Annotated in this window: 88 protein-coding genes and 1 other RNA gene (1 of these 89 only partly in view); 53 read left to right on the top strand and 36 right to left on the bottom strand. The window is 67.4% G+C overall.

Translation table 11 applies throughout. The annotated features are described in order from the left end of the window. From HUA74_RS46125 to rsmA, 4 genes are all read left to right on the top strand, one after another. On the top strand, window positions 1–3306 hold a 3306-nt coding region (locus tag HUA74_RS46125), incomplete at its 5' end, for a DnaJ domain-containing protein (RefSeq protein ID WP_254625396.1). Between the two features lie 215 nt (window positions 3307–3521). Beyond that, window positions 3522–6239, top strand: coding sequence for a response regulator (locus HUA74_RS35625; RefSeq protein ID WP_174458125.1), 2718 nt, complete (start codon window positions 3522–3524; stop codon window positions 6237–6239). A 57-nt stretch (window positions 6240–6296) separates the two neighbouring features. Then, on the top strand, window positions 6297–7292 hold the full coding sequence (gene tsaD, locus HUA74_RS35620; protein ID WP_174458124.1) for a tRNA (adenosine(37)-N6)-threonylcarbamoyltransferase complex transferase subunit TsaD: 996 nt from the start codon (window positions 6297–6299) through the stop codon (window positions 7290–7292). A gap of 14 nt (window positions 7293–7306) precedes the next feature. Further along, window positions 7307–8188 (top strand): 16S rRNA (adenine(1518)-N(6)/adenine(1519)-N(6))-dimethyltransferase RsmA, encoded by an 882-nt coding sequence (gene rsmA / locus HUA74_RS35615; RefSeq protein ID WP_174458123.1) that lies wholly within the window; start codon window positions 7307–7309, stop codon window positions 8186–8188. A 31-nt stretch (window positions 8189–8219) separates the two neighbouring features. On the opposite strand, the gene HUA74_RS35610 is transcribed toward rsmA, so the two are convergent. Beyond that, window positions 8220–8501: a hypothetical protein gene (locus HUA74_RS35610; RefSeq protein ID WP_141647303.1), complete on the bottom strand. Its 282-nt coding sequence runs from the start codon at window positions 8499–8501 to the stop codon at window positions 8220–8222. 227 nt (window positions 8502–8728) lie between these two features. On the opposite strand from HUA74_RS35610, the gene HUA74_RS35605 reads away from it, so the two are divergent. From HUA74_RS35605 to HUA74_RS35585, 5 genes are all read left to right on the top strand, one after another. After that, the gene (locus HUA74_RS35605) at window positions 8729–9373 is read left to right on the top strand and encodes a deoxynucleoside kinase (RefSeq protein ID WP_174458122.1); all 645 of its coding nucleotides are present in this window, start codon (window positions 8729–8731) and stop codon (window positions 9371–9373) included. A 165-nt stretch (window positions 9374–9538) separates the two neighbouring features. Further along, window positions 9539–10465: a 3-methyl-2-oxobutanoate hydroxymethyltransferase gene (gene panB, locus HUA74_RS35600; RefSeq protein ID WP_174458121.1), complete on the top strand. Its 927-nt coding sequence runs from the start codon at window positions 9539–9541 to the stop codon at window positions 10463–10465. A gap of 2 nt (window positions 10466–10467) precedes the next feature. Next, the gene (gene panC, locus HUA74_RS35595) at window positions 10468–11322 is read left to right on the top strand and encodes a pantoate--beta-alanine ligase (RefSeq protein ID WP_174458120.1); all 855 of its coding nucleotides are present in this window, start codon (window positions 10468–10470) and stop codon (window positions 11320–11322) included. A 16-nt stretch (window positions 11323–11338) separates the two neighbouring features. Continuing rightward, a complete protein-coding gene (gene smpB, locus HUA74_RS35590) occupies window positions 11339–11830 on the top strand; it encodes an SsrA-binding protein SmpB (RefSeq protein ID WP_141647299.1) in 492 nt (163 codons plus the stop codon). A gap of 32 nt (window positions 11831–11862) precedes the next feature. Further along, on the top strand, window positions 11863–12396 hold the full coding sequence (locus HUA74_RS35585) for a ClpXP protease specificity-enhancing factor SspB (RefSeq protein ID WP_141647298.1): 534 nt from the start codon (window positions 11863–11865) through the stop codon (window positions 12394–12396). 52 nt (window positions 12397–12448) lie between these two features. Here HUA74_RS35585 and HUA74_RS35580 read toward each other — a convergent pair whose 3' ends face one another. The 6 genes from HUA74_RS35580 to HUA74_RS35555 all read right to left on the bottom strand — a co-directional run bounded on the left by HUA74_RS35580 (window position 12449) and on the right by HUA74_RS35555 (window position 18756). Beyond that, window positions 12449–14383, bottom strand: coding sequence for a protein kinase (locus tag HUA74_RS35580; protein ID WP_174458119.1), 1935 nt, complete (start codon window positions 14381–14383; stop codon window positions 12449–12451). Between the two features lie 25 nt (window positions 14384–14408). Next, the gene (locus HUA74_RS35575; RefSeq protein ID WP_141647296.1) at window positions 14409–14750 is read right to left on the bottom strand and encodes a DUF971 domain-containing protein; all 342 of its coding nucleotides are present in this window, start codon (window positions 14748–14750) and stop codon (window positions 14409–14411) included. Between the two features lie 70 nt (window positions 14751–14820). After that, window positions 14821–16527 carry an HD domain-containing phosphohydrolase gene (locus HUA74_RS35570; protein ID WP_174458118.1) on the bottom strand — a complete coding sequence of 569 codons (1707 nt, stop codon included), beginning with the start codon at window positions 16525–16527 and terminating at the stop codon, window positions 14821–14823. A 19-nt stretch (window positions 16528–16546) separates the two neighbouring features. Continuing rightward, entirely contained in the window at window positions 16547–17446 is a 900-nt protein-coding gene (locus tag HUA74_RS35565; protein WP_174458117.1) for a peptidoglycan-binding protein LysM, read from the bottom strand. Beyond that, window positions 17443–17892, bottom strand: coding sequence for a FecR family protein (locus tag HUA74_RS35560; RefSeq protein WP_141647293.1), 450 nt, complete (start codon window positions 17890–17892; stop codon window positions 17443–17445). Before HUA74_RS35560 ends, HUA74_RS35565 begins: the two co-directional genes overlap by 4 nt. 60 nt (window positions 17893–17952) lie before the next feature. Then, window positions 17953–18756: a carbon-nitrogen hydrolase family protein gene (locus HUA74_RS35555; RefSeq protein WP_174458116.1), complete on the bottom strand. Its 804-nt coding sequence runs from the start codon at window positions 18754–18756 to the stop codon at window positions 17953–17955. A 209-nt stretch (window positions 18757–18965) separates the two neighbouring features. Between HUA74_RS35555 and rimP the strand changes: the two genes are divergently transcribed. From rimP to purB, 15 genes are all read left to right on the top strand, one after another. After that, window positions 18966–19451: a ribosome maturation factor RimP gene (rimP, locus tag HUA74_RS35550; RefSeq protein WP_141647291.1), complete on the top strand. Its 486-nt coding sequence runs from the start codon at window positions 18966–18968 to the stop codon at window positions 19449–19451. Window positions 19452–19512: 61 nt separating this feature from the next. Beyond that, a complete protein-coding gene (gene nusA, locus HUA74_RS35545; protein ID WP_141647290.1) occupies window positions 19513–21213 on the top strand; it encodes a transcription termination factor NusA in 1701 nt (566 codons plus the stop codon). Between the two features lie 91 nt (window positions 21214–21304). Beyond that, complete coding sequence (locus HUA74_RS35540) at window positions 21305–21523, top strand: YlxR family RNase P modulator (protein WP_246137650.1); 219 nt, start codon at window positions 21305–21307, stop codon at window positions 21521–21523. Between the two features lie 137 nt (window positions 21524–21660). Beyond that, a complete protein-coding gene (gene infB, locus HUA74_RS35535) occupies window positions 21661–24843 on the top strand; it encodes a translation initiation factor IF-2 (protein ID WP_174458115.1) in 3183 nt (1060 codons plus the stop codon). 108 nt (window positions 24844–24951) lie between these two features. Next, the gene (locus HUA74_RS35530; protein WP_174458114.1) at window positions 24952–25560 is read left to right on the top strand and encodes a DUF503 domain-containing protein; all 609 of its coding nucleotides are present in this window, start codon (window positions 24952–24954) and stop codon (window positions 25558–25560) included. After that, window positions 25557–25916 (top strand): 30S ribosome-binding factor RbfA, encoded by a 360-nt coding sequence (rbfA, locus tag HUA74_RS35525; protein WP_141644243.1) that lies wholly within the window; start codon window positions 25557–25559, stop codon window positions 25914–25916. The genes HUA74_RS35530 and rbfA overlap by 4 nt, the downstream gene beginning before the upstream one ends. Window positions 25917–25948: 32 nt before the next feature. Further along, window positions 25949–26824 carry a tRNA pseudouridine(55) synthase TruB gene (truB, locus tag HUA74_RS35520; RefSeq protein ID WP_174458113.1) on the top strand — a complete coding sequence of 292 codons (876 nt, stop codon included), beginning with the start codon at window positions 25949–25951 and terminating at the stop codon, window positions 26822–26824. Between the two features lie 209 nt (window positions 26825–27033). Next, complete coding sequence (gene rpsO, locus HUA74_RS35515) at window positions 27034–27303, top strand: 30S ribosomal protein S15 (protein WP_141644273.1); 270 nt, start codon at window positions 27034–27036, stop codon at window positions 27301–27303. A 376-nt stretch (window positions 27304–27679) separates the two neighbouring features. Further along, complete coding sequence (pnp, locus tag HUA74_RS35510) at window positions 27680–29851, top strand: polyribonucleotide nucleotidyltransferase (protein WP_174458112.1); 2172 nt, start codon at window positions 27680–27682, stop codon at window positions 29849–29851. A 163-nt stretch (window positions 29852–30014) separates the two neighbouring features. Next, on the top strand, window positions 30015–30821 hold the full coding sequence (locus HUA74_RS35505) for a hypothetical protein (RefSeq protein WP_141644246.1): 807 nt from the start codon (window positions 30015–30017) through the stop codon (window positions 30819–30821). Window positions 30822–30829: 8 nt separating this feature from the next. After that, on the top strand, window positions 30830–31840 hold the full coding sequence (locus HUA74_RS35500) for a M23 family metallopeptidase (protein ID WP_174458111.1): 1011 nt from the start codon (window positions 30830–30832) through the stop codon (window positions 31838–31840). Between the two features lie 134 nt (window positions 31841–31974). Further along, the gene (gene dut / locus HUA74_RS35495) at window positions 31975–32430 is read left to right on the top strand and encodes a dUTP diphosphatase (protein WP_174458137.1); all 456 of its coding nucleotides are present in this window, start codon (window positions 31975–31977) and stop codon (window positions 32428–32430) included. 112 nt (window positions 32431–32542) lie between these two features. Continuing rightward, on the top strand, window positions 32543–35104 hold the full coding sequence (locus tag HUA74_RS35490; RefSeq protein WP_174458110.1) for an SUMF1/EgtB/PvdO family nonheme iron enzyme: 2562 nt from the start codon (window positions 32543–32545) through the stop codon (window positions 35102–35104). Further along, window positions 35101–36045 carry an ABC transporter substrate-binding protein gene (locus tag HUA74_RS35485; protein WP_174458109.1) on the top strand — a complete coding sequence of 315 codons (945 nt, stop codon included), beginning with the start codon at window positions 35101–35103 and terminating at the stop codon, window positions 36043–36045. Before HUA74_RS35490 ends, HUA74_RS35485 begins: the two co-directional genes overlap by 4 nt. After that, on the top strand, window positions 36042–37355 hold the full coding sequence (purB, locus tag HUA74_RS35480) for an adenylosuccinate lyase (RefSeq protein ID WP_141644250.1): 1314 nt from the start codon (window positions 36042–36044) through the stop codon (window positions 37353–37355). The genes HUA74_RS35485 and purB overlap by 4 nt, the downstream gene beginning before the upstream one ends. A 32-nt stretch (window positions 37356–37387) precedes the next feature. Here purB and HUA74_RS35475 read toward each other — a convergent pair whose 3' ends face one another. The 5 genes from HUA74_RS35475 to HUA74_RS35455 form a co-directional block, all read right to left on the bottom strand. Then, the gene (locus HUA74_RS35475; RefSeq protein ID WP_174458108.1) at window positions 37388–38347 is read right to left on the bottom strand and encodes a phosphoribosylaminoimidazolesuccinocarboxamide synthase; all 960 of its coding nucleotides are present in this window, start codon (window positions 38345–38347) and stop codon (window positions 37388–37390) included. Window positions 38348–38424: 77 nt separating this feature from the next. Then, complete coding sequence (locus tag HUA74_RS35470; RefSeq protein ID WP_174458107.1) at window positions 38425–39015, bottom strand: hypothetical protein; 591 nt, start codon at window positions 39013–39015, stop codon at window positions 38425–38427. Between the two features lie 459 nt (window positions 39016–39474). Next, the gene (locus HUA74_RS35465) at window positions 39475–39747 is read right to left on the bottom strand and encodes a vegetative protein (protein ID WP_141644253.1); all 273 of its coding nucleotides are present in this window, start codon (window positions 39745–39747) and stop codon (window positions 39475–39477) included. A 145-nt stretch (window positions 39748–39892) separates the two neighbouring features. Continuing rightward, window positions 39893–41146: a S1C family serine protease gene (locus HUA74_RS35460; protein WP_174458106.1), complete on the bottom strand. Its 1254-nt coding sequence runs from the start codon at window positions 41144–41146 to the stop codon at window positions 39893–39895. Between the two features lie 86 nt (window positions 41147–41232). Next, window positions 41233–41520 carry a hypothetical protein gene (locus HUA74_RS35455; RefSeq protein ID WP_174458105.1) on the bottom strand — a complete coding sequence of 96 codons (288 nt, stop codon included), beginning with the start codon at window positions 41518–41520 and terminating at the stop codon, window positions 41233–41235. Window positions 41521–41615: 95 nt separating this feature from the next. Here HUA74_RS35455 and HUA74_RS35450 point away from each other — a divergent pair, with 95 nt between their 5' ends. Both HUA74_RS35450 and HUA74_RS35445 read left to right on the top strand, forming a co-directional pair. Continuing rightward, a complete protein-coding gene (locus HUA74_RS35450) occupies window positions 41616–42692 on the top strand; it encodes a CFI-box-CTERM domain-containing protein (protein ID WP_174458104.1) in 1077 nt (358 codons plus the stop codon). Between the two features lie 62 nt (window positions 42693–42754). Continuing rightward, on the top strand, window positions 42755–43267 hold the full coding sequence (locus HUA74_RS35445; protein ID WP_141644275.1) for a TlpA disulfide reductase family protein: 513 nt from the start codon (window positions 42755–42757) through the stop codon (window positions 43265–43267). A 450-nt stretch (window positions 43268–43717) separates the two neighbouring features. Here the strand turns inward: HUA74_RS35445 and HUA74_RS35440 are convergent, their stop codons facing one another. The 3 genes from HUA74_RS35440 to HUA74_RS35430 all read right to left on the bottom strand — a co-directional run bounded on the left by HUA74_RS35440 (window position 43718) and on the right by HUA74_RS35430 (window position 48766). After that, window positions 43718–45718: an OmpA family protein gene (locus HUA74_RS35440; protein WP_254625395.1), complete on the bottom strand. Its 2001-nt coding sequence runs from the start codon at window positions 45716–45718 to the stop codon at window positions 43718–43720. Window positions 45719–45794: 76 nt separating this feature from the next. Next, window positions 45795–47405 carry a pitrilysin family protein gene (locus HUA74_RS35435; RefSeq protein ID WP_174458103.1) on the bottom strand — a complete coding sequence of 537 codons (1611 nt, stop codon included), beginning with the start codon at window positions 47403–47405 and terminating at the stop codon, window positions 45795–45797. Continuing rightward, complete coding sequence (locus HUA74_RS35430; RefSeq protein ID WP_141644258.1) at window positions 47405–48766, bottom strand: pitrilysin family protein; 1362 nt, start codon at window positions 48764–48766, stop codon at window positions 47405–47407. Before HUA74_RS35430 ends, HUA74_RS35435 begins: the two co-directional genes overlap by 1 nt. A 230-nt stretch (window positions 48767–48996) precedes the next feature. Between HUA74_RS35430 and ssrA the strand changes: the two genes are divergently transcribed. After that, window positions 48997–49362, top strand: a transfer-messenger RNA (tmRNA) gene (ssrA, locus tag HUA74_RS35425). 43 nt (window positions 49363–49405) lie between these two features. Here ssrA and HUA74_RS35420 read toward each other — a convergent pair. From HUA74_RS35420 to HUA74_RS35365, 12 genes are all read right to left on the bottom strand, one after another. Further along, window positions 49406–50623 carry a site-specific integrase gene (locus tag HUA74_RS35420; protein WP_174458102.1) on the bottom strand — a complete coding sequence of 406 codons (1218 nt, stop codon included), beginning with the start codon at window positions 50621–50623 and terminating at the stop codon, window positions 49406–49408. Then, entirely contained in the window at window positions 50620–50847 is a 228-nt protein-coding gene (locus tag HUA74_RS35415; RefSeq protein ID WP_174458101.1) for a helix-turn-helix domain-containing protein, read from the bottom strand. Before HUA74_RS35415 ends, HUA74_RS35420 begins: the two co-directional genes overlap by 4 nt. A gap of 2 nt (window positions 50848–50849) precedes the next feature. Then, window positions 50850–51386, bottom strand: a complete 537-nt coding sequence (locus HUA74_RS35410) for a hypothetical protein (protein ID WP_174458100.1) — start codon at window positions 51384–51386, stop codon at window positions 50850–50852. Next, window positions 51383–52765 carry a DNA methyltransferase gene (locus HUA74_RS45245; protein ID WP_371817358.1) on the bottom strand — a complete coding sequence of 461 codons (1383 nt, stop codon included), beginning with the start codon at window positions 52763–52765 and terminating at the stop codon, window positions 51383–51385. The genes HUA74_RS35410 and HUA74_RS45245 overlap by 4 nt, the downstream gene beginning before the upstream one ends. A 34-nt stretch (window positions 52766–52799) precedes the next feature. Further along, complete coding sequence (locus tag HUA74_RS35400) at window positions 52800–54812, bottom strand: DNA polymerase (protein ID WP_174458099.1); 2013 nt, start codon at window positions 54810–54812, stop codon at window positions 52800–52802. Between the two features lie 78 nt (window positions 54813–54890). Then, window positions 54891–55421, bottom strand: a complete 531-nt coding sequence (locus tag HUA74_RS35395; protein WP_174458098.1) for a hypothetical protein — start codon at window positions 55419–55421, stop codon at window positions 54891–54893. A gap of 194 nt (window positions 55422–55615) precedes the next feature. Further along, a complete protein-coding gene (locus HUA74_RS46940; RefSeq protein WP_174458097.1) occupies window positions 55616–56206 on the bottom strand; it encodes a DUF4276 family protein in 591 nt (196 codons plus the stop codon). Beyond that, entirely contained in the window at window positions 56203–57384 is a 1182-nt protein-coding gene (locus tag HUA74_RS35385; RefSeq protein ID WP_174458096.1) for an AAA family ATPase, read from the bottom strand. Before HUA74_RS35385 ends, HUA74_RS46940 begins: the two co-directional genes overlap by 4 nt. Window positions 57385–57572: 188 nt before the next feature. Next, on the bottom strand, window positions 57573–59285 hold the full coding sequence (locus HUA74_RS35380) for a DEAD/DEAH box helicase family protein (RefSeq protein WP_371817357.1): 1713 nt from the start codon (window positions 59283–59285) through the stop codon (window positions 57573–57575). Window positions 59286–59386: 101 nt separating this feature from the next. Continuing rightward, complete coding sequence (locus tag HUA74_RS35375) at window positions 59387–60850, bottom strand: PD-(D/E)XK nuclease family protein (protein ID WP_174458094.1); 1464 nt, start codon at window positions 60848–60850, stop codon at window positions 59387–59389. Next, on the bottom strand, window positions 60840–61697 hold the full coding sequence (locus HUA74_RS35370; RefSeq protein WP_174458093.1) for a site-specific DNA-methyltransferase: 858 nt from the start codon (window positions 61695–61697) through the stop codon (window positions 60840–60842). Before HUA74_RS35370 ends, HUA74_RS35375 begins: the two co-directional genes overlap by 11 nt. A 228-nt stretch (window positions 61698–61925) precedes the next feature. Beyond that, window positions 61926–64004, bottom strand: a complete 2079-nt coding sequence (locus HUA74_RS35365) for a VapE domain-containing protein (protein WP_371817356.1) — start codon at window positions 64002–64004, stop codon at window positions 61926–61928. 939 nt (window positions 64005–64943) lie between these two features. Between HUA74_RS35365 and HUA74_RS35360 the strand changes: the two genes are divergently transcribed. From HUA74_RS35360 to HUA74_RS35340, 5 genes are all read left to right on the top strand, one after another. After that, window positions 64944–65615 (top strand): sigma-70 family RNA polymerase sigma factor, encoded by a 672-nt coding sequence (locus HUA74_RS35360; RefSeq protein WP_174458091.1) that lies wholly within the window; start codon window positions 64944–64946, stop codon window positions 65613–65615. A 5-nt stretch (window positions 65616–65620) separates the two neighbouring features. Further along, window positions 65621–65929, top strand: a complete 309-nt coding sequence (locus tag HUA74_RS35355) for a hypothetical protein (RefSeq protein WP_217443645.1) — start codon at window positions 65621–65623, stop codon at window positions 65927–65929. 619 nt (window positions 65930–66548) lie between these two features. Further along, complete coding sequence (locus tag HUA74_RS35350) at window positions 66549–67019, top strand: hypothetical protein (RefSeq protein WP_254625393.1); 471 nt, start codon at window positions 66549–66551, stop codon at window positions 67017–67019. Then, entirely contained in the window at window positions 67009–68424 is a 1416-nt protein-coding gene (locus tag HUA74_RS35345; protein WP_174458089.1) for a terminase large subunit domain-containing protein, read from the top strand. The genes HUA74_RS35350 and HUA74_RS35345 overlap by 11 nt, the downstream gene beginning before the upstream one ends. A gap of 8 nt (window positions 68425–68432) precedes the next feature. Continuing rightward, window positions 68433–69776, top strand: coding sequence for a phage portal protein (locus tag HUA74_RS35340; protein WP_254625392.1), 1344 nt, complete (start codon window positions 68433–68435; stop codon window positions 69774–69776). Between the two features lie 169 nt (window positions 69777–69945). Here HUA74_RS35340 and HUA74_RS35335 read toward each other — a convergent pair whose 3' ends face one another. Then, window positions 69946–70794: a hypothetical protein gene (locus tag HUA74_RS35335; RefSeq protein WP_174458088.1), complete on the bottom strand. Its 849-nt coding sequence runs from the start codon at window positions 70792–70794 to the stop codon at window positions 69946–69948. Window positions 70795–70858: 64 nt separating this feature from the next. On the opposite strand from HUA74_RS35335, the gene HUA74_RS35330 reads away from it, so the two are divergent. Genes HUA74_RS35330 through HUA74_RS35305 form a run of 6 tightly spaced genes read left to right on the top strand, consistent with a single transcriptional unit; the run spans window position 70859 to window position 74500 of the window. Beyond that, window positions 70859–71521, top strand: coding sequence for an HK97 family phage prohead protease (locus HUA74_RS35330; RefSeq protein WP_174458087.1), 663 nt, complete (start codon window positions 70859–70861; stop codon window positions 71519–71521). Next, on the top strand, window positions 71518–72621 hold the full coding sequence (locus tag HUA74_RS35325; protein ID WP_174458086.1) for a phage major capsid protein: 1104 nt from the start codon (window positions 71518–71520) through the stop codon (window positions 72619–72621). The genes HUA74_RS35330 and HUA74_RS35325 overlap by 4 nt, the downstream gene beginning before the upstream one ends. Before the next feature lie 27 nt (window positions 72622–72648). Beyond that, window positions 72649–73092 (top strand): hypothetical protein, encoded by a 444-nt coding sequence (locus HUA74_RS35320; RefSeq protein WP_174458085.1) that lies wholly within the window; start codon window positions 72649–72651, stop codon window positions 73090–73092. A 51-nt stretch (window positions 73093–73143) separates the two neighbouring features. Then, window positions 73144–73755 carry a hypothetical protein gene (locus HUA74_RS35315; protein ID WP_254625391.1) on the top strand — a complete coding sequence of 204 codons (612 nt, stop codon included), beginning with the start codon at window positions 73144–73146 and terminating at the stop codon, window positions 73753–73755. Then, on the top strand, window positions 73755–74078 hold the full coding sequence (locus HUA74_RS35310) for a hypothetical protein (RefSeq protein ID WP_174458083.1): 324 nt from the start codon (window positions 73755–73757) through the stop codon (window positions 74076–74078). Before HUA74_RS35315 ends, HUA74_RS35310 begins: the two co-directional genes overlap by 1 nt. Beyond that, window positions 74075–74500, top strand: a complete 426-nt coding sequence (locus HUA74_RS35305) for a hypothetical protein (protein WP_174458082.1) — start codon at window positions 74075–74077, stop codon at window positions 74498–74500. Before HUA74_RS35310 ends, HUA74_RS35305 begins: the two co-directional genes overlap by 4 nt. Here the strand turns inward: HUA74_RS35305 and HUA74_RS35300 are convergent, their stop codons facing one another. Beyond that, window positions 74501–75388, bottom strand: a complete 888-nt coding sequence (locus HUA74_RS35300; protein WP_174458081.1) for a DUF4145 domain-containing protein — start codon at window positions 75386–75388, stop codon at window positions 74501–74503. A gap of 306 nt (window positions 75389–75694) precedes the next feature. On the opposite strand from HUA74_RS35300, the gene HUA74_RS35295 reads away from it, so the two are divergent. From HUA74_RS35295 to HUA74_RS35265, 7 genes are read left to right on the top strand one after another with little or no spacing between them, the layout of a single operon-like run. Next, window positions 75695–76108, top strand: coding sequence for a hypothetical protein (locus HUA74_RS35295; protein WP_174458080.1), 414 nt, complete (start codon window positions 75695–75697; stop codon window positions 76106–76108). A 13-nt stretch (window positions 76109–76121) separates the two neighbouring features. After that, window positions 76122–76547, top strand: coding sequence for a phage tail tube protein (locus HUA74_RS35290; protein ID WP_141642214.1), 426 nt, complete (start codon window positions 76122–76124; stop codon window positions 76545–76547). Between the two features lie 34 nt (window positions 76548–76581). Continuing rightward, window positions 76582–76965 (top strand): phage tail protein, encoded by a 384-nt coding sequence (locus HUA74_RS35285; protein WP_141642215.1) that lies wholly within the window; start codon window positions 76582–76584, stop codon window positions 76963–76965. 14 nt (window positions 76966–76979) lie between these two features. Next, complete coding sequence (locus HUA74_RS35280) at window positions 76980–77162, top strand: hypothetical protein (RefSeq protein WP_174458079.1); 183 nt, start codon at window positions 76980–76982, stop codon at window positions 77160–77162. Window positions 77163–77165: 3 nt separating this feature from the next. Beyond that, window positions 77166–79772 carry a hypothetical protein gene (locus HUA74_RS35275; RefSeq protein ID WP_174458078.1) on the top strand — a complete coding sequence of 869 codons (2607 nt, stop codon included), beginning with the start codon at window positions 77166–77168 and terminating at the stop codon, window positions 79770–79772. Between the two features lie 11 nt (window positions 79773–79783). Further along, window positions 79784–80620, top strand: a complete 837-nt coding sequence (locus tag HUA74_RS35270) for a hypothetical protein (protein WP_174458077.1) — start codon at window positions 79784–79786, stop codon at window positions 80618–80620. Between the two features lie 3 nt (window positions 80621–80623). Further along, on the top strand, window positions 80624–83020 hold the full coding sequence (locus HUA74_RS35265; RefSeq protein ID WP_174458076.1) for a fibronectin type III domain-containing protein: 2397 nt from the start codon (window positions 80624–80626) through the stop codon (window positions 83018–83020). 74 nt (window positions 83021–83094) lie between these two features. Here the strand turns inward: HUA74_RS35265 and HUA74_RS35260 are convergent, their stop codons facing one another. Then, window positions 83095–84237, bottom strand: a complete 1143-nt coding sequence (locus tag HUA74_RS35260) for a Shedu anti-phage system protein SduA domain-containing protein (protein ID WP_174458075.1) — start codon at window positions 84235–84237, stop codon at window positions 83095–83097. Window positions 84238–84421: 184 nt separating this feature from the next. Here HUA74_RS35260 and HUA74_RS35255 point away from each other — a divergent pair, with 184 nt between their 5' ends. From HUA74_RS35255 to HUA74_RS35245, 3 genes are all read left to right on the top strand, one after another. Further along, window positions 84422–84928 (top strand): hypothetical protein, encoded by a 507-nt coding sequence (locus HUA74_RS35255; RefSeq protein WP_254625390.1) that lies wholly within the window; start codon window positions 84422–84424, stop codon window positions 84926–84928. After that, window positions 84925–85224, top strand: coding sequence for a hypothetical protein (locus HUA74_RS35250; RefSeq protein WP_174458074.1), 300 nt, complete (start codon window positions 84925–84927; stop codon window positions 85222–85224). Before HUA74_RS35255 ends, HUA74_RS35250 begins: the two co-directional genes overlap by 4 nt. Before the next feature lie 103 nt (window positions 85225–85327). Next, on the top strand, window positions 85328–86491 hold the full coding sequence (locus HUA74_RS35245) for a serine/threonine-protein kinase (protein ID WP_174458073.1): 1164 nt from the start codon (window positions 85328–85330) through the stop codon (window positions 86489–86491). Here the strand turns inward: HUA74_RS35245 and HUA74_RS35240 are convergent. Together HUA74_RS35240 and HUA74_RS35235 are read right to left on the bottom strand one after the other, a co-directional pair. After that, the gene (locus tag HUA74_RS35240; protein WP_174458072.1) at window positions 86488–86847 is read right to left on the bottom strand and encodes a helix-turn-helix domain-containing protein; all 360 of its coding nucleotides are present in this window, start codon (window positions 86845–86847) and stop codon (window positions 86488–86490) included. The genes HUA74_RS35245 and HUA74_RS35240 overlap by 4 nt on opposite strands. Continuing rightward, window positions 86840–87208 carry a helix-turn-helix domain-containing protein gene (locus HUA74_RS35235; protein ID WP_174458071.1) on the bottom strand — a complete coding sequence of 123 codons (369 nt, stop codon included), beginning with the start codon at window positions 87206–87208 and terminating at the stop codon, window positions 86840–86842. The genes HUA74_RS35240 and HUA74_RS35235 overlap by 8 nt, the downstream gene beginning before the upstream one ends. 199 nt (window positions 87209–87407) lie before the next feature. On the opposite strand from HUA74_RS35235, the gene HUA74_RS35230 reads away from it, so the two are divergent. The 3 genes from HUA74_RS35230 to HUA74_RS35220 all read left to right on the top strand — a co-directional run bounded on the left by HUA74_RS35230 (window position 87408) and on the right by HUA74_RS35220 (window position 91401). Continuing rightward, on the top strand, window positions 87408–89231 hold the full coding sequence (locus tag HUA74_RS35230; RefSeq protein WP_174458070.1) for a serine/threonine-protein kinase: 1824 nt from the start codon (window positions 87408–87410) through the stop codon (window positions 89229–89231). Between the two features lie 39 nt (window positions 89232–89270). Then, the gene (locus HUA74_RS35225) at window positions 89271–90182 is read left to right on the top strand and encodes a DUF2381 family protein (RefSeq protein WP_174458069.1); all 912 of its coding nucleotides are present in this window, start codon (window positions 89271–89273) and stop codon (window positions 90180–90182) included. 709 nt (window positions 90183–90891) lie between these two features. Further along, complete coding sequence (locus HUA74_RS35220) at window positions 90892–91401, top strand: hypothetical protein (protein WP_174458068.1); 510 nt, start codon at window positions 90892–90894, stop codon at window positions 91399–91401. A 64-nt stretch (window positions 91402–91465) separates the two neighbouring features. Here the strand turns inward: HUA74_RS35220 and HUA74_RS35215 are convergent, their stop codons facing one another. Together HUA74_RS35215 and HUA74_RS35210 are read right to left on the bottom strand one after the other, a co-directional pair. Next, a complete protein-coding gene (locus HUA74_RS35215) occupies window positions 91466–92710 on the bottom strand; it encodes a polysaccharide deacetylase family protein (protein WP_174458067.1) in 1245 nt (414 codons plus the stop codon). A gap of 447 nt (window positions 92711–93157) precedes the next feature. Continuing rightward, on the bottom strand, window positions 93158–93346 hold the full coding sequence (locus HUA74_RS35210) for a hypothetical protein (protein ID WP_174458066.1): 189 nt from the start codon (window positions 93344–93346) through the stop codon (window positions 93158–93160). 589 nt (window positions 93347–93935) lie between these two features. Here HUA74_RS35210 and HUA74_RS35205 point away from each other — a divergent pair. Continuing rightward, window positions 93936–94655, top strand: a complete 720-nt coding sequence (locus tag HUA74_RS35205) for a response regulator transcription factor (RefSeq protein WP_371817355.1) — start codon at window positions 93936–93938, stop codon at window positions 94653–94655. Window positions 94656–94730: 75 nt separating this feature from the next. Here HUA74_RS35205 and HUA74_RS35200 read toward each other — a convergent pair whose 3' ends face one another. Further along, window positions 94731–95351: a hypothetical protein gene (locus tag HUA74_RS35200; protein WP_174458064.1), complete on the bottom strand. Its 621-nt coding sequence runs from the start codon at window positions 95349–95351 to the stop codon at window positions 94731–94733. A 182-nt stretch (window positions 95352–95533) separates the two neighbouring features. Then, entirely contained in the window at window positions 95534–97582 is a 2049-nt protein-coding gene (locus HUA74_RS46935) for a right-handed parallel beta-helix repeat-containing protein (protein WP_174458063.1), read from the bottom strand. A gap of 340 nt (window positions 97583–97922) precedes the next feature. Here HUA74_RS46935 and HUA74_RS35190 point away from each other — a divergent pair, with 340 nt between their 5' ends. Next, window positions 97923–99047: the 5' portion of an NBR1-Ig-like domain-containing protein gene (locus HUA74_RS35190; protein ID WP_174458062.1), read on the top strand. It continues 1065 nt past the right edge of the window; 1125 of the gene's 2190 nt are visible here — the first part of the coding sequence; it begins with the start codon at window positions 97923–97925; the stop codon falls past the right edge of the window.

Here is a 99047-nt window from a genome sequence, read left to right as displayed (position 1 = left end):
GAGGAAGAGCGCCGCGCTGAAGATGCCCGCCTCGCCGAAGAGGCGCGGCTGGCGGAAGAGGAGCGCCTCGCTGAAGAGGCTCGACTCGCCGAAGAGGCTCGACTCGCCGAAGAGGTGCGGGTCCGCGCGGAGGAAGAGCGACTCGCTGAAGAAGCCCGACTCGCGGAGGCGGCTCGGGTTCGTGCGGAAGAGACCCGACTCGCCGAAGAGGCGCGACTCCGTGCCGAGGAAGAACGACTCGCGGAAGAGGCTCGGCTGGCTGAAGAGTCCCGGCTCGCTGAAGAGGCTCGGGTTCGTGCGGAGGAAGAGCGACTCGCAGAAGAGGCCCGGCTCGCGGAAGAGGCCCGGCTCGCGGAAGAGGCGCGACTTGCCGAAGAGGCACGGGTCCGTGCGGAGGAAGAGCGACTCGCTGAAGAGGCCCGGCTGGCTGAAGAGGCCCGGGTTCGTGCGGAGGAAGAGCGACTCGCTGAAGAGGCCCGGCTCGCCGAAGAGGCCCGGGTTCGTGCCGAGGAAGAGCGACTCGCGGAAGAGGCGCGACTTGCCGAAGAGGCACGGGTCCGCGCGGAGGAAGAGCGACGCGCTGAGGAGACTCGGCTCGCGGAGGAAGCTCGCGTTCGTGCGGAGGAAGAGCGACTCGCTGAAGCGGCCCGGCTCGCCGAGGAGCGCCGCGAGGAAGAGGCACGACTCGCTGAAGCGGCACGACTCGCTGAGGAGCGCCGCGAGGAAGAGGCCCGGCTCGCGGAAGAGGCCCGACTTGCTGAAGAGCGCCGCGAGGAAGAGGCCCGGCTCGCGGAGGAGCGCCGCGAGGAAGAGGCTCGGCTCACGGAGGAAGCCCGGCTGGCGGAAGAGGGTCGACTCCGAGCCGAGGAAGAGCTCCGCGCGGAAGAAGCCCGACTCGCGGAAGATGCCCGGCTGACGGAAGAGGCTCGGCTCCGCGCCGAGGAAGAACAGCGCGCCGAGGAAGAACAGCGCGCCGAGGAAGCCCGTCTGGCCGAAGAGGCTCGGCTCCGCGCCGAGGAAGAACAGCGTACCGAAATCATCCGCCTGGCCGAAGAAGCCCAGCTTCTCGCAGAGGAAGAGCGACTCGCCGAGGAGGCCCGGCTCGCGGAAGAGGCCCGGCTCGCGGAAGAGGCCCGGCTCGCGGAAGAGGCGCGTCACGCCGAGGAAGTCCGTCTCGAAGTCGAGCGTCGCCGCGCGGATGCGGTGCGGCGCGCGAAGGAAGTACGTCACGCCGAACAAGCCCGCCTCGCGGAGGAGCAGCGCCTCGCCGACGAGGCACGGCAAGTCGAGGAAGCGCGCCTCGCCGCCGATGCCCTCCAGTCCGACGAACAGCACATCGCCGAAGAGGCCCAGCTCGCGCCGGAGCAGGCCCTCCAGCTCCCCGCGCCCTCGGCCCCCACAGCTGACGCCTCGGACGACATCGACGCGCTCACTCTCGACGTCGGGGACATCATCCCCGCGGACCCCGATGAGCCGCCGCCCGCGAACCCCTTCCCCCGCGCCTCCAACGTCCCGCCGCTCGCTGCGTCTTCGTCCCAGGCGAGCCTCCCCCTCCATGCCGAAAGCCGCGAGGCCCTGCGAACGGCCAGGGAGCGCGCCCAGGCGGAGCTCCTCCACGACATGGAAGAGGCGCTGCGGCGCTCGAAGTCCCAGCCGCTCGAGCCCTGGCTCGCGGACGAGCCTCCGGGCACCGTGCCTCCCACCCGGACCCGGGACCGAGTCCCCGTCCAGGACGAGTCCTGGCGCGCGAAGGAGACCCTCCTCACGCCGCCGGCCGAGTCCGAGTCCGACCTGCCGCTGCTCGAGCTCGAACCCGAGCCCGAACCCGAGCTCTGGGCCGCCGCGGATCCGCTGCCCACACCGCCCTCCCTGCCTCCACGCACCGTCGCGGGGCCGCCCGTCCTCACCCCTGTCGCCCTGGACGGCCCTCCCGTCCTCATGCCCGTGGAGCCCGAGGAAAGCCCCGACGAGGAGTCTGTCGAGCAGGAGACCGACGACAGCCTGTGGGCCACCCGTCCCGCCCCCGTCGCCGCGCCGCCGCCGCTGCGCCTGGGGCCCACGCCCCCCAAGAGCGGCAGGGCCACCGAGGACGACCTCTGGCGCATCGTCTCATTCGACAAGGACGAGGCCGCCGAAACGCTGACCGCCTCCTTCGAGGCCGCGCTCCAGCACGTGGATGCCCACCTGGAGACGCTCGTCCGCTCGGATGTCAATCAGGCGAACGTCGACGAGCCTCCCGTTGAAGGCATCGTCGAGGCGACCATTGAATCGGACTTCGAGACCTTCCCCGGTGACAACACCGGCCCAACTGGCGAGACTGCGTGGTCCGAGCCGTCCGGTGATCTAGACGACTGGGATTTCGACGAGGACGACGTGGCGGCAGATCCCTCCAATCCCGACGAGGCAGCGAAGCTGCGGCGCCAGCGCCTGCTGCGGCGTGCCATGGAGAACATGGGCGTCCTCGGGAATCGGGGAGCCCCGGCCACCACCGCCGCGACGCCCGTGGCCGAGCCCGGCCCCACCGCCCCGGTCGCCGCCCCCTCCGAGCCCCCCAAGCCGGACGAGGCGCGCCACGCCCAGCAGATCGAGCAGCGCTTCGCCGACATCCAGGCCCGCCGCGACCACTTCTACGTGCTGGGCGTTTCCCAGGACTCAACGAGGGATCAGGTCAAGGCCGCCTTCCTCAGCCTGGCCAAGGTCTTCCACCCGGACCGCCTGCCGCCGACGCTGCCGCACCTCGCGCAGAAGATCACCTCCGTCTTCGAGGGCATCCGCGAGGCGTACGAGGTCCTCTACGACGATGCCCGCCGCAAGGCCTACATCCAGACGCTCCAGGCCCAGCAGTCGATGCCCAAGGCGCCCCAGTCCGGAGGCTCGTCGTCCCGCCCCGCGCCGGGCCGGCCGGAGAGCAGCCCCGACGACCTCTACAAGATGGGCGAGGTCTACTTCCGCAAGCGCGACTTCACCACCGCGTCGGACCACTACGAGCGCGCCTACGCGCTGGACCCCAAGGCGACCTACCTGGCCGCGCGCGCCTGGGCCATCTACATGGACCCCGCGCGCAAGGCGGACATGGCCAAGGCCAAGCAGATGATGGCGGATGCGGTCCGCACCGACCCGAACTGTGACCGTGCCCACTACCAGCTGGGCGTCATCGCCCGCGTGGAGGGCGACATGGACCGGGCCGAGCGCCACTTCCGGGACGCGGTCCGCTCCAACTCCAAGCACCTGGAGGCGAACCAGGAGCTGCGGCTGATCGACATGCGGAAGAAGAACCCACCCAAGAAGGGGGGATTCTTCCGCTGAGGCCGCCTCTGGCGCCCCAAGTCCTACCCCGGCGGATGGGAGCCTCTGCCGGGGGCTCGCGCTACCCTCCAGGGACTGCTCGCACCCCCTGGTTGAACGGGGGGCAGCCAGCTTCCTCGCCGCTCCAACCCATTGACATGCCTGGAAAGCGGGCAGGATGCTCCCCCGCGCCGGGCACTTCCGCGAATCGTCCTCCGTGATGAAAGGCAAGTAACGTGGCCAAGCAGCACCTGCTCCTGGTGGATGGGGACGCGAAGAGTCTTCGCGTGATGGAGGTCAGCCTGAAGAAGGCCGGCTTCTCCGTGACGACGGCCATCCACGGCAAGGACGCCATCGAGAAGGTGCAGATCAGCCCACCGGATCTGGTGCTCGCGGACACCAAGATGCCGGAGATGGACGGCTTCGAGCTGTGCAAGGCGCTCAAGTCGGATGAGCGCTTCAAGTTCATCCCGTTCGTCTTCCTGACGAGTCAGAAGTCGGTCGAGTTCAAGGTGCGCGGCCTGGAGCTTGGCGGCGACGACTACCTGACCAAGCCGATCTACATCAAAGAGATCGTCACCCGCGTGAAGATGATCCTCCAGAAGGCGGAGAAGGAGAGGATCGAAAAGCGGGAGACGACGAAGGGTGGCTTCGCCGGCAGCCTCGCCGACATGGGCGTGGTGGACCTGGTCCAGACGTTCGAGATTGGCCGCAAGACGGGCGTCATCTCCATCCAGGGCGAGCGCACCGGCACCGTCTACTTCAAGGAAGGTCGCGTCATCGACGCGGAGCTGGGCCGGCTCAAGGGCGAGAACGCCTTCTACCGGCTGCTCAACACCTTCGAAGGCCAGTTCGACGTCCAGTTCACCTCGCTGGACCGGCCCGAGCGCATCGAGATCTCCACGCAGGGTCTGCTGATGGAGGGCATGCGGCGCCTCGACGAGTGGGGGCGCATGCTCGAGCAGCTGCCTCCGTTGGAGACGGTGTTCGAGATCGACTACCACCAGCTCGCCGACCGCCTCTCGGAGATTCCGGACGAGGTGAACGGGCTGTTGCGCCTGTTCGACGGCAAGCGCGCGCTGAGCCGCGTGGTGGAGGACTCGGACTTCGAGGACCTGGCCGCGCTGGGCATCATCAGCAAGCTGTACTTCGAGGGGCTCATCCGCGAGCTGGGCAACGCGCCGCTGGAGCCGGTGCAGAGCACCAAGCCCGGCATCGAGCAGTGGCTCAACGCGGCCCCGCCGCCGAGCGCCCCCGTGGAGCCCGCGCCGCAGGCCCCCGTCGCCGCGCCCGTGGAGCCGGAGCCGCCCGCCGTCGTCGCGCACGTAGAGCCGGAGCCGCCCGCCGTGCGCGCCATGCCGCACAGCGTGCTCGCGCCGCCCGCGGGAGTGGAGGAGGAGCCCGTCACGGCCCCGCCCGAGGAGCACTTCGCTCCCGCGCCGGCGGTGCCCGCCAACGTCGTCGTCTTCCACGCGCGCCCCAAGCGCCAGGGCCCGGCATACGAAGACCCGGCGGATGCGGATGGCGAAGCGCCCACGCTGCCGCCCGTGGTGGCGGAAGGCTCGTCCTTCCTCGTTGAGCCGCCGCCGGCCCACCGCGCCGTGGAGCATGCGCATCGCAGCCTGCTGCTCGACTGGAGCCGAGTGGACACGGAGGGCATCAGCGCGCCCACGACCTGGGGACCGGGCTCGGTGTGGTCGCCGGGCCCGCGAGGCTTCGGAACAAACGGGGGTTCCTCGGCGCACGCCCTGTCATCGAGCGCTCCCGCCGTGGAGCCCGCGCCCGCGCCGCGCGCCCCCATCTTCGGTGGGGCGGCGGTGGGGCCCAATCCCTTCCCGCCCGTTCCGCCTCCGACGCCCGCGCCTCCGTCTTCCGAGGTGACGCTGGTGAGCGGCGGTGAGTCCTCGACCGTCGACGTCGACACCATCGCGGAGGTCGAGGAAGTCCCCGCGTCCGCGCCGCCGCAGCTCGCGCTTCCTCCGTACCCGGGGCACGGTGTTCCCGAGCGCCCCGTCGTCGCGCCCGTCATCCCCGAGGAGCCGCCGACGCCGTCCGCGCCGCCTCCGGCCCTGGTCACCCCGGTGACGCCGACGCCCGTCATCACCGCCGCTGCGTCGCCCACGCCGTCCGTGACACCGTCGAGTCCTGCTTCCTCCGACTCCGACGTGGCTCCCGTTCGCCCCAAGCGCACGGGGCTCTACGTCGCGGGGGCGCTGGCCCTCATCGGCGCGGTGGCGGCGGTGGTCGTCATCGGAGGTCGAGGCGAGAAGCCGCAGGACACGCCGCCTCCCGAGCCGCCGAAGGTGGGGACCGTCCAGACGCCTCCTCCGTCCCAGGGCTCGGACGTCGTTCCGCCCGTGCCCACCGAGGCCGACTCGGGCACCCCCGTCGTCGAGGCGCCCGCCGCCGCGACGGATTCCGGCACCCCCGTCGTCGAGGCGCCCGCTACCGCGACGGATTCCGGCACGCTCGTTGTCGAGACGCCCGTGGCCACCGGGCCGGACGCGGGCACCGCCGTGGTGGAGGCGCCGCCCGCGGTGGCCGACTCCGGCACGCCCCCTCCTCCCGCCGTGGACCCCGAGGTGGAGTACGCGGGGCTCATCAAGCAGGCGCGGTCCGCCACCGTTGGAAGTCGCTACAAGTCCGCGGCGGCGTTCTACCGCAAGGCGCTGCTCTTCAAGCCCGGCTCCACCGAGGCGAAGGCCGGACTGGGCATCGCCCTGGTCAACGGCTTCGAGTCGGACGCGGCCTTCCGCGAGGCCACGAAGCTGCTGATAGAGGTCGTGCGCGATGACGAGCGGAACTCACGCGCCTGGCTGTCGCTGGGCATGGCCTACCAGTCCATCGGGAAGAATTCCCAGGCGGCCGACGCCTACAAGAAGTATTTGATGCTGGAACCCTCGGGGGCATCCGCCAACGAGGCCCGCGCGATGCTCAAGATGCTCGGCAACTGAGTGGGCGGCGGACCTCCCGGTACCTTCCCCGTCCTGCTGGAAGTGAAGTGAGTCGCCTTGCTCGTCCTCGGCCTGGAAACCTCCTGTGATGAGACCGCCGCCGCCGTCGTGGAGGACGGGCGGCGGGTGCTGTCGGACGTCGTCTCCACCCAGGTGGATATCCACCGGCGCTGGGGCGGCGTGGTGCCGGAGCTGGCCTCCCGCAACCACATCGTCCAGGTGATGCCGGTCATCCACGAGGCCCTGACGCGCGCCAGGAAGACGCTCGACGACGTGGACCTCATCGCCGTCACCTCCGGCCCGGGCCTCATCGGCGCGCTGCTGGTGGGACTCCAGGTGGCCAAGGGGCTGAGCCTCGCCACCGGCAAGCCCTTCGTCGGCGCCAATCACCTGGAGGGCCACCTGCTGGCCATCCGCTTGCTGGAGGATGCACCGGAGCCGCCGTTCCTCGGCCTCGTCGTCTCCGGTGGACACACCAGCCTCTACGACGTTCAGGCGTTCGGCCACTACAAGCTGGTGGGCAGCACGCGCGATGACGCCGCGGGCGAGGCGTACGACAAGACGGCGCGAATCCTCGGGTTGCCGTACCCGGGGGGACAGCCCATCGACGAGCTCGCGAAGAAGGGTGACCCGGCGGCCATCCGCTTCCCGCGCGCGCTGCCGGGGGACAACTTCGACGTGTCCTTCTCCGGGTTGAAGACGGCGGTGCTCCACCACGTGCAGAAGCACGGCGTGCCCCAGGGACAGGCGCTGAACGACTTGTGCGCTTCGTTCCAGGAGGCGGTGGCGGACGTGCTGTCGAAGAAGCTGGTGGCCGCCGCGCGTCGGCTGGGCCACCGGAACCTCGTGCTGTGCGGAGGCGTGGCGGCCAACTCGCGCCTGAGGGCGCTGTGTCAGCAGCGCGCCGAGGAGCGGGGGCTGCGCATGTTCCTGCCGCCGGTGCGGTTGTGCACGGACAATGGCGCGATGATCGCCGTCGCGGGGTATGAGGCCTGGCGCCGCGGTCTGCGCGGAGACTTCCGTCTGGCGGCTGACCCCGCCTGGCGCATGTGAGCAAGGACACCCGGTTGGAATCGCCCAGAGACATCCTCAAGCGCCATGGCCTGCGCGCGAAGTACAGCTGGGGCCAGAACTTCCTCGGAGACGAGGAGGCCCTCGAGGCCATCGCGGACGCGCTGAACCTGCGCCCAGGTGAGCCCGTCGTCGAGCTGGGGCCCGGCCTGGGCCACCTCACCCGCTTCCTCGCCGCCACCGGTGCGCTCGTCACCGCTGTGGAGCGGGACAGGGACATGGTGACGGTGCTGGAGAAGGAGGCCATCCCCGGGGTGCGCGTGGTGGCGGGCAACGCCGCCACCGTGGACTTCGCCGAGGTCGCCGGAGCCCCCGAGGTCGCCGTCGCCGGCAACCTTCCGTATCACCTCACCAGCTCCATCCTCTTTCGCGTGCTGGAGCAGCGAGCCCGTGTCTCGCGCGCCGTCTTCACGCTGCAGAAGGAAGTGGTGGAGCGGCTCGCCGCCGAGCCCGGCACGCGCGAGTACGGCCTGCTCACCGTGCTGCTCGGGCTGCACTTCGACGCGGAGAATGTCCTCACGTTGGAGGCGTGGCGTTTCCATCCGCCGCCGAAGGTGGACTCCGCGGTGCTGTCACTCACGCGCCGCAAGACGCCGCGCGCGCCCATCATCGACGAGGCGCGCTTCACCCGCGTGGTGAAGGCGTCGTTCGCCCAGCGCCGCAAGACGCTGCTCAACTCGCTCAAGTCCGACAAGTCGCTCGGCACACCCGCGGTGATGCTGGCCGCGCTGGAGACGGCGGGAATCGACCCGATGCGCCGCGCGGAGACGCTCGCGCCGGAGGAGTTCGCCGCGATAGAGCGCGCGCTCGGCCCCGTGGCTCCGGGCACGGTGACGCCCAAGGTGGACCTGTCCGACGAGGGTGGGGCGGAGGAGTAGGGGAGGGGCGGGCACTCGCCCGCCTGCCTGGCTACCTGCAGCGCGTTCCGAGGGCCTGGAGCAGTCCGCCCTGTTGCTCCAGGAACGCGCGGAACTCCGCCTCCGGGATTCGCATGCGGGCCAGCACGTCGCGGAGGATTTCCTCCACGGTGCCGTCCTTGCGCCGCTTCAGCTCCAGGGCCGTCTTCAACAACACCACGCCGTAGAGCGGGTCTGCTTCCACGGGAGGCTGCTCTGCCGGTGCCTTGGGCGCGGCGCTCTGGCGGGCCTCTTCGAGCCGCACCACCGTCTTCGCCCGCTGCCTTCCACTCATGACTGAAGGGCACCCCGCGCACACACCATGGAATCGGCGCGACCGTAAGGGGATGCCCCCCACAGCGTCAAGCGAGCGCTGGGGGTTCCCGTCATCGCCCCGGCCGTGGAAAATTGCCGATCCATCCGGCCATGTTGTGTTATCCGCGCCCCCACGCGAGGCCCCGCGTCCTCGTCAGAGGCGGGCATGGGCCGCACCGCGCATTCCGGGTCGGGAGGCCTCGGCGGATGGACTACCGGTACATCGTGGTCGAGGGGCCCATTGGCGTCGGAAAGACGAGCCTCTCCAACATCCTCTCGGAGCGGCTGAGCGCGCGGCGCGTCCTTGAAGTCGTGGAGGAGAACCCCTTCCTCTCCAACTTCTATACGGACCGGCAGAAGTTCGGGTTCCAGACGCAGATCTTCTTCCTCCTGTCGCGCTTCCGGCAGCAGCAGGAGCTGTTCCAGCAGGACCTCTTCCGCTCCGTCACGGTCAGCGACTACCTGTTCGCCAAGGACCGCATCTTCGCCCACCTCAACCTGGACGCCCACGAGCTGGCCCTCTACGAGCGCGTCTTCGAGGCGCTCGGGCCTCGCGTCACCAAGCCCGACGTCGTCGTCTACCTCCAGGCCCGCCTGGACGTGTTGCTCCAGCGCATCAAGAAGCGGGGCCGCGAGTTCGAACGCAAGTTCGACCCCACGTACCTGGAGGGCCTCGTCCACGCGTACAACAACTTCTTCTTCCACTACACGGAGACGCCGCTCCTCGTGGTGGATACGTCGGATATTGATTTCGTGAATAACGAGGCGGACCGGGAAGACCTGCTCGCCGCCATCCGGAAGGCGAAGCCGGGGACGCAGCACTACCTCCCCAAGGCATCCCGGCGGCCCTGATTTCGGGCTCCTGGTGGGTTGCCCGCTGATGAAGTCCCACGGGCGCCCTGGGGGCGTTAGACTGCTGGGGCCGACTTCGTGGCTTCCGGCGATCCCTTCCTGGGACGGCGAGGGGCAGCGAAGCGGCTTGAGCCGTATCCACCCTCACCCATCAGGAGGTGAACCGTGAAGGACAAGGTCACCATCCATTCGCTGAAGCGCTTCAAGCAGATCGGCCAGAAGATCTGCATGGTCACCGCTTACGACGCCACGTTCGCCCACATCCTGGACCAATCGGGTGCGGACGTATTGCTCGTCGGTGACTCGCTGGGCATGGTCGTCCAGGGACATGACTCCACGCTGCCCGTGACGATGGACCAGATGGTCTACCACTCGGCGGCCGTCACGCGGGGCGCCAGGAGGGCGCACGTGGTGGGAGATCTGCCCTTCTTGAGCTACCAGGTCTCCGCGCACGAGGCCGTCCGCAACGCGGGCCGGCTGGTGACGGAAGGCGGCGTGGGCAGCGTGAAGCTCGAGGGTGGCGCCGAGTTCGCGGACGTCGTCCGCGCCATCGTCCGCGCCAGCATCCCCGTCATGGGGCACCTGGGGCTGACGCCTCAGTCGGTCCACAAGATGGGCGGCTATGTCGTCCAGGGCCGTGACGAGGAGCAGGCGCGCAAGATTCTCGACGATGCGCTGGCCCTGGAGGCCGCAGGCGCCTACGCGCTGGTGCTGGAGGGCGTGCCGCTGGAGCTGGCGCGCACGATTACGCAGAGCCTGAGCATCCCCACCATCGGCATTGGCGCGGGACGTTATTGCGACGGACAGGTGCTCGTCTGTTACGACCTCTTGGGAATGAACCCGGACTTCAAGCCCAAGTTCGTCAAGCGCTACGCCAACCTGCACGGCTCCATCACCGAGGCCGCCGGCGCGTTCTTCACGGAGATCCGCCAGGGCGCGTTCCCGGACGAGGACCACTCGTTCAAGGCGAGCAAGAGTATCCGCCTGGTGGCCCCCGCGGCCCTGGGCACGGGCAAGGTCCTCGAGGGCGAGGTCGCAGCTCCCGCCGAGGGTGAGGAGAAGGTCGGCCCCGTCTACGGGATTCCGGTCTAGCCATGGCGCCCGCCGTCCTCCGCACCGTGGATGAAGTGAAGACGTGGGCGGCGGGGCTGCGCCGTGAGGGGCGCCGGCTCGCGCTGGTGCCCACCATGGGCTTCTTGCACGAAGGGCACCTCTCGCTCATCCGCGAGGGGCGCCGTCGCGCCGACGTGGTGGCCGTCTCCATCTTCGTCAATCCCACCCAGTTCGGTCCCCGCGAGGACCTCTCGCGTTATCCGCGCGACTTCGACGGCGACCTGGCCAAGTGTGGCGAAGCGGGCGCCGACGTCGTCTTCGCGCCCGTGCCCGAGGCCATGTACCCGCCCGGCTACGAGACCTACGTCGAGGTGACGGAGGTCAGCCAGGGCCTGTGTGGCGCCCGCCGTCCGGGGCATTTCCGGGGCGTGGCCACCATCGTCACCCAGTTGCTGGCGCTCTTCCGGCCCGACGCGGCCTTGTTCGGGGAGAAGGACTACCAGCAGCTCCAGGTCATCCGGGCGCTCAACCGGGACCTGCACCTGGGCGCGGACATCGTCGGGATGCCGACGGTTCGCGAGCCCGACGGGCTGGCGATGAGCAGCCGAAATGCCTACCTGTCCTCCGAGGAGCGGCAGCGAGCGCTGTCCCTGTCGCGAGGCCTCCGGGCCGCGCTGACGTTGCTTCAGGGCGGCAGGCGGGATGCGGAGGCGCTGACGGGCGCTGTCCGGCACGAGCTGTCGTCCGCCGGGCTGCGTGAGGACTACGTGGAGCTGGTGGACGCCCAGCGACTCACGCCGCTCACATCGGTGGCCCCCGGACAGGCCGCTCGGCTGCTGGTGGCGGCCTTCAGCGGCAATACACGCCTCATCGACAACATGGCGCTTGGCGGTTAGGAGACCCAGGACACGTATGGCATCGGGTGGAAAGTCGAAGGGGCCGGCTGGCGGCGAGCAGGGAATCAAGGTCGTCGCCGAGAACCGGCGTGCGCGCTTCGACTACACCGTGGACGAAAAGGTGGAAGCCGGTCTGGAGCTGACGGGAAGCGAGGTGAAGTCGCTGCGACAAGGGGAGGCCAACCTCTCGGACGCGTACGCCCTGCCCAAGGGCAGTGAGCTGTTCTTGCTCAATGCCCACATCGGTTCCTACAAGTCCGCCAGTGTGTTCGACCATCTGCCCACGCGCGGCCGGAAGCTGCTGATGCACCGGGCCGAGATTGACCGGTGGACCACCAAGGTGCGGGAGCGTGGTTATTCCATCATCCCGCTTGTGCTGTATTTCAAGCAGGGGCGCGCCAAGGTGGAGCTGGGGCTCTGTCGGGGCAAGACACACGAAGACAGACGCCACGATATCAAGGAACGGGAGACGAAGCGGGAGATGGACCGGGCCGTGCGCCGTCGTTGAGCGCGCCCGCATTTCTCTCCGCCGTACACCGGATGGACGACACGAAGGATTTGGACAAGAAGGAGCGGCTGCTCGCCTCGCTGGACCAGGGGATGGTGATGATCCACCTGGACGCGCGAAGGCCGGGCGTGCTCGTTCCCGCATCACTCCGGGGAGAGGCCCATCTACGCCTCAACCTTTCGTACCGCTTCGACCCACCGGACCTCACGGTGGGCGAGTGGGGTGTGCGTTGCACGTTGAGTTTCTCGGGCTCGCGCTTCACGGTGGCGGTGCCGTGGTCGGCGCTGTTCGCCATCGCCAGCCACGTGACGAAGGAGTCGTGGATGTACATGGAGGACATGCCACCGGAGCTGCTTCAGCAGCCCGCCGCCGCGCGTCCTCCGCCGCAGCCGCTCCCCGTCCCCGTGGCCGCCGAGCGTCCTCGCACCTTCCTGCGCGAAGTGCCCACCGAGCCCGTGGATGAGGTGGCGCCACCGCCACCGACTCCGTCGGAAGTCCCGCCGCCCGAAGGGCCGAAGGACGACTCGCCTCCGCCGCGTCGGAGTCACCTGCGTCTGGTGAAGTGAGCGAACCTTGTGGGCCACGCGACACGGCGTGGCCCGCGCGGGGTGATGCTCCTCAGCGCTGCAGCTTCACTTCGAGCTGCGCGGCCTTGGCTCCGGGGAAGGTGCCCTTCCAGGTGCGGTAGCCCTTGTGGCGCACCTGCACGGAGACAGGGCCCGCCGGATACAGGTTGTCGAGCGCGAGGGGCGTCGTCCCCACGGGCTTGTCGTCCACCAGCACCGTCGCACCCGAGGGCTCGCTCATGAGCATGAGCACGGGCGCGGCCATGGGCTGATTCACGCTGGCCATGAGTCGCCCCGTGAGTTGGGTGCGGTGGGGCCAGAGCCACACGCTGCCGCCCACCGCCGCCGCGACACCCAGGAGCGCGATGATGCGTCGGCCCCAGCGCCTCGGCGCACGCGAGGCGGGAATCTGGTCAAAGGTGCTCTCCGGACGCGGAGCGCGTTCTTCCAGCTCCAGGGCCTCGGGGCCCGCGCGAAGCACGCTCGGTGCCGAGGGCCTGCGCGGTGCGCCTTCGATGCTGTCGGCGAGGGACTGCGTGCCGGAGGCCACCTCTCGAAGAGCAGGTTGCGGCGGGGGACGCCGCGCGGAGGCGGCAGGTGCTCCGACCACGGCGCTGCCTTGAGGCCCCGGAGGTGTCGTCCCGTAGAGCTTCGTTTTGGCGACCGGTGCAGGCGGCGCGGCGACGTTCCCGGGAGAAGGGCCACGAGCAGGGGGCGGAGCGTGGCCCCCTCTCGAATGGCTGGGAGCGCCCTGAGACGCGTGCGCATGCGAGGCCACGTCCCCGAAGGAGGGAAATGCATCCGCCGCGAGAAACCCGGAGCCATGCTCGTCCGGAGTCGAGAACGCGCCCGGGGCCGGAGGTGCGAGCAGTGCGGCACAGACGGCGCAGGGCGCGCGAGGCGCGGACAACGGCGAGCCACAGCGAACACAGCGGTGGATGAGCCGTCCACTCGAGCTCAGCTCGATACCCGCCAGCTCCGAGGACTCGTCCGCCTCCGACGAGAAGGGAGGCGCTTCCGGAGCGAGCGACATCGACGGGGCAGCTTCCGAAGACGCGTCGCTGGCTGTCTCGCCCTGTTCCTTCAGCGTGGGGGGCAAGGGCAGCGTGGACAGGAATGCGGTGAGGGCATGCGCGGTCGCGGGTTCACCCGACCGGGCGAGCCACCGCGCGAGCACCTCGGCCACGGCCTCCGGCGAGGCAAAGCGAGCCTCGGGCGCGCGGGCCATCATGCGCTGCACCGCGGCGGCGAGCGGCGCGGGCACGTCCGGTGGTAGCGGCGGCACGTCCCGCGAGACGATGGCCACCGCGACGGAGCCCGGTTGCGACGTGGCCGCGAAGGGATGCGCGCCGGTGAGCAGCTCGTGGAAGACGATGCCCAGGGAGAACTGGTCGCTCAGCGCGGTGGCGGGCTCTCCCTGGAGGACCTCGGGGGCGCTGTAGGCCTCCTTGCCCTTGAAGAGCCCCGGTTCGGTGAAAGACGCACCGTTGAACCGCGCGATGCCGAAGTCCGTCACCTTCACCTCGCCCTCGCGGGACACGAGGATGTTGGACGGAGACACGTCCCGGTGCGCCACCAACAGTGGACGACCCTCGTGGAGCTTGCGGTAGGCGTGGTGCAGGCCCGCGAGCGCCTGGAGCGTGACGAAGGCCGCGAGGTGCGGAGGAAAGCGCTGTCGCTGCCGCGCGGCGAGGCGCAGCAACACGCCCAAATCCCACCCGTCCACCAGCTCCATCACCAGGAAGAGGCCCGAGGGGCTCTCGCCCACGTCGAACACGGTGGCGATGTTCTGGTGCTGCAGTTGAGTGGCGAGTCGGGCCTCGGCCAGGAACATCCGCGCGATGTCGGGCTCCTGGGCCAGGTGCGGGAGGATGCGCTTGATGGCGACGGTGCGCTCGAAGCCCTCCGCGCCCCGGGCCACGCCGAGGAACAGCTCCGCCATGCCTCCGGAGGCCAGGGGCCTGACGAGCCGATAGCGTTCGTTCACGGCGGGCTCTCCGGGGCAGCCGCTCTCAGGCGGTGGGGGGCTGGGTGAGGTCGCGCAGCAGCTTCCAGGGGTAGATGCCGGTGGTGTGGCCATCGCTGAAGGCGAAGGTCAGCGCGTAGTTGCCCACCGGGTGGACCTGCTTGACGCGCAGGTCCGCGGGCACCTTGGTCTGGTCCAGCGTGCGCTGGTTCGTCCACTCGTCCACGCAGCCAGCGCAGGGGCACTGCTGACGGAGCGTCTGTGCGGAGACGCCCGATTTCGTGCCGTCGTCCCACGTCAGCTCCAGGTGGGAGCCGTCGGGTGACAGGCGGGCGTCCGTCGCGGTGGCGGAGGGAGTCGAGGGTTTGATGCGGTCCCAGAAGCTCAACTTTGCACCTTTCGAAATCTCAACAGCGGTGCGCCCTCCCTAGCATCCTTCCGGGTCGGGGGCGCGCGGCTCACGAGGCGAGCTTGACGGGCAGCCGGTGGCCTTCCAGCCGCACGCCCTTCTTGGCCACCACCCGTTGCAGGGCCGCCACCACCTGCGGGTCCAACTGCGCGCCGGTGAGGCTGTCGAGAATCTCCATCGCCTTCTCCAGCGGCATGGCCTTCTGATACGGGCGCGTGGAGGTGCAGGCGTCGAAGGTGTCCGCGCAGGCGACGATGCGGGCCAGCAGGGGAATGTCGTCGCCTCGGAGCTTGTCGGGATAGCCCGTGCCGTCCCACCGCTCGTGGTGGTGGCGCACGCACGCGCGCACCGCGCCCAGGAAGCTCACCGGGCCGATGATGGCGTCGCCGATGGCCGGGTGCTCGCGCATGATGGCCATCTCCTGGTCCGTCAGCTTCGTCTGCTTGCAGAGGATGGATTCGACGATGCCAATCTTGCCGATGTCGTGGAGGATGCCGCCGTACTGGAGCTGTCGCAGCTCGCGCTCGGTGAGGTTCAGCTCCCGGCCAATCTCCACCGACAGGTCACCCACCCGCTGGCTGTGGCCGCGCGTGTACGCGTCCTTGGAGTCGATGGAGTTGGCCAGCGCGACGATGGTCTCGAGATAGCCCTTCTCCAGGCTCTCGTAGAGGCCGCGGTTCTCCATGTCGTACGCGAGCAGCTGCTTGCTCATGTAGTTGAACGTCTGGGCCAGCTCGCCCACCTCGTTCTTCTGCGGAATCTTCACCTCCACGCCGAACTTCCCGCGCGCCAGCTCCAGGGCGCCGTCGGTGAAGACCTTCAGGGGGCGGGTGAGGTTGCGCGAGAAGAGGGCCGCCATCACCAGGGCGACGAGGATGGCCGCGCCCAGCCCCAGGAGGATGCGGCGCTCCATCGTCTCCACCTGGCGATAGGCGTGCTCCACCGGCTGCTCGGAGACGATGGCCCAGCCCGTCTCGGGCAGCACGGTGTATGCCGCCACCACCGCGTCGCGGCCCTCGCCGAAGTTGCCCACGTGGAACAGCTCCGCGTCGGGCGTGCTGGCCAACTGCCGCAGCAGGTGCGCCACGGGGCTGCGCTGGGAGACATCTCCGCCCAGTGCCGCCACGCCGCCTCCGCCGACGACGAGGTGGCCGCGATGGTCCGACAGGTACGCGAAGCCCGTGCTGCCCACGCGCTCCTGCTCCAGCATCTGTCGCAGGCCCGCCAGGGACAGGTCCGCGGTGATGAAGCCCTTCACCGGTTCGCCCACGGGGAACGCCAGCGTCACCACCGGCCCACCGCCGCCGGTCGCCACCACGTCGGAGTAGCGAGGCCCCTCCATGCCGCCCTCGAGCAGCGCGCGACCGCGCTCCTCGTGCGAGGCGAGCGCGGTGGGCGGCACGTCGTGACGCGAGAAGGCCTGGAGTCCGGGGAGTCGCTTCCCATCCGGGCCGAAGACGGTGAGGGCCAGCACTTCGCGTCGCTGAGAGAGCACCGAGGCCAGGTGCGTCTGCTGTGCTTCCAGGGGCAAGCCGAAGAAGTCCGGAACGCGGGCCAGGCCCATGACGGCCTCGGTGGGCTCGCCCAGGAAGATTTCGGCCTTGAGGCGCAGCTGCTTCACGCGCTCCTGCGCCAGCTCCTGCGCGTCGCGCACCAGCAGCTCGCGGGTATGTGTGACGGACAGCCACCCCACCATCAGCGTGGGGACGATGCTCACCACGAGCATCAACAGGAGGATGGCTTTGAACAGGCGCACGGGGCGACTCCTCCAGGGACTACTGCCACTGGCCCTTCTGGACTTCGAGTTTGAGTCGCTCGGGGACGAGCTCGAACCGACGGACCACCGACGGCTCGGACCGGCCCGAGGCGCCCACCGCCCGCACCGTCCACCAGTAACGCCCCGCGGGCAGCACTGGCAGCTTCAGCTCCGGCGACGTGGCCGTCTGCGTGACGACGGCCGCGCCCTGCGTGTCTCGGGCGACTTCGACCTCATAACGCTCCACGCCCGTCACCGCCGCCCACGTCAGCTTCACCGGACCCAGGTGTCCCTTCGCGTCCGCGCGTCGCTTCAGCACCGCGCCCTGTTCGGGCTGCTCGGGCTGGGGGGGCGCGAGCGGCGTGGCAGGGACTACGGGAGGTCGTCCCTTCTCCACGAGCACGGTTTCACCTGGGGCGACGGGCCGCGTGACGCCCTCGGCCTCCACGCGGACGGGGGGGCCTCGGGTGACGCTGACGGTGGTGGTGCCCGCGTCCGGCTCCACGTGCACGCTGAAGGTGGAAGGGTGGGGCGCTCGCCCCCCTGACACCATCGTCCCGGCCGCGTTGGCCGCCTCGGACGCCTGCGCATAACGCGCGGTGCGGAAGTAGACCTCGGCTTCACTCAGCCGTGCCTCCGCTTCCGGCAGGACTCCGGTGCCCTTCGCCTGTGCGACGAGGGTGCGCGCCGTCTCCAGGGCCTTGAGGGCCAGCCCCCGCTCCTGACCGGGGAGCTTCAGCCGCGTGCCCGGCGCGACGGCATCCGAGGACAGGCTGTTGAGGGCGCGCAGCTCCGCGGTGGCGTTCGCGTCTCCGAGCACGCGCTCGGCCACTTCCCGCAGGGACTCCTGGGGGCCCACCACGGTGGTGTCCGGGGGCGCGGCGCTCAGCCACGCGAGCAGGAGCAGTGCCGTCTTCATTGGAAGACAATCTCCCTTCCTGCCTGGATGGTGGCCGCGGGCGTGTTGACGGAGAGCGACTGCGTGGAGGGGCGCTCCAGTTCCGCGTCGATGCGGCCGCGCAGCACCGTCAGGTCCGTGCGCGGACGACCCGGCCTCGGACGCGTCTCCGCGATTCCAATGAGCGAGTCACCGCCCAGGTGCACCATGCTCCCGTTGCCGCTGAAGACGAGGTCCGCGCCCGCGCCCGCCTCGGTGCGCACCTTGTCGTTCTCGAACAAGGGGACGCCGTCGCTGGCGGTGCTCCACTCGTCGGCGATGGAGCGTTTGATTTGGACGTTCCCTTTCAACCCTCGCAGGTGCGCGCGGGGCACGGGCGCCGGAGTCGTGGACGTCGTGGGCACGGCGGGCGCGTCCTCGGCGGTGCAGCCGAGCGGCGAAGCCGGGAGCGCGAGCGCGAGCAGCATGGGAAACCAACGTCGACCATTCACGAGAAGGGGACCGTCCGGAAATCAGGTTCCCCCAGGCTAGTCCAATCGGCGGTGTCGCAGGCAGGGGAGGTCGCGACGGATGCGCGCTTGGAGTTCCAGGTCCACCGGCGCGACGGCCAGGCCCTCGCCCTCCGACGCCCTCGCCGTCACCAACCCCCAGGGGTCCACCACCATGGCGTGGCCATACGTCTGCCGTTGCGCCGAATGCCTGCCGCCCTGGGCGGGCGCCAGCACGTACGCCTGGTTTTCGATGGCGCGCGCCCGCAGCAGCACCTCCCAGTGGTCCTTGCCCGTCATCATCGTGAAGGCCGCCGGCACCGCCAGCAGCGTCGCCCCGTCCTTGGACAGCCGGCGGTACAGCTCAGGGAATCTCAAATCGTAGCAAACCGAGAGCCCGAGCCGCCCCACCTCCGTGTCCGCCGCGACGACCTCCGTCCCCGGCGCCACCGCCGCGGACTCCTGATAGGTCGCACCATCCCCCACCTCGACGTCGAACAGGTGCATCTTCCGGTAGACGGCCCGTCGCTCGCCATCCGGGCCGAAGAGGACGCTGGTGTTGTAGAGCCGCCCGCCAGGGGCGCCGGTCTCCAGGACGCTGCCCGCCAGGAGCGTCACCTTCCGCTCGCGCGCCAGCTCCGCCATCCGGGCGAGGGTGGGGCCATCCAGGCCCTCCGCCGCGCCCTGCCTTTCTGGCTCGGGTCCCATCCAGGAGAAGTTCTCTGGCAGTCCCACCAGGCGGGCGCCCAGGTCGTAGGCGCGCCGGACGAGCCGGGTGGCGACTTCCACGTTGTGGGCCTTGTCCGCAGTGGACACCATCTGGGCGGCGGCGATGAGGTGCATGGGCGCGTTATAACGCCCGCCCGGCACGCGGAACCCCTGGGAATTCCTTGCCCTGTTGGCCAGGTTTCACGGGACCCGAGAGGGAGCGTCCTTCCTTTACACCCCGCTGGGGCGTGTGTTACGGACGCGCCCGACATTTTTCGATGTGCACCTCGAAAAGTGGGCCGCCGTGCCCGCTTTTCGCGTTTTTGGAGCCTGGTTTCCCAGTTATGTCGGAGAAGAACCTCAAGCAGACGGTGGAGGAACGGGCCCTTTCGGTGCTCGAGCCCCTCGTTGCGGGCGAGGGCCTGGAGCTCGTGGACCTGGAGTTCATCCGGGAACGCGAGGGCTGGGTGTTGCGGCTCTTCATCGACAAGCCAGGGGGCCGGGTGGGACTGGACGAGTGCAGTCAGGTGTCCCGCGCGGTGGACCCGGTGCTGGACGTGGAGGACTTCATTCCCCACGAGTACAGCCTGGAGGTCTCCAGCCCCGGGGTGGATCGGCCGTTGAGGAAGCCGACCCACTTCGCGCAAGTTCAGGGGCAGAAGGTGAAAGTGAAGACGTTCGGGCCGGTGGGCGAGCCGCCGCGAAAGAGCTTCACTGGCACGCTGACCGGGGTGGCGGGCGACAGTATCTCGGTGGAGGTGGAAGGTGCCGGAACCTTCCACATCCTCTTCAAGGACATCGCCAAGGCGAACCTGGAGTTCGAGTTCTAGACGTCGACATACAGGGCACCCTGCCGCGCGGGGGGCCCGTGGACCCATTCAGGAGAAGACAATGCCTACGCAACAAGCCAACCCGACCGTCAACCTCAACCTTGTCCTGGACCAGGTCGCCAAGGACAAGGGCATCGACCGGGCTGTGCTGATTGCCACCCTCGAGGATGCGATGAAGACCGCGGCCAAGAAGCACTTTGGCCAGGACCGCAACCTCGAGGCCAAGTACGACGCGGACAAGGGCGTGGTGGAGCTGTTCCAGGCCATCACCGTGGTCGAGGAGATCACCGACCCGGTTCAAGCGGTCAATCAGATCAACCTGACCGAGTCGCACAAGAAGGGCATGGAAGTGGAGCCCGGCGACGAGCTCGTCTTCCAGATCTTCTACCGGGACGAGGACGCCAACGAGGCCAAGGCCCAGGACGACCAGTACGGCGACATCCTCCGGCTGAAGACCTTCCGCCGCGGCTTCGGCCGTATCGCCGCGCAGACGGCCAAGCAGGTCATCCTGCAGCGCACGCGGGACGCGGAGCGCGAGAACGTCTTCAACGAGTACAAGGACCGCAAGAACGAGATCGTCACCGGCATCGCCCGCCGGTTCGAGCGCGGCAACATCATCGTGGACCTGGGCCGCGCCGAGGCCGTGCTGCCGGTGCGCGAGCAGGTCCCGCGAGAGACGTACCGCCCCGGCGACCGCGTCCAGGCCTACGTGCTGGACGTGCTGCGCGAGTCCAAGGGCCCGCAGATCGTCCTCAGCCGCGCCTCCGTGAACCTGCTCACCAAGCTGTTCGAGATGGAGGTGCCCGAAATCGCCGAGGGCATCGTCGTCATCGAGGCGGCCGCGCGTGAGCCGGGTGGCCGCGCGAAGATCGCCGTCTCCAGCCGCGACTCGGACGTGGACCCGGTGGGCGCGTGCGTGGGCATGAAGGGCAGTCGCGTGCAGGCGGTGGTGCAGGAGCTGCGCGGGGAGAAGATCGACATCGTCCCGTACGATGAAGACCCGGCGCGCTTCGTGTGCTCGGCGCTGGCGCCCGCGGAGGTCAGCCGCGTCATCATCGACGAGGCCAACCACGCCATGGAGCTCATCGTCCCGGACGACCAGCTCAGCCTGGCCATTGGCCGGCGCGGACAGAACGTGCGCCTGGCGGCCCAGCTGACGGGCTGGAAGCTGGACATCAACAGCGAGAGCCGCGTGCGCGAGATGCGCGAGTTCGCCAGTCGCTCGCTGGGTGCGCTGCCGGGCGTCAACGAGATGCTGGTGGAGACGCTCTACGCCCACGGCTTCCGGCAGGCCCGGGACGTGGCGGAGGCCAACGCGGAGATGCTGGCGCAGATCCCCGGTGTGGACCCCGCCCGTGTCCCCTCCATGCAGGAGGAGGCCCGCAGGCGCATGGTGGAAGACCAGGCGGAGCTGTCCCGCATGGATTATGAAAGGGAGCAGGCCCGGCTGGCCGAGGCGCGCCGCCACCCCGACGAGCTGTCCCAGACCGAGCGCATGGCTCGCGTGCGCGGCGTTGGCGAGAAGACCATCGAACAGCTCGTGGCGTCCGGCTACCGCACGGTGGAGGACATCGCCAACGAGAAGGACCTGGCGAAGCTGGGCGACGTTCCGGGTGTGGGCATCAAGAAGGCCCGCCAGCTCAAGAGCGCGGCGGAAAACTACCTCGTGGAGGAGGCCAAGCTGCGCACGGAGCTGAACGCCGAGCGCGGTATTACGACGGCGACCCTGGACGGTGGCGCGGAAGCCACCAAGTCGCCGTAAGCTAGGAAGAGTGAAGAGGAGAGGGGATGTGGGGCGCCCAGCAGGTCGCTTGGTACCAGCGGAGCAGAGCGCGCGGTCAGGCCCGGTCCGGATGTGCGTCGGATGCGGGTCCAAGCGACCGCAGGCGGAGCTCACCCGGTTCGTGATAGGGCCTGGGGGCGCTGTCGTGGTGGACAGGGAGCGGCGGCTGCCCGGACGGGGCGCCTACCTGTGCGGTGTCGGTTGTATGACGGCAGCGCTGAAGCGGAAGGCGTTTGGTCGGGCCTTTCGCGGGAAGGCGGGGTTGGTAGACCCGTCGCAGCTCGGGTAGGCATAGGAGCCTGCGCCATGAGGGCGGAGGGGTGTTGGGGGGGAGTGGGTGTTAAGGACCACTCGCACACATTTTCGGGTTTGAGCTAGGGTGCTGCGCCCCGGAGTCGCCGGGTGCGGCAGGCCAACAAGGGCAATATGTCGAAGAAGCGCGTCCACGAAATCGCCAAGGAGCTCAAGGGCCACGGCATTGAGCTCGACAACAAGGAGGTCGTAAACGAGCTGTCCGCGCTCGGTTACGACGTCAAGAGCCATTCGTCCTCCCTCGATGACGACCAGGCGACCGCCGCCGTCCAGAAGATCCTGGACAAGCGCAAGCCGAAGCAGGCAGCGCCTCCCGTGACGGCGAAGGGGTTCGTGGTGCGCCGCAAGGTGGGCCCGCCCGCGGGCTCCGCCGAAGCGGGCATGGAGTCGCACTCCGCGGACTCCCATGACCACTACGATTCCGGACCCGTTGAGTCCGCTCATCCCCCCGTCGAGGCCTACCAGCCTCCCGAGGAGGCGCCTCGCGCCGTGGAGCCCCCGCCCGTCGCTGTCGAGACGGCTCCGGCTCCCTCCGTGGAGGAGTCTCCCGCCGTCACCGCCGCGCCCGCGGCTCCGACGGCTCCCCCGGTGACCGAGCAGCAGCCCGCTCAGGCCGCCACGCCTCCAGCCGCAACGGAGGCCCCCAAGGCCCCGGTCGAGGCGCCTCGCGCCCCCGCCGTTCCCCCAGCTGCCGCCGCGCAGCCTCGTTCCCCTTCTCAGGAGAGTACCCACTTGCCCCAACCCCCTCCGCGCTCGCCGGTTCCGCCGACTGTCCGGACGTCTTCTCCCCCGTCTTCGTCCGCGACCGTCGTGTCTCGGGGCCCCGCGCCGGGCTACGGGCAGCGGAGCGGTCCCTCGGGCGGTGGTCGTCCGGGTGGCCCGGGTGGTCCTGGTGGACGTCCCGGTGGTCCGGGCGGTCCGGGTGGGCGTCCCGGTGGTCCGGGCGGTCCGGGTGGACGTCCCGGTGGTCCGGGCGGTCCGGGTGGGCGTCCCGGTGGTCCGGGCGGTCGTCCGAGCTATCCGTCGTACCAGAGCCAGAGCACGCGTCCCGGCCAGGGGCCGGTGCGTCCCAGCTCCGCTCCTGGAGCGCAGGCCTCCGCGGGTGGCACCGCCGCGCCGCAGGGTCCCACCATCATGGTGGGCGGTGTGCCGCACGCCCAGGTGTCTCCGACGGGCGGTCAGGCGCGTCCCACGGCCACTCAGGCCGTCGTCATCTCGCGCCCGCTCATCCAGGTGCGTCGGGTCACCCCCACGGCCGGCCAGGCGAAGCAGTACCCCATGGCTCCGGGCCGCGCGGGCATCCCCGAGCGCCGTGAGTACAAGGTGGTTCCGGACCATCTGGGCCGGGGCCGCGAACTGGTGGACGTCTCCAAGAACAAGGAGCGTGGCCAGCGCAAGCGCACCAGTGGCGATACGACCAGCGTGTCCAAGCAGGAACTGACGGACATGGTCTGGGGCCGCGTCACCATCCCCATCCGTGGCAAGAAGAAGAAGCCCACGAAGAAGGGCGCCAAGACGCAGATCACCCAGATGGCCGAGGAGAAGAAGGTCATCAAGCTGCAGGAGGGCATTTCGGTGTCCGACCTGGGCCAGCGCATGGGTATCCGCAGCGCGGAGCTCATCAAGAAGCTGATGGCGCAGGGGAAGATGGCCACGGCCAACCAGCTGGTGGACGCCGACACGGCGGAGACCATCGCCAGCGACTACGGCTGGAAGATCGAGCGCGTGGGCTTCGAGGTGGAAGACTACCTGCCCGAGGTGGAGGCCCGTCCCGAGGACGAGCGTCCGCGTCCGCCGGTCGTCACCATCATGGGCCACGTCGACCACGGCAAGACGAGCTTGCTGGACGCCATCCGCAGCGCCAACGTGGCGTCGGGCGAGGCGGGCGGCATCACCCAGCACATCGGCGCGTACAGCATCACCACCGCGCGGGGTGACGTCACCTTCCTGGATACGCCGGGTCACGAGGCCTTCACGTCCATGCGCGCCCGCGGCGCCAACGTGACGGACATCGTGGTGCTGGTGGTGGCCGCCGACGACGGCGTGATGCCGCAGACGGTGGAGGCCATCAAGCACGCGAAGGCGGCGGAAGTCCCCATCGTCGTCGCCATCAACAAGATGGACGTACCCGGCGCCAACCCGGACCGCGTGAAGAAGGACCTGGCCGCCCACGAGCTCGTCCCGGAAGAGTGGGGCGGCGACACCATCATGGTTCCCGTCTCGGCCAAGACGAAGCAGAACCTGGACCTGCTGCTGGAGAACCTGGCGCTGCAGGCCGAGGTCCTCGAACTCACGTCCAACCCGAACCGCCCGTCGGTCGGCGCCATCATCGAGGCCAAGCTGGACCGCGGCCGTGGCCCGGTCGCCACGGTGCTGGTGCAGGAAGGCACGCTCAAGCTGGGCGACGCCGTCGTCACCGGCTCGCACTACGGCCGAGTCCGCGCGATGAACAACAGCCGCGGCGAGATGGTGAAGGAAGTCAAGCCGGGCTACTGCGCGGAGGTCATCGGCCTGTCCGGTGTTCCCACCGCGGGCGACGCCATCAACGTGGTGGCGGACGAGAAGGCGGCCAAGCAGATCGCCGAGCACCGCAACATGAAGGAGCGGCAGACCGAGCTCGGCAAGGTCAGCCGTGAGTCCCTGGAGCAGTTGTTCGCCAAGACGAAGGCGGGCGGCGGTCCCAAGGAGCTGCGCGTCGTCATCAAGGCGGACGTGCAGGGCTCGGCCGAGGCCGTCAAGCAGGCCGTCCAGAAGCTCTCCACCCACAAGGTCAAGGTGGAGGTCGTCCACTCCGGAGTGGGCGCCATCACCGAGGGCGACGTGATGCGGGCGGCCGCCTCCAAGGGCGTGGTGCTCGGCTTCAACGTCCACCCGGAGTCGGGTGCGGAGGCCGCGGCCAAGGCTCAGGAAGTCAACCTGCAGAGCTACACCATCATCTACGAGCTCATCGACGGGGTGCGCTTGGAGATGGAGGGCCTGCTGGAGCCCATCCGCACGGAGAAGAAGCTGGGCCGCGCGGAGGTCCGCAACACCTTCAACGTTCCTCGCCTGGGCACCATCGCCGGCGCGGCGGTGTTGGATGGTGTGATGAAGCGAGGCGCCATCGTTCGCCTCATCCGCGAGAACAAGCAGCTGTTCGCCGGGAAGATGGCGTCGCTGCGGCGCTTCAAGGACGACGTCAAGGAGGTCGCTCAGGGCTTCGAGTGCGGTATCGGCATCGAGAACTTCAACGACCTCAAGGCCGGCGACATCATCGAGGCCTACGAGATCGAAGAGACCCGGCAGAGCCTCACCTAGTCTTCCGCCGCGTGTCCTCTCGCCCCCGGGAAGGCCCCACCTTCCCGGGGAGGTTTCGCCCTGGGGGCCTCGCGCAGTCGCCAGGTCCCCCGGGGTCGGGGGATTGGCATGTTCGTAGGTGTCGCACGTCTGACCCTCCAGATTCCGGACAGCGGCTCGCTGAAGTCCAAGCGACAGGTGTTGCGCCGGGTGACGGACCGGGTGAAGGCCCGCTTCAACGTGGCCGTGGCCGAGGTGGACGACCAGGACCTCTGGCAGAAGGCCTCGCTTGCCCTCTCGGTGGTGGGCAATGACCGCCGCCACGTGGACGAGCAGTTGGAGAAGGTCATCCACTTCATCGAGGAGATGTACGTGGCCCCGCTGATGGCGCGGGAGACGGAAATCCTCGCCTTTGGAGATCAGCTCTTCGCCGCGGGCAACACCGCGGATTCCAGGGCCCCGCGGTCCGCTCTGGACGACGAAGACGAAGCACCGCTGTCGCCGGAAGCGGCGGCGGCCCAGTCGGAGGCGGCGATCGCTCGCTTCCTGCGGGGCGAGCGGGCCTCCCTGGCGGAGGCCGAGGGGTTGGGTGAGTGGGAGCGCCGTCATGACGGCGACAACGACGGCGACCCCGGTACGGGTCGCCCGTCACCGTCGGGCGGTGGACGGATGACGCTGGACGAGGCGCGGGTTCGAGCCCGCTCCCTGCGCAACCCGCGAGACTGGGAGAAGAAATGACGACGCATTCCCGACCCGAGCGAGTGGGGCAGGAAATCCAGGTGGCCATCGGCGACCTGCTGACCCGGGGCGAGCTGAGAGATCCGCGCATCGGCTACATCACGATTACCGGGGTGAAGGTCTCCCCGGACCTGCGTGTGGCCCGTGTCTTCTATTCGATGATTGGCACGGCCGAGGAGCGCTCGGACACGCAGAAGGGGCTGGAGGCGGCCAAGGGCTTCGTGCGCCGCCACGTCACGTCGGCCGTCAACCTGCGCGTGTCGCCGGAGATCTTCTTCTCGTTCGACGAGTCCGTGGGCGAGGGGGACAAGATCGACCGTCTGCTTCGCGAGGTCCGGAGCAAGGAAGGCTGGTAGTTCCAGCCCCGGGCCCACAATATTGGCGCGACATGGACGGCGTCCTCGTCATCGATAAGCCCTCTGGCCCCACGTCCTTCGACGTGGTGCGACAGGTGCGCTCGCTGTTGAAGATCAAGAAGGTGGGCCACACGGGGACGTTGGACCCCATGGCCACCGGAGTGTTGCCCCTGTGTCTGGGAGAGGCCACCAAGGTGGCCGGCTTCATCACCGAGGGCGACAAGGCCTACGACGCCACGGTGCGCCTGGGGGCGGAGACGGACACCCAGGACGCGCAGGGGCAGGTGACGGCGCGCGCGCCGGTGCCCGTGTTGACGCCCGCACTCCTGGAGGCCGCGCTGTCGCGCTTCCGGGGGAGTTTCGACCAGGTCCCGCCCATGTATTCGGCGGTGAAGGTGGCCGGCAAGCGCCTGTACGAGCTGGCCCGCGCGGGTGAGGAAGTGGAGCGCGCCGCCCGCCACGTGACGGTGTACGAACTGGTGCTGCGGGACTTCTCCGCGGACCGGCTCCATCTGTCCGTGCGCTGCTCCAAGGGCTTCTTCGTGCGCACCCTGGCCTTCGACCTGGGACGGGTGCTGGGCTGCGGGGCACACCTGGAGGCGCTGCGGCGCACGGCCAGCGGGCCGTTCCCCCTGGCACGCTCGCTGCCGCTGGCGGACGTGCCTGCCCTGCTGAAGGACGGGACGCTGGCCTCACGGCTGGTGCCCATCGCCGAGGCCCTGGTCGACCTGCCCGAGGTGCGGGTAGGGGCCGACGACGCCAAGCGCGTGTCGCACGGCGTGCCGGTGGAGGTTTCTCCCTCCTCGCTGCGCCCAGGGAGGCTGCGCGTGACGGGCCCCGACGGCGCGCTGCTGGCGGTGGCGGAGGGCGTGGGCGGACGGCTGCGGTACCTGCGAGTGCTCGTCTAGGCCCGGCTGCCCCCTGGCTGTGCGTCTTCACACGCTCCACCCCCTGTGAGGCGCACGGGCAGGCGTCCAAGGTTGACCCTGGGTAGGGTGAAGCTTATAAGCCCCCCGCTCGTTAGAAGTGGAGCATGAGACCCGGTCTGTACCCCTCCGCGGACCTGGGCGACTCAAGTGGAATCACTCCGGAGCGGGGTACGAAAGACGAGAATCACATGTCGCTGCATCAGGAGCGCAAGTCGGAGCTGGTGACGAAGTTCAGGACCCACGAGACGGACACCGGGTCCCCTGAAGTGCAGGTGGCGCTGCTGTCCGAGCGCATCAACCAGCTCACCGAGCACTTCAAGACGCACAAGAAGGACCACCACTCCCGCCGCGGTCTGCTGAAGCTGGTCGGTCAGCGTCGCCGGCTTCTGGACTACCTGAAGTCGAAGGACGTCACCCGCTACAAGAAGCTCATCGAGAGCCTCGGCATCCGCAAGTAGGCATCTCGGCAGGACCCGGGGCGCTGGTTCAACCAGCGCCCCGCGCGTTTCAGACGTTGAAGTGGCAGCAGAGAAGCAGTTGAGAAGCGGTGGGTGGTGGCGGGCGAGGGAGTGGTGCCGACGGAGGTTTTGGTTTCCGTTCGGACCGGCTGACACGGTTGTCGGCCGGTGCGATCAGGGATCAAAAGTTCCGAGACATCCCTCCGGCGCTCCGCAAGCGCCCTTCCGCAGTACAGGCTGGCGGTTGCCTGTCATGTGCCTGTTTCGGGCCTTGGCGACCGCTCATACACCCCGAGGGCCCTCCCGGGGTGCCAGGTCCCTTGCGGGCCAGGTGCGTGCGGTGGGGTCCTCGCCCGAAGAATACCGAGGCAAGGACATGCTGAAGAAGAGCGTCAAGATTGGCGAGAGCGAGCTGAGCATCGAAGTGGGTCGTCTGGCCAAGCAGGCGGATGGCTCCGTGGTGGTTCGCTATGGCGACACCATGCTGCTCGTGACGGCGGTGAGCGCGCGGGAGAAGAAGGACATCGACTTCCTGCCGCTGACGGTGGAGTACCAGGAGAAGCTGTACTCGGCGGGCCGCATCCCCGGCAGCTACTTCAAGCGCGAGGGCCGGCTGACGGAGAAGGAGACGCTGGCCTCCCGCGTGGTGGACCGCTCCCTGCGTCCGCTGTTCCCGGAAGGCTACGCGTACGAGACGCAGGTCATCGCCAGCGTCATCTCCGCGGACCCGGAGAACGAGGGCGACGTGCACGGCATCACCGGCGCCTCCGCGGCGCTGTGGGTGTCGGACATCCCGTTCGACGGTCCCCTCGCCGGCATCCGCGTGGGCCGCGTGGGCGGTCAGCTGGTGGCCAACCCCACCGCGAAGCAGCGTGAGCAGAGCGACCTGGACCTGGTCATGGCGGTCAGCCGCAAGGCCATCGTCATGGTGGAAGGCGGCGCGGAAGAGGTGACCGAGGCGGACATGGTCGCCGCGCTGGACTTCGGCTTCCAGGCCGCCCAGCCCGCGCTGGACCTGCAGGACGAGCTGCGCCGCGAGCTGAACAAGACGGTTCGCTCGTTCGACAAGCCGGCCACCGTGGACGAGGGCCTGCGCTCCAAGGTGCGTGAGCTGGCGATGAACGGCATCAAGGCCGGCTACGCCATCAAGGAGAAGGGCGCCCGCTACGAGTCGCTCTCCAAGACGAAGAAGGAGACCATCGCGAAGCTCAAGGAGCAGCTCGCCGAGGCCTACTCCCCGCTGGTGGAGAAGCACGCCAAGCAGGTGGTGGAAGACCTCAAGTACGAGCACATGCGCGAGATGACGGTCAACGGTGGCCGCATCGGCGACCGCGGTCACGACGTGGTCCGCACGATTACGAACGAAGTGGGCGTGCTGCCGCGCACCCACGGCAGCGCGGTCTTCACCCGTGGCGAGACGCAGGCGCTCGTGGTGGCCACGCTGGGCACCAGCGATGACGAGCAGCGGCTGGAGATGCTGGGTGGCATGTCCTTCAAGCGCTTCATGCTGCACTACAACTTCCCCCCGTTCAGCGTGAATGAGACGAAGCCGCTGCGCGGCCCGGGCCGTCGTGAAATCGGCCACGGCGCGCTGGCGGAGCGCGCGCTGCGCAACATGGTGCCCAAGAGCGAGTCCTTCCCGTACACGGTTCGCCTCGTGTCGGACATCCTCGAGTCCAACGGCTCCTCGTCCATGGCCTCCGTGTGCGGTGGCACGCTGGCGCTGATGGACGCGGGTGTCCCCATCACCTCGCCGGTGGCCGGCATCGCCATGGGTCTGGTGAAGGAGGGCGACAAGATCGCCATCCTGTCGGACATCCTCGGTGACGAGGACCACCTGGGCGACATGGACTTCAAGGTGTGCGGCACCAGCAAGGGCATCACGTCCATCCAGATGGACATCAAGATCACCGGCCTCACGACGGAGATCATGAGCCGCGCGCTGGAGCAGGCGCGTCAGGGCCGCATCCACATCCTGGGCGAGATGCTCAAGACGCTGGCGCAGCCCCGCAAGGAAATCAGCCAGTACGCGCCCCGCATCACCACCATCCAGATTCGTCCCGAGTTCATCAAGAACGTCATCGGGCCGGGCGGCAAGGTCATCAAGGACATCATCGCTCGCACGGGCGCGGCGATTAACATCGAGGACTCCGGCCGGGTGGACATCGCCAGCGCGAACGGCGAGGCCGTGAAGGCCGCCATCGCGATGATTCAGGCGCTGACCCGCGAGGCGGAAATCGGGAAGATCTACACGGGCACCGTGCGGAAGATCGCCGAGTTCGGCGCCTTCGTGGAGCTGTTCCCGGGCACCGACGGCCTCATCCACATCTCCGAGCTGTCCGACAAGCGCGTCAAGAGCGTCTCCGACGTGCTGAGGGAGGGCGACGAGGTGCTGGTGAAGGTCGTCAGCATCGACAAGACGGGCAAGATTCGCCTGTCGCGCAAGGAGGCGATGGCGGAGCGCGCGGCGACCCAGCAGCAGGGTGCCGCTGACGCTGTCGCCGCGCAGCCGGCCCCCGAGGCCACCCAGCCCGACGCGAAGGCCTGATTGACGCCTCGCTCCCGGGTCTCCTCACGAGGTCCGGAGTAGCTCCAACGCCCCCTTCCGCCTCCGCGCGGCAGGGGGCGTTTTCGTTTTGGCGGGCGCTGGCTTAGACCTGGAGCTGGGGGCCGTGCGTTGGAGGTGCGAGCCCCGCCTTCTGGAGGCCCCGTTGCCGCCCCGCCCGCCGCCCGCCGGACCCTCGACTTCCACTGGCTTCGTCACCGACGTCTCGCGCCTGCTGGGCGCCTTCCGGTGGGCCTTCATGCCCCTGGGGTTGCTGGCCCTGGTGGCGGTGGGCGTGCACGCGGCGGCGGACACGCTGGATGACCGGCTGGTGGCGGTGGTGGACCGCGTGGACGCGGCCTTCGACGGACTGGTGGGCCGCTACGACGTGACGGCCCCCATGGTGGAGTGGGTGTCGCTGGAGCTGCGCACGCGCATCGCTCGCATCCTGGCCCTGACGTGGGAGCTGGCCGCGGACCTGGTGCTGGCGCTGCCTGCCCTGGGCTACCGCGAGGCGACGGCGGCCGCCGTGAAGCCCGCGGAGTCGTGGCGCGCGGCGCTGGAGGGGCAGGAAGCAAAGCCTTCGTGGCGCGCGCTGTGGCAGCGCTGTCTGCGCCAGCCCACGCCCATGCGCTGGCTGCGCCCCCTGGCCACCGCGGCGGTGGTGGTGGCGGGCGCGTGCACGGTGGCGAAGCTGATGCAGGGCACGGTGTACCTGTCCTGGCGCGAGCTGATGGGGGACCAGGTCGCTGACTGGGGCGCGAGGGGCCTGGCGGTGGGGGCGCTGGTGGGCGTGTTGGCCACGCTCGGGTGGCGCGCGGTGCTGCGCAACCTCCAACACGCGGACGCGGCCTGCGCACAGGAGCGCGGCCGACGGGCCTTCACTCGAGGCCTTCTGGGATGCGCCGTGGTGGTGCCGCTGGCACTGGCCGCCGTGCTCGACGCCACTCCACTCGTTTCCTTCCTGCGCTGAGGACCGCCATGTTCCCAAGCCGCGCCAGGGGGCTGCTGGACTTCTGCATGGCGGTGCTGTGCGTGTGGACGGCGTACCACCACACTCCCGCGGGCGCGCTGGTGCGCAAGGCCTCCGCCTGGGCCTTCTCCTCGAAGAGCACCGCGCGGCCCCTGCTGGCGTACTACGACGGCATGACGGGCACCTCGCTGGTCGCGCCCATGCTGGCGCCCGAGGTGTCCCTGGTGCGCCCGCTGACGGATGCGGAGTCGCTGGCCTGGGGCACGCACCTGGCCTTGAAGGGCCTGGACGCGCGAGCGCGGGAGCCCTTCGCCGTGCTGGCCCAGGAGCTGGGGATTCCCATGGACCGGCTGTTGGACCCGGTGGAGGGGCCCGTCGCCGCGCGCAGACTCCACGCGGCGCTCGAGGCGGACTTCCCCCGCGAGGAGGCGCGCCTCACGGCCCTCTTCGTCGGCCGCATCCCCGCGCGATACGCCCAGGAGCGCGTGGTGGCGGAAGGTGGCGCGCCGACGCTGGAGTCACTGAACCGGCAGCTTCCTCCGGGTTTCGAGACGGCCTCGGTGGGCGCGGCGCAGGCGCTGGCGTTGTCCACCGCCTTCGGGCTCGCGTGGCCCGTGTCGGAGAGCGCCCGGGTGACGAGCCCCTTCGGCGAGCGGCACCACCCCGTGCTGGGAATGCGGCGGATGCACACGGGCGTGGACCTCAGCGTGCCCACGGGGACGGCGGTGTCGGCCGTGGCGGAGGGCGTGGTGCGGCGCGCGAGCGAGGACGCGGTGAATGGCCGCGTCCTGGTGCTGGACCATGGCCGTGGCGTGACGACGGCGTACTGCCACAACTCGGAGCTGCTGGTCCGGGTGGGCGAGCGGGTGGAGCGCGGACAGCTCATCGCCCGCTCCGGCAACACCGGGCGCTCCACGGGGCCCCACCTCCACTACCAGCTGGAACTCGCCTCCCGGCCCATGGACCCCCTCAAGTTCCGCGCCTCCGTCCGCGCCGTGTCCGGCGATTCCTCGCGCTGAGGATTCCAGCCAGGGCTCGAAGTCCGGGAGCGTGCCGAGTCTGGGGGCTTGCCGGGCTGTCGTCGCTTTCGCGGACTACCCGTGACGTTGGAGCGGGAACTGGAGACGGTGCAGGGGTGTGGTACATCGGCGCCATGGCCTCGTCCCTCACCGTGCAGGTGCGCCGCGTGCGTGCCCATCCGGAGCCCTTGCCGCTTCCCCGCTACGAGACGGAACTCGCCGCCGGGCTGGATTTGAGAGCGGACATCGAGGGGGAGCGGGTGCTCGCGCCGCTGGCGCGGATGGCGGTTCCCACGGGCCTCGCGCTGGGGCTCCCCCCGGGCTACGAGGGGCAGGTACGACCTCGCTCCGGGCTGGCGCTGCGCCACGGAATCACGCTGCTCAACTCCCCCGGGACGGTGGATGCGGACTACCGGGGGGAGGTGCAGGTCATCCTGGTGAATCTCTCCAGCGAGCCCTTCACCCTGCGTCGGGGCGACCGGGTGGCCCAACTGGTGGTGGCGCCGGTGACGTCCGCCACGCTGGAAGAAGTGGAGGTCCTCGACGCGACGTCGCGGGGGGGGAACGGCTTCGGTTCCACCGGCCGGTAGCGCGAGAGCCGACGGCATCGTTCCTTGATGACAGGGGAGCGTGCAGAATATGAGGCCGGACCGCACCCCCGCTCGCGGTCCTCCTTCGACCGGCCCCTGGAGTCCGACTGCTTTGCTCTGCTACCGCTGCGGCAGCCACGTCCCCGAGACGACCGACACCTGTCCCACCTGCGGGATGAAGTACGACGCGGCCGCGCGACAATCGGCCGGTGTCGTCCGCAAGCGCGGCCTGGAGGGCGCCCCCTACAAGCCAGGGGACGTCGTCGCAGGCCGCTACGCCATCCAGGAGGTGGTGGGCTCCGGCCCCATGGGCTTCGTCTTCCGCGCACAAGACGAGGAGATCGACGTCGAGGTCGCGCTGAAGACGGTCCACCCGCGACTCGTCCAGCAGCCCGAGGAGCGCACCCAGTTCTCGTTCTCCATGCGGGTGGGCAAGAAGCTCAACCACCCGAACCTGCTGCGCGTCTACGAAGAAGGGCTCGACGGTGAGCGGCCCTTCTTCACCATGCAGCTGCTGGAGGGGATGACGCTGCGGCGGATGATGGAGCAGCGCGCCTCGCGCGGGCAGCTCTTCTCGCTGAAGGACGTGGAGCCGCTGCTGGCGCAGATGGCGGCGGCGCTGGACGCGGCCCATCGCTTCGGCCCCCACTCCGACCTCAAGCCGGAGAACGTCATCGTCCTTCCGGACCTGCTGAAGGTGACGGACTACGGGCTCGGCCTCGCCGTGCCGCAGCTTCCCTTCGTCCAGGCGCAGAAGGGGCATCGCGCGGATATCTACGTCGCTCCCGAGTACGTGGCGGGCGGTGAGCTGGACACGCGCATGGACGTGTACTCGCTGGGCGTGGTGATGGGGGAGATGGTCGCGGGCCTCGTGCCCGTCGAGGGCGTGGTGCCCGGGTTGACGTCGCTGCACCCGGACCTGCCCACGTCCTTCGAGGCGCTCTACCGGCGCGCGCTCAACATCAACCCGCTGGCCCGTCCGAAGACGGCGGGTGAGCTGCACGCGGAGTTCGCCAGCATCCTCGCGCGCGCCCCCGCGGCGGTCGCCACGCACGTGCGCGGCGTGCCGCCTCCCGCGGGCTCGGCGCAGGCCGCCGCGGTGCGGATGTCCGCGCGTCCGCCGCCTCCGGTGCCCACGGACATGATGCCGGTGCCCACGGGCATCGTGACCTCGGCGCCGAAGCCTTCCGCGCCCGTCGAGGAGGAGCCGCCTCCGCCCGATGCCACGCAGCCGCTCGACGCGGCGACGCTGGCCGCCATCATCGGCGCGAACCCCGGCGCATCCCAGCACCTCACGGAGCAGGCGCTGCCGTTCATCACCGCGTCCGCCGCGCGGGCCGCCATGGATTCCCCTCAAGGTGGGCGCTCGGCTTCCGAAGCGTCGGCGAAGGGACGGGCTGCCTCGGAATCGTCGCAGGGGGGGCGTTCCTCCAGGGGAGCCTCCGAGCCCGCTCACGGTGGGCGCCTGCCCCCCGAGCCCGCTCGTGCGGGTGGGCCCGCACCGCGTGCCTCCGGACCGATGCCGGCTGCTCAGCCGCGCGCGGCGCCTCGGGCCCAGGAGTCGGACGCGGGGCAGGAGTCGGCCCCTGCTGTTTCCGGTGCCCGCTCGGCGCGCGCGTTGGAGTCCTCGCCTTCGGCCTCCGGGCCTCGGCCCATGTCGCGGACATTGGATGCGGCGCCCGCGGTGCCGGTGCCGGCCATCCGCACGGCGCGCACACTGGAGTCGCCCGCGGTGTCGGGGGCACGCACGGGGCCTCGCTCGCTCGACTTCCATCCTTCCATGTCGGGCGCTCGCACGTTGGACTCGCCCATGACCTCGGCGGCGCGTTCGGCGCCTCGCATCGCGCCCACCCACCGGGCCACGCGTCCGTCGAAGTCCTCGGCCTCCCGCCGTCGCTCGGCGTTCATCTGGATGGTGGTGTTGACCGTGGGCGGGCTCGCGCTGGGGGCCGGTGGCGGTTACCTGTTGCTGCGCTACCTGCGCTCGGCCCAGCGGACAGCGCCGGTGGTGCCCATGGGAGGGCCGTCCGCCCGCCAGGCGGCACCGGAAGCCAACGCTCCTCCCCTCGTCGCGCTGGCGGGAGGGTGTCCCGATGGCATGCGGTTGGTGAGTGGTGGGTTCTTCCGCCGGGGAAAGGCGCGGGACGACGACCAGGGGCAGGTGGAGGAGCCTTTCGAGGAAAGCATCCAGGTGGGCTCCTTCTGCATGGACGAGTTCGAGTACTCGAACTCGAACAAGCGGGGAGGGAGTCCTCGGGTGGAGGTGACCTGGGAACAGGCGCGCGGGCTGTGTGAGGCCGCGGAGAAGCGGCTCTGCACGGAAGAGGAGTGGGAGAAGGCATGCAAGGGACCGGGCAACGCGCGCTACGCATACGGCGACGATTACGTTCAAGGCGCGTGCAATACGAAGGTCTCGCTCCAGGAAACGCCTCCCACGGTCGCCCCCTCCGGGACGTTCACGCAATGCGTGTCACGGGGTTATGGCGTGGCGGACCTCTCCGGGAACGTGGCGGAGTGGACGAGCACCCGCGTCCCCAACCGGGGTGTCGTGCAGAAGGGCGGCTCGTTCAACGACTCGCAACTCGCCTCGAGGTGCAGCGCGCGCGCCTTCATCGCTCCAGAGAAGACCGCCCTCTCGGTCGGCTTCCGGTGCTGCGCGAGCGTGAAGCCATGAGCTGGCGGACCCTCGCGCTCCTGCTCCTGCTGGTGCCGGTGGTAGCGGGGGCTCAAGGGGCCGCCCGTCCCCGCGTGGTGGCGGTGAAGTCCGCCAACCTGGCGCCCTATGCCTCCGTCATCGCTGGCTTCGCCGCGGAGGCGCGCGCGGAGGTGCAGGAGATGACGCTGGACGAGAGTCCCGGCGCCGCCGCGCGCATCTTCAAGAAGCTGGCGGCCCAGAAGCCCGCGTTGGTGCTGGCCCTGGGGCCGCTGGCCGCCAACGCCGCGCGCCGCTCCCTGGGCGAGGACATCCCCGTCCTCTTCGCCATGGTGCCGTACTTCGAGAAGTACGGACTGGAAGGCCCCAACGTCACCGGCATCTCGCTCACCAGTGACCTGGGGCCGGAGCTGGAAGCACTGCTCGCGGTGGCGCCCAAGGCCCGGCGCGTGGGCATGGTGCATGACCCCCGCTTCTCCGCCAGCACCGTGACGCAGGCGCAGACGTCCGCCGCGTCCCGGAGCCTGTCCATCCTCCCGCTGGAGGTGGACTCACCGGGGAAGGTGGAGAAGGTGCTGGAGGGCGCCGCGGGCCGCGTGGACGCGCTGCTGATGGTGGCGGACAAGACGGTGGGCAACGCCGCCGTCGTGCAGCAGCTCATCGCCTTCGCGCAGGCGAAGCGGCTGCCGCTCGTGGCGCTCACGCCCAGCCAGGTGAAGGAGGGCGCGTCCCTCGCGCTGTCCCCCAGCCCCATGGCCATTGGCCTGCAAGCGGGGCGGCTGGCCAATCGCATCATCCACGAGAAGATTGACCCGGGGGCGCTGGCGGTGGCGCAGCCAGAGGGGTTGGACCTGTCCATCAATCTCACCACCGCCCGGAAGTTGGGTCCGTCCTCCGAGTCCGTGCTGGAGTTGCTCCGGTTCGCGGCGCGGAAGGACTTTGCCGTGAAGGTCTACGAGTGATTCCGCGATACAGCCGACAGGAGATGTCCAACCTCTGGAACGACGTGGCCCGCTTGCGCCGGTGGCGCGATGTGGAGCTCGCCGCGCTGGAGGGCATGGTGGAGGCGGGGCTGGCCCCGCGTGAGGCGCTGGAGGACTGTCTCCAGAAAGCCGGAGACTTCACGCCCGCGGATGCCGCGCGCATCGACGAAATCGAGCGCACCACCAAGCACGACGTCATCGCGTTCCTCACCTTCATGGAGGAGCGGGTGGGCCCCAGCGCCCGCTGGCTGCACCTGGGAATGACGTCCTCGGACGTGCTGGACACGTCCCTGGCGATGACGCTGCGCGACGCCGTGGACCTCATCCTCCAGGACATGGAGCGGGTGATGGCGGCGGTGGAGAAGCGCGCCTTCGAGCACAAGCACACGCTCCAGATGGGCCGCAGCCATGGCATCCACGCGGAGCCGGTGACGTTCGGCCACAAGCTGGCCATCTGGTACGACGAGCTTCGACGCGCCCGCACGCGCCTGCTGCACGCGCGGGAGACCATCGCCACGGGCAAGATTTCCGGCGCGGTGGGCACGTTCGCGCACCTGCCTCCGGCCGTGGAGGAGCACGTCTGCAAGAAGCTGGGCCTCAAGGCCGCGCCTGCCTCCAGCCAGGTGGTGCAGCGTGACAGGCACGCCGAGTACTTCACGGCGCTGGCGCTGTTGGGCTCCAGCATCGAGAAGTTCGCCGTGGAGATTCGCCACCTGCAGCGCACCGAGGTGCGCGAGGCGGAGGAGCCCTTCACCGCTGGACAGAAGGGCTCCAGCGCGATGCCACACAAGCGCAACCCCATCCTGTCGGAGAACCTCACGGGACTGGCGCGCCTGTTGCGCGGCTACGCGGTGAGCGCCATGGAGGACGTGGCGCTCTGGCACGAGCGGGACATCTCCCACTCCTCCGTGGAGCGTGTCATCGGCCCGGACGCCACCATCCTCGCGGACTTCATGCTGGTGCGCTTCGCCCGGCTGATGGAGGACCTGCGCGTCTACCCGGAGCAGATGAAGAAGAACCTGGAGCTGCTCGGCGGCGTGGTGAACTCGCAGCGGCTCCTGCTGGAGCTGGCGCGCAAGGGCATGGACCGGCAGGCCGCCTACGTCATCGTCCAGCGCAACGCGATGAAGCTCTACGAGGAGGGCGTGGACTTCCGGCAGGCGCTGCTCGCGGACGAGGACCTGCGCAAGATGATGACGCCCGAGGAGATCAACGACTGCTTCTCCCCGGGTTACCACACGCGGCACATGGACGACGTCTTCCGCCGCGTCTTCGGCCGGAGCGAGTAGCTCACGGCCGTCCCACAGGCTCGCTGGGAGGGCTACTTCAGGTAGCCCTTCTGGCGCAGGTTCCGTTCGATTCGCGCGTGCACGTCGCCCGGCTCGAGCGCGAGCGTCGTCCCCGTAATCTGCTCGAAGGCCGCCACGTACTTGGTGGCCAGCTCCACTCGGACGTCATCGGGGATGGGCGGAGGCGTGCCCTGACCGGAGAAGTTCCGCTCGCGGATGAGCCACTGGCGGATGTTCTCCTTGTCCAGCATGCGCTGGTCCTCGCCCTTGGCGAAGCGGGCCTCGTACTCGTCCGCCACCCAGTAGCGGCTGGAGTCCGGGGTGTGCATCTCGTCGATGACGTAGAGGTCGTCGCCCACCTTGCCGAACTCATACTTGGTATCGACGAGGATGAGGCCGCGTGTGCGCGCCCACTTCTGCCCTTCCGCGAACAGGCCGCGCGCCGCCTCGGTGATGCGCGCCCAGTCGCGAGCGCTGGCCAGGCCTCGCGCGAGGATTTCCTTCTCCGAGATGGGCTCGTCGTGCAGCCCGTACTCCGCCTTGGTGGACGGGGTGATGATGGGCTCGGGGAAGGCCGCGTCCTTGCGCATGCCGGTGGGGAAGGGCAGGCCGTAGGCGGTGTGCGTGCCCTTCTCGTAGTCGCGCCACAGGCTGCCGGTGAGGTAGCCGCGGATGACGACTTCCACCGTGAAGGGCTGGCAGGCGCGCGCCACGGTGACGTTGGCGTCCGGCACGTCGAGCACGTGGTTGGGGCAGATGTGCTTCGTGCGCTCGAACCAGAAGGCCGCGAGCCGGTTGAGCACCTCGCCCTTGAAGGGGATGGTGGTCAGCACGTGGTCGAACGCGGAGAGCCGGTCCGTCGTCACCAGGACGAGCGTGTCGCCGCTCCGGTACGTGTCGCGGACCTTGCCGCGGTAGTGCTGGCCGAGCCCCGGCAGATTCGTCTGCTGGAGCGTGTGGGGGAGCTGAGCGTGAAGAGCGGAGGTATTCACTGGCGCCTCGCGGCCCGCCCCTCTGGAAAGTGGGGCACGGCGAGAGAAGGGTGGGCCTGTTGCTGAGGCGCGGGACTCTACTGGAGCGTGGCCGGCATGGAAGCAGGACCGTAGGCCGCCACCAGGTAGAGGAACGCCGGGTTGACGCGCAGGATGCCGTCCACGTAGGCGACCGCATAAGGCGCCCCGGACGCCCGGTCCACCTGGACCGCGCTCTCCGGATGGATGCCCCAGTGCGCGAGCAGCGTGCGGGCCACTAGCTCCGCGGCTTCTCGCTCGGACAGTCCCTGCAGGCTCTCCCGCCGGTCTTCCGGCCAACGCTCGGCCGCACGGGCTTCCAACACCAGCTCGATGCCCTTGCCCGCGTCCGGCGCCTGGAACAGGTCCATGCGCGAATCGAAGCCTGGCGCGGCGAGCAACTCACCGTGCTGGCTGATGGGGAAGAGCACCAGCGCTTGCGCCGCCTGCCCGGCCTCCAGGTCCGACTGACGGGCCACCTCGCGGAACATCTCGAGGCGCGTCGCGGGGGACTCGAACTCCAGGAACTCTGGCGGATGCGACAGCGCCTGACGGGCACTCATGGTCGCGCGCACGGGCGTGCCCGCACCGCCACAAGCGGTGAGCACGGAGACGAGCGAGAGGAGCAACCCAGGGAGCCAGCGACGCATACGGGCGGGAATATACCGATCTGCTTCAGGATCAACCAGTGAAACTCGGAGGCATGCGTCCTGAGGAGCATCTCGCCTCTGTCCCGCACCTGACGCACTCACAGACACCCTGGATGCGGAGGTCCGCGTCATGGCCCTCTGGTCCTTTTGGACCCGGCCACGTGCTCGGCTCGCGGCGCGGAGCGGCTCGACGTGAAGGGTGACGCGGTGTTGGCGGGCATGGCCGTGACGGAAGGCTCGGCCCGAGGGCTGCGTGTACGTGGCTGGCACCCCATCTCGCACCTGACTCCACGGGCTGGAGCGGACGGTGATGCGGGCGAGCGCGGACCCGAGGCGAGGCGGAGCGGTGGCTCACGGCCTTCAAGCGGTGGGTCGCGCGGTGGCGCGGGGCACCTCTCCCTGAGGATTCAGTCAGGGAAGAGAAGACCCCGGCGCCGCTGCGAGTACGACGGCGGGGACTTAAGCCGCGTCCTTCTTGTACGTCTCGCCGTGGTGCTTCTCGCACAGGCCGGCCTTGAACGTCTTGATGCGGCAACCGTCCTTGGAGCAGGTGCGGTAGCGCGAGTGGGGCAGGTCGCCCTGGCGCCACTGCTTGAAGTGGAAGAAGCAGTAGCTCTTGGCGCGGTAGGGGCGCTTGCAGCCCTCCACGGTGCAAGCCTTCTTGCCACTGCCCTTGGCGGTGCGGGGCCAGTGGGTGAGCTTCTTCTGGGTCGTCGGGGTGGCCTCGGCCATTGTGGAACCTCTCCTGCGAAACGATGCGGGTACCTCGGCGCCACGAGCACGTGGACCATCCGCCGGGTACGAAAAAGGCGCACTGTCTAGCGCCCATGCCACCCGAACGCAAGGAGACGCCGGAAGACCGGTGTCCGCGCGGGTGTCAAGGCGCCGGAGCGCCGTCCTCGGAACCCGGGGCGTTCGGCTCGACTTCCGGGGCCGTGGGAGGGAGCGTCTTTGCTCGGGGAACGGGCGACAGCAGGTCGTCCAGTACGGACTGCGCCCGGGTGGGCCGCCGCCCCTGCCGTCGGGAGGCCAGGGTGGGCGCGGGGGGCTGCTCGCTCGGCATCTCCTCCAGGCGGACCTTGAGCCGCATCGGCTTGCCCAGCCGGTGGATGCGCAGCCGCACGTCATGGCCCACGCCCCGGGCGGCCACCTGCCAGCGCAGGGTGTGAGCGCGCCGCACGCGCCGCGTGTCGAGCCCGATGATGACGTCGCCGTGGAGCAGGCCCGCGCGCTCGCCCGGACCGCCCTCCACCACCTCCGTCACCACCACGCCCTGGCCCTGGCCCAGGTTGAAGGCCTCGGCGACCTCGGGCGAGTAGTCCTGCACGCTGATGCCCAGCCAGCCCCGGCGCACGCGCCCGTGGGCCCGCAGCTGCGGAATCACCGTCTTGGCGATGTCGATGGGGATGGCGAAGCCGATGCCCTGGCCCGCCACGTTGACGGCGTTGGCCACCGCCACCACGTCGCCGTGCAAGTCGAGCACGGGGCCTCCGGAGTTGCCCGGGTTGATGGAGGCGTCCATCTGCATGTAGTCGAAGTCGCCGTCGCGCCCGTTGGGCGTCACGTCCGTGCGGCCCATGAAGCTGACCACGCCCACCGTCACGGAGTGGGAGAGGCCGAACGGGTTGCCGATGACGACAATCCAATCCGCCGAGCGCACGTGCGACGCGGACGCAAGCCGCAGCACGGGCAGCTTTCGCGGGGCCTCGATTTTCAGCAGCGCGCAGTCGGTGCGGGAGTCCTCGCCCACCACCTGCGCGACGTACTCCTCGACGTAGCCGCGCGGGTGCATCACCGAGATGACGACCTCTGACGCTCCCTCCACCACGTGAGCGCTGGTGAGGATGTAGCCGTCGGCGTGGATGATGAAGCCGGAGCCAATGCCCTTCTGGGGCTCCTCGCCCGACACCGACGCTTCGTCCGTCAGTTGTCGGGTGGTGATGGAGACCACCGACGGCATCGCCTTGCGAGCCACGTCACTCAGCGTGGCCCGCTGGTTGTCCAGCGAACGGTTCTGGGCTTCGAGCCACAGACGTCCGCGCCCGCGCCCGGCGGCCTGCGCTGGGGTCGCCAGCGCGCACACCAGCGCGGTGAGGATGACGACACTCTTGATGAAAGGCGCCCTGCCCATGCCCCGCCTCCGCCCCGACCGACCGTCCACCACCCACGCAACCTAGGGAGGGGAGACCTGTCGCGGAAGCGGACCTGTCGGCCAGGCTACTTCTTCTGCGCGATGATGCGGTTGACCGCTGCCCGGTCCTCCGCGCTGATGCGCTCGCGCGGGGCGGCGGGCGTCGTGCGGGAGACAGCGCCCTTCGCGTCCTCGTAGGCGTCCTCCAGCCCGTCCTTCATCCGGTCCACGGTGTCCGGCTTCACGGTGCGCTTCCAGGCCCGCTCCATGTGTTGCAAGGGCGTGCGGCCGTCCACCTCTCCCGTCGACAGGAAGATGCCGAGCCCCACCGCGCAGACCGTCCAGACGATGAACTTCAAAGCTCCCATGCTCACAGCCTCCTACGTCTTCTTACATGGGGTAGAGACGGGTGGCCAGTTTCCGACCGCGTGTATGTGATCCGCGCTGACAGGGCGACTCGCGGCACTTAATGTCCGCCGGCTTGCAGCCCGAAGAGCTCTTTCAGGCCGCCCGTGAAAGGGCGGCACAGCTGGACGTGGGGCGTGGAGACGCGGTGGTGGAACGCGTCCGAGCCGCCGCGTCCTCGTTGTTCAGCCGGATTCCCGAGCCGCCGGTGTACCGCCGCGCCGAGGACCCTTCACGCAAGGCGGCGCAGGCGTTGCTGCCGGAGATGGAGAAGGTGTTGGCGGAGGCGCTGGCGGCGGGCAGAGACCCGTCGATGGCGCCCGCGCTGGAGAAGCTGGTGGCCGCGTTGCTCGCGCATGGCGAGGCGCTCTGTCACACGGCGGGCGGGCGGTTGGAGGCGGCCGAGATTGCCTGGCGGCGCGCGCTGGAATTGGAGCGGGCCGCGCATCCCACGCGGCACCTGGTGACGGCGCCTCCGCGTCCGCCGCCGGTGTTCGACAAGACGGGGGGAGGCTCGCGGTATGACCCTCGGCCCGCGCCGCAGGCGAGCGTGAAGCTCGTGTGTCCCAACACCGGCTGCAAGCGGGTGGGGGACTACGCCTTCCTGACGAGCCACGCGTACAACCGCTTCGTGTGCCCGGTGTGTGGCACGCCGTTCCTGGCGTACTTCGGCGAGCTGCGAGGGCTGGAGGTGGAGGTCCGCCGCAGCTCGAAGCGCTACTTCTTCACGGTGGACGAGGTGGGCACCACCAACTCCTCGCGCATCGAGTTCGAGGAAGCAGGCGGGCAGGAGTTCCCGGCCGCGCGCAGGGATTTGCTCGCGTTCCTCTACACGGAGGCGCGGGAGCTGAAGGTCGTGGTGAACCTCACCAACCAGCGGCTCATGTGGGTGAGCCCCGCGTCCTCGTGCTTCGTGGCGACGGTGGCGTTTGGCGAGGGAGCGCCGGAGTTGGTGGCCTTCCGTGCGTACCGCGATGACGTTCTGCGGAAGAGCGCGCTCGGGCGCGGGTTCATCCGGGGCTACTATCGCTGGGGTCCGGACGTGGCGCGGTGGGTGTCGCGGAGACCGGTGGCCCGAAGCGGAGTGCGCTGGGTGTTGAGTCAGGTGCATGACCGCCTGACCAGGAGTGGATTCTCGTGACGCAGGAAGGAATCGGCGCGCCGCCGCCAGCGAGGCCGCCGAGCGGCGGGACGAAGCTGTTCATGGGCCTGATTGCCGGGCTCGGATTGGCGGGCGTAGTGTACCTGGGCGTGCTGGAGGCCCGGCGCTCGCAGTTGGTTCCGGATGGCGCGGCGACCCCCTCGTTCGAGCTGCAGCGTCACGAGGGCGGCGTGCTGAAGTTGGAGGACCTCCGCGGCCAGGTGGTGATGCTGGACTTCTGGGCGACGTGGTGCCCTCCGTGTCGAGAGGAGATGCCCGCGCTGGTGAAACTGGCGAAGGAGTACGAGTCCCAGGGACTCGTCTTCCTGGCGGCCAGTCGGGATGACGGAGACATGGCGCCCCAGCTGGTGGACAACTTCATGCGGCGCCACCTGCCCGACTTGAAGCCCTACGTCGTGTACGCCGGCGACGACATGGCGCGGGCCTTCCAGGTCAGCGCGCTGCCGACGCTCTACTTCCTGGACCGCGAGGGCAAGGTGACGGACGCGCAGCGAGGCGCCCTGTCCGAGGACGCCCTGCGCCGTCGCATCGAGCGGGCGCTCAAGCAACAGTAGCAGCGACTCGCGACGGGACACGCCGCCACGTCGTGGCCGGACCGCACCCATGAGAAAGGCGCCGATGCCCTCGTGGGACAAGGGCGCGTCGTCCCACTTCATTGCTCGACGACGCGCATGAGAAGGGCGCCGATGTCCTCGTTGGACATGGGCGCCTCATCCCACTTCATGGCCCGATGATGCGCGTCAGAAAGGCGCCGATGTCCTCGTGGGACAAGGGTACGTCGCCCCACTTCATGGCTCGACGACGCGCATGAGAAGGGCGCCGATGTCCTCGTGGGACAAGGGCGCGTCGTCCCACTTCATGGCCCGACGACGTGCATGAGAAGGGCGCCGATGTCCTCATGGGACAAGGGCGCCTCATCCCGCTTCATGGCCCGACGATGCGCATGAGAAAGGCGCCGATGTCCTCGTTGGACATGGGCGCCTCGGTTCTCGACGGTGACCCGACTACTTCCCGGGTGTCTGTGGCGGCGGCTTGGTGTCCGTAGCAGCAGGCTTCGCCGCGGGAGCAGGTGAGCCCGGAGTCGTCGCCGGCTTGCCGTCCGTCGCCGGAGGCTTCGCCGTGGGGGCCGCTCCCGGCGCGGGCGTCGTCGCGCCCGTGGGTTTACCGGCGGGAGCCGCGCCCGGAGTCGCCGGGGCCTGCTTGCCGGCGGGAGGCTGCTGTCCCGCCGGGACGACGGTCTCCCGACCCTCGGTCTCCACTTCGGAGCGCACGAGCTTGAAGTCGACGCGGCGGTTCTTCGCGCGACCCAGCGCGGTGTCGTTGGTGGCGATGGGCCTGTCGAAGCCGAAGCCCTCCGAGCTCAGGCGCTTGCGGTCGATGCTCTTGGACACGAGGTACTCGAGCACCGAGCGCGCACGCTTGTCGGACAGGCCCATGTTGAGCTGCCGCGAGCCCCGGTTGTCCGTGTGGCCTTCGATGAGCACCGGCCCCAGGGTGGGGTTCTTCCGGAGCACCGTCGCCACCTCGTCCAGCAGCGGATAGGAGCGCTTCTGGATGACGGCGGAGCCCGTTTCGAAGAGCACGTTGCCCTTGATGCGGATGCGGTCCGACTCGACGAAGACGTATGGAGGCGAGTCGAACGGGCAGCCGTTGTTCTCCGGCGGGCCGAACTGCTCGGGGCAGTCATCCTCGTTGTCGGGCACTTCGTCGCCGTCCGTGTCCGGGCAGCCGTCGTAGTCCTTGGGGCCGGGCTTGTCCGGGCACTTGTCGAACTCGTCGGTGATGCCGTCGCCGTCGGTGTCCACCTCGGGGCAACCCTTGCGCTCCTTGAGGCCCTTCACGTCGGGGCAGCTGTCCTCGCCGTCCACCACGCCGTCGCCGTCGTTGTCCGGGTCGGGGCAGCCGTCGCTGTCCTGGAAGCCGTCCTTGTCCTCGGCCTCGTTGGGGCAGCGGTCCCTCACGTCGGGCACGTTGTCGCCATCGGAGTCCTGGAAGCGCTCGTCGTAGCGCAGCCCGAACATGACGCGCAGCGCCTCGCGCCCGTAGCCGGTGGTGAGGTTGAGGCCCCGGCCCACGTTCAGCTCCAGTCCCCAGTTGCCCCAGATTTTCGCGCGGGCACCGACGAGCAGCTCCCACGGCGTCTTCAGCGAGTCGGACTGGTCGAAGTTGAAGGGGCGCACCAGCGGCGTGCCCAGGTGCATCTCCGCCGTGGCCTGCACGTCCGTGAAGCGCCCCATGTTGGGCAACTCTCCGATGATGCCGGCGCCGAGCGTCAGCTCGTCGTCCACCAACAGGTTCAGGTACTGCGCATGCTTGCGCAGCTTCACACCCGCGTTGCCCACCACGCGGATGGGGATGGGGAGCACGTCGAAGCGCTGCTCCGCCGCGAGGCGCGGCGCGAAGACGAAGCCCCGCTCACCCGTGAAGCTGTCCGCGTCACCCGTCGGCGCGCGGACCTCCGCGATGAGCGAAAGGCCCACGGGGAACTTCTCGCGGTCCAGCAGATGGATGCGCGGCACCAGTCGGATGTCGCCCAGCGTCGTGCGGCTCACCCCGGCGGCGCCCGGGAAGTCCGGCGCGTCCAGCGCATCTCTCAAGAGATTGAAGTTGTCGCCCTGGAGGAGCGTGAAGGGCAGGTCGATGCCCAGCTCCAATCGCTCATGGAGCTGGTAGGCGAAGAGCAGGTGGGCGTCGAGCCGGTATGGCAGCAGGTCGCCCAGCTTCTCGTCACCCAGCTTCAGGGCGAGGATGCGCCAGTTGAAGTCGAACAGCAGCGCGCCGCGGAAGCTGCCGACGGGCTCGCTGTTGCTCGTGCCCTCCAGCGCGATGCCGCTGTTCTGCGCGGGCGTGGGCTTGACGGGAACGGCGTCGAAGCCTCGGGAGAAGGGGTCGTGTTCCGCGTGGACCGCCGCCGAGGCCAGGAGCAGGCCCATCAGGACGAATCGGACGGCGGAGCCGCTCAGGGGCCGCCACCGTGGAGAGTGGCCGGAGCTGGTGCCTCGCATGATGGCAGCTCATACCATCCGGTCCCGAGGGGCGGAAACAAATGACCCACCCCTCGGGGCAAAATACAGCCCTGCGCTACTTCTCCATGAAGGACTGCGCGGGAATGACGGTGATGGCGTCCGGGCTCACGGGGAGCTTGTAGGGGACGATGACCTTGTCCAGCGCCAGCAGCTCCTGGGACTTGTCGGACGCGTAGGTGATGGGTGAGGGCTGTCCGGTGCGCAGGGCGTCGGCGAGCTTCTCCGCGTCCTGGGTGACGAAGGCGAAGTTGAGGCCCGTGGGGTGGAGCCGGCGGCGCAGCACCTCCTGCACGGACTGGGGCGTCATCTTCGTGAGCGCCTGGCGGTACTGCTCCAGGAAGTCAGGCGTGCCGTAGAACAGCGAGTCGATGGCGTAGCCCAGCCGGCGCGGGTCCGTCTGCTCCCAGAGGCGCGAGTAGCCCTGGAGGAAGCCACGCATCAAGTCGAAGCGCTCCTGCGGGATGGGCTCCTTGACGAGCTGGTCCATGAAGTACACCGCGCCGCGCGTGGCGAACATCGCGTTGCCGGGTTCCACCGGGCGAATCCACAGCGTGAGGTCCTGCTGGGTGCGCGCGATGTTGGTGCGGTTGTAGGTGGTGCCCGGGTCCTCGATGAAGTGCTCGGCGTAGGCATAGTCGCCGTAGTTGAGGCCGCGCTTCTCGCGCAGCTCGTTGAAGAGCAGGCCGATGGACTGACGGTGCTCGCCCAGGTGCGTGAGCGCGAAGGCCAGCGGGAAGAAGTCGGGGTCGCCTCGGCGCACCGGGTTGACGTAGCCCATGCTGACGGCGGTGGAGAGTGTCTGCTTCTGGATGATGACGGCGCGGCCCGCCGTGGTGGGCAGGGTGGGCAGCGTCACGCGAGGCGCGCCCGTGGCGGGCAGGGTGCCCAGGCGCGACAGCAGCGACTGCTTCAGCGCGTCGTCCACCGCGCCGGCGAGGCCGACGACGAGCCGGTCCTGCGTGAAGACGCGCTGGGCGTGGGCCTTCACGTCGTCCAGGGTGATGGACTTGAGGCCCTGCACGGTGCCGCCGGTGTAGTGCGCGTAGGGGTGGTCCTTGTAGATGAGCGCATCGAGCGCGACCTTGCCGAGCCCCTCGTCATTGGCGCTGCGCAGGCCGTTCTCCACGTCGCTGACGGCGTTGGCGCGCAGGCGCTCCAACTCGGAGGTGTCCAGGCGGGGCGCGAGCAGCACGTCGGTGAAGATGTCGAGGTAGCGCGGCAGGAAGTCCTTGTGGACGCGTCCGGAGAAGGTGGTGAACTCCTTGTCCGTGGAGGCCTCCAACTCGGCGGCCATGGGGAAGAGCGCCTCGAGCAACTGCGCGGAGGTGAGCTTCCGCGTGCCGCCCTCGGCCATCAGCGAGGCGGTGAGCGCGGTGAGGCCTTCCTTGCCCTTCGGGTCATCGATGGAGCCCGTGTGGAAGACGAGCCGGAAGGTGATGATGGGCGTGTCCGGGCGAGCGAGGACCACCAGCTCCAGCGGCTTGGGCTGCTTCAAGGGGACGACGGGCACTTCCTTCGGGGCCGCCGGGGTCTTCTCGGCGGTGGAAGGTGTGGCCGGAGTCTCCGTCGTGGCGGGAGGGGTCGTCTCGGGCGCGGGCTTCGGCGTGGAGGCGCAGCCGGCGAGGGACAAGAGGGCGGTGAGGGACAGCAGGGCCTTGGCGTTCATCACTTCGTCCCTCCGGCGGCATCGACCTTGGGCGTGAGGCTGAGCTGGGTGAGGTTGGTGGCCTTGAGGTAGCGCTTGGTGAAGTCGGACAGCTGCGCGGGCGTCACCTTGGCCAGATTGGCGAGCTGGCGCTGGAATCCATCCGGAGTGCCGAGGATGCCGGCGTACCAGCCGAGCTGGATGCCCACCTCGCGCGGCGTCTGGAGGGCCATCAGGGCGCCATAGCGCGCGTTGTCCTGGATGGCCTTGACGCGGGCGGCGTCGACCTTGCCGGCGGCGAGCCTGCTGACCTCCTGGAGCAGGGCCAGGCGCACGCGCTCACGGTCCTTCTCGTCCTTGAGGGTGGCAGTGAGGGTGAAGAGGTGCGGGTCGCGGTGCTCGGAGTAGTCGCTGCCAATGGCCTCGACGAGCTGCTTCTCGAGGACGAGCTGCTTGTAGGCGGGGCTGGTGGGGCCGACGAGGTATGCCACGAGCACCGTCTGCAGGGCGGAGTCAGCGGTGTTGGCGGACGCTGCGGGCGTGTGCCACGCGAGCACCTGGCGCGGCTGGGTGGGCTGCGGCCAGTCGACGTGGGCGGTGCGCGGCTGCGTCTGCGCGGGCTCGGTGGGGACGGTGATGGTGGACGTCTTGCGGTTCCACGGGCCGTAGTGCTCGCGCACGAGCTTCATCACCTGCGCGTCATCGAAGTCGCCGACGATGAAGAGCATGGCGTTGTCGGGGGTGTACCAGCGCTCGAAGAAGTCGCGGCTGTACTGGTAGGCCTCCGGCATGGCCTTGATGTCGTCGTAGAAGCCGAGCGTGGTGTGACGGTACGTGTGCTTCGTGAAGGCGGCGGCGTTGAGCGTCTCCTCCATCTTGAGGTACGGGGCCGCGGCGTTCTTGTGGTACTCGCCGAGCACCGCGAGCGCCTCGGTGCGGAAGGATGGCTCGGAGTACTCGAGGTTGCGGAAGCGGTCCGCCTCGATGTCGATGAGCTGGGGCAGGCCCGCCGTCGGTCCGTACGAGTAGTACAGGGTGATGTCGTCGGTGGTGAAGGCGTTGTCGTCGAAGCCGAACGTGCCGAGGATGCGCTCGCGCTCGCCTTCGGGGTGACGCTTCGTCCCCTTGAACATCATGTGCTCGAAGAAGTGGGCGAAGCCCGTCTTGCCGGCCTCGACCTCGTTGCGCGAGCCGACGCGCACGACGGTGACGTACGCGACGATTCCCTGGGACGGGTAGGGCACGCGCACGACGGTGAGGCCGTTGGGCAGCTTGTCCGTCTGGAGGGTGTAGGGGAAGGACTGGGTGGCGGCGCTCTTCTGCGCCAGCGCGGGGAGCGCGGTGCCCAGCACGAGCAGGAGGAGGGGAAGCAGTCGTCTCATTCGGGGTCCTCGTGGCCGCTGGGGAGCGCGAGGGCTGTCCGAGCGGGGAGGCGACCCTACGACGGTGAAGCTGGAGGGGAAGCGACTTCCAGGCTGAGTGTCCGCCTTCGTGCGAGAAGGTGAGGTGGTGGACGCTCAGGAGGATTGACGGGGCGCCGTCAGCGGTTAATGTGAGGAAGACGCGGTCGAAGCGGTGGCCGCAAGAGCAGCAGGCAGTCAGTCAACACCCCGGGGGCGACCCGGTTTCGACGGGGGCATAGAAGTTCGAGACGCGTGCCGAGCTTGTCAGGTAGCTCGTAAATCCAACCCGGCAAAGACACAAAAGCCAACGACAACGTTGAGCTCGCGCTGGCTGCCTAAAAACAGCTGTTAGTGCGCGGTCCCCCAGCTCTCGGCCCGTGGGGTTGGGATCGACCGTCATAATGCGGGCTGGCTGCCAAGGGTGCCTGGGCCCGAGGTGGCGAGACCTTTCCAGGACCGGCTTCAGGAATCCCGTCCGTGGGAGTCTTGAGGACGTAGCAAATCGCGGACTACGCACGTAGGGTCGAAGGACCGAAGGCTTTCGGACGAGGGTTCGATTCCCTCCGCCTCCACTGGAAATGGCTCGTAATCCTCAGGGGTTACGGGCCTTTTTCTTTTTCACCCCACGGCCATTGCCCCTGTATTGCCCCACGCCAGCAACGGCGTGTCGAGGAGTTGGACCGCGTCCCGCTTCACCTCCGGACTGAGGTGGGCATAGCGGTTCGTCATTTCGATGGTCGCGTGCCCCATCAGCTCCTGGATGACCTTCAGTGGCACGCCTCTCATGGCGAGGTGACTGCCGTAGGTGTGGCGCAGGTCGTGCCAACCGATGAGGCCCACCTCCCGGACAATGCTCGCCGCCTTCAACGCGCGGGTGAGCGGATGCTTCAGCATGCCGTCCGTGAAGGGCATGCCGTCCTCCTGGCAGAAGACGTAGGCGCCTCGCAGGTGCCGGTGTCCCTTGAGTGCTTCGACGGCTGAAGCGGGGAGGTCCACCATTCGCTCACGTCCACCCTTTGGAAGCCCCTCCACTCCACGCCAGATGGTCCTCTGGACATGAACCTTGCCCCGTTGCAGGTCCAGGTCATTCCACTGAAGCCCGAGGAGTTCGCCCTGCCGTAACCCCGTCTTGATGGCCACGAGCAGCATGGGACGCCACTCGGGTTCAGACGCGGTGATGAGGCGCTCGGCTTCTTCGAAGGAGAGGAAGTCGAACTTGGGCTTGGGCACCTTCCCAAAGAGCTTCACGCGCGGCGCCTGTTGGATGACCTGCTGCTCTTGTGCGAGAGCCAGGAGCTTGCCCAACACCGCGAGCACGTTGTTGATGGTCTTCAAACTCAGAGGCTTGGGCGCCGCACCCTTGCGCTTTCGGAGCGCTGCCGGGGTTGGGGCCGTCTTCCTCCCTCGCGCGGCGGATTTCTTCTTCCGCATCAGGGCCTTGAAGTCTTCGATGACTGACGGGCCGATAGAATCCAGAGGCATCTCCCCGAAGAACGGGAGGATGTGGTGTTTGAGGATCCGCTGTTTGGCGTCGACGCTGGAGGGCTTGTTGTTGTTGTCCGAGTACGTGAGGTATCGCGACGTGAAGCCCATCACGGTCGGCACCTGCTTTGTTTCCTCGGTTGCTACGGGCTCCTTCTCCTTCCCGAAAGTTCCCATCAGGAGGGCTGCGCGGACGTCGCGTTCGTACTGCTCGGCACCACGACGGGTGTTGAGCGGGCTGTCCTTCCGGACGCGCTCAACCTTCCCGCCAGCGTGCTTGAACTTGATGTCCACGAACCAAACCTGTTGAGGCTTTCCGTTCTTGTCGTTGTACTTCCTGAGTCTCACGCTCATGTCGGCTTCTCCTTGAGCGCAGGACCGCCTTGACCCATGGGCGAGCCTACCAGTGCGTCGCGGCGGATGCGGAGGGCTTTCCCGATGCGGGCAACTCCCGGCACTTGCCCGAGCCGGATGGCCTCGTAGAGCGTCTTCCGGTTCACGCGCAGCAAAGCGGCGGCCTCGTCCACGGTGAGAAACGCAGGTGTGCCTTCCGGGCTGTTGGAGATGGGTTCGGACATGGCTACCTCGGGAAGACGCGGCGGGGCGCGAGGCGACCGAGGGCGTGAAGCCCGATGCCGATGGCGTCCCAGACGTTGTGATGGAGGGTGGCCGCGCTGGGCAGCTCGACGCGCAGGTGCTCGGCGGCGCCGAGGCGCTGTTTGATGCGCTCGATGAACGCCTCCGGGTCGACGGTCCCCTTCCAGTCGCGCGGGTAGACGCTGCGGCGACTGGCGACGTTCGGCAGGAAGCCACCGAGCATGCCGACGACGCCCGCAAGCTGGATGAGGTCGTTCTGGTCGCCCTTCTGGTGAGCGGCGGCGTAGACGCGGGGCATCTCGATGATGAGCTGGAAGGGCTCGTCACCCACGCGCGGACGGAGCCACTCACGGACCACGAGGGCCATGGAAGCCCACGAGGCCAGCGACAGCTCGCCGTCCTGACGCTCGGGGTTCTTCGGCAGCCCAGCCGCCAGGAGTGTTGCGCGTTCGTGTACCGGCATGTCGAACACGGCGACACCGCAATGCCGAAGGCCAGGGTCGACGGAAACCAGCTTCATGGCGAAGCCTCCCCGCTACGCTGGCTCAACGCGTGCTCGAGACGCGCTTTCGCGAGGGCCAGGTACTCGGGCTCGCGCTCGATGCCGATGAACCCGAAGCCCTCGGCCAGCGCGGCGAGCCCCGTGGTGCCACTGCCCGCGAACAAGTCGAGGACGGCGCCGCCCGGAGGCGTCACGAGTCGACACAGCCATCGCATCAACGCAACCGACTTCACCGTGGGGTGGGAGTTGCGCCCTTCTCCAACATCTTCCTTGGCGCGCGGCGCGTTGAGACCCGCGCTTCCATCCATGCTTGCGTGTGACTCGGCGCCCGAGCGGAGCGGAAGCTGGGCACAACCAGCGTCCCGTTCGGCGCGCGAGGGCTTGGCGATGTAGAAGAAGCGGGATGTGCCACTGGGGAGCATGTCCGAGGCTTCCTCATCGAACGTCACGTGCGCGGGCCATGCCGCCCTGTCCTGGCGCGGGAGTCGGCATGCATCGATGTTGAGGGCCCCAGTCCCGTGTTGCAGGACGTTCGCGGCCACCGTGCTGGTGAGTGGCTTGCGCGCGAGAATCCAGTGCTCGGCGGCGGGCTTGAGCGCCGTGCCCCATCCTCGCCACTGACGAGCGGCTTCTGTCGCGGGTTCGTCGCGACGCTCGCGGGACGAAAGGTCCGCTTTGAGTCCTGTGCTCGCAAGCCAGAGCTGGCCGGCGGCGGCTCTCGGATGGTGTCCGGTGATGGAACGGCGGAACCAGTTGGGCCCGGGCTTGCCCTTCTCCGAGACAAGTCGTTCAACAAGCGCGCGAATAGGCTCGGGCACCTCGTCGACTCCGAGAAGCTCCAGGAGCGTCGGCCAGTGGGTTTTGCTGGGTACTTCGGGTTGAGAGCCCTGCGACGTCCAGTGCCCCGCCATCCCGTTGAGTCCGAAGGCCGCGTCGATGCGCGCATTGGTGAGCCCAGCACGGTCTCTCATTTCCGCAATCCAGCGGGTGACGAGCCGGACATCATCCAGACAGACCCTTTGCTTATCGATGGCCTGTGACACATCGAGCGACTTGGGGAACCCAGTGCCGAAGAGGTGCATGACAATGTCGCGCACCTCGAAGCCCGCATCCTCCAGGGCGGTGGCTGTCCAATGTGACGTGCGCGGCAAGGCCCACACGAGCGCGTGGCCGCCGGGCTTGAGCACGCCAAGGGCTTCACGGAGGATGCCGGCAAGCCAAGTCACCCACGCTTGGCGGCCTCCTCGGTCGCTATCCCACGCATGGTTCATCAGTCCGATTCCGGCGGGCGGGTCCGTGACAATGGCGTCGATGCTGTTGGGCGCGAGCACCCGGGCGACATGCGCGGAGTCGCCAAGGAGCAGGGCGGCGCGTTCGGTTAGAAGTTCTGTCTTCACATCACTTCTGATGGGGACACTTTCCGCGACTGGTTCACGCGGCCTTCTTCTCCTCGGGCTCCCACACCAGGAGACGCCCCGTGCTGTCTCGCACCGTGGCCGCGTCCTTCGAGAGCACGCGCGAGAGGGCGGGCTCGGCTTCGATGGCTCCTGCGAGGTCCGGTGTCACCTCTCGCATCGCTTGCCGCATGAGTTCCGCCATGCGCTCGGCGGCGTCGTGAAGGCGGTTGGGGAAGTCGGCGCGCAGCTCCGCTACCAACTCGTCGTGCACCATGAGAACGAGGCGCGAGCCCCAGAGAGGAGAGTGACGGTCCGAGTACATCTCCCGGGACACTCGCCAGGTCGCTAGCTTCGCGCCCACGGCACCGAGCCCCTGGAAGGGCGTGTTGAGCCACTGCGTGTAGCCGCACCCTCCCCGGAGGATGTTGGCGCCCGGAATCATGACGTCCACGAGTTGGTCGTTGCGCGTGTACGCGCTGGCGCGGGCGAAGAGGGCGCGCTGCTCGGGCCACGCGTCGAGCCACCTGTCGCCGTAGCGGCGCGACACCTCGACGCACGCGGCGCAGACCATCTTCACCTTGCCCTGGACGCGCACGGGGACGCGCTCAACGCCGCACGTATCCGCCACCTTCGCCAGCAGGCAGAACCGGACGCCGTCCTTGGCGCGTGCGTGGTACGCCATGCCGCCTGCCCCAAGGCCCCCGCCCTTGCCAAAGTTGAAAATCTTGGCGAGGGAGCGGAAGGACGTGGCCGTTGCCTCCTTGGCCTTCACGCGCGGCAGGAGGGCGTCGTAGCTCTCCCCAAGGAAGGTGGCCGCCGCCGAGGTGTGGACGTCCTCCTTGGCCAGCAGGGCCTCGGCCATCCGCGAGTAGCCTACGTCCCAGATGGCACGCTGGGCCATGGTGCGCAGCTCCAGGCCGCCATAGTCCACGGAGCAGAAGACGAAGCCAGGACGGGCCTCGTGGCACTCGCGCACGCCCCCGCGCTGGGGAAGCTGCTGGTAGTCGCTGGAGACGCGCGTCGTGGACACCAGCACGTTGAAGCGCGGGTTGAGGGGCGTGGTGGTGCCGGCCTCCAGCTTGCCCAGGTAGGTGGAGCGGTACTTGTCCACCTTGCCGGCCTTGCCCAGTTCCTCCAGCACCGTGTCGCCCGAGTCCAGGAGGGTGTCCCGGTCCGTGGCCACTTGCCCCTCGGGGAAGCGGGGGGAGGGCGGGGTGACGGGAGGCGCGCCGTTGTAGGCAGTGGTGACGAGATGGGCGAGGCGCTTGGTGTCCTTGGTGCCGTTGGCGCGGAAGATGCCGGCGGCCTGGAAGTGAGCGCGGTTGGCCTTCCACTCCTGTTCGACGCGGCGGCGCAGCTCCTCGACGCGTCCGGCATCCGTGCGAAGCCCCCACATGGAGGCGAGGTGGAGTGCGAGGGCGGCGCGGACCTGGTCCCCCTCGGCGTGAAGGTTGCCGCCGTTGGCGACGGTGGACGCGGCGCGTTCTTGCGAGAGGTGGACGTCCAGCGTGAAGCGCGCGTCGCGTAGCGGGTACTTCACGGCGCCTTCGGGCCACTTCTCCAGCGGCACCCCATCCAGCTCGCCGTAACGGAGGCGCCACGCGTCGGGGGCGTGCTTGTCGGCGCTGATGTCGAGGCCGAGGTGGCGCCGCACCAGGAGGGCCAGCGGGTATCGGGCGCCTTCATCGTCCCCCAGCGGGCGGCCCGTCTCCGGGTCCACACCATGTAGTCCCCGGGCAATGTCCAGGAGGGCCTCGCGGATGGCCACGTCATGGAAGCGGCCCGCCTCGGCTGCGGTGAAGACGGCGTCCACAAGTCGCGGGTCATCCGCGCACATGACGCCCAGGTCGTACGGGAGATTGGCGCCCGTCAGCTCGACGTCTGGCGCGCGGAGGGCCTCACGGAACCACGCGCGGGCCTGGGCGGCGGAAAGGAGCTGCTCGCTTCCAGCCGCGTCCAGGGCGATGGAGGCGCAGACGAGAGGCGGCGCTACGAGGCCGGGTTGAATCGGATACGTCTCGGTGTCGAAGCTGAAAAGGGTGGCCACAACACCGAAAGGCCCGTGACGTGGGCCAGCCGTGGCGCCCTGGGGAGAGCGCCAAGAAGTCCAGAGGTGGAGGGGACGTCAGCCCAGGGCGTCAGCGAGCGGGGGGAGCTTCGCGGCGGCGCGCTTGGCCTCGATGTCGGCCAGCTCCGCGTCCGTCGGGCTCACGTTGCTCCAGCGGTAGCCCTCGATGACCTTGCCGGGCCTGCCGTCCTTCTCCGGGAGCGTCTTGGGGAAGACGTCGCAGTCCACCAGGAGGAAGGCTCCGGCCTGCTTCGCCTCGGTGAACTTGGCGATGAAGTCCTGGGAGACTTCGTGCTCCTCGGCACCGGCCAGGGCCATGAGGAACGCCTTGAAGCGCCCGCCGCCGTTCTTCTTCGCGTCGGAGAGGTTCTCCACGTAGCTGGTGATGAGGCCGGGCCGCGTGGGCTCGGTGTTGTGCTGGGTCCGCTCCGACGTCACCACCTTCACTTCAGCGATGGCGGACAGGCCCTTGAAGCCGTCCTTGGTGCGGATGGACTGCACCTCCAGGCGGTAGCGGCCTGCCTTGAGGTACTGCGAGCCGAGAGCGGCCTGAGAGGTGGCGATTCGTGCGAGTGCTGCGTTGCTCATGTCCCGTGTTCCCAGTCAGGTGGCGGGACGTCGAGAGGACGTCCTCACTTTCCTTTATGGGGACGCTTTCCGGGAGTGGCTCAAACTGGATGGGTGCGCAGCCGACTTGCACACACGCGGGAATGAAGACGTGCTTCGCAGGGAAGTCGTACCTTGAAGACCCCCTGGGAGCAATGAGAGGCAACAAGACGGAACTACCCAGTCCCCCCACACAGCGCGCCGATTGTTCTAACAAGCTTGTCAAAACTGCGAGACCGATTGCGCACTGCGGAGATGTCAAGCTTGCGAGTCATCATGAGCTGGTGAGTTGTTGGGGCATACCCAGGAACGAGTTGCTCCAGCCTTCCTTTTGCATTTCGGATGCGCTCAGGGTCAACAACCCGAATGCGGCCTAGTTCATTGTCGTTGAATACTCGCAAGAGCCATCCTTCGAACTCACGGACAGCCATAACTGCAGCCACAGGCCGCCCTGAGGGGATTTTAATAGGTACAGACTTGGCCCAAATGCTTGGGCAGTCATCGTCCGAATCGCACATTACGAGAACGGCATCCGGATTCCTCGCCCACGCCATGCTAAGTGCTTTCGTCATCCCTTCTGGGCGACAGGGACGGCTTGGTCCCGCAATCCGAGCATCCACAAGATGGCCTCGGGGCTGGCGGATGGGGGCTTGGTCTACAAGCCAATCATGCAACGAGAGGGATGCAAGAATTCGAGAGCACAGATTTGGAATGGCTTCCACCTCTCCTTTTCCCTCAACAATGCAAACGAGTCGCTTCTTTTTCATTCCGCCTCTCCGGGAGTGATGACCGGCGGCGCCATTCCTTCAATTCGCAACGGCTCTGAACGCATCAACTCAGCGGCGGACATCAGTCCATCACGTACAAGCTTCCGCTGGGATTCCTCCAGTGGGCCTACATGAGTAACCCCTTTACGATAGTCGCATACGAGAATCTCTTCGTCTTTCGCCGCATCCAACAACTCCGGACTGTGCGTGGTTAGAAGGACAGCCCCCCGCTTTGATGACCTAGCCAGAACGTCGAACAATACTGCCGCAGCTCCGGGATGAACGGACACCTCAGGCTCTTCAATTACAAGCAGTTCGTCCCGAGCCATCTGTTGAGCGGCCACAAGAATGCCAAGGGCCCGAATTGCGCCTTCTGACATTTCCGTGGCTGCAAATTCGGCCCACTCCTCCTCCCTCTGCTGTTGAAAGAATCGGATACTTAGATAGCGACCAAGGGCCCCCTCTTGAATGTCACGCAACCCTGGGACGATCCGCTGCATAGCTAAGAGTACGGCCTCCCAATCCAAGCGCTGTCTCCTGAGACTCTTGATGGCCATTGCTATGTTGCTACCAGATTCATCGAGGCGGACACGCTCCGTTGAGAGTTGGGGCTCTCTCATCGATTGGGGATCAAGCCTAAACCTTCGAACGTTGCGTAGCGCAGGCATGAGCCGTGAGCGCATGTTCATCTGGCGGCCTAGGACCATGACGCTTGTTGTCTTTGCGATGGGCGGCAATTGCCGTTCAGTCGCTTTCCCTGAGACGCTGTCCCTTGAACTGGATTTGTCTCGCTCGCGAGATATTGAAAAAATGGGGTCTCCCCCACGGTACTCTTCGATTGTCTCGCGTTTGAACTCCCATTCGCCTTCGCGCTTGCTACCAAGCGTAAAGGCGTGACGGGCGTAGTCGAGCTCTAGTCCTATTTCAGTGGGGGATACCCTTACGTCAATGGACACATCTACAGGTTTTGATGGGCGCCAGCGTCTCACGCTGACGATTCCGCCGCGATTCTGAACGGCCGAAGAGGCATCCCAGGCAACGTCGCGAGCAAAGACGAATGCGTCTGCGATGTTTGACTTTCCACTGGCATTTGGTCCAACAACAGCTGTGAATGGGGCAAGAGTAATATCGGCGTACTCAATGCTACGGAAATTGCGGATCTCGATGCGTCGCCACATGTCATCCTCCGAATGGAAGGTGTCGTTAACATGGCACTTCTACAGCGAGCAAGCAGCTCGCGCTGCTTAGTCGGGTACGTCGAGAGGGGCAGAAGCCCGACGAGTCGCGTTCTTCGAGTCTCCTTCAAGCACCGTTCGACGTGACTGAGTAGCACCTGGCGAGCGTATTCTAGGTGGCGGACGTGTTGCTAGAGGAGCTTCTGTGGCTGCCCGTCTGTCTGTTGGATGAACCGCGCTCGCTCCAGCGCGGTCGAGAATGCCTCAGCGTATTCCTGCGTGTGCAGGCACACGTCCACCTCGACGCATGCGGATTGCTGCCCAGGCCTGTGAGTGCGCGCGAGCAGTTGCTCCCAGGCGGCGCCATCCGAGGGTGGTGTCACCACGAGGTTTCGGGAGAACTGCTGAAGGTTCTTCCCCGTGGAGTGGGCCTTGATGCTCGCCACCACGGAGCGCCTTCCCGTCTCCCGTAGGATGGCCTCGGACGCAGTCTTACCCCCGCCGTAGAACGGTACGCCCGCCGCCTTGGCGATGCGCTCGCCCAACTCCGGGTACTCGACCCAGACGATTCCCACCCGCGAACGAGCCCACTCTGCCGCGTCCTTCACGAGAAAATCGGACACCCAAACCGCTTGAGGCTCGGGCTGCACTGCGGCATGAATCTCCGCCCACGCATGCCACGTCGCCGCGTGCCAGACTGGCTTGTCCCCCTCATAGGGTGGTGACATGTGCGCGCGGATGGCTGCCTTGGTGAGCAGCCCTGGCGAGTCCAGGTGCTCGCGGCGCTCGCCCTTGAGTTCCTCCCAGACTTCCTTGTTCCACGCCTTGCGCCGTGCGAACCACTTCTCAATCAGCTCCGGCGGCTCGCCCCTCGGGTAGCGCCAGCGGTGGAAGAAGCCGGCGGACAGCTGCCGCGCGCAGGACACGGACTGGAGCTGCTCCTGGAACTGCTCTCCGTCCGGGCGCTCGCCCGCGTGTGCCAGCTCGATGAAGGCGAGGAGCTGCGCGGGCACGGGCCCAGGGTAGCGCGGGCGGATGATGAGGGGCTTGTCCAGCGCGCTCTCTTCCGTGGCCACCACGCCGCGCGTCGCGTTGCGGCGGCGCTGGAAGCCCTCGCGCACGTGCTCGTCGGGCTCGCACAGCCGCTCCAGTGCGCCGGGAGGGGCCACCACCTTGCCCGGGTCCAGGGCCGTTCCCCACTCCTCGACGACGTGGTGCGCGAGCGGCAAGGGCGAGCCCTCACCGAGCGCCAGGCGCGACAGGTGCGCGTAGTCCTTGATGCTCTTGGACGCGAATGTGCCGGAGAGTGCCACGAGGCGCGTCCGTGGGTGTTCCTCGAAGTAGCGGAGGAATCGGCCCGTGCGCGTGGACTTCGGGTCCTTGAGGTTGTGTGCCTCGTTGAGAATGACGAGGTCCGGGCGGATGCGCTCCAGGAGGTTCGTCGCTTCCTGGCTGGAGAGCTTGTTGTACGAAACGACGTGGAGCACCGGCAGGCCCACGCGGAACCACCTGCCGCCCGCGAGGTTGGGCAGTCTCCAGTGCGCGCCGTAGTAGCTCCACTCGACTTGGAACTGGGGCAGGAGGTTGGCGGGGATGAAGAGGACGGCCACGCGGCAGCCCGGCATCACCATGGGCATGAGGAAGGTTGTCAGCTCCTTGCCGTGGCCCGTGCCGATGGGCGCGAGGAGGCCACCAACGCGCGAGGCTTCCAGGAGCGCCTGGGCCTGCACCCGCCGCAACTGCGTAGGGCAGGGGCGCGGCGGAGACATGCTCGCGCAGCTACACGGACTGGGCGGCGCGCGTAGCTGGGCCTCCAGGGCCTCGATGTCCGCCGCTGTGTACGCGGCGGCGAGGTTGCGCCGAGGCAGGGCGAGGATGCGGCCGAGGTCCGCCGAGTAGCCCACGGGAGAGCGCCCGCAGACGGGGGCGCGCTCCTCGGGCGGCGGGGAGCTAGAAGGCGTGGGTGTAACGCCCAATCGTTCAAGAAGGCGCATCCCCACTCCCTTCAGCGAGCACCGCGCACGAAGTCACCAGGGCCGCACAGGGGCTCCAGGGCCTCGACGGCGAGTTGCAGCAGCTCCGAGTGGGCGAGGCCGAGGGCGGCGTAAGCACCGGGGGCCGGCGGCGCGTTGCGGATGGCCATGGAGAGCGCCCCCTTCCATCTGCCGAAGCCCAGCGTGCTCTCGGCTCCCGCGAAGCGCAGGTCCGCCACGCCGCCGGCCTCACTCACCTGGGCGGCCACCTTCGCCACGTACTCGGACAGCGAATCCGCGGGCATGTTGGGAACGCAGTCCACGAAGAGACGCAGGCGCTCTCCCTGGGGACTTGGCGCGGCAGGTGAGCTGGTGACGGGCTCCTGGTGCTCGACGCGCGGCGTGGCGACCGGGACGCCCAGGACCTTCGGCTTGCGTCCACGGCGCTTCGGCGCGGCGTCCGTGGCGATGGTGGGCGATGCGGGAGGCGCGTCCGGGGGCAGCACGGCGGCCACCTCGGCCCCAGGGCAGGACACATGCAGCACGTCACCCGAGCGAAGCTTGCTGGTGTTCTCCGGCGTCATGGCCTCGCCGCACCTGTCGCATGTCCCCAGCGGCTCGGGGATGACCTGGTGGGGCACGGTGAGCGGGAGCTGCGCGACGGTGTCGGGGGCCTGGGTCTTGGGAATGAATCGGTTCAACAGGGACATGGTGCGTTCTCCGGAGATGCACTGCGCTTTGAAGGGGCACCCGCCGTACTTCTCGCAGGCGCCGAAGTTGGGAGGCGCGTCGGCGGTGCGCGTGGCGCGGGCCACCTCGCGCATGCGACGCACCATGGGGACGACCTTCTCTGTCCACTCGCGCGTGACGTGCTCGACGCTCACCGAGGCCAACACGCTCTCCGCACGCTTCGCGCCGCGCGTCTGGAAGTAGAGGTGCTCCAGCTCCAGCACGCGGACGCCTGGGAAGCGCGCGTCCGAGAGGGCCGCCCAGACGCCGTAGCCCACCATCTGCAATCCGGCCTCGGTGCTCGCGTCGGCCAACTGCGTGGGTGTCGCCCCGTAGCGCGCCACGTTGGAAGAGAACTTGTGGTCCGTGATTCGCAGCACACCTTCCGCGAGTCGGCGTGGGTTGATGAGGTCGATGTGCCCGATGAACGGGACACCGTCCGCCGACAGAGGCGAGGGCGTGCCGAAGGACTCTTCAACCAGGAGGTCCGCGCCAGGAGCTGGAAGCAGATGGCGCCCTGCCCGCGCGACGTCGCCCAGGACGTCCTCGCCCGTGCGGAGGTAGTGCTCCAACTGCGCGTGTCCCTCGACGCCCAGGGCTTGCGCCTTCGTCTCGGGCTCGGGCAGTCGCAGCACCTTGGCGAAGTACCAGCGGCGCGGACACAGGCTGAATTGCTTCAGCTGCGAGACGGAGAGGAAGTTGAGAAAGCCCCCGTCCACGGCGCGACGACGGGGGCCCTCGAGTTGCGCGGGCGAGTCACTCCCCACGGCTCGCCTCTGCTGTCACGAGTGTTTGGCGTGCGATCTCCAAGTAGGGGGCGTGCTGCTCAATGCCAACGACGGCCCGACCTGCTTTCACCGCGGCGGCCCCCACCGTGCCCGAGCCGAAGAACGGGTCGAGAACGATGTCACCAGGACGGGTGATGTAACGCACCCACCAGTCGCAGAGGACTTCGGGCGTTGCTGCGCCGTGGCCCTTCGCACCGCCGCTGGTGACACTGTTCGAGTTGGCAATCGGAAGGAGGTTGTAGGGTGTGACGCCACCTCGCTCCGCGACAATGTCCGCAATCCTCCCTGGCCTGACGGACAGTCCCGAGGGGGAAACCCGCAGTGCGCGACTCTCGCGCTTGAGCGCCGCCATGGACTCGGAGGGAGTCCACAAAACCGCGTCCTGGTTGCGATAACACTTGGGGGAACCCAGCCAGACGCATGCTTTCACCGACGGGCGCATGAGCCCGTTCTTTCGCTGACAGCTTCCCGTCGGCGGCGCGCTGACGTTCCACCACCAGACGTCTTGAACAAGGTTCCACTCCCGCGACGTCCAGGCCAGGAACTCGAACAACCACGGCCGCATCCTTCCTACATGCTCGCTGTTGGGTTGCAGGATGAAGACGGCGGAACCCGAGGGCTTGAGCACCCGACGCACTTGTCCGACGACAGCGCGCATGAGTTCGTGCCATTCCGGCTCCGACAGCCGCCCATAGTCGCGGTCAATCTCCGGATAGGGAGGGTCGGTGATGATGGCGTCGACACACTCATTGGGAAACGACGCCATGACTTCGTGGCAGTTCCCGGAGAAGAGGGTCGCATGGTTGGAGTCATGAATGGGCGTCACACACTCTCTAATGGGGACGCTTTCCGCGACTGGTTCACGCCAACGCGGTTTTGTTGAGCCGCGTGCATGTCGGGCAGACGAAGCCTAGGACGTTGCGGAATCTGATTTCCCCACGCCCTGTGATGCCCCACCGACGCGCCTTGAACTCGTTGTAGGTGCCTCGGAATGTCTCCCCACACCCCAGGTAGCAGGTTTGGGTGAACTTGATGGAGAACACGTCTTTGTCTTTCATGGTTTGGCCGTCTTGATTGTTGCTACGGGGGGAACTGGATTGAGTCGTGTCGCGCCGTGGCCCAATTGCTGGGGCGCGGTGCGGATGGTTTCTGGCGGCAGGTAGACCCACGTCTGCACGCCGGCAATCCGCCGCTGGGTGCGCTGGAAGCCCAGGCGTCGCAATGCGCGGCCAATGTCGAGGCGGACACCGCGCGGAATCTGGCCAGGTGTCGTGAGGAGTAGCGCGTCGCGGGCCACCAACTCGGTGGTCACCTCGTTGCGCTTCTCGGGTGGCAAGCTCAACACCCACTGGAGAATCGTGTCGTCGGGGCCTCCATCCGATTCGCTTCGCTCCTGCGCGTGTTGCTCCGCGCGCTGGGCTTGCTTCTCTTCGAGCCACCACTCCTCACCCTTCCGGAAGCGCACCACGGCTTCCGCCCAGAGCTGGCCCCTGTCTCGCTTCAGGGCCGCGATGTCGATGTGGGTGCACTTGACGGGCCACCACCGCCGGTAGCCGCTCGAATCCGCGCGCAGGTACTCGGACGAGTTCGTGGTTCCGACGAAGACGCAACGGCGCGGCGTCTTCACCGTGACGCGACCATAGGGCGGACGGAAGGTGTCCTCGTTGCGCGAGATGAAGGCTTTGAGGTCTTCCGCCTCGGACGCGCGCAGCGTCGTCACCTCGGCAAGCTCGATGAGAGAGCAGCGGCCCGCGAGCGAGGCGCTGTCCTTGTCGCGGATGTTGATGGGGGCATCGCAGAACCACTCCCCCGCGAGGACGCGGAAGGCCGTGGACTTCCGGATGCCCTGGGGCCCTTCGAGGATGAGCACCGTGTCCACCTTGCAGCCCGGCTCCAACGCGCGGGCCACGGCGCTGATGAGCCACTTGCCGCTGATGGTGCGCAGGTGCTCGGTGTCGCCCTCGGCGCCGAAGTAGCGCTCCAACATGAAGTCCGCGCGAGGGACGCCGTCCCAGACGAGCCCCTCCAGGTAGTCGCGCAGAGGGTCATACGCGTTGGTAGTGGCCACCTGTCTCAGAACGTCGCGGACCTGGGCGGCGCGCGGGTCCATGCCGAGGCGGCCGTACTCGCTTTGCTGAATCCAGCAGGCGATGCGGCCATCCAGCTCATCGATGGGCGAGTCATCCGGCAGTGGGCCGCCCGCGTACTCCATGTGTTTCGTCACTTCGTTGAAGCGAATGGTGTCTCGCCACTCGGGAGAGAGCGTCAGGATGGTGAAGAGATTGGCCTCGTTGTTCTTGAGACGCCTGCCGTCCTTCGTCTCGTAAGAGAGCAGCGCGCGCGTCCAGTCCTCTTCCGTGGCGGCAGAGACGTCCTCCTCGGTGGATACGGGCGTCTCGGTTTTCGGTCTGCCTTGGAGTGAGGTCCACAACGCCTGGTTGTCCGCGACGCGCTTGGCATCTCCCTGGACGCGGCGTTCGCTGTGTCGACGCAGCTTGAGGATGGCCTCCTCGCACAGATGCGCGGTGCCCTCGCCCCATGCCGTTGCCGCGAAGCAGGGCCGGAGCACCTCCAGGATGGCCTCCTCGGGCGTGGCCGGCGGCAGCACGTGAGCCACGCACGACATGAGGGTGTTGAGCGTGTTGTCCTGCATGCCCACCTCGGCAAGAGGCTCTCCAGACAGCACGCGGCGAATGAGCGCGCTGTGCTCGGGCTTGCGGACGCGGCGCAGCTTGGCGCGCAGCTCGTAGAGGTCCGCCGGCCCCGACTCCACCGAGGGCATGGAGCTGGAGGGAGTGGCAGGGGCGACCGGTGACGGGCGCACCGAGGACAGCAACGCGTCGACGTCGAGCGCGCGGCCCTCACTGACGTTGGTGATGGCCTCGTGTTCGCCCGAGTGGTTGGGCAGGAAGTAGATGCGCGACAGGTTCCGCGTGTTCGGGTCCGCCGGCATCTCCAGCAGGCGCTCCGCTTCTTCCCGCACGCGCGGCCACTCGGCGGGCAGCACTGGACGCGTCAGTGGGACGACGATGCGCAGGCTGGTGTGGCCAGGACGGTGACCATGCGTGGTGTGGACAATCGCCGCGTAGCCGTCGAGCTTCTCCGAGGCTCGGACAGTCTGCTCCGTGGACACTCCGTCCAAATCGAAGACAGCTGCCGTGACAGAGTGGACCTCGGCATCCTTACGGAGAGGGCCGATGTCGACGGGGGCCCAGGCTCGTTGAGACAGCTTCGTGGGGCACCTGTGGCCGACGCACGGGGCGCAGGCCGTCACAGCATGCGTGGTGAGCAGCTGTATCAACTCGCCCCATGTCACATCTTGGGACTGGGGTCTGTTGTCCTGGACGCCGTCGAAGAATGCGACTCGGACGCGAGTGTCTCCGACGACAGGGGCGGCACTTCCGGCAGGGGGCTGGTTGGGACGAAGGCTCACGCACTTTCTTATGGGGACACTTTCCGCGACTGGCCCAGCAAGGGCTCACTTTCGCGCCTCGGCACCTCCTTTCGGGTAACAGGGGTGTCACCGTGAGGTGTCGCCGTCACCAGCTCCGCTCTATCTATCCTCTAGAATCACTGTGGTGTGTCTTTGTCATGTCCTCTGATACCTCAACTTTTCTACACCCTATATAGAGAAGAGTTAGTGACAGTGACGCCTTGTTGGTGACCTCTGCCGGTGAGGAATCCGCAGACGGACGCGAACCACGCGCGGAAGTTGTCCCCATAAGTAGGGACATGGGCTTTGCGTCTCCCAGCATGGTTGAGACTTTGTGTCAGAGGCAGGCGCTACGTTGCGTCCTGCGAGTCCCCCTCGTCGCGTGGTGCGGCATGCCGCTCGTGCGGGCGTTTCATTCGCTCGCCGCGGTGTTGCTCACAGCACGAGCCATTGTTCTCAGGGTGAACTGGCAGGCGCCTTGCTTAGCGATGCCTTCCCCTTCGGATTCTGTGTTCCGCGAGTGTTTCACAACGAGGCAAGTCGTAGGGGGCAGTCATGCAGTGCGGTAGCGGGCCAGAGAAGCAGGATGGTGAGAAGTCGGGGCGCGGGGGAGCGCGAGTGTCCAGGGAGTTGGTTGACATGTTGGTCCTCGCGATTCGGGGTTGCCGAGCGTCAGGGGACGCTCAGTCCGAGCGCGAGTACTCCGGCCAGCTGATGGACGTGCTGATGCCCGAGCTGCGCAAGCTCGCGTGCGATTTCGACAAGTCGCGCGGCTCCCTGTCGCGGGAAGACCTCGTCCAAGTCGCGGCGATGGAGGCCGTGAAGGCGGTTGATACGTATCAGCGCTCGAAGCGCGGCGAGCAGAGCTTCGCGACGTGGGTGAAGTGGCGTGCCCACCGCGCCATCATGGACCAAATCCGGTTGCACCGAGCGGACGTGTGTCTGCCGGACCGGGCCCAGCGCGGCAAGGGTAAGTGGCAACAGGCCGTGGACCTCGTCAGCAAAGACGCGCCAGAGCAGGAGCTCTCCAGGTCCGCGACGCGGAAGAATGACGAGAGACGCGCACGCGAGGCGGACAGTCTCGTGTCCGTCCTCATCGCGCACGAGAGGTCCTTCCTGGTGCAACGCGCTCTCGCGGAGCTGGAGCCCCAGCAGGAGGAGCTGCTCTCCCGCATCTACGGCATCGGCATGCCACGCGAGGGGACGCGTGCCGTGGCTACGAGGTGGGGCATGTCCCGTCGACGTGTCGACGAGCTGTTGGCCCAGGCTCATGACGAGCTGCGCGCGCGGTTGAGCGGGAGGCTCCTCTAGTGCCGGTGCTTGTCGCCAGGAAGGGCGGGCCGTGCGCGGCGTGTGGCGCGCCTATCCTGGAGGGTGAGCGCATCGCCTACGAGCTGGCGACAGGCCCACGTCACCTCGCGTGTGCAGACAGGGAACCGGAGCTGCGTCGCAACAGGTACGCGGCCCGGTGCTCGCTCTGTGGCTTCCTGGTGCGCAAGGGACGGGGACGGCTCGACGTCACCGAAACGAGCGAGGGCGGGGCCTTCTCGCACGTCTGGCGGGTGTTCTGCGCGGACGTCGCTGCGTGCAACGCGCGGCTCGATGACAGAGCGGCTCAGCGCTGAATCACCAGTCCACGGGGTTGCAGAGCTTTTCCGGAGAGTGAACTCGATAATGTCTGATCAGCTTTCGTTCCAGGTCCAGGCGTTTGCTCGTGTTCGGTTCGCGGGCAATGAGCGTGATCTTGGGATTCGGTCCGAGGCACGCGACATTCTCACGAGCAGAGATTGGAGCGCGTCTTCCGACGTCGGACGATTGCCCAATACGCACTCGACCGTTGCCCACTTGCCCGTACACGCCAGGAACCCTCTTCAACCGACGGGTCGCTCTACGCGCCTGGGCACTCTTCAGGAATTCCAACGTCGCGTATGCCGTAAAGGCTGACAGAACGGCTGTGGAGAGCTTCATCCGAGTGAGGCTACAGCTTGCTACAGGTCATTGGGAAGAGGGCGTTGAGCGCGCGTGGGAGGGGTGGGTGGATGTGGTTTTGGGTGGGCTTTCTTGGAGCCCCCCGGGTCCGGATTTTGGACGGCGGGCCCTTTCCTGTCTTGCTCGGCGGACCCCCACGCTTGAAAAACTTCAAGAAAACGCCAGGGCCCTCTCGGGTTTTGTTCGGCCCGCTGAATGAAAGTTTGAAGAGAACTCCGGACCAGTCGCGGAAAGCGTCCCCATTGAAGGGGATGAATGGCTCGTCCAACAAAGCTCACCCCCGAGTTGCAAGCTGACATCTGCGCCCACCTGGAGCGCGGCTTGTTCCGTCGCGCCGTTGCCGGCCTCGTGGGCGTCGAGGAGCACACCCTCTCGCGCTGGTATCACCGAGGCGCTGGAGAACAGCGCGGCCTGTATCGAGACTTCTTCCTCTCGGTGAACGAGGCGGAAGCGAAGTTCATGGCGGGGGCAACGGACATGCTCCAGGCCGCCGCGTCTCACAACCCCAAGCACGTCCAGTGGTTGCTGTCGCGTCGCTTCCCGGACCTCTACGGGCGGCGCGACAACGTCGAGGCGCAGGCCCCCGAGGACAAGGCCGCCGACGAGAAGGCCCTGCGCGAGCTGCTGATGGAGCGCCTTGGCCGCTTCCTCCCGGACGCGCCCGAGCCCGAGGCGAGCGCCTCCAGCTCCACCGACACGGACGAGGGGGACGGCCATGTCTCGTGACTCTCGATGCTCGCGCTTCTCGGTGCTCGTGGACCACCTCGCTCCTGATGAGTCTCCGGCCGCGTTCCTGGTGAAGCAGGCGCGCACCCGCCAGGGCCTCGCGCGTCTCTTCGGTCGGCTCACCCATCCGGAAGTCGAGACGCTCGTTCACGACCTGGACTTTTGGGCTCGGCGCGAGCAGATGCCTCCGGTCCTGTTCGCCACCTGCTTCATCATGGCGGGCCGGGGCTTCGGCAAGACGTGGAGCGGCGCGCGCTGGGTGATTCAGAAGGCCCGCGAGGCGAAGACGATTGGCGCGCTCATCGGCCCCACGGCGGCGGACGTTCGCGACACGATGATTCGCGGCTCCAGCGGCATCCTCGCTCTGTCGCCCCCGTGGTTCATGCCCGTCTATGAGCCCAGCAAGCGTCGCGTGACGTGGCCCAACGGCGTCTATGCCATCTGCTACTCGGCGGATAAGCCGGACCGTCTGCGCGGGCCCAACTGCGGCTGGGCCTGGGGCGATGAGCCCGCGAGTTGGAAGCATGAGATGGCGGCGCTGGACCAGCTCCCCATGGTGCTGCGCATCGGCACCGCTGCGAACCCGCCCCAGCTGCTTCTCACCGGCACACCCCGCCCGTTGAAGAAGCTTGAGGAGCTTCTCTTCTCCGACGCGGAGACGAAGGCGCTTCGGCCTGGCGTGGTGCTGCGGACAGGCTCGTCGCTGGCCAACCGCGCGAACCTAGCTCCCAGTGCCGTCGCCACCATGAAGGCGCTGATGAACACGCGCTGGGGCCAACAGGAAGTCCTCGGCAGGCTGCTGATGGATGTGCCGGGAGCCATCTTCGGTTCCGCGAAGTGGGGCCGCGTGGAGGCGGACGCTCACGAATACGCGCGCAGCTTGGACCGTCGCATCGTCTCCGTGGACCCCGCGCCTACCAGCGAGACGGGCTCGGACGAGACGGGCATCATCGTCCAGGGCGTGAGAACCAGTCCCGTCCTAGGGACGGACGGAGCGTCACTCAAGCGCGTTTCGGTGCTCAAGGACGCCAGTCTCCGGGGCTCGCCGCGCGAGTGGGCTGCCGCCGCCATCCGCGAGTATCTCGCCTTCGAGTGCGACGCCCTGGTGGCCGAAGTGAACTCGGGCGGGGAAATGGTGGAGACGACGATTCAGACGGTGGCCTCGGAGATGGGTGTCCACGTCAACGTGAAGCCCGTGCGCGCCCGCGAGGCCAAGTCCAAGCGCGCCGAGCCGGTGAGCGCGTTGGCCGAGACGGGGCGCATCGAGTTGGTGGGCACCTTCCCGAAGCTGGAGGGCCAGCTCTCCAAGTTCAGCGGCATCAACGGCCGCCGCGATGACCGCGTCGATGCCCTGCTGTGGGGCGTCCATGAGCTGGTGTTCGCGGATTCCTTCTTCTGTCTGTGAGGGTGGCGATGGGCTTCTGGGAAAGGATGAAGGCGGCGGTGGGGCGTGAGCCGCGCAAGGGGACGGGGCTGGAGCTGGCGCGCTGGCAGCAGGCGCCGCCGCGTCGAGGGACGGCGCAGCTCCTCGCCGCGTACCGGGAAATGCCCTGGCTCCGCGCCTGTGTGGACGTGGTGGCCGACTCGGTGGCGGGCGTGCAGTGGCGCGTCTACCGCCGCGTGCAGAAGGACGGGCAGCCCCTGAAGGACTACGCGCTGCGAAGTGCGACGCGGGAGGTCCGGGCCGGGCGACTGAAGGCAATGCTGGAGGCGGGCGAGGCCCAGGAGGTTCCGGACCATCCCGTCCTCAAGCTGCTCTCGGACCCGAACGACCATCTCACCGGCTGCTCGGTGACGAAGCTCGTTCAGGTGTACCTCGATTTGGTGGGCGAGGCGTTCCTGGTGCTGGAGCGCGTTGGCGGTGTGCCGGTGGGTTTCTGGCCGGTGCCCCCGAGCACTGTCACGCGGCTGCCCGCGTTGGACGTGCCGCGCGAGCAACGCACGTACACGGTGACGGTGGGCAAGGTGTCGCGAGAGATTCCGGCCAGCGACGTGTTGCATCTGCGCAGCTTGGACCCGGAGGACCCGCTGGGGCGCGGCATCGGTCCGGCCTATGCGCTGGGAGACGAGCTGGATACCGACGAGTACGTGGCCCGGTTCCTCAAGACGTCCTTCTGGAACAACATGCTGCCGCCTGCCATCGCTTCGATTGAGGGCCTGTCCGATGCGAACAGCGCGGGCGCGAAGGCGTTCAAGGAGTCGCTGGCGCGCGAGCACCAGGGGCCGGACAAGGCGGGGAAGCTGCTCATTACCAGCGGCAAGGTGACGTTCGCGCGCCTCGACACGAGCTTCAAGGACATGCAGCTCGTGGAGCTGCGCCGCTTCCTGATGGACTTCGTCCGGATGACCTTCCGGGTGCCCCCCGAAATCGTCGGGGACATCTCCAGCTCGAACAAGGCCACGGCCTTCGCGGCGAGGGAGAACCTCGCGGAGCAGGCCACGCTTCCGCGCATGGAGTTCCTGCGCACCGAGTACCAGATGCGACTGATGCCGCTCCTGGGCGACGAAGGGGCCATCCTCGACTACGACAGCCCTGTGCCGGCGGACCGCGAGCACCAGCTCCGCGTCATGGGCACCATGCCGGAGGCATTCAGCTACGACGAGTGGCGCGAGCTGGCCGGCCTGCGAGCTGACCCGAACCGACAGGGCTATCCGCTTCCGCTTCCGGGGCAAGGTGGCACAGGGCATCTGCGCTTCAACCCCCAAAGAGATGCGGACAACTCAGAAGCTCCGCTGGAAAGTAGTGATGTCTCTTGAAGCCCGCGCAGTGAGTAATACGCGAGTATTCATTTTGACTGAACATGGCGTCGGGGCGCTGTTTCGGGCGGAGTGGGACTTGACAGTCCAATGTCCGCGTCAGCCCGGGAAATCATCCAGTCATCATGCGAAGCTCGGTCTTGGGGCTGGGCAGAGAATGAAGTGGATTCTAAGTCGAGATCTTGAAGGGGACGATACCTTGGAAATGTGATTCAAACATTCGACTCGTGAGCTTTCCATAGGTCTTTCGGAGGTAGCTCCATTGGGCGCGACTGTCTTTTCGATCAATCTCGTGGTCGATAAATAGCACGGACGGGTCCAGCCTGATTGCGGCAGGATCGACTACGTCGCCATGCGCCTTGAATAGCGAGCACATCTCGGAGTTTCGGAATGCCGATGCGTTGTTTCCCGTTTCGTTTATGAATAGAGTCTTGCAGTCGTGGCTTGAAAAGATGACGCCGTCGAGATCTGGCAGGTGGAAAAATGAATAGTAATCATAATAGAAACACGGATGTGTAGTTGGTACGCAGTTTTCCAAGTCCGACATGTCCATGGAACGTACAGCGGAGACCAGAGCAAGCCCATAGAGTGTCCGCATGAGGGCGTCTCGCAGGTGTTCGGAGTCCATATGGAGGCCGGCGAGCCAGAGCAACCTGAAGTCGACGGCCCTGTCGGTTGCGCGCAGTTGTTTTGTTTTTTTCTTGACGATGCCATCAAGCATGTCGCTTGTCGTTACCTCCCGGATGAGTGTGCCTAAGCCTTTTGTGTTGGATGTCTGAAGCATCTCTTGGAATGCTACTTCGGGTTCTTTTGAGGTCACTTCGACTAGATATTTCTCATTGTTCTTGTGTGCGAAAAAGTCCGCAGTCCGTTGAGTGCTTTCGGGGATTTTTTCGATGTTGAACTGGTTTGATTTCAGGAATTCGCGAGTCTCTTTTTCTGATGGGGTTTCGGGCATGGTCGTTCTCTGTTTGTTGGTTTGTTGCCGGGATATACCAAGAATGTGAGTCTTGCTCAATGTCGGGACTCCGGCCGGAGGAGCGTGGGCCAGTCCCGGAAAGTGTCCCCATAAAGAGAGGTGAATGCCCTGCCCTCTCTCCAGAGCCCGCCTCTTCACCGTCCAGAAGGACGCCCCTGAGCCCGCCGAGGGCGCGCCGAGGTTCCACACCTTCCGCGCCAACGACGGCGAGTTTGACCGCTACAACGACCGGTTGAGCGTCCAGGGCTGGATGCTGGACGCCTTCAACGCCAACCCCGTCGTCCTCTACAACCACGACGACGGCTCCGGCGGCCTCTTCGGCACGGGACGCAAGGACGTGTTGCCCATCGGCAAGGGGCGCGCCTACGTGCAGGGTGATGCCCTGCTGGTGGACATCGAGTTCGACCAGGAAGACGACTTCGCCCGGAAGGTGGAGAGCAAGGTTGCGCGCGGCATCCTGAACGCCGTGTCGGTGCGCTACCTCATGCACCGCTACCATGAGAACGAGCGCGGTGGATTCGACTGCGAGCAACAGGAGCTACTCGAAATCTCCGTCGTCACGATTCCGGGCAACCAGCGCGCGGTGAGGGTGAGGGAGCTGGCCGACGAGCGCGCCGCCTTCATCCAGGACGTGGCGAAGGCCGTGGTCTCCACCCTCGATGAGCGCGAGCGGAGCAAGGCCGCGCCCCCTCCAGCCCCCGACGTCAACGCCCTGGCCAAGCACACGGCCGAGGCCCTCTTGCAGCACTTCAAGGAGATGAGATGACCCCCGAGCAGATGCAGGAAGTGGCGAAGTCCCTGGGCCCTCTCGTGGCCGCGCAGCTGATGGAGCAGGCCAAGGGCCAGCGTGACGGGCTGGCGGGCCTCATGGGCGCGAAGTCCAAGCCCGAAGACAGCCAGGTCTCCGGCATCCTGAAGAGTCTGAACGGCTTCGGCGCGTACCTGAAGGCCGTCGTCAACGCGGGCCGCAACCCGACGCGCGAGGCCGTGCTGGAGCAGGCCAAGCGCTTCGGCGGCGCTGACGTCCAGAAAGCAGTGCAGGAGAGCGTCTTCAGCTCGGCGGGCGTGCTGGTGCCGGTGCAGGAGGCGGGGGAGATGATTGAGTTCCTCCGGCCCGACTCTGTCGTCCTTGCGCTGGGCGCTCGCACCGTGCCCTTCAAGGGGGAGCTGCACTTCGGCAAGAAGACCGGGAGCGTCACCTTCAAGTGGATTGGCGAGGGCGAGAAGGTGGAGAAGACGCAGCCCTCGCACGGGAAGGTGGTGCTCAAGGCCCACAAGGCGATGATTCTGGCCGACATCTCCAACGACCTTTTGCGCAACCCGGCGGTGGGTGACGCGGGCGTGGCCGAGGACTTCCGCGAGGCGGCGGCGGACGGCATGGACGAGGCGGCCCTCAACGGGGACGGCCAGGGCCCCAACCCCAAGGGCGTCCTGGCGCAGATGGACTCCTCACACTCCAAGGCCCGGAGCGGGACCAGCGCGGACCACTACCTCGCGGACGTGGACGGCATGGTCGAGGACGTCCTCAAGGCGAACATCAAGCTGCGGCGTCCGGGATTCCTGCTGCATCCGACGCGTGAAACGGCGCTGCTGGGACTGAAGGACGGCGGCACGTGGATTTTCCGGGACGAGATGCTCAACCGGGGCACGCTGCGCGGCTTCCCCTACAAGGCGTCCACGCGGATTGCCCCGAGCCGAATCCTCTTCGGCACCTGGGACCAGCTGCTCTACGGCGTGGACACGGAGCTGGTGCTGTCGGAGCACGACGTCCGCGCCGAGTACGACGAAACGACGCTCCGGGGAATCTGCCGAGGGGACTTCAAGCTGCGGCACGACAAGGCGTTCTCGGAGCGCAAGGGCTACTGAGCCCGCGGAATCACCAGGAGACACGACATGCACGCGAACACGCAGGACTTCCAAGTCTTCTACAAGGCCGTCGGGGTGGCGGGTGGAGCGCTCACGGCCGGCGGGACGGGCGATGCCGCCGAGGTGACGAGCGGTGCCGTGGACCGCAACGGGTTCGACTCTGCGCAGCTCCTATTCACGGGGAACACCAGCTGCGCGGCGGGCCAGACGCTCAAGGCGACGGTGAAGCTGGCCGAATCCGAGGACGGGGTGACGTTCGGCGCGGATGACACGCTGGCCAATGCCGTGACGGTGGTGGCCGGTGGCGCCGCGCCTCAAGCCTTCTGCCTCCGGGTGGACCTGCGCGTCGCCAACCGCAAGCGCTTCGTGCGGCTGAAGGTGACGCCGGACCTGTCGGCGGCGGCCACGGACACGGCGCAGTGGGGCGCAGCTCTCGTCCTCGGGGGCGCCGACGAGTTCCCGGTGCGGTGAGCCATGTCCTCCAGTGCTGACCTTTGCCTTGCCTCCACTGTGGCGGATGACTTGGGCATCCCCGTGTCTCCGCGCGTGGAAGTGCTCGTCACGGCGGCAAGCCGCGCCGTGGCGGGCTATTGCGGCCGGGTGTTCGAGCGGGGCCTCGGCCTCGTGGAGTACCCGGCAGGCTACGGGCGCCCGCTGCTACTTCTGGAGCGTCCTCCGGTCCTGGCCATCTCCGGAGTCTGGGAGGGTGGCAACCAGGTCTCCGCCGACGAATACGAGATTGCCGGAGGATTGGCCGAGGCCGGCATGTTGAGGCGCAGGCGGGGCGTGTGGCGCGCGACAGTGCGCTCGGGGGGCGGCGTGTCGGGAACGCTCGGGGACTTCGAGGGCAGCGAGGACGGGCTCCGCGTCGTCTATGACGGGGGCTATGTCACCCCAGGACAGTGGACGCTCGACGGTGCCCTGGTGGTGACGCTTCCCGAGGATGTGCAGGAGGCCGCCGTCCTCACGGCCGTTCAGCTCTACCGTTCGCGAGGTGTCGACGCCATGGTGGCCAGTGAGTCCATTGGCGACTGGAGCGTCAGTTACTTCGCCGCGAAGGCCGAGGGGAAGAGTCCCATTCCTGGCGCGGCTAGGGCCTTGCTCGCGCCCTACGTCCTGTATCGGGTGAGCTGATGGCGTCTCCTTCGGACAGGTTCCGGCAGGTCATCTCCTACGCGCTGGTGTTGGGGCGGGATGCTCACGGCAAGCCCACGTTGGGGCCGGTGGCCTCGGCGCGTGCTCGCGTCCAGCCGAGCCGAAAGCTCATCCGCGACGCGGGCGGCAACGAGCACCTTGCTTCGCACGTCATCTACACGGATGCGGCGCTGACCCTGCTCCACCGTCTCTGGCTGCCGGGAGAGGACGTGTCCGATTTCAATCGAGCTCAGCGGCCCGTGGCGGTGGATGAGTTAGTGGATGGTACGGGCGTGGTGCGCTTTTGCAAGGTGTGGCTGTGACGCGCGATATCGCGGCGGAACTGGCGGCGGTGCTGGAATCGGCGGGCCTAGGTCTGGTGCGTCCTCCAGTTCCAGAGGCCAATCTTTTTGTCTCTCCGATGCCCGAAGCGGATGATGGTGTGCCGGACAGAGCTGTGGCGTTAGTTGTGACGGGAGGCGCGGGACCTCTGCTGTACCTGGGCATTAACCGGGCGACGTATTTGTCTGCGGGATGTCAGGTGCGCATCCGCTCATCCCGAGATGACTTCCAGGGAGGTCAGGCATTGGCACTGGAAGTTCTTGGTCTGTTTCAGCAGACTCCAAATGTGGTGGGCACTAGCTTACGCACTGAGGAGGGCGCCCCCGTGTATCTGGGGGCCGATCAGGCATGTCGATACCTCTGGATCTTGAACCTGAGACTTGGGTATGCGTGGGTGCGCTGACTATTTCTTGATGTAGAGCTGAACCGCGTGTTTTCTGTCATCAAACTTCTTGAGGCTTCCCAGGGATAGCGCTGGGTGGGTGCCTGATTTTATCTCGGCAATGAGTTGTTTCTCCATGTCCGGAAGCGAATTGACGAACCTCCGAATGGTCTTGCCGAGAATCTGAGATAGGGACTTCTCTTCTCCTCCGGCGAGGGGTTTTAGGCCCTTCGAGAGCACAGTCTTGAAGTCATCGTACTGGTCGATTACTGTTTCGAGACTGAGTTGTGCCTCTGAGTCGAGTGTGTATATGTTTTCGATGAGGTGTTCTGTGATTTTGAGAACGGTGGTTATCGACTCTTGAGATGGTCTCTTGATGTCGTGGGCCGCGTCGTTTCCCAGGAATCTGATGGAGTGAAGGCGTTTTTCTTCAAGCTTTGAGATCATCCCTTTCTGTGCGAGGGCAGATATTTTCTTTTGCAAATCTTTGCCTGGAATTCCTTTGTCGTTGCAGATGGCTTCGATGACGGCGCGAAAGCCAATTCCCGCGAGTGTTAGCGCCCCTTCCTTGGTGGCATTGATGGTTTCGGTGAAGATTGCCCTCACTACTTCTGGGACTGGACTGAATTCGTGAAGAGCCAGTCTGCTCTTCAGGAAGCTGGGGTATGTGTTTGTGCTGATTGATGGTGAGACTGTGCCGTCTTCGTTGTCGACGGGTGAGCCATAGTCTTCATAGTGTCTTCTGAATGAGAAGGTGTCGCAGCCTAGGCACTGGACTATTTGATAGTGCATGTAGTCTGGGTAATCGTCTGGGCCTTCGACTCCATGGGTTTCGTTGTGTAGTATTTTGTGGTTTGTTTTCCTTTCGCACGCATTGCAGGGATTGCTGATTGTTTCTTCGGTCGGCATGGGAGTTGTCGAGTCGTGGTTGATGTGCGAGTGCGAGTGCGAGTGCGAGTGCGAGTGCGAGTGCGAGTGCGAGTGCGAGTGCGAGTGCGAGTGCGAGTGCGAGTGCGAGTGCGAGTGCGAGTGCGAGTGCGAGTGCGAGTGCGGATGCTGGTGCTAGCCTTGTGTTGTGTCAAGGGCTGGTGGCCGACCCGTGGGTAGGGTGTAGTTGACCCGGTGAGATGTCTCGCATGAGACCGCTTCGCTTTGTGTAGGTCCGCTGAATAGCGCGACCATCTGCGGAAAGCGTCCCCATAAAGAAGTAGTGGGATGCCCGTCCGAGTCAAAATCGATGCTGTGAAGCTGGAGCGCCTGCGCCGCTCTCCTGCCGATGTGCTGCGCGCGTTGGACGTGCCGTGCCGGGACATCGCGCGGCTCGCCCTCGACTACTCCCTGTTCCTGGTGCCGGTGGGTAGGGACGGGACGGACGGCCACCTGCGCGACACGGCCTTCCTCGACGGTCCTCGGTACAACCTCGGGCCGCCCCTCTCCACCACGTGGTCGGCGGGCTACTCGCACCCGTCCGCCGGCCCCATTCACGAGGGCTGGCACTGGGGCGCGCCCATCTTCAACCCGCCGTCCCACTTCCTCCGCAAATCGTTCCGACGAGCCAGAGGCAGCGCGCGCCGCCGCGTCGCCGCCGTCCTCCAGGACTTCCTCGCTCGTCGTTTCCCCTCTCACTGAAGGAGACACACCCATGGCCCAGCCCCGAGAGGCTTTCTTCGACAAGCTCTACATCCGCGCTACGGAGACAGCGCCCACCGAGGTTGATGCGCTGGACGGCGTCACCGAGGCGCCTGTCAACCGCGCGAAGGACACCGTCGACACCAACTACTTCGGGGGTGACGGATACAAGCGCAGCAAGGGCACCCTCAAGTCCTTCACCATCCCTCTGTCCGGCCACGTCCTCCAGGGCAGCGCGCCTCAGAAGGTGTTGCGCGACGCCTTCGAGTCAGACGCCACGGTGTTCTTCACCATCATCGAGGACGAGACGGCACCCGTGGGAAGCCAGGGCTACCGCTACCCGGTGACGGTGACGTCCTACGAGGAAGGACGCACCTCCACGGACGTCGTCACCTTCTCAGTCACTCTCAACGGCCAGGGCGCTCCTGTTGCCGTGTAGCTGGCCACTGCCTTCCACCTTCGAGGAGACACCCATGTCCGCACCCGCCATGCACCGCAAGCCCCTGGGCACCCGCCGAGCCCTCCACAAGCGCGTCGCCCTCGACGGCGCCGACTACGACATCTGCCGCCCCACGCTGGGCGAGAAGATGGACGTGCTGTCCGCGTCGCGCGACGCCAAGGAGATGGGCGACAACCGCCATCCCGTGGACGAGGCGGCGGGGATGATGATGATGGCTCGCATTGCCGTCGCCTGCCTGTACTTCCCGGGCACCGCGACGCGCGTCTTCACCGAGGCCGACGTGGCTGCGGTGAAGAACGAGCCCTGGCTGGAGGAAGTGCAAGGCGAGCTGGCCTCGGCCTTCGCGGGCCCGACGCTGGAGAGCGCGAAGGGAAACTCCGAGACCACCCCGAGCTGAAGGCCCTGCATGGGGTGGTGAAGCTGACGGGCCAGTCTCCGGATGCGGTGCGCGGGTGGGCCTGGGAGGACGTCGTCCACCTGCTCGCCTACTGCGACTTGGAGGCCGACGAGCTGCGCGCGGGACGTCCCCAGGCGGGGCCCGGGAGCGGCGGCCATGAGGTGACAACGGTTTTCCGGAAGCGTCCGAAGAGGTGAGGCATGTCAGGCGGCGGGCTGAAGGTTGGGGGACTCTACGTGTCGGTCTCCGCCGCCATTGGCGAGGCCATGGCCAACCTCGCCAAGCTGGTGAAGGGCGTGGAGAAGGCCGCCAAGGAAGTGAAAGAGAAGGCGGGGGACCTCGGGGACATTGGCGCGGTGGTGGCGGCGGGACTCGCGGGCGCGGTGGCTGCCGCGTCCCAGTCCAACGCGGCCATGTCCCAGGAGGTGGAGCGGATTACCTCGCTGCTCTACACCCTGGCTGCTGACATTGGCGACGCACTGATGCCGGTGGCGAAGCAGGTGGCGGACGGGATGGAGAAGGTAGTGGCCAGCTTCCAGTCCCTCTCGCCCGAGGTGAAGGCCAGCGCCCTCGACATGGCTGTCTGGGTGGCGGGGACGGGACTCGCCTTGGGCGCGCTGGGGAAGATGGCGGGCATTGTCGAGGCCGTGGCCGCCGGGACGGGCCTCTTGCTGTCGGCCTTCAATGCGTTGAACAAGTCCACGGCGCTGGCCTCGCTCGCGGGCAGCATGGACAAAGTGACGCAGTCCATGGGCGGCATGGTGGCCACCGCGCCCTCGGTGAAAGGCAGCCTCTCACGGCTGGCCCTCTCTTTCGGAACGCTGCTGGTGCCGCTCGCCGCCGTGGCCGCTGCGTTGGCGGGAGTGGTGTTGCTCGCGGGCGCCGTCTACGCGGCCTGGGAGGACTCCAGCACGGGCCTCGCTGACTTCTTCCGGGGCCTGGGCGAGAAGCTGGGGCAGTTGGCCGCGCGGATTGCGGACGCCTACGCACGTGCCTTCGCGGCGCTCGGGGACTTCCTCGGACGTGCCGCCGCTTCCATGCTGGAGCGCGTGGCGGTCATGGTGCGCGGCGTCTCGCGCCTGCTGGAGCCGGTGGCGAGGGCGGCGGGCTTCTCCCAACTGGCGGACACCTTCGCGGCTGTCTCCACCCTCACCGGCCAGCAGCTCCTCGACACGTTGGGGCAAGGCGCCCAGCTGCTCTGGACGGGGGCGAGGGAGACGGCGGAAGCCGTGGGCTCGGCGGTGGCGGGGGCTGGGCGCACGTTGGCCGAGGGTGCCGCCTACGGCCTGAACTCCAGCGCGGCTGGGGCCAAGCGCCTCGGCGCCGACGTCGCCCGCGCGCTCAACCTGGAGCACTTCACCGAGGCGATTCAAGCCCTCGTCGCGCAGCTGACGGGCGTTACGTCTTCAGCCGGCAAGGCCCGCATCCGTCACCCCACGGACAAGGCCGCCCTGGAGTCCTCGGCGCGAGAAGAGGCCGCACGGGCGCGAGAGCTGGCGAAGCTCCAGGAGCATGCCGCCGAGGAGTCGCACCGCGAATTCGTTGCCAGCGTCCGCGCCGAGGAAGCCGCCGGGGCTGCCGCGTTCCGAGAGGTGCGCCGCGAGGCCGAGTCCCTGGCCGCCGCCGCCGAGGCCGCCATGCAGAGCGCCCGAGAGGGCCTTCTGAATCGCCTCATTGGCGGACTGGGCGCCCTGGGGGACCTCATCAACGCGGGCCTGCAAGGGCTCCAGGCGGGGGGCGTGTATGGCGCCATCATCGCCGTGGTGTCGGAGCTGCTCATGCAGTCCGAGGGCTTCAAGGGCGTCATCGAAGCCACCAACGGAATCATTCAGCAGGTGGCCGATGCGCTGGGGACGCTCCTGGAGCCGCTCCAGCCCTTGCTGGGCGCCATCTCCCTTGTCGTCGACGGCTTCTTCTCCGCGTTGACGCCCGTCTTCGAGATGCTGGGGAACGCGATTCGGCCTCTCGCGCCGCTGCTCGTCGTCGTCGGGCAGTTGTTGGAGGGCCTCGCGCCGCTCTTCGAGCAGATGGGCAAGTTCTTCATCATGTTGATGGACCCGCTAGGCCAACTGGTGGGGCCCGTGCTGAAGGCCCTCTTCGGCGTGCTCAAGTTCGTGGCGACCGTGATTTTGGCCGTGGCGCGGGCCATTGGCTGGGTGTGGAACCTCATCGTCGGCGCAGTCCAGAAAGTCATCCACGCGTTGAGCAGCCTCATTTCCTGGACGGGCTTTGACGGCCTGGCGCGCTTCGCTCGCAGCCTCGACGGGTTGAAGGTGGACACGGACGCCATGCGTGCCTCACAGGACGCCCTGGAGGGGACGACGTGGGAGTCGGCCATGGCGCGGGCCGAGGAGACGGCACGGGTGCGCGAGCACACGCAAGCGGTGTCGCGTGCCACCGAGGCGTTGACCAACGTCCCATCCGCATGGCGGCGCGCGCTTCGCACCTTCGAGTCGGAGGACGCGCAGGAAGGGCCGACGCGTCCGCCCACCCCGACGACGCCCACGTCTCCCTCGCCCGAGGATGCACCAGGGGATGGCGAGCATCCCGCGACACCCATTCAGGGCGGTGCGGCGCCGCAAATCCTGCCGGTGGTGCTGGAGCACTACGAGCGGATGCGGCGGTTGTTCGGCCTTGGCGTGGGCGCGACGTCCCAGTCCGCGCCCGTCACCTACAACATTGTCGGCTACGACATTGACGCCGCCATGGAACAGACGCGCCGCGATGAGGACTTGCGCCAGCAGCGCGCGGGCGTGCGCACCAGCGGCAGCCGCATCCGTCTGGCGTCTCGATTTTCTCCCGTCTGAGGACTTCCACCATGCCCGCGCTCGCCCTCTCTGGAATCCCCTTGCCGGTGCTCACCGAGCGGGGCCTCACGTACACGCCCACCCTGCTGGGGGAACACCGACGCACCTTCTCCGGGTGGCTTCGCACCAGCGAGCGGCGGGAAGTCCTCTCCTACGCGGGCAACACCGGGCCGCTCTCCCAGGAGGATGCCCGCGCATACCGGGGCCTGGTCAAAGGCGAGGGCGAAGTATGGAACTTCGAGGCGGGCATGCGGAGTAACTCGTTCCTCCTGCCGAGCGCCACCATGGGCACGGTGACGGCCGGTGTTGCGGGAGGGCGCTATGGCGCGTGCCTGCGTATGGCGGCCAACTCCAGCGTTACGTTCCTGCCAGACATGGAGGCGAAGTGGACGGTGGCCTACTGGTGGAAGCTGGAGGGGCAAGCGACGTGGACGCACTTCATCCACCGCTCCGGACACTTCATCTCCAGTGGCGGGCTCGTCGACAACACCACGCCCAATAGCGGCGCGCTTGTCATGGACGGGGCGGGAGCGCTTGTCGGTGGCGCGGTGTCTCTGCAAATCCTGGCGGGCTTTGGAGGTGGCATCAGCAACCCCACCAACGCGGCGTTGCTGGTGGATGACCTCGTCATCCTTCCGTGGGTGGCGCCTTCCGCGTGGGTGGCGCCCTGGTACGCGGCTGGCCAGCCCTTCGGAGCGCCGTACCCGTACCACGTGGCTTCCGGCTCGGCGCTGTACGAGCCGCGCGTGGTGCTGGGCAAGGTGGGGCAGGGCAGGGCGGTGGAGTGGTGGCAACGCGGCGCGCGCGTGCTGGGCCAGGAGTTCGACTACGAGTTGCAGGAGCGCTGACGCATGCGTCCTCTGTCTTCCTTCCAGGCGGCTCTCCTCACCAGTCCCACGGGCTACTCGACGCATCCGCGCGTCTGGGTCCGCGACGGGCAAGGTGTCTGGCTCAACCTGCAAACCCTCTTCGGCGTCGACTGGGTGCTGGGCGTGCGCATCAACGAGAAGCTGGACGCGCCCGTGGCCGAGGCCGAGGTGACCCTAGCGCGCGATGGGGCCGGTGGTGGGCGCATGTCCCTCTCGCCCCTGGTGATGCAGTCGCTTGCTAACACCACCCAAGGCAGCTTCGCGCCGCTGCTCGCGGAGGCTGCCTACTTCCGCATCGAACTGGGACTGGCGGCGCCGGGAGGCGTGCCGAGGGAGGATGACTACTTCGAGGTCTTCCGGGGCCGCATTGACGAGGTGGATACGGGGCCCGAGGAGCTGAAGGTGGTGGGGCGAGACTTGGGCGGGCTGCTCCAGGACACCGTCATCGAGGTTGAGCGTGAGTATGGCAACGACACCGTGGGCGTACCGGTACAGGCCATCATCCAGGCCATATGCAACGACAACGGGATGGCCAGCTTCGGCCTCTACGTGCCGGTGGACCCGCTCTCCCAACGGGGGAGGTACGCGCAGAAGGTGGAGCCTGTCCTCGAAGCGGTGCGCACCCTCGCGCAGCGAATCGGCTGGGACTGCCGCATGAAGTGGCGGGCGAGCACCGGGGCCTACGCGCTGACGCTCTACGCGCCGGACAGACTCCAGACAGCCGAGGAGTGGGCCTACGGCCCGGACGAGTATGGGGACCTCCCATCCGTGACGCGGCAGCTCGTGGACATGCGCACGGACGTCGAGGTGGTCTACAGCGACAGGGCGGACCTCGACGCGTCGGGAGTGCCGAAGCGCAAGAAGGTGACGGCCAGCAATCCCACGGCGCGGGCCCAGGTGGGGCGGCGATGGATGCAGGTGGCCGAGGATGCTTCCAGCAACATCAACACGGAGGCCGAGGCGCAGCGCCTCGCGGATGCGGCCGTGGCGGACCTCTCCGTCTCTCCTCTCACGGTGAGCATGACGGTGGACCCCCACCCGGGCATGGAACTGGGGGACCTGGTGCGCGTGGAGCCGGATGGCGTCCGCCTGGACACGGTGCATCGGCTCGCGGTGCAGGAGCTTGAGCTCGAATGCGCGACGGATGGCACCGCCCGCATGAAGCTGGTGCTGCGCGGGCAGCCCTCGACGTCGGTGCGTGAGTGGCTGGAGCGCGATGCGCGGCCCGGCATCGCCCCGAGCGCGCCGTTCACCGGCCCGGCGGCGCCCCAGCAGTTGAAGACGACGCCCATCGTCAAAGGCTTCACCGTGGCGTGGACGCCGGCCCCCTCTGGCCCCAAGTGGGACGAGTACGAACTGCACGTCTCGCGGGAGCCGGACTTCGTCCCTTCGGCGGACACGTTCCAGGAGCGCGCGCGGACGACGTCCTTCCAGTTGTCCAACTTGAAGCCGGGCGTGACGTACTTCTGCCGGGTGGTGGGGCGGGACGTGCGGGGCAACGTCGGTGCGCCCTCGGAGGCGGTGCCTGTCACCACGGCATACGTGACGCCCGCCACCTTGCTGCCCGGCGTGGCCTTCGGTGAGTCGCCTCCCAATCCGGACTTCGAGGCGTGGAGCGTGGAGTCCTCGCCGCCGGACGCATGGGCTATGGGCGCGGGCCTATGGGCGGGACATGCCCAGGTGACACAGGACGCCTTCACCGGACAGCGCGCGGTGAGACTGCTGGCGAGCGGGACGCGCCTCGACTCCCAGGCGATGATTGCCCGCCCCGGGGACAGGTACAGCGTGGACGCCCTGGCGAAGACAACGCAGCTCGGCACCGTGCTGGCCGTCCACCTCGTCTGGTACGATGGTGCCTTCAACGCGCTCTCCACGTCGAGTACCAGCCGCGCGTTGCCGGCTGGCGGGTGGCAGCGCCTCACGGGCTTCCATGCCGCTCCTGCCGGGACTCGCTACGTGCAGGTGCGTCTCTTCGTGCCCCTCACCACCGGGGAGCCTTGGGTCTACGTCGACTCCGTGCGCCTGGAGCGCGTGGGCGGCCTCGTCGAGCCGTGGGTGGGCATTCGCACGGACCAGCTGAATGACCTGGAGAACGGGTGGACGCCCTGGGACGCCGCTGCGTGGCCGCTGGGCTTCTACAAGAACAGCGACAACGAGGTGTCCATGCGCGGCGCCGTGCGCCCCGGGACGGTGGGCTACGTCACCGTCTACCGACTGCCGGTGGGCTACCGCCCCAGCAGTCCTCGCGTCCTCACGCTTCCCACGAGCAGCGGCTTGGGGCTTGGCCAGCTCAATGCGGATGGCACGTTGCAGGTGTACGCGGTGCCGGTGGGGGCTATCTGGGTGAGCTTGGACGGCGTGCGCTTCCGCGCAGAGTAGGAGGAATCCGTGATGGCTGCGGACGCTCTTCGCTATCGAGGCCAAGGTAAATTCTGCGCGATGTCCTCAAGGTCTCAAAAGGGAATGTCATCCGAGTCGGCGTTGCTTTGGTCGGAGTCAGTGAGCGCGGAAACAACCCTGCGGCCAATCCTGAGGAGCATGTCGAACGTGATTACTTCAATGCGGTGCAGGTGCCCATTGAGCCGCCGAAGTGCGTCGACTAGCTCAGGCCCCCCGTCTCGGCCTATGATGATTCTTGCTCGAACCTTGCGGACGTCTTCTTCGTCTCTCGCCTTGATGCCCAGGACATCGGCATCCATTTTCTCAATATCGCGCATCACCTGTGCGAGAGCAGCACTAAGTTCGTGGCGCGGAATCCATGAACCCTGGTGCGACCTGTCAGGGGAGAATAATGGCTTGCCTTCAAGCGGTGTCTTGATTTCAATGATCTCCAGGTAGTTGTCTACAGTGCGCCGCAGCATGAAGTCTTGTTGGTGGTCTCGCGTGAAGTTTCTGCGTGTGTGGTTTTCGCTGTATTCGGAGCCGAAGAGCCAAGGGTTGTCCTCTAGAAGGAGCTGGAATTCTGCCTCGCGAGCATTTGTTTCGATAAGCTGCTCCAGTTTCTTTAGTGCGGTCTCGAATCGTCCGATGTTGATGGCTGCTGCGGCTGTGCGAAGGCCTTTGGGGTTGGAGCGTGCAGCGTTTGTAAGCAGGCGAAGTGCTCGTGTGTCATTGTGCACGGCTTCAAGGAGTTCGATCATTAGTCCGGAACGGGCCTCCGATGTGAGAATGTCGAGGGCTCTGCGCACAGCGTTGGGGTCAACCTTGTTGTTGACGGGCGTGAGAAGGACCTTGCCAAGAACCTTCTCCCCACGCGCTTCTGAAAGCGCGTTCAAAAAAGTGACTAGACGAGTGATTTGCTCATCGTCGTCAAGGGTGATGGATTTTGCCTCGTCCTGAACCCAGGAGTCGCTCTTCTTCTCTAGTCGAAATGTTTCTATTTTGACGGCGATATGATGGTTTTCACCGGTTTTGTCGTTCTGGATCTCCCAGGCAATGGCCTTTTTTATTGAGCGCTTGCCGCTTTTAAGCACTGAGTTGGCGAGTTCCGTCTGCTGCATTCCTGCTAGGCCTGGCCTTGCTGAGGATGCAAGTTCGACCCGCTTGGCAATTACCGACTGGCCTGGTTCGGTGCCGGTGACCTCATTCTTCTTCATGCCCCCTCCAACGAAGTCCAGAGATCAAGTCAGAGTCACTCTAATCCGCCACCATACCACATGGTGAGTGCGGATCGCTTCTGTGCCTAATGGGTGGGCCAATGCCGGAAAGTGTCCCCATTGAAGAGAGGGAGGGCGGGAGCCGTGCGGCATGTCGCTGCGAGCCCCGCCCGAAAGGCTCACCATGCCCCGTCCCTCTTTGCTCCTGGCCGCTTCTCTCCTGCTCGCTTCTTCCGCCCTGGCCGCCGAGTCGCCCGGTGTCCCGGACCCGAGCCGCATCGAGGAGTTCGCGCGCCTCGTGTTCGACGCGGTGACTGCTCGCAACTGGGCCCTCGTCGCGTCCCTTGCGGTGGTGGCTGTCGTCTACGCGCTGCGCCGCTTCGGCGGTACGCTCTTCCCGTGGCTCGCGTCCTCGCGTGCCGGCGCGGTGCTGGCGCTGCTGGTGGCCGTGGCCGGTGCCGTGGCCAACGCGCTGGTGGCGGGGGAGTCCTTCACCTGGACGCTGCTGTTGAAGGCCCTGGGCATTGGCCTGGGGGCGGCGGGTGGCTTCTCCGTGCTGAAGGCGCTCCTCTTCGGTGACGAGGTGGTGCGCAAGGCCGAGGAGGCGGGAGAGCTGGCCGCCGGGGAGATTGCCGGCAAGGCGGCGGCGGTGGCCGTCCTGGAGCAGCTCCACAAGGGCCGCAAGCCGTGAGGCGGTTTGGCCTGGTGCTGGCCTTGGTGCTCGCGGGGCCGGTGCGTGCCGAGGACGCGGTGCTGGATGTCGCCCGTGCCACCGTGACGCTTCAGGACGGGCGCGCGGTAGAAGTCTCCGAGGGGTGTTGGCTGTCCGCGAAGCGGTGTGTCGACACGGCCCGGGAGGTGCGTCGCCTCCAGGTGGAGAAAGAGGAGCTGCGCCAGCATGCGGGAGGCGCGCCGCTGGTGAAGGTGCTCGTGGCGCTCGCCCTCGGGGCGGGCCTGGGATTCACCGTGGCGCAGCTCGTCCGTTGAAGGTAGGAATCTAAAAAGTCCCGTAAGCGTGGACTTTTAAGGTGATTCCCGCAAAGAATCCTCGGGAGCGTCAGTGCATTGCCCCTCTTGCTCCCGAGGACTCATGCCTCCCTCCAAAGCCAGTGGCCGTACCCTCCCCAAGTCACGTCGCACGTCCTATCCCCCGACTCCGCACGCGCCCCAGCCCCTCTTCAAAGTGGGAGGCGTCCGGTATGAGGCCTTCCGCGAGCTGGAACACACGCAGTCTGGGGAGACGCTGCTGCTGGCCCACCGCTACGCGCAGGAGGAGACTCTTCCGGGCCTCTGCCTTGTGCGGCGTTTGCCGAGCCCTCCGACGTACACGGAGCGAAAGCGGCTCTCGGATGAGATTCAACTGGCCTTCCGCCTCAACCATCCCGGCATTGCCCAGGTGTTCCACCTGAAGATTCACGAGGACGCACCCCACGTCGTCATGGAGTTCGTGGATGGCCCTTCGCTGGAAACGTTGGTGAACGCGGGGGTGTTGCGTGGCAAGCCTGTCTCGGAAGACTTCGCCCTCTACACGGGCGCCGAGTTGGCGGAAGCCCTGCACTACGCCCACGCGTTGAAGGGGGAGGATGGCAAGCCGCTGGGCATCATCCACCGCGACGTCAATCCCCGGCATGTCTTCGTGGGTGCCCACGGGGAAGTGAAGCTGGCCAACTTCGGCGCGTCCTATTCGTTGCTGGTGGGGCGCACCGAGTCGCCCGCCAGTCTGGTGAAGGGGGACGTCGCCTATGCCTCGCCCGAGTACCTGGAGCGAGCCTCTCTGTCCCCGCGCTCCGACGTCTTCAGCCTGGGCGTGCTGCTCGTGGAGCTGCTGACGGGCACGCACCTCTTCGACGTGGAGGACGTGCCGCCACCGCCCAAGGGCATGCGCCAGCTCGTTCCCGAGTACCTTCCTTCACTGCCCCTGACGCAGATGCGGACGCTGCTCGCCAGCTTCGGACCGGAGGACGTCGAGCGCTCGGTGAAGAGTCTGGCGCCAGACGTGAAGGCGATTCTGCACACCGCCCTGCGTGTTGCCCCCGAGGAGCGCTTCGCCACGGCGGCGGACATGCGCGATGTGCTGCGTGCGGCCTTGGCCAAGCGGCACCCGGGTTATGGACGCCAGGACGCACTGGAGGAGGTGCGCCGCGTCGTCGCGGAGGGCGGCGGCCAGCGCGAGATGGTGGAGTTCGGTGAGGTCGGCCTCTACCCCGAGGGGCTGGAGGAACACGAGCTGCGCGCGCTCACGAAGAAGGGCTAGCGAGACAGGGCGGTGGCCACGTGAACGAGGGCGTCGAGCTTCTCCTCGTCCAGCTTCCTCGCCAGGGAGAGAAGGCGGCGCAGCTCGGGTGTCGCCTCCTCGCGGGGGGCTGCGCGCTGTGCCTTCTTTCCGGCTCCTGGTGGCGTCAGGCCCATCAGCACCTCGGGGGACACGTGCAACTCCGCGCAGAGTCGGAAGAGGGAGGGGACGCTGGGCAACATCTTCCCTCGCTCCAGGCGATTGTAGACGGCATGCACGAGCCCCACTCGCTCGGCCACCTCGGCCCGTGTCAGCCCCAGCTTCTCGCGCGCCTCGCGGGCCGCCGAGCCGATAGTTATCGCCAGTTCTTCATTCATGGGCCTTCACCGAGGGGGAGATGAGTTCGAGAATCGCTCTTACCCGAGCATCATCCAGTTGGCGCACGTAGAAGAAGAGTCGGCGCCGCGCTGGCGGGTCCTCCTCTGGAGGCAAGGCGGGCGAGTGCCCCATCAGCTCGTTGGGCGATGCGTCCAGCACTTCGCAAAGTCGGTGAAGTGTCGAAACGCTGGGCTGCATCTTCCCGCGCTCCAGGCGACTGTAGACGGCGTGGGCAATCCCGACATGCCGGGCCACTTCGGCCTGTGTCAATCCCAGCCGAGTACGAGCGGCGCGAGCGGCGCAACCGATGACGCTGGGGAGTGGTGAGGGAGTAGTGGGAAGGGGAGTGGCTGCCTTCATCCCTCCTGTGTAGCTGAAAGCGCCTCAGAATTGAATCCCTAGAGTTGGGCGATTGGCGTTGAACCTAGTACGTCCTGCCCTGCTCTGGGCTCGCGAGGATGGGCTCCACGTTGGGTGATGCGTCTGGTAGCGTGCGCCGCCCGCTGGGAGGCAAGCGAATGCAAGAGAGTGACGCCGTGAGAACCGGGAGAAGGACGCCATGAGGAAAGGGCCGTCCCTCGCGATGCTGGCGCCCGGCTCCCAGGTGGTGGGCTACACGGTGGAGCGGCCCCTGGGCAGTGGCGGCTTTGGCGCCGTGTACCTCGCGCGGTGCGACGGCCAGCCCGCCGCGTTGAAGCTCTTGGACCTGGCGCGGGTGGGGGAGCGGGTAGATCGCGAAGTCTCCATCCTGCTGAAGCTGAAGCACCCCAACGTGGTGGGCATTCTCGGCTTCGGGCTATGGCCTACGGCGTCACCGGAGTTCGCCTTCATCGCCATGGAGTACGTGGAGGGGCGCCAGCTCGATGCGTGGGCCAGTGAGGAGAACCCTTCCGCGCGTCAGGTGGCCCGGGTGGTGCTGGACGTGGCGCGAGCATTGGAGGCGTCCCATGGAGCGGGTGTCCTGCACCGTGACGTGAAGGAGGCCAACATCATGGTCCGCACCTCGGATGGCGCGGCCAAGCTGGTGGACTTCGGCATCGGGGACTACGAGGGCGCGCGGGAAATCACCTCGGGAATCCTCCCGCCCGGGACACCGCAGTATCGCTCCCCGGAGGCGAGGACGCACCTCCGGCAGAATAGACGCGGTCCCCGGGCCAGATATGAACCCACGCCCTCGGACGACCTGTGGACGTTGGGCCTCGTCCTCTACGGGCTGCTCACCGCGCAGGTTGCTTTCGAGGGACCGGAGGATGACCTTCGCGACGAAGCCGTCATCGCTGACGTACCGACGTCACCGCGCGAGGTGAACGAGCGCGTCCCCGTGGCGCTGAGTGACGTGTGCATGCGGCTGCTGGAGAAGACTCCCGCGACGCGAGTACCCAGCGCGCAGGCCCTTCGCGTGGCACTGGAGGAAGTGCTTCGCGAAGCGGACGCGGCGTGGGACGTGCCGCTTTGCGATTCCTACAGCGAAGCCCCGGCCACGACGGAGGGCAACCGGGACAGTCACGACAAGTGGCTGCACGCCCCCCGTCAACGGCCCCGGCGCGGCAAGCGTCCCCATGTAGTGAGACAAGAGGAGGTACGAGCACACGAGGAGAGTGCTCCCACGACGGAGCACGTGTCGCAGACAGTGCGTCCCGCTTGGGCCTGGGCAGCCGTGGCCTTGGCCGTGGTGCTCGTCGCGGTGGGGGCCCTGTGGAGCTGGCGGACGTCACGCGTAGAGGGGGCCTTACCGACCCGTCAGGAAGTAGCGCGCATTGGGAGTTCGTCTCAAGCTGCCCAGGCCGCAGCTCCCCCTATCGGAATGGAGGCCACCCCTGCGGTCGTCGCCGTTCCCGCGATGCTCCCCGAGGCCACAACTGTGAAGATGGAGAAGACCGAAACCCCGACGGCGCCGAAGTCCGTGCGGAAGGGCACGGGCATCATGAGCAGGGTCATTGCTGCTGCGGTGACCTGCTCGGCCCTGGGTTGCCCCGGCACACAGGTGCGTCCGCCACCTCCGCCTGCACCGTGCCCGTCAGGCGCAGTTGAAGCGATGGAGGCACTGGGTATCGAAACGGGCGATTTCCATGGCGCGCAGTTTCTCGTCGAAAGAACCCAAGTCATTGCCGTGACGGACGGAGCCACGGAACTCCGGTTGATCGGCAAGTGGAAGCGGATGCCATCTGGCACCATCTTCTCGGGAAGACTCACGGTGAGTGACCGCGTCTATGGTCGGTTCACGCGCGCGAGCATCGCTGGAGGTGAGAGCTTCCCGGTGTGCCTGGAGCTGAATGCCGAGGGGTTGGTGAAGGGCTTGGAGCGGAAGCCGGGCGATGACAGCCCCACGTCGGCCCGAGTCTTCTCGACAGGGGAAGTGCGAGCTGTGCGCGAGTTCGAGTGATGTGGTGTGAGCAGGTCAACGTGCGGGAGTCGCAGACGGATGCATGCATCATCATCAGCCATTCTCCTGGGGCTCTTGCTCGTTGCAGGCGCATCGACAGCGCAGGGAGCCACGGCCTCGGGTGGTGGGGCTCGGCGCATCGAACTGGAGCCGAATGCGCCCGGAGCGTTGGTTGAGGTGGCAGTAAGTCCAGGCCTGTCCACGGTTCTGCTCTTCGACTCTGACCTCGTGCAGGAAGCCACAGAGCTTGAGGGCCGGGACTTCTTCGCAGATGTAGATTCAGGGCGAAAGACGATGCGGTTGGTGCCCTCGGCGCGCGTGAGTCCGGGCGAGAAGTTCCGCATGGCGGTGAGGTTTCGCGACGGAGCGGCACCTGTCGGCGCTTCATTCCTGCTCGTGGTTCATCCCGCGCGTGCTGACGCACTCGTTGAGGTGTACCGGAACAAGAGAACGGTCGAGTCGTACCAGGAAGAAACGAGGGAGGCTCGGGCGGAGACCTTGCGCTGCCAGGAAGAGAATGCGCGTATCGTCTCTGAGCATGGATCTCCCGGGGGGCTGACGGGACTGCTCGCGGTGGGCAGTGTTGACGTCGGCGGTCTGGCCGGGAAGCGGGTGACCGAGTCGATTACCTCGGGTCCGAAGAACGCCTTCGACCCAACCAAGGTCCAGACCTACCGCTCGACGAATCGGGTAGCGCTGGAGGTTTGGTTGACGGCTCGGCGCAATGAATCGCCGTGGGTGGCGAGTGGCGCGGCACTTCGCAGTAGTACCGGGAGTGAAGTGAAGGTGCTGCGCGTATGGCAGGACGAGCCCGTCACGTTGGGAGTACAAGGGCGGGTGGTGGTTGAGGCTGAGGCCCCTGCCGATGCTGCCCGAGGGACGTTCTCCCTAAAGCTGTGGGAGAATGTCGGACCTCGTGCAGTGACTCTCGGTGGCGTGACGTTTCCGTAGGTGATGGCGGGCTCCGGTGGAGCTGGGCGCTATTGAAGTCGTTTCCGACCCAACCGTGGAAGGGTGGGAGACCCGGGGCACCCGCTACCCGGCTCCACAACGCGGGCAAGTTCGAGCGCTGAAAGGGGACATGCCCATTGCCCCCATATAGCCCCTCCCCGGGGGAATCTGGCGGAATGGGACGGTACGGGGAGGGATGGCGGAGGTCCAAAATCCCCAGGAAAATCGCGGGTCAAGGCGATCCTGCCTCGGAATTGGGCTGTCTCGTGCAGAGGGTTCGATTCCCTCCGCCTCCACAGTGAGAAGCCCAGCAATCCAGTACGGGTTGCTGGGCTTTTTCTTGGGCTGCGTGGCCGCCTGCTCCTCCTGGACGACCGCGAGCGGGACACCCTTCAAGGGAAGGTGGCTGCCGCAAGTCGTGCCAGCCGATGCGCCCCTTCTCGCGGCGGGTGCTCGGAGCGCGCGCTTGAGTGGCCGCTTCATCAGGCCAGCGGTACACGGCTGTCCGTCTTCCTCGCGGGGCGCGGAGACACCACACGGGTACTGATGTTTCTTGGGTGCGTATGGATGGAAGGTGGATTCACGCGCTCCTGTCAGTCCGCTGTCTCAATCCCGCGCGACTGCCTCGCAACAACAGCTTGGACCGCGGGAGCACGTGTGCGCCCCAGGCCAGACAGCGCGGCGGAAATGATTGGGATAGGCTGGGGCGATGGCCGTTCCCGCCCACTATCACGCCCGTGCCGCGTTGGAAGCGGACCTGCACGTTCAAGTCGAGGTCGACCGTGTCGTGCTGCCGTCTCCCACGCCGGGCGAGGCGGTGGTGGAAGGGCGGGTCGCGCGGGTGTTCCGTGGCGACCCCGCCTTGCTCTCCTCGCGCATCAGCTTCGAGGTGAGTTGCCTCAGGGACGGGGACCTGGTGCCGCCGAGCGGGATCGACTGGAAGCATGCCGATACCTTGGCGGAGGCGACCGTCATCGAGGTGTATCTCAACAGGTGGGAGGGTGGTTACGCGGTGGCTTTCAGTCAATCCTATCTGCTCGATGCCGTGACGGATGCGCCGCGATATCCCTTCACCGAGGAGGACGCGCGGGAGCCGGCAGTTCCTCCCATGAACTGGAGGGAGCGCCTGGAGTTGGTGGCTCTCGTTGGGGGGATGATCCTGTTTCTGGGCGGGGGGCTTGCCGGGTTCGTCTACGCCTTCCGGGCCTTGCTCCAGTAAACGCTGCCCCTCGTCCACACGCCCGGCGCTGTCTGACGCGATGCCGCTCCCTGTCCGTGGGGGCTCATGGGGACGCGCTCGCCTCCACGTCCGAGAGCGCGAAGTCATCCATGGTGAGCGTGCCGACCCGGTCGATGGACAATCCCACGCTGAGGGCCCGGGCCGCGGAAGGGGCGGGCGGTGTCGTCCACTCGGCGAAGGTGTAGCTGGTGCGCGCGGGCAGCAGGGGACCCTGGGCCCAGTATTCCCACGCACCCGCGCTGGTCCGGTAGTACGCCTTGAACCTGACCGACGTGGTGGCCTTGTACCAGGCGGAGATGCGGTAGTGATGCCCCGTCGCCGGAGTGGGCGTGCACGTGCTGTCGTCCTGCCGGGTGATGAGCTTGCGGTCGCCGCTGGAGATGGCGGTGATGCGCACCTGCTGGGCCCAGCTCCCCCCATGCGCGTCCGACGTCCGCGTCCATGTGAATGTGTTGGAGCCGAAGCCGCCGCGCTGCCAGCAGTCCGGTGTCCCGTCCCCGTTGAGGTCCGTTTCGAGCGACGGGTTCCGCAAGAGCTGCGTGGGCGGCCAGCTCACGGGCGGCTTCAGCACGCCGCCGATGACCGCGTCCATGGTGGCCACGGTGGTGCCCCGCGAGACGCGAGGGGCCAGCCAGTCCAGGAATGACGTCAGGAGGGTGGGCGAGATGGAGTAGGTCTGCGGTGGATTGCACGGCCCGCAGATGTGGTGGAAGACGATGGGCACCCAGCCGCCCCCCGACTCCTCCGCGCGCAGGACGTAGTTCTTCAGGTCCGTGAGCGTGGTGGTGGCTTGCACGGAGCCGTGGGTCCGGATGGCGTAGGGGTCCGCGGGTGGCACGGGCTCGGCGGCCGGGCTGCTGCCGCTCGAGGAGGTGCGCAGTCCGCCGCTTTCCCGTGCGGAGTTGCAATTGCAATCCATGACAATCTGTCGCGTGGTCGAGTCCTTGTCGCCGAAGGGGTAGGCGAACGAAGTGACGCGGAAGCCGGCGTTCAACAGGGCCACCCGGTCGTTGCAGATTTCCCGGCGCTGTTCATCGGCCGAAAGCTCGGTGAGGTGCGGGTGCGTCAGCGTGTGCCCGCCAATCTCGTGCCCGGCGTCCCGGAGTGCCTGCACCTGGGCGAGCGTGAGGCGGCCGGACAGTCCCATCCGGGTGCTGTGGACGTAGAAGGTGCCACGCATTCCACGGGCCTCCATGATGGCGGCCCCCGTGGTCTGGGTTGCCAGGCAGTCATCGAAGTTCAGCGAGACGATGACCTGACCGGGCAGAAGGGCTCGGGTTGTGCCCATGGTTTCCATGAAGGGTGCTGCTCCCGTGCGCGCGCAGCCGAGGATGGACATCCGCACCGTGCGCGCACGAGTCTTCGGCGCGAAGGCCTCCCTTGAAACCATGTGCACGGCCGTCGCCTCACGTGGGCCTGGTGGCCCGGAGGCCGAGGGAGGAGCGGCGTGCCGCGCTCTTCTGGTGACGGTCCGGAGCGCCGAGCCTCTGGCGGGGCGTTGGGGCGAGCTCGGCGGAGACTCCAGCGGGCTTCGCCTCAATTCAGGGAATCGGGCAGGTCGTCTTCGTCAAGCCAATCGCGACCAGGGTCCTGTTGTCAGGCATTCCGTAGATGGCGCCGTCCTTGGCACCCAGGATGGGGAAGGACAGGAGAGCGTTTCCCCATCGGTGGTTGTGTTGCAATCGAGGTCAGCCTGCTGCCCTGCGCGTGTTGCGATTCCATGTGCTTGTGTCGCTCAGGGCGCCAGGTCGGCTCCCGGGCGTGCGAGATAGGCTACCGCCTCCACTGCTCCAAGCTGGCCTGGAGGGCTCTTGAGCGCGGCCATGAAGGGGCCTTCCCACGCGTTCGTGTCATGGACGAGCCCCTCGCGAATGAAGTGCTGAAAGGTCTCCAGGCTGGGATGGGACATCTCGAGCCGGCACATGGAACCGCGGCACTCCATGGACACAAAGCGCGCCCCGTGGGGAAGCTGGGCACGAAGTCGCTCCGCGCGCCGCGTGGCCTCCTGACTCCAGGCCAGGTCCACCCTCTCGTTGAAGAATCGGGAATCCAGTCGTGCGACTGCCTCTTCTGGAGTCACCTCCTGGGGACGCACTGCCTCGCTCTCCGAATGGGTGTCTGTCTCGGACGGACTGATGGCTTCGGACTCTCGTACCGGAGCAGTGGGCGCAGCCCACGTTGTTCGAGGACGTGGCGCCATGGGCGGAGACGTTCACTGTCTTGTTGCCGTGGGTGCTCAATGGCAGGGGGATGTTGTAGCCCTTTCGGGTCGTGCAGCCATTCGCTTGAGCTGACTTTTCATGCGCCTCTCTCTTTCAGTGGGGTTGTGAGGTTCAGCGGGCCCATCCTGATTTAAAGTGGAGAATCGTGTAATTCGCTAAAATAAGGGATGCCCCATGGGGCGCGATTCGGGAGGTCCGATGGTCGATGGCAGCCTTCGAAGTTCTCAGGTTCGTGCACTGGTTCGTCTGGTCAATGAGGCGCGTGAGCTGACAGAGGGGCGGCAGACGCGTGTGCGGCATCTGCTCTCTGGTGTGTTCCGCATCCTGGGGGCGGAGGCGGGGGCCTTCGTCCTGGAGCGCGACTTCAGGCCGGGAGGGCACGGAGAATTCACGGCCATCGTCCTGGAAGGGTGGGAAGGCAGCGCGCTGCCAGCGCTCGAGGCGCTCCAGCGGATGGGCAGCGACAGCAATCCGGCCATCCGCTCATTGATGGAGCGTCCGTCGATTCCAGGCGCCGTCATCACCGCGATGAGGCAGGAACTCGTCGGGGACCGGACCTGGTACGACGCGCCCTACGTCGAGCACTTCCTCTACCCGTCAGGCCTCGATGACTCGGTGTATTCGAGTCGGTGGTCCAGGCTCCCCGGCGTGGTGCAGTGCATCGGGGTCTACCGTGGGCGAGGCAGGCACCCCTTCGATGCCGCGGACCGCGAGCTGCTCCACCTATTCCACACGGAGTGGGGGACCCTCCTCGGCGCACCAGGAATCACGGGGGATGGGGCCTACGGCATCAGGCTCTCTCGGCGAGAACGCCAGACGCTGGAGCTGCTCCTGGCTGGGCTTGGTGACAAGCAAATCGCGGCTCAGCTCGGTATCAGCCGCTTCACCGTGAATCAGTACACGAAATCCATCTACTGGCGCTTCGAGGTCAATTCGCGGGTGGCGCTCATCGTGAGGCTGCTTGGTGGCGACGTGAGGGACACGCCGGAGGCACGCGGCGACCGCTGTTGATTGTATGGATGTGTCGGGTATCGCGGAGGGCCACGGGACGATGGTCCGTGGCCCCTCGCTGGGCCTCCGAGGCGCTCAGCCGCCCTCGGAGGTTCCGCCGCCGTTGGTGCAGGTGTAGCAACTCGGCTCGATGCCACACCAGCCCGTGCCGCGCGTGCTGGAGCACGAGGGGCCGCACGCGTAGCAGCTCGGCTCCGTGCCGCACCAGTTCTGGCCCCGCGTGGATTCACAGGACAGGGGGCACAGGTAGCAGTTGGGCTCGCCGCCGCACCACTCAGGGCCTCGGTTGACGGAGCAGTGGACCGGGCACGAGTAGCAGTTGGGCTCGGTCCCGCACCAGCCACCGCCGCGCGTGGTCGAGCACACCTTGGTGTTGTGGGGGATGGGCGAGGTCGAGGGGAGCTTGCTGCAGAATGGCTCGAAGCCGACATAGCCCGAGCCGCGCGTGTAGTAGCAGGACACGCCCCACGCCGGCTGACAGCCCCAGGTGGAGTCCCACTCCTGGCCGGCCGGACAGTTGTGGACGCTGTAGCTCGCTTCGCCCATGGCGGAGCCCTCGAAGAACTCGTCCTGCTGCGTCCAGGACTCCGAGCTTTCCGCTTCCAGCCCCATGCAGGCAGCCGTGAGCGCGCCCAGCGTGAGCGCGAGACACGTGGTGAGGATGTGCCGCCAGGGATGACTGGAGATGGATTTCATGCGCGGAACTCCCGGAGAGTGGGCTCAGTCTCTCTGGGAGTGTGCCTGGATGACAAGAGGGAATCCGAGGCCCAAGCGCAATCCTGTTGCGACATGGCACTTTGGGCCGTCCTCAAGGGAAAGCCCCCATGGCGGTGTGCCACGGGGGCTTCGTTGCTCCGACAGAGGAACGCTGAAATACCTCACTGCTGGCTGGAGGCCTTGTCCACGCCGGACAAACTCTTCCAGTCGTTGATGCTCTTCGTCTCCTTCCCTTCGGACTTGAAGTTGCCGTTGGGCGCGTAGCGGTTGTTGTCCATCCGCAGCCCCGGGCGCTTGTTGCCGAGGCGCACGAGGTTCGCCGTGCGGACGGTATTTCCCTGCACCAGCACGTCCTTGCTGGGGGCTCCGTTGTTGGACCCCAGCCCGAGCATCATCCCGTATCCGGCCGTGCCCTCGACGGTGTTGCCTTCAATCTGGACGCCCTGGGCGTTCTCCACGCGGATGCCCGTGCCATCACTGCCTCCGGCCTTGGACATGCCGTTGATGCGATTGCCACGAACCACGATGTTCTTCGGGTCAGGCCCCTCCTTCACGCCGCCGACCGAGATGCCCCGGCCCGCGTCGGAGATGCCATTCTTCTCGACGCGCACGTTGCTGGCCGAGTAGTGGACGACGACCGCCTCGCCCGCGGAGGAGCGGGACTTGCGGAAGCCGTGCATCCGGTTGCCGACCACCGTGACGTTGCGGCACGTCTTGATGTCGACCGCGTTCTCGCGGGTGTGGTGGAGGTGGTTGTTCTCGATGCGGACCCCGTCGGCGGGCGCCTGATTGCGGTTGTCCGGCTTGAGGCACTGCACTCCATCCGCCGAGGTGTCATGGATGTCATTCCCGCGAATGGTGATGTTCCGCGACGTGGCCTGCACCACCACTCCGTGCGAGTCGCCCCCGCCCGCCTTGCGGAAGTCGTGGATGTGATTGCCCTCGATGAGCACTCCCCGCGCCCCCAGGGCGGTGCTGACGCCGGCGCCCAGCGCGCCACCGTGCAGTGTCGAGCGAAGCAACGCGGAGCCTTGGGTGTCCCGCTCGAACGCGACCGCGAAGCGCTTCTGCTTGCGCACGTCCACGTCGAAGCCTTCGACGCGCCAGTAGGGGCGCCGCAGCTGGACGAGGGTGCCGCGCTCGCCGCCAGGGACGATGCGCACGCGGCCCTCTCCCACCAGGCGGATGGGAGCGCCGGGCTGGCCTCCGCGCACGGGGCCATCGATGACGATGTTCCCTGGGTACTCGCCTGCCTGCACCCGGATGACATCCCCGGGTTGGGCGGAGGTCAGCGCGCGACGGATGGTGCGGAAAGGCGCCTGCTTCGAGCCCGCCTGTTTGTCGTTACCGGCCTTGCTGACGTGCCATTCCTTCCGTGGACCCCCTGCGGCCGTCATGGCCGAACTCGTCGAGGCCATGGCGGTTGGCGCACTCGCCGCCACCGCCGGCTGGGCGGGAGCGGGAGCCGGTGTCGCCGGCCGCGGTGCCTGGGATGAGGTGGCGGTTGGCGACCCCTTGGCTTGAGGCACCTGGGGCGGTGGTCCTTCCTTCACGAAGGCCTGAGGAGACTCGACGGGCATCGTCGCTTCCGGCGCCACGGGCTCGGGCGGCACCTGGACCGCCTGATTTGGCGCGGCCTCGGGAGGAATCGCCGGAGCGTCCATCTCCCCCACGACCTCTCCTGTCGCAGGGGCGACTGGCTCCGACCCACTTCCACCCATCGCCTCTCCCGAATCATCCGGAATGGCAGGCTGCGCTTCCTGCGGGACGACGGGAACGGTCTGCTCTCCCATCACCGGGCCCGAATCATCTGGAATGGCGGGCTGCGCTTCCTGCGGGACGACGGGAGCGGTCTGCTCGCCCATCACCGCTCCTGAATCGTCCGGAATGGCGGGCTGCGCTTCCTGCGGCACGGCCTGCGCGTCCATGCCACTGCCTCCCACGGCTTCCTGCCCTGAATCGATGGGACTCGGGAGCGACTCGGCTTCGGGCGGAGCCGCCGGGACTGTCTCGGCACCACCGCCTTCCGCTACCGAAGGCTCACTGGCGACGGGTGCTTCGGGCACCGGGGCCGCCTGCTGCACGGGCGGTGGTGCTTCAGCCTGTGGCTTCACCGGCTGCGCCTGTTGCACGGGCGGTGGCGCTTCCGCCTGTGGCTGCTGCTCCTGGGCAAAGGCGCCATACCCGCAGAGCCCCGCTGTGAGGGCCACGAGTCCGCCAATACGTCTGAACACACCAAACATTGCTTTCCCCCCTGAGTGGCATTGGAAACTTCTAGAGCCTCTCGATGAGGGGAGTCCGCTCCGGGGGAGATGTGAGCGAATGGGGACCGGCCATTCACCCGCCACCCGCCAGGCAGCTCGGATCAGGTGCGTGGCAAGGAGCCTGGGACGACGTCGGACACGGAACCCTGGCCGAACTGGCCCCGTGGGTTGTCTCTCCGACGAAACACCTGCTCGTCGACGGAAGGAACCGGCCGGTTCACATCAACCAGGTTGATGCCTGCTTGCGTAATGCCGCGTGGACATCGGTGTCTCCGAGGCCACAGCCATGCATCACCCACCATCCCGTTCCACCGTCCCGCACTCACGCCACACCTTCCGGTGGCTCACCGCCTCGCGGCTCGCGGGCGTCAGCCTGCTCCTCGCGAGCCTGGGCTCCGCCTCCGCGGCGTCTCCCCACTCCGAACGCGGCGGGCTCCACACCACGCCCCTGGCCGACCAACCCTCCACGACGTCCGCATCGCTCGACCCGCGCCGCTCGCTCGCCATCACCGACTTCGCGACCGTCTCCACCATCACCCTCCGGATGGTGATGAACCAGCTGGTCCAACAGGCCGGGAGCACGGGCTTCACCGCCGAGCAGCTCTACCGCCAGCTCTGGGACACCCAGAATCCCGCGCCGGGTGAGGCCGACCTCCCAGGCGGAGCGCACTGCAGCGACAACATCTTCACGCTCAATGGGGCGCCCTATCACTGCCGTCAGTCCGAGGGGAGGGAGGCGGTCCTCGGCAACGGGTCCGTCCTGGACCGCTACAACCTCATTGGCCTCTTCAACCGCTTCGACCTGGCCCCTCCCGATGGCGCCAACTGCGGCCAATACCGCATGGTCTTCGCCCACCCGCCCCCCGACCGCAACCTGGTCATCTTCGAGGCCGTCCTTCCCAACCCCCGCCGCGAGCTGGGTCTGGAGGGCTGCCGCCCCATCGCCCAGACCTGGGCGAGCTTCTCCACCCTCACGGACCCCGTCGCCCGCCGCGCCCGCGTGAAGTCCTTCTTCCTGGAGGCCAGCAGCCCCGGCCATGTCCCCGTCGTCCACGCCAATCACTACGGCAACAACCCCCTGGGCGAGGGACAGGTTCGCACCAACCAGTTCATCCAGCAGGGGCCGCCGGCCCCGTGGATGCTCCACGAGTTCAAGCTCAAGCGGCAGTGTGGCCCCACCGGCTGCACCCTGCGCTTCGTGCCCGTCACCGTGAAAGCCAACCCGCGCGGCGACTTCTTCAACATCTTCAACACGGAGCCGCTCGCGGTGAGCTTCCGCGAGTACTTCATCACCCAGGTGGCGAGCCTCGCGGTCGATGACATCAACCGCTTCAACTATGAGGTTCCCGACATCTACAATGACGCCGAGAGCGACTCGGAGTCGTTCCTCGCCTCGGACAACTACCTCAAC

This window comes from Myxococcus sp. CA051A, assembly GCF_013336705.1.
Taxonomy (GTDB): domain Bacteria; phylum Myxococcota; class Myxococcia; order Myxococcales; family Myxococcaceae; genus Myxococcus; species Myxococcus llanfairpwllgwyngyllgogerychwyrndrobwllllantysiliogogogochensis.
Note: the sequence above shows the minus strand (reverse complement) of the source record. Positions and strands in the feature narration are given on the sequence as shown.

Bases quoted from the DNA above. Each gene is read 5' to 3' on its own strand.
- HUA74_RS35260 (WP_174458075.1), bottom strand. From the start codon at position 84,237: ATGAAGAAGAATGAGGTCACCGGCACCGAACCAGGCCAGTCGGTAATT.
- HUA74_RS35220 (WP_174458068.1), top strand. From the start codon at position 90,892: ATGGCCGTTCCCGCCCACTATCACGCCCGTGCCGCGTTGGAAGCGGAC.
- panC (WP_174458120.1), top strand. From the start codon at position 10,468: ATGGCGCCCGCCGTCCTCCGCACCGTGGATGAAGTGAAGACGTGGGCG.
- HUA74_RS35235 (WP_174458071.1), bottom strand. From the start codon at position 87,208: ATGAAGGCAGCCACTCCCCTTCCCACTACTCCCTCACCACTCCCCAGC.
- HUA74_RS35275 (WP_174458078.1), top strand. From the start codon at position 77,166: ATGTCAGGCGGCGGGCTGAAGGTTGGGGGACTCTACGTGTCGGTCTCC.
- HUA74_RS35465 (WP_141644253.1), bottom strand. From the start codon at position 39,747: ATGGCCGAGGCCACCCCGACGACCCAGAAGAAGCTCACCCACTGGCCC.
- HUA74_RS35200 (WP_174458064.1), bottom strand. From the start codon at position 95,351: ATGAAATCCATCTCCAGTCATCCCTGGCGGCACATCCTCACCACGTGT.
- HUA74_RS35440 (WP_254625395.1), bottom strand. From the start codon at position 45,718: ATGCGAGGCACCAGCTCCGGCCACTCTCCACGGTGGCGGCCCCTGAGC.
- HUA74_RS35320 (WP_174458085.1), top strand. From the start codon at position 72,649: ATGCACGCGAACACGCAGGACTTCCAAGTCTTCTACAAGGCCGTCGGG.
- HUA74_RS35450 (WP_174458104.1), top strand. From the start codon at position 41,616: ATGTCCGCCGGCTTGCAGCCCGAAGAGCTCTTTCAGGCCGCCCGTGAA.
- HUA74_RS35330 (WP_174458087.1), top strand. From the start codon at position 70,859: ATGCCCTGCCCTCTCTCCAGAGCCCGCCTCTTCACCGTCCAGAAGGAC.
- HUA74_RS35610 (WP_141647303.1), bottom strand. From the start codon at position 8,501: ATGAGTGGAAGGCAGCGGGCGAAGACGGTGGTGCGGCTCGAAGAGGCC.
- rpsO (WP_141644273.1), top strand. From the start codon at position 27,034: ATGTCGCTGCATCAGGAGCGCAAGTCGGAGCTGGTGACGAAGTTCAGG.
- HUA74_RS35345 (WP_174458089.1), top strand. From the start codon at position 67,009: ATGTCTCGTGACTCTCGATGCTCGCGCTTCTCGGTGCTCGTGGACCAC.
- HUA74_RS35565 (WP_174458117.1), bottom strand. From the start codon at position 17,446: ATGAAGACGGCACTGCTCCTGCTCGCGTGGCTGAGCGCCGCGCCCCCG.
- HUA74_RS35240 (WP_174458072.1), bottom strand. From the start codon at position 86,847: ATGAATGAAGAACTGGCGATAACTATCGGCTCGGCGGCCCGCGAGGCG.
- dut (WP_174458137.1), top strand. From the start codon at position 31,975: ATGGCCTCGTCCCTCACCGTGCAGGTGCGCCGCGTGCGTGCCCATCCG.
- HUA74_RS35270 (WP_174458077.1), top strand. From the start codon at position 79,784: ATGCCCGCGCTCGCCCTCTCTGGAATCCCCTTGCCGGTGCTCACCGAG.
- HUA74_RS35245 (WP_174458073.1), top strand. From the start codon at position 85,328: ATGCCTCCCTCCAAAGCCAGTGGCCGTACCCTCCCCAAGTCACGTCGC.
- HUA74_RS35445 (WP_141644275.1), top strand. From the start codon at position 42,755: ATGGGCCTGATTGCCGGGCTCGGATTGGCGGGCGTAGTGTACCTGGGC.
- rimP (WP_141647291.1), top strand. From the start codon at position 18,966: ATGTCGGAGAAGAACCTCAAGCAGACGGTGGAGGAACGGGCCCTTTCG.
- HUA74_RS35470 (WP_174458107.1), bottom strand. From the start codon at position 39,015: ATGCGTCGCTGGCTCCCTGGGTTGCTCCTCTCGCTCGTCTCCGTGCTC.
- HUA74_RS35560 (WP_141647293.1), bottom strand. From the start codon at position 17,892: ATGCTGCTCGCGCTCGCGCTCCCGGCTTCGCCGCTCGGCTGCACCGCC.
- rbfA (WP_141644243.1), top strand. From the start codon at position 25,557: ATGACGACGCATTCCCGACCCGAGCGAGTGGGGCAGGAAATCCAGGTG.
- nusA (WP_141647290.1), top strand. From the start codon at position 19,513: ATGCCTACGCAACAAGCCAACCCGACCGTCAACCTCAACCTTGTCCTG.
- HUA74_RS35415 (WP_174458101.1), bottom strand. From the start codon at position 50,847: ATGTCCGAACCCATCTCCAACAGCCCGGAAGGCACACCTGCGTTTCTC.
- HUA74_RS35385 (WP_174458096.1), bottom strand. From the start codon at position 57,384: ATGTGGCGACGCATCGAGATCCGCAATTTCCGTAGCATTGAGTACGCC.
- HUA74_RS35485 (WP_174458109.1), top strand. From the start codon at position 35,101: ATGAGCTGGCGGACCCTCGCGCTCCTGCTCCTGCTGGTGCCGGTGGTA.
- HUA74_RS35360 (WP_174458091.1), top strand. From the start codon at position 64,944: ATGTTGGTCCTCGCGATTCGGGGTTGCCGAGCGTCAGGGGACGCTCAG.
- HUA74_RS35255 (WP_254625390.1), top strand. From the start codon at position 84,422: ATGCCCCGTCCCTCTTTGCTCCTGGCCGCTTCTCTCCTGCTCGCTTCT.
- HUA74_RS35285 (WP_141642215.1), top strand. From the start codon at position 76,582: ATGTCCGCACCCGCCATGCACCGCAAGCCCCTGGGCACCCGCCGAGCC.
- HUA74_RS35225 (WP_174458069.1), top strand. From the start codon at position 89,271: ATGCATGCATCATCATCAGCCATTCTCCTGGGGCTCTTGCTCGTTGCA.
- HUA74_RS35340 (WP_254625392.1), top strand. From the start codon at position 68,433: ATGGGCTTCTGGGAAAGGATGAAGGCGGCGGTGGGGCGTGAGCCGCGC.
- pnp (WP_174458112.1), top strand. From the start codon at position 27,680: ATGCTGAAGAAGAGCGTCAAGATTGGCGAGAGCGAGCTGAGCATCGAA.
- HUA74_RS35265 (WP_174458076.1), top strand. From the start codon at position 80,624: ATGCGTCCTCTGTCTTCCTTCCAGGCGGCTCTCCTCACCAGTCCCACG.
- HUA74_RS35325 (WP_174458086.1), top strand. From the start codon at position 71,518: ATGACCCCCGAGCAGATGCAGGAAGTGGCGAAGTCCCTGGGCCCTCTC.
- truB (WP_174458113.1), top strand. From the start codon at position 25,949: ATGGACGGCGTCCTCGTCATCGATAAGCCCTCTGGCCCCACGTCCTTC.
- HUA74_RS35395 (WP_174458098.1), bottom strand. From the start codon at position 55,421: ATGAGCAACGCAGCACTCGCACGAATCGCCACCTCTCAGGCCGCTCTC.
- HUA74_RS35460 (WP_174458106.1), bottom strand. From the start codon at position 41,146: ATGGGCAGGGCGCCTTTCATCAAGAGTGTCGTCATCCTCACCGCGCTG.
- HUA74_RS35230 (WP_174458070.1), top strand. From the start codon at position 87,408: ATGAGGAAAGGGCCGTCCCTCGCGATGCTGGCGCCCGGCTCCCAGGTG.
- HUA74_RS35585 (WP_141647298.1), top strand. From the start codon at position 11,863: ATGGACGACACGAAGGATTTGGACAAGAAGGAGCGGCTGCTCGCCTCG.
- HUA74_RS35605 (WP_174458122.1), top strand. From the start codon at position 8,729: ATGGACTACCGGTACATCGTGGTCGAGGGGCCCATTGGCGTCGGAAAG.
- HUA74_RS35540 (WP_246137650.1), top strand. From the start codon at position 21,305: ATGTGCGTCGGATGCGGGTCCAAGCGACCGCAGGCGGAGCTCACCCGG.
- HUA74_RS35290 (WP_141642214.1), top strand. From the start codon at position 76,122: ATGGCCCAGCCCCGAGAGGCTTTCTTCGACAAGCTCTACATCCGCGCT.
- HUA74_RS35210 (WP_174458066.1), bottom strand. From the start codon at position 93,346: ATGTGCCGGCTCGAGATGTCCCATCCCAGCCTGGAGACCTTTCAGCAC.
- infB (WP_174458115.1), top strand. From the start codon at position 21,661: ATGTCGAAGAAGCGCGTCCACGAAATCGCCAAGGAGCTCAAGGGCCAC.
- HUA74_RS35295 (WP_174458080.1), top strand. From the start codon at position 75,695: ATGCCCGTCCGAGTCAAAATCGATGCTGTGAAGCTGGAGCGCCTGCGC.
- HUA74_RS35555 (WP_174458116.1), bottom strand. From the start codon at position 18,756: ATGCACCTCATCGCCGCCGCCCAGATGGTGTCCACTGCGGACAAGGCC.
- HUA74_RS46940 (WP_174458097.1), bottom strand. From the start codon at position 56,206: ATGAAAAAGAAGCGACTCGTTTGCATTGTTGAGGGAAAAGGAGAGGTG.
- HUA74_RS35410 (WP_174458100.1), bottom strand. From the start codon at position 51,386: ATGAAGCTGGTTTCCGTCGACCCTGGCCTTCGGCATTGCGGTGTCGCC.
- HUA74_RS35420 (WP_174458102.1), bottom strand. From the start codon at position 50,623: ATGAGCGTGAGACTCAGGAAGTACAACGACAAGAACGGAAAGCCTCAA.
- HUA74_RS35430 (WP_141644258.1), bottom strand. From the start codon at position 48,766: ATGAGACGACTGCTTCCCCTCCTCCTGCTCGTGCTGGGCACCGCGCTC.
- HUA74_RS35500 (WP_174458111.1), top strand. From the start codon at position 30,830: ATGTTCCCAAGCCGCGCCAGGGGGCTGCTGGACTTCTGCATGGCGGTG.
- HUA74_RS35350 (WP_254625393.1), top strand. From the start codon at position 66,549: ATGGCTCGTCCAACAAAGCTCACCCCCGAGTTGCAAGCTGACATCTGC.
- HUA74_RS35215 (WP_174458067.1), bottom strand. From the start codon at position 92,710: ATGGGCACAACCCGAGCCCTTCTGCCCGGTCAGGTCATCGTCTCGCTG.
- smpB (WP_141647299.1), top strand. From the start codon at position 11,339: ATGGCATCGGGTGGAAAGTCGAAGGGGCCGGCTGGCGGCGAGCAGGGA.
- HUA74_RS35310 (WP_174458083.1), top strand. From the start codon at position 73,755: ATGGCGTCTCCTTCGGACAGGTTCCGGCAGGTCATCTCCTACGCGCTG.
- HUA74_RS35435 (WP_174458103.1), bottom strand. From the start codon at position 47,405: ATGAACGCCAAGGCCCTGCTGTCCCTCACCGCCCTCTTGTCCCTCGCC.
- HUA74_RS35530 (WP_174458114.1), top strand. From the start codon at position 24,952: ATGTTCGTAGGTGTCGCACGTCTGACCCTCCAGATTCCGGACAGCGGC.
- HUA74_RS35300 (WP_174458081.1), bottom strand. From the start codon at position 75,388: ATGCCGACCGAAGAAACAATCAGCAATCCCTGCAATGCGTGCGAAAGG.